Below are 113,870 nucleotides of genomic sequence, written 5' to 3'. Positions count from 1 at the left end.
CTTTTAGGGGTCACTTCATAGTTGGGTGGCTTGTTTTTTTATTAATCAATGAAGGAATTGAATAGAATGAATCTCTCGTTCATTTCTCCTAATTGGCTTCTTTATATGGGGCAAAAGATTGCTACTTTTTTCGTATATTGGTAAAATAAGTTCTTGGGTCTTACTTATTGTTATCGGTATAATGTTTGTCGCTTGAATGAAAGAAATTAGTTGCAAAAATTTCGCACTATGTAAAGGGGTACAGCAACGATCCCCTTTTTGGGAGGCACCTTAAACATAAAGCGAGAGAAGAGGCTATATGAACGATTCTCCTATCTTGTTTAAATATTAAACGAGTTACTGCAATTGGAACAGGTATATCAAACTAGTCGACATCCTGATGGATTATGTTTTTCTAGTAATCTATTACTTCTGATGGAATCGATAGATTGCTAGAAAGCGGAAAACAATTATTAATATATTCCGAAGCAGGTGTAACAGAGTGTCCTTCCATAATTAAGGGTAAAACCAAAATACGTTTTTTTAAAGAATGATTTGTTAGAACAGGTTATAAGGAATAAAACAGAAAAGAGGATCACATGTTAGATACTTTACAGAAAAGTAAAAAGTTTTTTTTAGTATGTCTTATTTTTTTAGTGCTTTTAACCGCTTGTGGTAATACAGATGTTAAGACATCTAAAGCTTCATTACCACCGGCTGAATCCAATATAGATACATCATTAAAAGCACCGAATTGGGTAGAGAAAAGTCCTATCCAACAGTCTCCTAATTTTACGGAAGATAAAAAAGTACAATCGGTTGTGAATTTAATAGCAACGGGTGATAATTTATATCATGACGCAGTAATTAAAGATGGCAAACAAAAAGATGGTTCATATGATTATAATTATATTTATGAAAATATCAAAAAAGCTGTTAAATCAAGCGATCTTGCTATAGTGAACCAGGAGACTCCGATTGCCGGAAATAATTTAAAAGTACAAGGATATCCGACTTTCAATACACCTGAAGAAGTAGGCCAATCTTTAGTGGACACTGGATTCAATATAGTGACGCAAGCGACAAATCACGCTATGGATATGGGTATTAAAGGTGTTGCGAATACAAGAGAATACTGGAAGAAATATCCGGATGTTATCCCGGTAGGTATTAATGAGAGTCAAAACGAGCGTAATGAAATAAAAACGATTACAAAAAATGGTATTCGTTTTGCGTTACTCAATTATACATATGGTACGAATGGAATTAAAATTCCAGCTGATAAGTCTTGGGCTTTAAATTTAATTGATAAAAAAGCGATACAAAATGATGTGGAAAAGGCGAAGAGTAGCTCTGATATGGTGATTGTTATGGTGCATTGGGGAGTAGAATATACCTCAACACCTTCAAAGCAACAAAAAGAAGTTGCTCAATATTTAACAGATTTAGGTGTAGATGTAGTAATTGGAAATCATCCACATGTAATTCAACCAATTGAGTGGAAACAAAATAAAGATGGACATGAAACGCTAATCTATTATTCTCTTGGAAATCTTATTTCTGCGCAAGAAAAATTAGAAACATTGGTTGGAGGATTATCTTATGTACAATTTGTTAAGTATGAAGATAAAACTTTTGGTATACGACAAGCGGCAATCGTACCGACAGTAACCGACTATGCTGATGGTAAGAAACAATTTAAAATTCAATTTTTAAAAGATTATTCGGATGAAAATTCTAAAAAACATGGAATTAAAAAATTTGTCGGCCCCGTTTCTTTGAAGGATTTCAAGGAGATTCCTAGAGACGTGTTGGGAAATTGGTATAAAGACTAATAAACAAAAAGGGAATGAGATACAATTAAAAAATTTATAATTTTAGCATTGGTATTAGCAATGGGATGGAGTCTTGCTGCTTGTAGTGGAAAGCAAACATCTCAGGCAACTACTAATAATAACGATAAAAATAAAAATGAAATACATGCGAAGAAAAAAGATGTTTTACCTATCTCTGATGTTAATGATTGGAGAATTATCCTTGTAAATAGAGAGCATATGTTATCAAAGGAACTAGGAATTGAATTAACAAGTATCACCCAAAATGCGAAGCCAAATATGAAAATAGATAGTAGAATTGCAACTTCTTATCAGGATATGGTAGCAGCTGCAAAAAAAGAGGGAATCAATCTTTATTTAAGATCAGGTTATCGAGCTATAAAATTACAACAAACTTATTATGATGCTTCAGTTAAAAGCTATAAATCTCAAGGCTTGTCGGATAAAGAGGCTAGTGCTAAGGCATTGGAATATCTTCAGTATCCTGGTGCAAGTGAACATCATACTGGATTAGCGTTAGACATTATTTCAGTTGAATGGCAGAATACTGTAGAAGATTTAAATGCAAAATTTGAAACTACCGATGCATTCAAATGGTTAGATAAGAATGCTGCAGAATATGGGTTTACTCTCCGCTATCCAAAAGATAAAGAGAATATTACTGGCATTAAGTATGAGCCATGGCACTATCGTTATGTAGGAAAAGAAGTTGCTGTTTATCTAAAAGAAAAAGGGTTAACTTTAGAAGAATATAACGAAAAAATTAAGTCTGGTAAGTAAAAATATGCTGTAATTTTATTAAACATTATGCACTGCTACAGGAAAAGGTGAATCTGAGGATGTGTTAACCTTCCGCCTAGTATTGTAAAAACTGAGTATGATAATTTGAGCACGTATGAACCAGTTATCGTGTAAAAAGATGTATGTATTAAGAAATTAAAGTTAAGGATCTGATATTCATATCAGATCCTTTTTCTATTGTTCTTTTAAGCGCGACTGAGCCAAAATATTGGAATGAATATAGAAACAAAACAGCCCAAGGAATAGTAAAACGAGTCCGGGAGCCTACTCGTACGCTTCATTGGGATTATCCAGAAATAGTTGTTGATGAAATAAGAAAGAACTGGTCTTACTCTCAAGCAAGGATTTAATACGAATGAATTGGATAAAAGGTAATAATAAAAAACACTGCGCCTGGCAGTGTTTTTTATTATTTCTGCACATAAATACATAGTCATATTGATTAAAGTTTCACTTTATTGAAGAAAAATGCGAAAGCCATTCATAAAATATGGAAATGTTAAAATCCCTTTGATAAAATAGCAATATGTAAAAATAATTATTTGTTAATTCTTAATGTAATGAATATTCATGTTTAAATATACGAATTTAACTACATAGTTATTGCGCTAAAGGGGGAGAAAGATGTTAGATGAATTATACAATGCTTTTTTAAATGCGTCTGGTTTTACAGAAAGTGCGAGGAAACGAGATCGGTATGATGATTTACATGATTATTTAAAAGATAAAGAAAGAGAGTTAAAGCAATTCATTCAAGAGGCTGAATCAGCGAAGAGAGAGTATGAGAGTAAAAGTAATGGCTTAGAAGCTAATAAAATTCCGGCAGTTGAATTTGAACAAAAACGTCATGAAAAGGATGAAGACTTAAATACAGTATTATCCTATTTTAAAAGTGCATTAAGCGATGTTGGATCTGCAAAAAGTACAGCTTATGCAAAGTATTTGGAATATAAAGCGAAAGCAGAATCAGAGAAAGCGTCAGCATACGCTGCAGCGACCAAGGCTTTTGAAGAAAAGAAAAAGGAATTTGAAAAACTTATCCATTAAGCATACAAAGAATGGAGGGAACCAACATGAGTGGTAAAGAGGTTGAAATTATAGGAAGTAACACTGCAAGTGCCATTTCTTACGCACAAAACATTGAAAATGGTATGAAGGATTCTTTAAACCAAGCGAAAGACTTAAAAGCATATGTCACAGGTGCGAAATGGAATGGAAAAACGAGAGATGCATTTTTAAGTTATCTTGATTTGATCATTCAATATAATTCAGAAATGGTAGAGGCATTTGAAGGACATACGAAAGCTTTGAAAGAGTTAGATAAAAGCATTCAAACGTACGGAGATAAATCGGAAGTAAGGGCGATAAAACAACTGTGATGGAGAAACGAGGGATAAAAGAATGGGGAAAGAAATGAGTTTTGCACCTGCTGAATTATATGTTCTCGCAGGTGCAGCTGGGGTTACCGATATATTTGGATTGCCAAACCGTGACGCAATTATTTTACTTGATGCAGAATGTGTCACGAAAGCAACTACGAGTTTAAAAGAAAAAGGCCTACTTACAAGTGAAAATGGAATTACCCCTGCAGCTTTTCAAATAATTGAACTATTAAAGGAATATGAAAGTTGTCATGAATACACGAGAATGAATAATGTATTAATTGGCTTTTTGAAAGAGGATAAAGACCGAGTGGCTGTATTAACGGAAATAGAACCAAATAAAAAATACGAGATCGACTACATACCAAAGCCAGACGTATATTTTTCCTTATTAACACGCATCCCTTTCTTATTGAGAGAACCGAGGGAAATAGAAGATACATTTTTCTCAAAGAGAATGACAGAAGAAGAACAACAAACATTTGAGGAAAAAGATTTATCAAATAAAAACGTTATAGCGATAGAAACGTATACGAGGCCTCGAAGTAATAGAGGAGGAAAATGGGAATGTTTCTTATATTTCACTGAAGGAGAAGATTTCGTTCAAATAGATGTAGATCGTAATCGATATGACTGGGTGAGCCTCTATGCGGTTAATAAGAAATTGTATGACGTGTTAAAAATGCCATATAAAAAGTTAATTGACCCGAGACAATTCTCGTTAGGAGGTATTCAATAATGCAAGTATCAATGGGAGATAGTGGTTCTGGTGGTGGAGAAGAAGTATTAGTTAATTTTCAAGAACTACTAGATATAGTAATGAAGTTAGAAAATATATATAAAATCCATGTAGACGTCATTGGAACGAATATTGAGAGTTTATTAAGCTGTGATTTTTATCAAAAAGGTGAAGCGATGAGAGTAATTGAAAAATATCCTGATATATTACACAAAACACTTGAATTGGCTGAACACTATTATAGGTCGGCGACAGTTGTAAGGGACGCATGTGTAGAAATGTTTGAAAAGGATGAACAATTACGTGAAATATTAAGTAAGTTGTAGAAATCACCATACGGCTGGGGGGATGAAAACGAGATGGATGTGAAATATAGACCTGAACCATGGCAAAACATGGGGGATGGTATGAATCGAATTACAAAAGATGCACTCATGAAATTACGGGAAGCAAATGAATCATTAAAAAGAATTGATGGAAGAATACGAGATTTAGACTCGGATGGTAGTATACATTTTAATCCTAAAAATCAATCGCAAAAAATCGGGGAATTACTTGATAGCTATTCGACATTACAAAAATATTGCGGAGAAGCAGGGCGATTAGTCTCTGAACATATAGATAAACCTTTTTTAGTAGAAATGGATAAATTCGCTCAAAAAATGAGAGATACATCTATTCTCAGTTTTGAAACAAATAACCGAATTGGCTCTACAACAACGACAGTATTACCAGGTGCGCATGCAGGCTACGGAAGTGTACCACAAACAATACAGAAGAAGAAAGATAAAATAACAGTAGAAGATATTTTTAGAGATTCACCTGCATTTGATAACGTACTGAGAGGGGAATACAAAGAACTAAAAAAACAAAATCCAGATGCAAAATTAAATTATGAAGAATACAAGAAAGTAGTCCCATCCACACGAGGATTTGAATACAAATCGATAGAAGATGAACAGAAAAAACTAGAAATGGTGCGAGACATAGGAATAGGCGTAGGAATCATCATCACAACAATCCTTTGTCCACCACTCGGGGCCGCTGCCGCAGTAGTATACGGAGGTGTACAAATAAAAAGCGGTATCGACGGAGAAGACTGGGGAACACACCGAAAATTGAGCCAAGAAGAGCGGGTAGGAAACATCATTTTTGGCGGATTAGATGCAATCCCAGTTGTTGGAGCAGTAGGAAAAGGAGTAAAAGCATTCAAAGGCACGAGTGAATTAGCTGATTTAGCGAAATTATTAAAATTCAAAGAAGGAATGCCTGGTTTTAATCCAAATTTGGGTAAAAATGTGGTACAATCGCTTAAGGAAAATAATCTATTAAAAAATTTAAAAATACAAGGCTGGAAAACCGTAGGTAAGATTAATGATGCGGACTACTTCATAAAAGGTCTAGTAGCAAAAGGTGTGGACTCCGTAACCCCATTCGCTAAAGGTGTAGAAATACTGCCAGATGGAAGTGTCGCTAGAACTGGAACGAACTATAGCGGGAAATTCCAAGAAGCCCATGATGCCTCAAAGGCGAGTATTCAGAGTAGGATCTCGAATTTGGAGAGTGGTGGGGTTAAGGGTACGGGTAAAGTTGGTTATGGCAGTAACATTTCAGACAATATCTCAAAAGAAATTAAAGAGTTAGATAAAGAAATAAATAGATTGAAAATAGAGGGAAATGACAAAGAAGTCAAAAGATTAACGCGAGAAAAAAATAAATTGGCCAACAAGTTGGATACGAAAGATGTTATTAGTGATCATTATGACTTGAAGGTTGCAAAGGAGTATGAAAGAAAAATCGATAATTCTAAATATTTTTCTCATGATAAAGGTGATTTTGGGGAAGAAGTGACAAAAATAGTAGCTAGAGACAGTGATTTAGGTAAAGATGTTTCCGATCTGTTCCAAGTGGGGAGAAATGGTATAGATGCAGCATTCCTATCGAAAGGGCCGCCGCCAAAGTTAACTATTATTGAATCAAAGGCATCAGATTCCGCTAGTTTTAGTTACTCGGATAAACAGAAAAAGGGTGGAGATACTTATTTTCAAGACATGGTTAACAGCGATGATCCTAGGTATGCTAATTTTAGAGATAACTTAGAGAATCTGATGGAGGAGAGTCCGGATCTACAATTCGATTTTATTAGAGTTGAAACAGATATAAAGATTACTGATACTGGATTCGGTGTTGATGAGTTAAAGGTAAAGGACTGGAATAAGAAAATAGATTAATTCATAGGGAGGATGCAATGATGAACCCCAAAAAGTTAGAAATGGCTTTTAAAAGATATAGCAAAAATTTTGTGGATGGAATCAAATTTGAAGATGTTAAAGATAAATATAATGTCAGTAGAAGTAAGGTTGAGAAAATTGTTGAGCAAAATGAAACAGAGAAAGATCATATCCTACTAATAAATTTAAGCAAAATTTTCTCATATCACTTGTCACTATGGAAAAACGATGTATTGATAAGCGGTGGAAACAATGTAGAAGGATTAAAGAACATGCAGAAAGTCTTATTTTACCAGTGCATGGGACAAGATCTTTATAAAATCAGATATCCAAAGATGATTTTGGGGTATACGTTTAAAGAAGTCGTCCTCACATTAGTTCATTTTGCAATGTATGGATGGGAGAAAGAAGAAAATATATTATATGATTTTATGGTTCATCACTTCGGTGGACATTTAATAGATGCTAATGAAGAGAATAGACATATTTGGTTTTTGCTAGAGCTATACTTGCAGTATAGAAATAAAACCATCATGGGGACAAATGAAAAATTGCATCTAGTCGTGAAAAATAAGTTTAAAGAAGCTGAACTGCGATGCGATTTAATCCCTGAAGACCTAAATATATATGATGAAGTGTTAGGACGTTGGTCGACTCGTGACTTAGAAGAAATAGAATATCTAATTTCGATAATGTCTCAGTATCATTCTGCGTTAGCTTCTGAAATCGGACAGCTAGGTGAATTTGGTGATTTCAGATACGGATTTTATCCTTTTGAAATATTATTTTTAATCCATGTAAGGAAACAACTAGGGTTGCCAGTACCTACTCAAATCGATAATTTTCTGATGAATACTCCAGAAGCTAGAATGGTATTTGGGGAACATGAGTCATATCCTGAATGGGATCCCGTACTTCAGATGATCGATCAATTTTATCGTGAAAACTATCCGGAATATATTCCTAACAAGCATGGAGAATTATTTCAATAAAAGGGAGGAAGCTAAGATGCCTGATCAAGGGATAGCGCAGATTATATTTCCTGATAGCAAGGATTTGGAAACATTTTTGAAGGAACAAGGAAGTTATGACTTACATGAAGACCTATTAAAATATGGATTGACAACGAAACAGTTTTTATACGTTGACTATAAAGGTGAGCAATACCAAGAAATTGTCAATTTTATTCTTGATTACGAATTTGCCCACCAAATTGAATTAGCAACACAAGAAGAACTTGAGAGATTAGAAGCATTTAATTATGAATTTTTACCCGATAAGATCAAGATGGCCAACAAAATACTGTCACCAAAGGGATTTGGTCTGTTTTTATATCCAAATTCGGGCGACTTTTATGCATTATTCATTGGGAAAATAGAGAATATAACAAAAATCCTGCAAGAAGAGGTGTTGCTTGATGATAGAATTCCTTTTCAAGAAAGGTGTATCAAATATTATAGATAGACCTAAGGATTGTATGCCTTCACTCTTGAATCCGATCAAGATTTTCTTATAAGTTAATATCAAGATTGCATAACCATCTAGAATGTGCTATTTTTGACCACGTACAATTTTAATAACACCATGTGTTACTACAAATGCATTTAAACTTGTCACCTCCTGAATTCGAAATAATAAAAATGTTTTGGATTTGGGAGGGTTGATAATAGAAAAATAAATTGAGAAATGTGCCTATTTTATTGGTTACTTGGACGCTGACAAAGGTACATGCTTAGTAAAGGAATTCAATGGCAACGTTAGGAGAACGTAGTGGCTATTGAATTTTTTATTTTTACAACTGTATTAGAAAGAAAAGCGTGAGAATTAGGCGAGATGATATTTTATTGAAAAGACATGGAAAGGACACAATAATAATGAACTCGTAAGTATTAATGTATTACTTGTTACCATATAAAAGGTGTCATACTACTGTTACTACAAAATTTACAAATTTAATGCTACTTAAAACAGATGAATTTAAAGCACTTGATTGTCTCCGAAAGGCAACGAGTGCTTTTTTATTAGATAGACATGCTATAAATTTTTAGAAAATATTTTTTATGAATTCAGGCTAACATAAATTATTAGTATTATATAATTGAAAATACATTAGCAAAAGGTGCGGACTCCGTATCCCAAATCTTTAAAGGTGTAGAAATACTGCGAGATGGAAGTGTCGTTAGATCTGGAACGAACTATAGCGGGAAATTCCAAGAAGCCCATGATGCCTCAAAGGCGAGTATTCAGAGTAGGATCTCGAATTTGGAGAGTGGTGGGGTTAAGGGTACGGGTGAAAGTGGAATTCCTCCTAGGTACGGTGAGAGAAAGATTACAGATGAAGAATATGAAGCATTAAGAAAAAAAACGACGGCAAAAATAAGAAAACAAGTAAATAAAGGCCACAATAAAAAGATAGAAACGGAAGATCAAGCTCTTCCTGGAAAAACTTTTATAGGTTCACTAGAAGCAGATCATATTGTGTCTATGGACAGAATCGCAAATATGGATGGTTTTGGTAATTTAACAGAAAAACAACAGTTAGAAGTATTAAATAACCCAGAAAACTTTACAGGATTAAGTAAATCTGCAAACACTTCAAAGCAATCTAAATCGTATGAAGAATGGACACATTATAAAAAGAGAACACCAGATGAGATAGAAGTTAGTCCTGACTTTAGGAGCAAGATGATTACAAGAGAAAAACAGCTTGAAAGAATATTGCAAAAACAAATTGATGATTTTAACAAAGAATAATATAAAATAATATTAAAAAGGATGGGAAAAAAATGAGTTCTAAGTTAGATATATTAAGAGAGTATAATGAAGATATTCAATTGATTAATGCAAATGAATTTAAGAATATAAACGCATCTTTAATTCCTGATTTATGGGTGGAAGTATTTAGTAAACATGATAGAGAAAAGAGAATCAAGAAAATTTTAAGTATATGGAAAAAATATGTGAATAATAATTTATCTAATACTATTGCTTACTTATCAGAATACCTTGAGGATATTGAACTGATGGTAAGTGAGGACACCTATTCAATCTTGTATACAATAAAAAATCAAGGTGGAGAAGATTTATATTATGAAGGAAGAAGTCCTAAAGATAGTTTTAATAATGAGGAATTAGAATCTTCATGGAGAGAAATTCCTGAATCTATTAGGGACTTTTACGAAAATGTTCATAATGGATTTTATGATTACACAAGTGAATCGATGGGATTGATGCCATTAGAAGCTATAACTTACTTTGGGGATGATGACTTAGAGTGGGGGATTATAGATGAATTGGAAGAACCGATAAGGATTAATTTAAAAACATCTTTTGGATTCTTTAGTAATGGTATGGGGAGTTACATAGCTATAGATTATGAAAATTGTAAGAATAACAATGCTACTTTTTGGTCAGCTAAGAGTCAGCCTAAATATAATGTTCACTTTTGGAATTTTGTAGATGAATGGATTGTTATCGGTTTTGAATAAAAGGTTTTTAAAATTTTGATACAAAGTCTATAAACTTAAAGAGATTTTTAGGTTTAGAAAACAAAAAGGCCAGGAATTATTCGTGGCCTTCCTTTTTGGTTACTTGCATTTTTACATTTTCAATTTCACTTTCAAGATACTTGAAGTTTTGCATTATTTTATTCTCTAAGCTAGCATAACTAAATTGAACTTTTTTAAGGATAGTAGTAATACCTTCTAATTGTTCCGTGTTCTTTTCTAAGTTTATGAACAATTCTCTTTCTCGTCTATCTGAACGTTTGCGTTCTTCTACTAGTAGTTTGTAATGAATACCTCTTTCTTCTTTTATGTTTTTGGTTAAGGAACTAACCTGCTCTTTGTGACTATCACTAACGCTTCGAACATACCCATAACTTTAACAGACATGAAAATAACAAACACCATAATAACGCAAAGTAGAGCCATGAAAGGTTTATCGCCATGAGTAAATTGATCGATTCATCTTGATAAGGTTTTACTTCTTCTGGTGTCGTGCAGCGACTCTGAAATGAACCCAAAAAGTTAGACACTTTTTGGGTTCATTTCAGAGTTCTTTTTTGTGTTTTAACGTGAATTTTTTGATTCGTCTTGTTATTTTATTATTTCTTCTGGTGTCGTGCAGCGACTCTGAAATGAACCCAAAAAGTTTTTTGGGTTCATTTCAGAGTTCTTTTTTGTGTTTTAACGTGAAAATTTTAAAGAGAATTATAATTTTATAATTGTATTAACTTTTAAATTTTATAGAATGAAGTAAAACGTTTAATAGGGGATAATCCAGAATTTTACATTCGATGACGCTATTTGGTACATGGCTACATGTTGCAGCAAAGAAAGGATATTTTGGAATAGTGGAATATTTAGTCCATAAAGGAATCGATGTTAATACAAAAGGTGATATATTTGATGATTCCCCTTTAAGAGTGGCAGCAGGAGAGGGGGATTTGGAGATAGTAAAGTATTTAATAGAGACCGGCGCAGAATTAGATGTGAGCTTAGCGAACAGAAATCCATTATTTGGAGCAATTTATGGTGGGCATAAAGAAGTAGTTGAGTTTCTAGTTGAAAAAGGAATAGATATTTCAATTAGATATACTGGAGAGAGTATTAAGAATTTGGATGCATATGAATATGCTAGAGAATTTGGGCAAACTGAAATTGCTGAATATTTAAAGCAGAAGATGGATAAAAAAAATAAACTGTTAAAAAAGTAAATACTCTATGATGGTTGTACCATCATAGAGTGTTATGTGCAATGATAGAATAGAAAATAAAGTACGAGCTTAGGCGAGATGACATTTTACCGGGCGATAAATATAAACACATGGAATGTATATGAAACTAATGAACTCGTACAAACTCGTAAGTTTTAACATAGTATTTGTTAGGAAGTATAAAAAGTGTCATATTGTTACTACAAAACTTATAAATTTATGCTGCTTAAAAACAAATGAACTTAAAGCGCTTGATTGTCTACGAAAGACAACAAGCGCTTTTTTATTAGATAGGCATGTTATAAATGTTTAAAAATTATTTTTATGAATTAAGGTTAACAGAAATTACTAGTATTATATAATTGAAAATACATTAGCAAAAGGTGTGTACTCCGTAACCCCATTCGTTAAAGGTGTAGAAATACTGCCAGATGGAAGTGTCGCTAGAACTGGAACGAACTATAGCGGGAAATTCCAAGAAGCCCATAATGCCTCAAAGGCGAGTATTCAGAATAGGATCTCGAATTTGGAGAGTGGTGGGGTTAAGGATGCGGGTGAAGGTAGTAGGATTATTCCTGGTACTCCGGGTATTGTAACAGGAGGGAATTCTACTAAATTAGGAAAAAATATGATGACAGAAATGGGGCTTAAACGTTCAACTAAATGGAGTGGATATCAAGCACAGCATATTATTCCTTCTGAAATGGCAGATAATCTTGTAATTAAAAAGATAGGTATGAACTTTGATGACTCATCAAACGGTATTTTTCTAAGAGTACCAGATGATAATATAAGTACAATGGCTAGACATAGAGGATATCATTCTGTTTACAATGAAGTAGTTGCAAGAGCATTAAATAAAATGGATATTAACCAAAGTATTGATAGTTTACAAAAACAGGTATATGATTTGCAAAAAAATTTAAGGAAATTACAGGGGAATGGTTTACCATTGTACCCAAGCCAAGGTGCAACAGTGGAACTTTGGGAAAGAAAGCTAAAACAATTGGAAATACAAAATAAGTAAATATCAGTAAGGTGGTAAGGTGTAATGGAAAATAAAGATATTAGTTTGCTTGAAGAATTACTTTATAATACAAATAACGAGGATACAATTAGCCGAATAAAGAATATAGATAATCCAATAATCCTTCATTGTTTTACAGCAAATTATAATTGAAATAGTGGATTTGATATACCAAATGCAATTCTTGAAAATAAAGATTGTGACTTAGGAACGGGATTACTAATGTTTCATTATGCAGACGGATATCGACTATTAGAAAGTCCGGAGGAAGTTTCGAATTCTCCATTACAAGAATGGAAGGTTTTTATATTAAAACTTCAAAATAAAATTATGAATTTGAAGTTTAAAACACAAAATATATCATTTAGCCCTGAATTAACAAAAATTCAAATATTCAAGTTAAAAAAAAGGAACCCAAGTATTTCAGATATTCTTATTAATGAGTCACCAGGAAATATAATTGATATTCCTAAAATATAAATAAACATTAAAAACTCATTACAGTAAATAAATGAGCTTAGTTATAGTGATTTTATAAACCTTACTATACTAAATTATATTTTATGGACGGATATAATAAAGTTCGTGGTGCTAAATTTAAATACGCATAAGTATATATGAATAAAAAATAAAGTATATGTGAAGTAGATAGAAAAAATAAAAGGTTTTTGAAAGTATGTACTCCATCATGGTTGTACCATCATGGAGTACTGTGTGCAATGATAGAATGGAAAATAAAGTAAAATAGCATTTTATTTGGCGATGAATATAAACATATGGAATGTATATTAAACTAACGAACTCATACAAACTCGTAAGTGTTAACATAGTCGTTGTCACGACATATAAATGGTGTCATACTGTTACTACAAAATTTATAAATTTATGCTACTTAAAAATAGATGAACTTAAAGTACTCGATTGTCGATTAAAGGCAACGAGTGTTTTTTTGCGTTTTAGCGTAGAAATTTAACAGAGCACTATAATTTTATTATGTAAACTTTTTACGTGATTTTTTATACAACTAAAGAGAAGAAAAATGTTCACTATTACTTTCATTTCTGTTATGAAAATTCTACAATAGAAAACAGAACATATATTTGGTATAATCAAAATATACTATATGAAATGATGTATATGAGTTTGAAATTCATGTAATAAGGTAAGCAAGCAATACATAACAATAGCTAATATTTAAAGTTCTTGTACCTATAGAATTCAATTCATGTTATATAAATCAATTGTTAGAAAGGAAAAGATGTAATGAATCAAATTTCATTTGAAGATTTATTTGAAGAAGAAAAAGAAAAGGTGGAGGTAGCTGAGGTATGTAAGGTACCAGCCCCTTTATCACCATTACAAAAAGATATTTTAGAATTAATTGATTCTGAAGAAATAAGTGCGCTTGAGCTATGTGAACGATTAATACGATCTGGTAAAATACCCGATGAAAGATTCACAACGAATAAGCCTAAAGCATATGGGCAAGTATGCTTACTATTAGAAGGTTTTGTTACAGAAGGAAAACTTATTTTTATCAAAGATGATGAGAAAAGAGATAGGGTATATAAATTGAAAGAAGAAGTTTGAGATGTATAGTGGGAGATGAATGATTGGTTCCCTTTAACTTGCAGCTCCGTTAGTCTAGTAATGTCCACTAAAAAGGTGTCAATCTCTCCTAGATTGACACCTTCATACTTTTAACATCTTACATACTTACGCTTGAAACCAAGTCTTCCTCTATCAAGTTCTTTCTGAATACTTTCAGAAGCATTTAACAAACTGCTTTTTTTATTATCACGTTTGACTTCAACTATACCAACTTCTTTTGCAATCTCGACTGCTTTTTCATGTAGTGGTACATATGAGATTGCCACAGTGTTTAGGAAATTATTCATAGCGGATTTTGTTCGTTCTGGAGAATGATGAATTGTATCTTTCACCATTTCAAGCATATCGGAAATTTTACTTTCGGAAAACTCATTGTCTTTGCGATTTCCTAATAGCCAACAGTAGCAACTCCAGCCGGCAGACATTTTAAGCTCGTCCCCACTTGCAATCCATTTATCAGCAACATCTTGTGCGATATTTGACTCTGATAAAGTTACTGCCACTACATAATCAGATGGCATATAAAAATATGCCCCGTCTATCCAGCGATCAAAATCAGACTCACTCATAGCTTTTGGATCGGCAATAATACCTGCAAAGTACATAGCATCGTAGTTACCTGTGGCATAAAGCTCTTCAGCTAACTCTTGATTTAATTTTATTTTTTTAGCGATTGGTTTCATAGCACCTGTAGCTACTCCGAATACTGGCTCATGCGCACCGTTAGATATGTATATTTTTTTCGTTCGTTCCTTACCTAGAGCCTCAAGTTCTTGCATAACTGTTTTAAAATCCATAGCTGTGCACTTCCTTCCTTCATGTAAGAGCCTTTTTAAGTCTTTCATATTTCTTATTTTAATACTAATTGTATTCAAGAGGTATGTCTACTTTCTAAAAGTATCGAAACTTGGTTTGAATTTTAGATGAAATAAAGAGCTAATTAAAAGGGTGGTATAATATAGAAAAAGTGAATGATGAAAATCAAATAGGGGGTATTCAATTGGAAATAAAATTGAATCGATTATATAGAGAGATAGCGGAAACGGTTCATGCCATGATTCCAGAAGAATGGGAGAAATTTTATTTTTATGCACAAATATCAGAAGATGGAGGGGGAACTTACTTTTTCTATAACAACTTCAGAAATAAAGAAAATTATAAGTATAGTGTAGAAATTCCTTTTAAATACGAAGTTGATGAAGAGGAGTTTGAAAGGAAAGAAGATTTTTTATATAAATTGAGTAAGGAATTAAGAAATGTTTTCAAAGATAACCACCAAGAACTTTGGTATTCCTTTACAATGTCTCTTGAACATAGTGGGAAATTTAACATGCATTTCGATTATACAAATTGGTTCGATACAGAATATAGTTTTAGTGATCAGATGATTATTTGGAAACATAAATACTTAGGTGAAGTACCAATTGATGAAAATGATAAAGAGCTAATTAATAAGTATGACAATGAATTTCCGAATAATCCTATTTGACTGAAAGGAAAGAAGAAATGGTTTTTATAAAAATCATGAATTTTAAAGCGTAAGTTGAATGAGAATATATATTCATAATGGAGGACGCTATTAATGGAAGTACACGGAATGGTTTCAATATGGTTCGGTAATATGCAAACGCAAGATCAGTTGGATACATATATAGATGTTACGTATGATGAAGAAGGAGACTCTATACCAGCAAGATTTTTTGTTGATTTTAATATTGATATGATTGATGTAGATGAAGATTTTATTGAAAAGGAAGTGTTAGAAGAAGCGAGTGATGACATTTCTATGTTATTAACGGGATGTTCATATGATGATAAAATACTTTCTCGAATTAAGGAAGTAGTTAAATTAAATAAATCCTATAATTCTATCGTTTTAATTTATAATTTTCAATATGACAATTCAGTAAGTAATTTTGAAGCTTTTGATTTTGTGACTGCTACAAGCTATCTATAGTTAGAAGCAAAGTATAGTAGAATAAAAAATACATTTGTATAGTTTTTCCAATGAATATTTGGTATGATGGTGAATGGGAAAAATATACAAGTTGTTAGTTTTTCAAAAAAGGGGGATTGAATTGAAAAGAACACCTGAATTTGTATTAGGTTTAATTGGTGGCATTTTGGGAATTATTATTTCCATAATATTAATAGTTGTAGCGTTTAATATTATGGAAGGTGTTGATTACGAACTTTTAGCTTATTACTCTATTATTTTAACGGTTCAAATAGGATTGTTCATTTTATCGTGTTTAGTAAACAAGGTTAATAATAAAGTTTATGGAGTTTGTATGATTGTGATTCCTATAGTTATGTTGTTTATGTCATTATTCTTTTTACTTATTCCGACAATTTTACAAATTATATCTGGTTCATTTGCATTTAGGACATTAAAGTTAGAATCGAATGTAAGCTAAATATAATTATAAACGTCTGAATATTCGGTTTTTTAAACATTTTCGTTTGCAGTTCAAATTAACATAAAGTACAAAGTTGTACGCTTTAGGAGGAGAAATAGATGATTATTTGGTCTGGTTGGGGTTTTTTAGTCGCAATTATTGTAATTATTAATACTCTTTTGGGTAAGGCTATCTTTGGATCTATAACGGGGGACGCTACATATTTTCAAGACCATAGTTGGCCAATGGCGGTAATGTTTATTATATCAGGGGTTATGTCTTGGTATTTAGGTAAATATATTAATAAGCCAGATGGGAAAGTTTATATAGATGCCGAAACTGGTGAAAAAGTTATGTTTAACAAAAAGCACTCATTATTTTTTATAAAAATGGAATATTGGGGACCGATTCTAGGAGTTATTGCGATTGTAACTTTAATTACAAGATAAAAAAAGAGGATGGGTATAGCAAGAGTAATCCATTCAAGTAGAAGGAGAAATCAGTCATGAATGCAAAGAAACTACTAGGGGTAGCAGTTCCGGTCATGTTGTTATTTGGTTGTGGAGTTTCTGAGAAAACGAACACTTCTAAACAGGAGAAAACGGAAGAGTCTAAAGTAAAAGAATCGAAGTCTAATAGTAAGAAAGAAAAAGTTTCAAAGGAAGACTATCCTAATAAAGTGTATAAATTAGGGGTAGAGTTTGATAAGTTGTTTGCGGAGCATAACAATATTACAAGAGAGGTTTTTGACGGTAAGAAAAAGAAATCAGATATAGTAGATAGTGTGAAAGAATTAAATAAAGTGTTAGATAAATTTGAGTCGATAGATCCCCCTGCAGAGTATGTAAATCAACAAAAGGATTTTGAAAAAGCAATTGGTTATTTTAGAGAGTCTTTTTCTTTAATAAATGAAGTATTCACCCGAAAAGAAAAAAGAGAAAAAGGCGATAAGACTGATAAAGAGTTAATGGAGAAATCCGAAAAGTTAGTGAAAGAAGGAGATATTTACTGGCTTAAGGCATTCAAAGATCTTGAAGGGGATATTAAAATCGGTGACGGTACAGTATCTGTGAAAGATTTGAAAGAGTTAGATAAGAAAGCTGGAATTAATACGGATAACGTTATGAAGAATGTGAAAGATGGTACGGAATTAATCGGTAATTGGGGATTCAAAGGAACAGACGGTTTCATTATGTCACTTATTCTAAAAGGTGATAAGACATTTGAAACGTATGGTAAAGGTGAGTATCCAAATAAAAAGAATTATATTGAAGGCACTTGGGAATATGATAAGGAAGCTTTTACAATCTATTTACATCTCAATAAACGTTTAGTAGACGGTGTAGAAGATACAATTCAAAAAAAGAAAATAGCATATAAAGTTCAAGATTATGATGGGGAAAACTTGCAATTATTTAATGAGACGTCATTTCATACAATTAAGTATGTGAAGCAAAGTTAAAGTTATGTAGGACTAGGTTTAAATGGCCTAGTCCTTCATTAAAGTGCGAGTATGTAAATAATATGTTATCTTTCGTTCTGTTTACTTAATATCATGTTATTCTTTAATAGAGTAATAAATGGAGTTTTGCATTAAATATATGAGGTTGGTTACAAATGATAAAGAAATTTACTAGATTCGTATTAATAGTGGTTATCCCAATCAGTCTTATTACAGGTTGTGGGACTGCTGAAAAAACTGAAGCACAAAAGTCGAAAGCGGTACAAACGGAGAAAAAGGACTATATGGATTACTCATATGGTAGCAAAGGTATATTAGTAAGTGGCAAAGCGAAAGAACGGCAACAATACGAGATTGGATATATGGATGATAATAAATTAATTGGGATTGATGAAAATATTGAAGACTGCATTATTTTAGATAATAAAGATGAAGCAGGTCTCATTTGGAAACAAATAGAGCGAGGATCTATTATTGAAGTGCAATACGGTAAGGATCGCAATGATATCGTAGGCGTGCAATTCGTAGGAGATCGTGAGTCATATGAAATTAGTGATAAGTTTGATCGGAATACGATAAATGAGATTGTTGAAAACGTTAAAGGGAATTTGTAATAGATGTATTTCGATAGTATAGGATCTCTTATTATGAAATTGTATGCCAGTTATTTGTCTAAGTTTAAATTGATTATTTTGACGGTATTTGTAATTAGTTGTAAAATAATGTTTGTTGATGAATTTTATAAAAAGTATGTTAGATGAAATTCATCTGTAGGGATGACATATAAATATTTTCTTAATGGGTATAAAATATGATAATTTAAATATATAAATAAAAAGAAAATATATTAGGATTACATAGTAGATTCATATTTTTAAAAATTAATGTGACAATAAAGGGAGGTTGAGATACATACACGGTGGGAGTGTGTATGTATTTATTATAATAATGAATAAGACAATCAAACAACAAGTAATCGCACTATCAACAAGTCTAGTGATTTTAGGGAGCGTACCTTTATCAGCATCAGCAGAAGAGATCAACAAATCTCAAACTGATCAACTTAATATTGCCCAAGGAGAACACGGAACGAGCGGATTAAATTATTCTAATTTCAAGTTGGAAGTTCCTGATCATGTACAAATTAACGAAGCAGAAGTATCTGGAAATGAAAAAATGCTTTTAGAAGAATATAAGCATAAACATGTTGAAACAGAAGAATTAAACAAAATGCAAGATGCTAAGAAGGGACAAGTAGCAGAAAAGGAAGCTATTTCAAACATTGAAAAGGCATTTGAATCTGTAGATGGTCGAAATGATGGATCTGATCGTCAAATGAAACCTGTTGCAAAGCCAAGAGGTATTCAATATAGTGCACAGAGTACGAAGAAATATGGAACACTTGCAGGAGTTCCATTTGTGGAGTGGATTGTTCCAGCAGGAAATCCTGATATTCGTCCTGCGAATCCGATGAAAGCACGTTACATTACAATCCATGAGACCGCAAATACAGCCGCTGGTGCTAATGCTGAAAATCATGCGAAATATTTATACAAGCAAGCAACTGAAGGCACTTTCCGAACAGCTTCATGGCATTTTACTGTAGATGATAAACAAATTTATCAACACTTACCAACAAACGAAAATGGTTGGCATGCAGGAGATGGAGATGGTTCAGGAAACAGGGAGTCTATCGGTATCGAGATTGCGGTTAACCAAGACGGTGATTACAATAAAGCGTTAGAAAATGCAAAACGACTTGCAGGTTATTTAATGAACAAAGAAGGAATTGGTGCAGATCATATATACAAGCATCAACAATGGAGTGGGAAAAAATGTCCTGACATTTTAATTTCACGAGGTAATTGGGCTGGTTTCGTACAAGGAATTCAGTGGTATGCAAATATAAATGCGCAGATTGATACGCCTTTACAAGATAAAAATGACTCATTTAATCCAAATGAAAATAATCCAGCTGAACCTAGCATGGAACTAGTGGTAAATGGTAGTGGCATCAATGTACGTAGTGATGCGGGCATTGAACATCGTGTTGTACGTAAAGCTTCAAACGGAGATCGTTACAAAGTATTAGCGGTTAAAAATGGTTGGTATAAAGTAGGTAATGGAGAATGGATTTTCTATGACCCAAGTTGGATTAAAATTAACTACAATGTACCAAAGGAAGAAGTACAAAAGCCTAAGGAAGAAGTACAAAAAACAAAAGATGATATTACAGGTGGATGGTTTGAAGGGCATATTCGTAAATTAAACAGTCTAGGTATTATGCAAGGCGAAGGCAATGGTGTATTTGCTCCATATCGAAATGTAACGAGAGCGGAGTTTGCGAAATTAATCTCGAATGCTCTTAAACTACCAGAGGGAAATAAGTCATTTGTAGATATTAATGAGGCACATCCATCACTTCATGACGGTATTAAACGTTGTGCAAGTGCAGGAATTATTAATGGTCGTGGTGAAGGGATTTTTGATCCTAACGCACCAATTACTCGTGAAGAAGTATCTATTATGATTGACAAAGCATTACGATATAAAGGAATTACAGGTGAGTTAGTAGCATTACCATTTACAGATAAGCATTTAATAACATACAAAGAATCGGTTCAACGATTATACAGTTTAAAGGTAGTTAATGGTATTGGAAATAATGAGTTTGATCCTCGAGGCACAGCAACTCGTGGTCAGGCGGCTGCCTTTATTGTGAAGATGTTAGATTCAATGCAAAAATAAAATGAAACTTTAATCAGTGAGGGCCACTCGCATTGCAATCAAGCAGTTTATTCACCAAATTTTGAAATGAGAGTTTTACTGCCCGCAAATAGCAGAAGAAATTGTATGTAGAAGCTGACATTGGTAGAAGTAAAAAATAAGAAGAATTTGAAAGGAGCTATCCAAAATAATAATTTGGAATAGCTCCTATTTAGTAGGAAGAACAATTGTATTTGATAGATTGTAATGTAGAATGCCCTTCCAAGCCCCTCATAAGCCCCTACCAAGTAATAAATCACTAAGAAAAAACAAAAGCAAAAACAAAAACAAAAACAACTACAAGAACAAAACAAGCGCGAAAAAATGAAACCGGCGTTGTAGTAGTAAAAAAATTGTAATTCGAATGCCAAAACCATTCCCGCATTCCTATCTTTATAATGAAGGATTAAAATTTTCCTATTTACTAGCAAAGAGTGGAGGGAAACATATGGCGGTATACCGTAATGTGCAGGTGAACTTTTGGCAAGATGAATTCATATTAGATTTAACGCCAGAGGAGCGTTATTTTTACATATATTTGTTAACTGGTACGAAAACGAAGCAATGTGGTATCTACATATTACCGAAGCGTGTGGCAGAGCTTGAAACAGGTTATAGTATGGAGACTGTTGAGAAGTTGCTAAACAGGTTTGTTGAGTATGGAAAGATTCTATATGATACGGAAACGAAAGAGGTATTCATAATAAATTGGTTACACTATAACCCTATTTCAAATACGAATGTGGAGAAGTGCGTATTACGTGAGTTAAAGACTATAAAAAGTAATGAGTTCATACATATATTTTTACGTAAATGCCTTGAAAAAGAATACAAGATTCCATTAGTACTGCAGCATTTTGGTATGCCAAAAGAAGAGGATAATAGTAGTTCACAAGTAGTTATTGAAGAGAAAGAAGAAGCGGAAGAGGTGGAAACCATAGAAGAGGACGTTCCAAATAGTGAAGTTTATAAGTTTTATGAACAAAATATTAGTAGTTTATCCCCATATATTGTGAAGGAATTGAAGAATTGGATACAAAGACTTTCTGGAGAGAAAGTGTTAGAGGCACTTAAAATTGCGTTTGAAAATAATAAGAAAACGTTAGCTTATGTGAAGGGGATTTTGAGGAATTGGTGTAAGAAAGGACGAGTAGATTTTAGTGAAGGAATGCATAGGAGAGAAGTATTTGGTTCGTATGATCCATAGTTTGGATAAGGATTTTTTCTAGTCTAAAAGGTTCTTTTACTATAGAAGCGAATAGTGTGAGAAAGGGGTGGTTATATGGAAGTCGTTATAAAGAAGAAACGAAAAAGGGGAAAAAGAATTTTTATTTGGGCTAGTAGTATCGTTCTTTTGTTAGTTATTTCCGCTGCGATTTTTTTGAACATATATACGCTGAAATCTATGCCAAAGATAGATGGAACGATAAAGCTAGAGGATTTACAACAGGCTGTTACGGTGAAGCGTGATAGTAAAGGTGTACCGCATATTAGATCGGAAACTGCACATGATTTATATTTTTCACAAGGATATGTGCAAGCGCAAGATCGTTTGTTTCAAATGGACTTAAGTAGAAGACAAGCGTCTGGTATGTTAAGTGAAGTTGTTGGGGAAGCAGCTGTTGACCGAGATAAATTGTTTCGAACACTCGGTTTACGGCGAGCGGCCGAAGCTTCAGTTAGTCAATATAATGGAGAAGCGAAAGATGCCCTGCAGTCATTTGCTGATGGGGTGAACGCTTTTATACATGAGGCGAAAAAGGAAAAGAAATTACCAGTTGAGTTTACTATATTAGGTTATGAACCTGCTGAGTGGTCAATTGTTGATACTTTAACGATTGGGAAGTATATGGCGTTTGACTTAGGAGGACATTGGCACGGACAGGCATTTCGATATTGGGCGCTGAAAAATCTTCCGAAAGAGCAAGCGAATGAGCTATTTCCTGCATATCCGAAAGATGCTCCTAGATTGCTAGCTGAACTGAAAAATACAAATGTGGACGTAGCACAAAGTTTTTCAAAAACGATAATTCCGCCGGAGTTTAACGGTAGTAATAACTGGGTTGTGAGCGGTGAGAAGAGTGCGTCAGGTAAGCCAATTTTAGCAGATGATCCTCATTTATCTCTTGCGACGCCTTCTATTTGGTATCAAACGAGACTTGAAATGAAAGGTTTAAATGTGAGTGGCGTTATTTTCGCTGGAGTACCAGGTGTTATATTAGGACACAATGACAAAATAGCGTGGGGTGTTACGAATACAGGGCCTGATGTGCAAGATTTATATATTGAGAAGAGAAATCCTAATAATGAAAATGAATTTCTGTATAACGATAAATGGGAGAAAGCTACCGTTGTAGACGAGTCTATTAAAGTAAAAGGCGGGAAGACAATTCCTTATAACGTTACGATTACGAGGCATGGACCAGTAATTTCAGAGTTTGCGGATAAGGGGAAGGAGAAAAAGAAAACAGTATTCTCTTTAAAGTGGACAGCTTTAGAACCGTCAGCTGAGTTAAAAGCTGTATTAAATATGAACAAAGCAAAAGACTGGAATGAGTTTGAAACCGCTCTTCAAGATTTTCATACACCAACCCAAAACTTTGTGTTTGCATCAAACGACGGCACAATTGCTTATAAAGCGAATGGAAATATACCAGTGCGTAAAAAAGGTGATGGTAGCTTACCTGTTCCAGGATGGACAGATGAATATGAATGGGAAGGGTATATCCCGTTTGATCAACTTCCAAAAGTAATTAATCCAAAACAAGGGTTTATTTCAACTGCGAATAATAAAATTGTTGATGATGATTATCTGTATCATATTAGCAATACGTGGGCGCAGCCATATAGGCAAATGCGTATTCAAGAATTTTTGCAAGAGAAGGAAAAGTATACGGTGAAAGATTTAGAAGAGTTACAGATGGATCAAAAGAATTTATATGGGAAAGAGTTTACTCCTATATTTTTAAAAGAGTTAAATAAAGCATCTTTAAATGAGGTAGAGAAAGAAGGCGTAGACCAATTAACAAAGTGGAATTTTTACGATAGTAAAGATGAAGCGGCACCATTAATATTCCATTTGTTAATGAAAGAGATTTCAAATACGTTATTTTCAAAAGAAATACCGAAAGATGTAATGAAGTTATTTGAAGGGAAGTCACAAGTTGTTGATGAATTGATTCGAAAAGAAGTAGCGGGAGAAAATAGCGTTTGGTTTACGAAGTACGGAGGTTTCACAAAAGTTGTGCATACATCGTACGAGAATGTAATGAAGAAATTGCAGAAGGAATATGGACCCGATATTGGAGAGTGGAGGTGGGGCGATTACCATCAACTCGCTTTTACACATCCAATTTCGAAATCATCGAGTATGTTAGCATTACTCGCTTTTAATCGTGAGAAACCAGTTCCGATTGGTGGGAGCCAAGTTACCGTGCAAGCAGCGAGTTACGGCGAAAACGGCATTGTAAATCACGGGGCGTCTTGGAGATTCATTATTGATACGAAAGATATGTCAAACGGTTATCATATCGTAGGGCCAGGACAGTCGGGCCATTTTAGAAGCGATTGGTATCATGATCAAATAGATGATTGGGTAAATGGCACGTATCATACGACTACATTGAATACGGAGGGGATAGAGGGGAAGGTGCTAAATTTAGAACCGAAGTGATAGGGTGTTTTTGTTTGTGGAGGGAACTAGTAATACTCTTTTTGATAATGAAAGCTTATCATTTAGAACATAACCCAGTTCTTAAATAATTTTAACAGCCAGCCTACTATCATTTAATTTGATAGTAGGCTGTTTCCATCTTCGAAATACGCTGTAGCAACTTCTTCAGGATTACGATTATTTCCACATGCTGTAAGTGCTGTAACTAATAAAGTCATTACAACTATTAACATGATCATTCCAGTTTTGAGGGGAATTAGTTAACAAAGACTAGGTATTATTTGCAACAGAACTGTTCCTCTATCCCCCTTGTTTCATCATTTTTCTAGGCCAGCCAACTTGACAAATGTTTTTTTATCAAACTACAATGAAAATCATTATCAATAATATAGGGAGGATACTTTGGTCAATAAATGAAAAACAATATATTTATAGGTTAATAATCAGATCTTGTTAAGTTGTATGTACTATTTTTAGTTTAGCGTTTCCCAGAATGTACACCAATTAATCTCGCGAATTACAAGAAAACTATTATTGAAATGAGGCGTGTATTGTGAAGTTAGACGTGAATGAGTTAGCAGAGTATCTTGCCAATACTCCTTTCCGAGTAGAAGGAGTATATCGTTATGCTAAAAATCCAGGTGTGCCTTTTGCTGAGTCTACAGATTCTTTCCCAGGATTTGTATTTCCAATTACAGGGAAGACGCAATTTCAATTTAATGGTACGCCGTATACTCTTTCCCCAGGAAAAGTTATACATGGGGGTGCAAAAATGACATTAGCCCATAAAATGCTTGGTGAAATAAACTGGGAATATATTCTTGTTTTATATCGGATAAGCAATTCAGAACGAGAAGACTCTGGCTTTACTCATCAGCATTTTGAATTATTAACAGGACAATCTCCTCGTCTTGTCGAATTACTTATGCGTCTTTGGGATGTATATAATCAGCGTGGAGGCATTTCGATGTTTCAGACCGAAATGCTGTTTCGCGAAGCGTTGAATGAAGCTTTATTAAGTGTTTTCAATAGAGAAAGCAATTATGAGTCGCATACTTTATTCGAACGAATATCTAGTTACGTTCGTAAATACTATTATAAAGATATTACAATTCATACACTTACAGAACAAAATAATGTTAATCGAAATCGTCTTTCTTACGTGTTTAGAAAGCATGCAGGTATGGGGGCAGCAGAATATTTATTGAACTATCGTATAAAGATGGCTCAAAAAATGTTATGTACAAGTGATGTGCCTGTACAACAAATTGCGCAGGCTGTTGGAATCGCAGACCCTTTTTATTTTAGTAGAGTTTTCAAGAAGCGAGTTGGCATTTCGCCTACTAAATATCGCGAGAAGTTCATCAATAATCCATACTAATGTCAACAGGGGTCCATTCTTATTTGAAAATCACTGTTCTATACTTATGGAGAGTTAAAGGAAACATTGGATTGAAAGTACTTTCATTGAAATCACTCCTTTGTACTATCTGAATGAAAAGTTCTGGCCGGAGCATTTTCTTTTTAAGCGTAATAACGACTTTTTTACTTATATTACTGTAATATAGTGGAATTTGAAAGTGAGGAGGGATTATTATCCATTACCAACCTATTAAACTAAATGACGAGTTATCTAAAATTAACGATTATTGGTATCCACAAGTGATTGGTGAAATGAATGACGATCAAATTCAGCTTTTTAAAGCTAATGGAGATTTTATATGGCATGAGCATCCTAATACAGATAAGCTATTTATTGTGCTTGAAGGGGAGATGTTCATCGATTTTCGTGATGGACAGGTGAAAATTTCTAAAGGCGAGATGTTTATTGTCCCGAGAGGCGTTGAGCATAAACCTTTCACTGAAAAGGAATCCCATATCATGTTGGTAGAGCCTAAAAGGGAAATGGATTGATAATTGTAAAAAGATAAAAAAGGAGCGGAAATCCGTTCCTTTTTTATTTATCTTACTATTTTTAGGAGCTTAGTATGAGTAAGATGTGAATAAAGGATGAATAGCATTTTTATCAATAAAAATTTATTGGATTTTTTGTGGAATATATATGAAACGTTGTATAAAATAATCAAGAAAGCCAAAAATTATAGGGGGAAAGTTGTGAAGAAAAATAAGAGTTTAATAAGTTTTTTAGGAGTGTTTCTTATGTTGTTTTCTTTTTGTTTTCAAGGAAATGTACAGGCAGATGTAAATACTGTTCAATCTGGAAAAATCAAATCAGGAAACGTAACAGTATGGGAAGTTGGAAATGTAGCGAAAGTATTAGCGGATGTGGAGCGCTTAAATTTAAATACAGTAAATGTACCGATTCAAGTAGATATCCCAAATGTGACTTCTACTAACATGGTAATTAATCAAGCGCAAAAGCAACAAGCTATTATTTTAATTCAAGAATTATTAAAGCGTAATATTCAAGTTATAGTGGAACCGTTCCCGTATATTCAGCAGGGGAATGTTGGAGAGACAGAATGGAACCCAAGTAACATTAATGATTTCTTCTGGAATTGGAAGACGGTTATTCTGCAAGATATTTTTAATTCCATTACAAGTAAATACAATGTGTATGGACTAAAGATTGCTTCTAATTTCGTGAATATGGAGTATGCAGAAGGATACTGGAGCGATACAATTGATTTTGTTCGTAATCAGTATAAAGGAAATGTTTTGTATCAAATGAACTGGTGGTTAACAGCAAGCTGGGACCCTTCTTATGAAGCGAAGTTTAAAGAGAAAATCAATCGCCCGTATTTAAAAAAGGTGGATATTGTTAGCATAGACAGTTGGTTTGAAGTTTCAGGAAAAAGAAATCCAACATATGAAGAAGTGAAGCAAAGTTTATTTGCGACAACAGTATATAATCGTGGGCAAAATGTTGTTCAGCAATTGGAACAATTACATAATGCAACAGGAAAGCCAGTTTACTTCGGTGGATTTAACGTTCCAGCACGTGAACTTGGATTACAAAATCCATGGAATCCAGATGTTTCAAATGTGTTTTCGAAGGATGTGCAATTAAATGGATGGCGTGCTTACCGCGATGTATTAGAACCGAAACCATATTTTAAAGGTTTTTCAATTTGGTTTATTGGCTCTAATGATAGTACACATGCGTATCAAATACATAGTAAAGAAGCAGAGGCAGTTATTAACGGGTGGTACAGAAAATAAATTTTATAAAATAGGTAAGTTTTAAAGTTTACTACATATATTTCTAGTGAAAGGCCTTTCACCATCTTATCACCTAGGGGGCAATCATAATGAAATTTTTGTCTTACCTTACAGTAATTTTGGTGATTCTTGGCGGTTTGAATTGGTTATTTGTAGCGTTAGATTACAATGTAGTTGAGAAATGGTTTGGTTCTATGCCGGCGCTTGTGGACACTATTTATTGGCTCATTGGTCTCTCTGCTATTTATCAAATTTTTGATCGGTTCTTTACGAACGATTAGCTATTATTCTTTCATTATTAGAGTGTTAAGTACGATTATGTACTTAACACTTTTTTATATGTCCATAAAAAAGTCTGCACTTGCAAGCGATTCCATCGCGTCTTGCGCCCTAATAATAGAAAACAAATTGACCACATATTATATTTTAGGTTATAATTCAGAAAGTTTAAAAAATAATCCGATGAGAAATAGGGAGGTTATGAGGGTAATGGAGAGAGTCTATAATTTTTCAGCAGGACCATCAATACTCCCTTTGCCAGTTTTAGAGAAAGTGCAAAAGGAGCTATTAAATTATAACGGGACAGGCATGTCTATTATGGAAATGAGTCATCGATCTTCTTATTTTCAAAGTATTATAGAGGAAGCGAGTAACTTACTTCGTGAATTAATGAGCATCCCTGATGAGTATGAAGTTTTATTTTTACAAGGCGGTGCGTCATTACAATTCTCTATGATACCGTTGAACTTAATGAATACGTATAAAAAAGCTGGATACGTACTAACTGGCTCATGGTCTAAAAAGGCATTGCAAGAAGCCGAAAAAGTTGGGGAAGTACAAGTGATTGCTTCTTCCGAGCAAGAGAAGTTTACTACGATTCCTAAACTGGACGGTTTATTAAGTGATGAAAAACTAGATTATGTACATATTACAACGAATAATACAATTGAGGGGACAAAATATGTGGACATTCCACATGTAGAAAAAGTGCCGCTCGTTGCGGATATGTCCTCAAATATTTTATCAGAGCGATATGATGTTTCGAAGTTTGGTCTTATATATGCGGGGGCGCAAAAGAATTTAGGACCTGCGGGCTTAACGATTGCTATTATAAAAAGAGATTTAATTGGGGAAGCAGATCGCTCTTGTCCGACAATGTTAAATTATGAAACTTACAGTAAAAATAACTCCTTATATAATACACCGCCGTCCTTTAGTATTTACGTAACGAAACTTGTACTAGAGTGGTTGAAAGAGCAAGGCGGAGTATCTGCGATTGAAGAACAAAATAGAATGAAATCTTCACTTCTTTATAATTTCTTAGATGAATCAAAATTGTTTACTTCACCAGTTGATCCTACGTATCGATCACTTATGAACATTCCGTTTACAACACCGTCAGAAGAGCTGAACAGTGAGTTTTTACAAAAAGCGAAAGAACGAGGACTTGTTACGTTAAAAGGGCATCGATCAGTCGGTGGTATGCGCGCTAGTATTTACAATGCGATGCCAGTACAAGGCGTACAGCAATTAGTAAATTATATGAAGGAATTTGAGCTTGAGAATAGATAGGGAGATGGGGATATGTTTCGTGTTCAAACGTTAAATCAAATTGCAGAAAAAGGTTTGCAAGTTTTTACTGAAGAACGTTATGAAGTAGGAGATAGAATCAATCATCCAGATGGAATTTTGCTTCGTAGCTACTCTTTACATCAAGACGAGTTTTCAAAAGACTTAAAGGCGATTGCAAGAGCTGGCGCTGGTGTAAATAATATTCCTGTCGAGCGATGTACAGAAAAAGGAATTGTAGTATTTAACACGCCGGGGGCAAATGCAAACGCTGTAAAGGAACTCATTATTGCCAGTCTTATTATGTCTTCACGTAACATTATTAATGGTGTAAGTTGGACGAAAAACTTAGAGGGTGAAGAAGTACCACAGCTTGTTGAATCAGGAAAAAAACAATTTGTTGGATCAGAAATTGCAGGGAAACGTCTAGGTGTTATCGGACTTGGCGCAATCGGTGCTTTAGTTGCGAACGATGCGTTAGCGTTAGGGATGGATGTTATCGGATATGACCCTTACATTTCAGTTGAAACAGCTTGGCGTCTTTCTACACATGTGCAAAGAGCATTTAGCCTTGATGAAATTTTTGCAACGTGTGATTATATTACACTGCATATTCCTCTTACGAATCAAACGAAGGGGATTATTGGGGAACACGCTGTAGAGAAGATGAAAAGAGGGATGCGTCTATTTAATTTCTCTAGAGGAGAACTTGTAGATGAAAAGGTTCTTCAAAAAGCATTAGAAGAAGATATTATTACACATTACGTAACGGACTTCCCGAATGAAAATGTAATAAAGATGAAAAATGTAACAGCGACGCCTCACCTTGGTGCATCTACGTCTGAATCAGAAGAAAATTGTGCAGTAATGGCAGCACGTCAATTACGTGAATATTTAGAGACAGGAAATATTCGTAATTCAGTAAATTATCCAAACGTAGAATTGCCGTATATCGGAAAGAAACGAATTACAATTATGCATCAAAACGTCCCGAATATGGTAGGGCAAATTACAGGATGCTTAGCGGAACATCATATTAATATTGCCGATATGATTAATCGTAGTAAACATTCTTGGGCATACACAATGATTGATATCGATAACGGAATTGATGATATAATAAAAGAGAATATTGTAGAAAATATAAGCAAAATTACAGGTGTTGTAGCCGTTCGAATGATTGTGTAAAGGAGAGAGGAATGTGGCAAAAATACGACCGTTTCGGGCCATTCGTCCAGTAGAGGAAAAAGCGGCACAAGTGGCAGCTTTACCGTATGACGTATTAAATAGTGAAGAGGCAAGGGAAGTTGTAAAAGGGAATCCATATTCTTTCTTGCATGTTGATAAAGCAGAAATTGATTTAGATCCTGAACTGTCACCGTACGATGATCGCGTGTATGAAAAAGCGGGAGACAATTTAAAGCAATTTATACGAGAAGAAGTGTTCATACAAGATGAAGAGCCAGCGCTATATATTTATGAACTGACGATGCAAGGAAGAACGCAGTCAGGCCTTGTCGTTTGTACATCTATTGATGAGTATGAAGATGATACAATTAAAAAACATGAAAGAACACGTCATGAAAAAGAGCTAGATCGTATTCGCCACGTAGATGTGTGTGACGCAAATACAGGTCCGATTTTTTTAACGTACCGTACAAAAGATGAAGTAAAGCATTTAATTAGAAGCTGGAAAGAAGAGCATGCGCCAATTTATACATTTACAGCAGAAGACGGTGTTAAGCATGTTGCGTGGAAGATTGCAGATGAAGATGTAATTACGACTTTAGTAAACGCATTTGAAGATATTCCTAATCTTTATATTGCAGATGGGCATCACCGTTCTGCATCAGCTGCAAAAGTAGGACTTATGCGAAGAGAACAATATCCAAATTACACAGGAGAAGAGGAATTTAATTTCTTCTTATCGGTTCTATTCCCTCATGATGAATTATCGATTTGGGACTATAACCGAGTTGTGAAAGATTTAAATGGCTTATCAGAGGAACAGTTTTTAAATCAAATTACGCAGTACTTTTATGTAGAAGAAGCAACTGTTTCTCCGTATAAACCAAATGAGCCCAAATCATTTGGTATGTATGTAAATAAGAAGTGGTATAAGCTTACTGTGAAAGAAGAAACGTTTGATGCGAATGATCTTGTTAGAGGTTTAGATGTATCTATTCTGCAAGATCATTTATTAAGCCAAGTGCTTGAAATACATGATCCGCGTTCTGATTCACGTATCGATTTTGTCGGAGGAATCCGCGGATTAGAAGAACTAGAACGCTTTGTGAACAGCGGCGAATACAAAGCAGCATTCGCATTATATCCGACATCTATGGAAGATTTATTAGCAATCGCAGATGCCGGAGAAGTCATGCCACCGAAATCAACGTGGTTTGAACCGAAACTGCGTAGTGGGTTGTTTGTTCATTCTTTAAAATAAATAGACTTCTTTAGTTAGAAAAACCGAAATGATTTTTAGTTTCGGTTTTTCTTATTTTGGCTCAGTAAACGTTTAATGTTGATTTTAATGTTAAGATTGAAATATGTAACAACAGGTCGCTACAAAAAAATGGAGGAAATACGATGAAAATGCAGCTGCAAAAAAGTTTTTATGTTGAATTGAAAAATGCAATTCGTTGTCATTATAACGAACTTTTAACAAGATGCGGTGTTGACACAATATACGGGTACTCCATATTAACAGACGATTGTGTCAATAGCATTGGACCAGTGGCAAATAAAGAAAGACTAATCAAAGTTAATAAATCGGACCCTTTATACAATTATTATAGATACGGAGCTGTTGAGTGGAGCGAATGGAACGATTTTGGAATGTTTGATGAAGTGAACAAAATTATTAAGAAATATCATAATATCGTCGAAGATGACTTTAACATACGAGTACATACACTGTTGAAAGAAACGTTAAATGTGTTAATGGAACTTGAATCAGAAGGGTTGTTTGGAGATAGAGATGATAATCGATTTATTGTCATTTGTGTAACTGATTCATCGAACGAAATCATGATTGAATCAGCTCGATTGCTTAATACATTAAAGACATACGAAGAATATGCTTCAGAATTTGCATAAGAATGAACATAAGTAAAACTGCGCTCTATAAGAGGCGATTTTCATTTAATAGAAAGTCACCAATTAATAGTAACCATTCGTTGTGACGTAAGCATTGAACAATTAGAACCTGATGAAAAAACGTCCAAAGATAATTACGATGTTTATATGTATGAATCAACTTGGAAAAGAAGTAATGCAGGGGAGATAAGGCTAGGTAGCATAAAATATATCACTATAGGTGGAGTGGTTAATGCAAACATGTGGGTTCATTGGTTTTAAATGATGAATTTGCAGTGGTAGCGGTAGTGGAGGGGAAAGAATATGTTGAGTATAAAGATAAAAAGGTATTTTTGCTTTGTTGTTTTTCAAAAGTAACGGATAAAATTTTCATATTTACGAACTTAGTGCATAATGATTGTTGGATAAATTGGAATACCACGTTCCTTTAGAATTTCAGACATATTATCTTTTTCAAACTACTTTTCTTTAACATATCTTATCTATTATGCTCCTTAGTTGGTTTTTCGGAGTTTATTATAGTTTAAAAAAGCTGCACGAGAACCTATATTTATACTGTTAAAATACACAACAATAAGGATAAAACCTACTTTGTAATTGCAAATGAAGCTTATGTATATGTGAAGTAAGGTGAAAGAGGGTCTGCACATAATCAATCACCCTTTTTTATAACATTTCTTTGCAGAGATACGTTATAAAAAAGGGTTGTTATTTGAAAGTTGAAAAATAAATTCTATTAATCATTCATATTTTATTAAATTACTTTGACCTAGTTATAAGTCAGCTGAAACTGTACTTCTTCCAACTTGGATAGTGTTAATAACAGTATATAAGTTGTGGTATTAGTTTATAGGAGTAGAACCTAATTTTCATTTGATGTATTTATTGAATGATTGGTTATAGTACTATACTTCTTATTCATAACTATATAAATCCAACCAATAACTGATAAGATAACTGGATAGAAAATAGCCCAACCACTAAATGAGTATACAATAATACATATAATTAGAGATAGGAAGGCCATCCACCAACCTATATCACGCACTTTTAATAATTTAAGAGCAGCTAGCATTGTAAAAATATATGAAGTAATAAATATTACACTAGGACCTTTAAGAAGCATTTCTAAATTTGGTCGTGCCATACCGTAAAAAATTAAAATACAACTAAAAATGCCTCCTAGAACTAGTAATACCCTAGTTGGAGTTTGAAATTGAGAGTGTAACTTAGCAAAGAAGGAAGGGAAATGTCCTTCTCTAGCTTGAGCGTAAATCATTCTTGAAAAACCTGCAATGTTAGCATGTACAGCACTAAACGAAATGAAAATTGCTAAAATAGTTGTTATATATGTACCTATCGGTCCTAATCCTTTTGATATTAGAATACTAAGGGAAGCTATCTGATCCTTATCACCATATGAGTGGGTCCCTATTGTTACAAAAGATATTGCAATGTACATAATGGAGATACAAATTGCTCCTAAAAATAAACTAATCGAAATATCCTTAGCGGGTCTTTTAAATTCTTCAGCTAATGGGGTTATCATTTCCCACCCTACAAATGAGAAAAAGATAATTACAGAAGAAGCGCCAACAGAAGACCACCCGTTTGGTACAAATGGTGTAAAAGAACTTAATTTTACATATGGTATAGAAACGATAACAGCGACAACTATTAAAAGTGAAATAATACAAATTACAAACACACTAACTTTTGATGATAGCTCGATCCCTTTTATATGTAAGAGTAAAGAGGTAATTAAAATTAATGCTGCAATTCCTATAACACTAAGATTGCTTATTGGAAAAACATATCCAATATAATGGGCACCTGTTAAAGCAATAATAGGTACTCCAATAGGAATAGAACCTAACATAATCCAGCCTAGGATGGCACTTGTATTTGCATTAAATGCCATTTGAACATAAGCTGTAATTCCTCCAGCACTGGGAATCATTTTAGCAAGACGCGCTAGAGTCGCTACAATAGGAAAAGCTAATATAGACATGATAACCCAAGATAAAATTGAAGCTGGTCCAGCGCTATTTGCAGTAATTGAAGGTAAAATAAGGATTCCACAACCTAACACAGCTCCGATGGTTAATGCGGTCCCCTGTACCCAAGTAATTGAACGTTTCAATGATTGTTGTGTCAAGATTCTCAGCCTCTCTTTCGTTAATTGATATTAATTATATAAAGTTTAAAAAAAAGATAACATGCTATAATTTATGTATTAATTATAATTTTCTTAAAGAATTTAAGAATTATTAAATGTTTTCTTAATTAATCAAGGGGAGGCCAAGCAATGGATGATACAGATTTAAAGATTCTTTCTCATCTTCAGGAAAATGCACGTTTAAGTATGGTTGAAATAGGAAAACTGGTAGGTTTGAGTTCTCCTTCTGTTACAGAGCGAGTTAGAAGGCTAGAAGAACAAGAGGTAATTATAAGTTATCGCACGATTGTTAATCCGAAAGAATTAAAAAAACATATTACTGCGTTTGTTTTGATGGAACCAAGGGATTGCAATAAATATAAAAAGTTTGCAATGGAACATTCAGATGTGGTTGAATGTCACCGGATTGCCGGTATGTATAGTTATCTAACAAAGGTAGTCACGGAATCTGTACATACACTCGAAGACTATATTAATTTGTGCTTAGAGTATGGAAAGCCTACAACCTTAATAGTGCTTTCTTCTCCAGTAGAACATAAATCATTTTTTACAGAGAGTGAAAAACTTTAATTACATATGAGTGATTATTCAAAATAAAAAGCGTTAAATTAATACCTAATAGGAAATAGAGTCCTATTAGGTATTAATTTTCAGAAAATTATTTAGAAAATTTAGATAAAAAATAATATTTGACATATTCTTACTACTGGTGGAATAATGAACATTGTATTTTAGAAAAATTAAATTCTTAGTTAATTGGAGGTAGGATTATTATGAAATATGCAGTGCTCACAAATGATTTACAGTACGATTTGGTTAATAAAAATGAGGATAGAATTGCAGCTGTGGAGGCGTTTACGCCTAAAATGGTGTCTTTCTTAGATACTATGAGAGAAAATGATGTTTCTATTATTCACCTGCAGTTAATTAACTTAGAAGATGATCCGAAAGCTGAACGATATGGTGATTTTTTACCAGTCACAAAGGGATCTAAAGGTGCAGAAATCTTACCTGAGTTTCTTCATGAAAAAGATATTATTATGGAGAAAAATAAGGATAGTGGCTTTTTTGAGACAAATCTTGATGAAACCTTAAAAAAATTAGGAGTAGATACAATTATTATTACGGGTATGCAAACTCAAATTTGTGTCCAAACAACTGCAGCGGATGGATTTTTCCGTGGTTATAATGTAATCGTACCAGAAGATGCAGTTGTTTCAGCGAAGGCTGAAGATAAGGAACGAGCTTTAAAATGGTTAGGTTCATATTGTGCAAAGATTATGAGTATCGAGGAAATCTGCAATTCAATTTCTAAAAATGAAGATATTTCTTTTGATGGAGTTGCAATTCCGTAAGTAAATACGTTGTAATATCACTTGTTCTATGTAGCAAGTGATATTATTTTTCAAAAATAAAAATGAAAAGGAGTTTTAATAAATGAAATTAACTAAAGATTTAGAAAATATAATTTTAGACCATGGAACAGGAGGACTATTGAGTCAGGATTTAATTAGTTCAATTATTACTGCAAAACTAGAAGATGTTCACCTTGGAAAAATGGAGGATAGTGCCATTCTTGAGGTAAGTAGTAGAAGATTGGCGATGACAACAGACTCTTTTGTTATTGATCCTATCTTTTTTGGTGAAGGGAATATAGGTAAAGTAGCAGTTTGTGGAACGGTTAATGATTTAGCGGTTAGTGGTGCAAAACCACTTTATCTATCATTGGCATTAGTACTAGAAGAGGGTTTTCCAATTAAAGATTTGGAAGAAATATTAGATTCTATAAGAGAGACCGCGAAAGAAGCTGGAGTGTATATTGTTGCTGGTGATACAAAAGTTGTTAAAAAAGGTGAAGTAGACAAAATCTTTATTAATACAACTGGAATAGGAGTTTTTGAAGGAGATGTATCACCGTTTTCGGTAAACTCTATTCAAGAAGGTGACGATATCATTATAACAGGACAACTAGGAAACCATAGTATACATATCCTTTCTATCAGAGAAGGATTAGGGTTTGAACAGAGAATAAATAGTGATTGTGCACCATTAAATCATATGATATCAGAGTTGAAAAATCTTTTTGGTGATTCTATACATTGTATGCGAGATATTACAAGAGGCGGGCTAGGTACAGTTTTAAATGAAGTCTCAGAAACAATTAATACTGGAATAAAAATACAAGAAAGAGATATTCCTATGTTAGCAGAAACTATTATGGCTGCCGACATGTTAGGTGTTAATCCAATGTATCTAGCTAATGAGGGCAATGTTTGTATGTTTGTCTCTCCAGAGGTAAGTGAGGAAGTCGTGAGGGTATTAAAAAATACTAAATATGGTAAAGAAGCTGCGGTAATTGGTAAAGTTAATCAAACAAAAGAAAGACAAGTGCTCATGGAAGCAAAATCAGGTGAATTGAAACTCATTGAGTTATTATATGGGGCAGAATTACCTCGATTATGTTAGGAGACAATTTATGAAAAAAGTAATAAATATGTTTATAAAAAAGTATCAAGTTAAAGGCATTGTGCAAGGTGTTGGTTTTAGACCTTTCGTATATAGGATAGCAAAAAAGTATCATCTAAACGGATGGGTGTTAAATGATTCAAATGGAGTGCTTATAGAAGTAGAAGGGGAACAAAATAATATTACGCATTTTATTCATGATATTGAATTTAATTCCCCAGAATTGGCTTATGTGCAAGAGGTTAAATTAATAGAGGAACAAGAATCCAACAATCGTTATAGCTCTTTTGATATTTTGAGTAGCCAAAAACATAGTAGTAGGCAAACTTTAATATCTCCTGATACTTATGTATGTAATGAATGTTTAGACGAATTATTTGATCCAACGAATAGAAGGTTTCGTTATCCATTTATTAATTGTACAAATTGTGGACCTAGATATTCAATAATAAAAGATATTCCTTATGATAGACCATATACTACAATGGCCAAATTTCCTATGTGCAAAGAGTGTGATAAAGAATACAAAGACATATTGGATCGGAGATTCCATGCCCAACCAAATGCTTGCTGGAAATGTGGACCACAAGTTCAATTGAAAACAACAGATGGTACAAATGTCTCCACTGATAATCCAATAGAAAAAACAATTGATTTGTTGAAAAAGGGGAAAATCCTAGCTATTAAAGGGTTAGGTGGATATCACTTAGTTGTAGATCCAATGAATCATAAAGCTGTAAAAGAATTAAGAAAAAGAAAAAAACGGGATGAAAAACCTTTTGCTTTAATGTCATCTCAATTAGATGATGTGAAAAATTTTGCTGAAATAACAAAAAATGAAGAAACTTTATTAGTTTCTAAAGAACGACCAATTGTGTTATTGAACAAAAAGGATAATGAGTTTATTTCTTTAGATGTTGCACCAAATAATAATAATTATGGGGTAATGTTAGCCTATACACCACTTCATCATCTTATTTTAAGAGGGAATTTTATTGCATTAATAGCTACGAGCGCCAATGTTTCTGATGAACCTATTGTATATAAAGATGGAGATGCAATTGAGCAGCTAAAGGGAATTGCAGATTATTATTTAGTACACAATAGGGAGATATTCACTAGAGTAGATGACTCTATTGTTAGGGGTATTGATTTAGATGATGAAGTAATAAAACTACAAATAATTCGTCGCGCTAGAGGTTATGTACCAAACCCAATTGATTTTAAAGAAGGATCAACTAATGTACTTGCTTTAGGAGCAGAATTAAAGAATACGATTTGCCTAACTAAAGACGAAAAAGCTTTTATTAGTCATCATATTGGTGATTTAAAAAACTATAAAATTTATGAATCGTTTAAAAATACTATAGCTCACTTACAAAAAATCTTTGAAATTAGTCCTTCTGTAATTGCAAGTGATCTTCATCCTGATTTTTATAGTACAAAATATGCATTTGATCAAAAAGTTTTACCAGTTGTACAGGTTCAGCATCATCATGCCCACATGGCTTCTTGTATGGTTGATAATCAATTAGATGGTCCTGTTTTAGGAGTTATTTTAGATGGTACGGGTTATGGTGATGATGGGAATATTTGGGGTGGAGAGTTTTTAATCGGTGATTTTCTTAATTATCAAAGAGCGGCATATATCGATTACTTTCAGCTGCCAGGCGGTGATAAAGCTGTTAAAGAACCGTATAGAATTGCTTTAGGAATATTGACGCAAATATATGGTGAACAAGTCAAAGAATTACCAATAAAGATAATTTCAGAGCGAAATAGTTTTGAACTAGATGTACTTATAAAAATGATTCAAAAAGGAATTAATTCTCCTCTTACTTCAAGTATGGGAAGGCTTTTTGATGCTGTTTCAGCACTATTGGGTGTCCGTGAAACAGTCCAATATGAAGGACAGGCTGCTATTGAGTTGGAGCAAGCGATTGATATCAATAATTCTTCCAATCCTTTATTATCATATGAAATAGTTGCTTCGAATGGAATTAGAAAAATCGATATAAAACCTATGTTTAAAGAGTTGGTATCTTTGATACTTAAAGATAAGTATACCAAGGGTGAATTGAGCTATCGTTTTCATTATACAATGGTTCAAATGATTACAGAAACCTGTAAACAAATTCGTCAAGAAACAGGGATTAATAAACTAGTTCTTAGTGGGGGAGTATTTTTAAATAAGTTTTTACTTGTAGAAACCTATAAGTCACTTAAGGCTTGTAAATTCGAGGTTTACATGCACAAACAAGTACCTACCAATGATGGGGGAATCTCTCTTGGTCAAGCAGCAATAGCAGCTCATCGCTATAAAGATATGCATTCGGTATAAATTTACAATAGCAATTATATAACTTTTCATTATTCTTTGTGAGTATAGTAAAAACGAAAAATTAGGAGGTGCTCTTTTATGGTAGTTAGTTCAAAAATGGATATATTTAATGAACTAGAATCCCAAGTTCGAAGTTATAGCAGAAGCTTTCCAACGATCTTCACTAAGTCTAAAGGATATAAATTATGGGATGTAGATGGAAAAGAGTATATTGACTTTTTCTCAGGTGCTGGTGCTCTTAATTATGGACATAATGATGATAAAATGAAACAGGTATTAATAGATTATCTTTTAGAAGATGGTATTATTCATAGTCTTGATATGGGAACAAGTGCTAAAGTGAATTTTTTAAAGCACTTTAACAAAATTATTTTGGAACCACGTGATTTAAACTATAAAATTATGTTTCCTGGTCCAACAGGTACAAATTCTGTTGAAAGTGCACTGAAAATTGCTCGAAAAGTGACTGGACGAACAAATATCATAAGTTTTTCAAATGCTTTTCATGGAATGAGTTTAGGATCACTTTCGATAACGAGTAATCATTTTAAGAGAAAGGGTGCTGGAGTACCACTAAATAATAGTATTATCATGCCGTATGAAAATTATTTAGATTCCCTTAATTCTTTATCCTATTTAGAAAAAGTATTAGGCGATAGTGGAAGTGGAGTGGATTTACCTGCTGCAATTATTCTAGAAACAGTTCAAGGTGAGGGTGGTTTAAATACGGCTAGTTCCCAATGGTTAAAGGGAATTGACAGACTGTGTAAAAAATATAATATATTATTGATTGTCGATGATATTCAAGCAGGGTGCGGACGTACGGGGACATTTTTTAGCTTTGAACCTGCGAGCATTAAACCAGACATAATTTGTTTGTCAAAATCTATAAGTGGCATTGGCCTTCCGATGGCTATTACACTAATTAAACCGGAATATGATAAGTGGGAACCAGGAGAACATAATGGAACGTTTCGAGGGAATAATCTAGCATTTTTAGCAGCTACAGAAGCATTGAGTTATTGGAAAGATATAGAGTTTATTAATGCTTTAAAATGGAAAAGTGAAAAAATCACTAGCTTTCTTAATGAGATTTGTTTGAAATACCCCCAACTTCAAGGAGAAGTACGAGGGAGAGGCTTTATGCAGGGCATAGCGTGTAATACTTTTGGAATAGCTAAAAAGATTTGCTCAGTTGCATTTGAAAATGGTCTAATTATTGAAACATCTGGACCTAATGATGAAGTTATTAAGTTGTTACCTTCTTTAACAATAGACTTAGAAGGATTAAGTAAAGGATTGGAAATGTTAGAGGATAGTATTTCTACTATTTTAAAAGAGGTAACTCACTAAGTTTGAACGACTCGCACTTAATAACCTTGCGAACCGTTTGCAGTAGTTGCGGTAGAAGAAGGAAAAGAAGCGGCCCACAAAGTGGATCTAACATTCTCATCTATTATGAGAGATTTAGATAAAATAATAAGTCAAATTCAAGAAGTTTCTGCATTAACAGAAGAGATATCTGCCGGCACAGAAGAAGTAAGTGCATCTCTTTCGCTAGTATATCATTCTAAATAATATATGATATTTTAAAATTCAAAACACCTTTCATTCACCATTAAAGAAAGGTGTTTTGAATTTGTTTTTTTAATTGCTTTTATAAATTGCACGTTGATGATGATATTATTTATATATAATCCCCTTATTTTACCTCAAATCGATAGGTGGGGAGAGAATTAATAAATGAGGGAATAATATATAAGGTAGTTGAATTGTAATGATCTATTCAACTATTAAAACAGCAAGTGAAATTTCTATTTATGAAGATAACACTTCTAAATATCCAATTTCATTAGGGTTTTGGGATAAATAATATATAACCTATATAGAAGAGTTAACATCCTGTTTTATAGTAGTAGATAGTTATAAATTAGTACTTTAGGATTCATCAAGAAAAGTTCTTTTTTTCTGAATAATGTATATAAATTCGTGATATTTTATTATTAAACAAAATGTTTTTATATTTTATTAACTTATTACTTTCCATCTTCAATAATCATTTATTACAACAGCTTTAACGTCCAAAATAAGATGTTCCAACATAGGACAATATAAGTATCTTTATAATGATTTTTCAATATAATCAATGTGTTAATGAAAGTAATTCTGTGTTATTTTTACTTTTCTATTAACTAATACAGCTTCAAACAAAGGACATAATTGCTACATACTAAGTGAAATTTATTACCCATTCAAAATTCTGCCTATTCAATCTTTCTAAAAATAAAAAAAGATTGAACTCATAAATATACAAGTTATAATGAGGGCGTCGAGAGATAATATATGACCTCTAGCGAAAATATCAAACCTCGTTTTGGTTCGAAAATTCTAAAGAACTTGCCAGTGAGTTTCTAAAATTTTACATACTGATATGATTACTATATGGAGGGTTGTGGAACAAAAGGAAAGTCTATTCAACTCAAGAAAGAAAGCGCTATCAAAAGGGGTCTTATTTTGAATTGATTATGCTAATAACTTAGATTCAACAGCAATTAAAAATAATAAACCATGGGGGTGCTTATATGAACATAAATGTAGCATCTATTAAAGAAAAAAAGGTTGTTAAATACAAAAGTTGTTTTGATGTGATTGGGCCCATAATGATAGGTCCTTCAAGTTCACATACTGCAGGTGCTTTGTCTATTGGAACAGTTGCTAATAAATTATTTCAAGGTCTTCCAAAAAAAGTTGTGGTAACGTATTATGAATCATTTGCTGAAACCCATAAAGGTCACGGAACTGATTTTGCAATAATTGCTGGTATATTAGGCTTTGCTGCCGATGACAGCAAAGTGCCAGATGCTATTAAAATAGCAGAATCTAAAGGGATTGACATTACTTTTATTGAAAAATCAGGTGATAGTCCTGCGGGTCATCCAAATACGGCAGATGTATATGTAGAGGATGACAGTCGAAGTATTAGAACGATGGGTATTTCAGTCGGTGGTGGATTGATCGAAGTCAAACATGTTGAAATTGACGGATTTAGCTTAGAACTGCAGGGACCATTGCCAGTTGTTATTGCAATTTCAGAAAGAGCTGACTTTGAATTTGTCTTACGCAGGATCTTTAAACAATATGATGTTGAAATTAACAACTTTCATAGTTTGAAAGATAAAACAAAATATTTATATGCATTCGCTTTGGATTCGCTATTGCCTGGTAATGCTCAGAAGGAATTAGGGAATTTAAGCAATATAGCTAATCTTATTATTCTTTAGTTACATTAAGGAGAGAAAAAATATGTATATGGCCATAAAAGAAATTGTGGATGCAGCTAATAAAAGTCAAAAGACAATTTATGAATTAGCAATTGAACAGGAAATCGAACAAACTAAAACTTCTTATGAAGAAGTTTGGAGTAAAATGGAACAAAATTTAGCGACTATGCAAAATGCTATAAATAAAAGTATCGAGGGCGACGGTGTATTTTCTCCAACCGGTTTAACCGGAGGTGATGCAGTTAAAATTAAAAACTATCGAGAAAATAGGAAAACTCTTTCTGGAGATTTGATGGTGTTAGGGATTCAAAGTGCTATCGGCGTTAATGAAGTAAATGCTGCATTAGGAGCTATTTGTGCAACTCCAACAGCGGGTGCGAGTGGGACGATTCCGGGAGTCCTATTTAGTATTAAGGATACGTTGCAGTTAAGTCATGAAGATATGATACATTTTCTATTCACATCAGCGTTATTTGGAACGATAGTAGCAAACAACGCTTGTATTTCAGGAGCGTATGGAGGATGTCAAGCTGAAGTAGGCAGTGCCTCAGCAATGGCGGCTGCAGCTGCGGTAGAAGCTGCAGGTGGAACGCCACAGCAATCTTCTGAAGCTTTTTCGATTGCATTACAAAATTTACTCGGTTTAGTTTGTGATCCGGTCGCTGGTTTGGTAGAAATTCCTTGTGTAAAGAGAAACGCCATTGGAGCGACAAATGCTTTAGCAGCAGCGGACATCGCATTAGCTGGCGTAAACAATATCATCAATGCTGACGAAGTTATTGAAGCGATGTATAGAGTTGGAAGACAGATTCCTCGCGAATTAAGAGAGACAGGTTTAGGTGGAATTGCGGCTACACCTACAGGGATTGCCATTAAAAATAAAATATTTGGGGAGAAACAATCAAATCAATGAACAGTTAACGTCTATATTGTGAAAAAGTTAACAATCTATTCTCTATTGTTCGCTTAAGGATTTCTGGATATTGGGGGAATTATCAATAAAATATCCTACTATATAATTGAAATATTTTGTAAGTGGTAACAAACTCGTCAGGTTGATGCTTCGTTAATTTTTTGAGTCTGATCAACTTAGAAGAAGGATATACGATGTGGCGCACTTTATAAACAAAAAGAACGGTCTATATTCCTATACCTTAAATAAAGACGTAAGAATAGGAAACAAGGAGGAATTAATATATGAATGGGAATACTGCAAAAAACATAGAATTTCAAGCTGATAATACGGCAGTAAAAAATGAAAAATACCTAGACCCTAAAAAATGGCATAAACAGGATACTACCTGGGCATTGAGCCTTTTTGGAACAGCAATTGGAGCAGGGGTACTCTTTTTACCGATTAATGCAGGTTCAGGTGGTTTATTATCATTGCTGTTAATTACCATACTTGCATATCCAGTTATGTACTACTCACATAGGGCGCTTGCTAAAATGATTTACGCTTCGAATTCTGCCGATGAGGGGATTACAGGTACAATAAGAGAATATTTCGGAAATAAAGCAAGTATCATTTTTAACATCGTATATTTCGTCTCCATTTATACGATCGTGCTGATGTACTCGGTCGCACTTACAAATACTGCAAGTAGTTTTATTGTACACCAATTGCACATGCCGGAGCTTCCAAGGGCTATTTTATCACTTGTATTAGTACTCGGTCTTATCACTATACTAAATTTTGGTCAGGATATTACTGTAAAGATAATGAGCATGCTAGTATATCCTTTCATTGCTTCTCTACTTTTTATTGCAATATCTTTAATTCCACAATGGAATACTTCAATGCTAAGTTTTTCAAGTGTTTCTACTGTTTCAACTGGAACAGGGTATTTTGGAACGATTTGGATGATACTACCAATTATCGTATTCTCGTTTAATCATTCTCCTATGATTTCGTCATTTGTTATGAAACAGAGAGCTACGTATGGAATAGACGCTACTGATGCCAAGTGTGCTCAAATACAAAAAGTTTGTTATATTATGACATTCGCTGTTGTTATGTTTTTTGTTTGGAGCAGTACTTTAAGTTTGACTCCAGATGATCTTAAGGTAGCAAAAGAACAGAACTTGTCAATCCTATCATATCTTGCTAATGAGCTTAATTCGCCAGTAATCACGATTGCAGCTCCTATCATTGCGTTTGTGGCTATTACAAAGTCTTTCCTTGGCCATTATATAGGAGCGTATGAGGTAATGCGTGACATGATTATCAAGTCTGGTAAAAAACGTGGGAAAGATATAGGAGAAAAAACAGTTAAGACAATGATTCTTACTTTTGTTGTACTAACATGCTGGTATGTCGCTTATACAAATCCAAGTATTCTTGGAATCATTGATGCTCTTAGCGGTCCGTTAGTCGCTGCTATCTTATGTCTATTACCGATGTATGCGATTCGTAAAGTACCAGTACTAGCAAAATACAGAGGGAAAATGAGTAATGTATTTGTAATTGTTATAGGGATACTTACTGTTCTAGCAAGTATTAAGTCATTATTCTAATTTACTGTAGTTAGTTCTGATGCAAAAATAATAGGATATGAAATGAGAATGAAAGATTCCTAGCGGAACTAAATTATATAGTGTTAAACCAAAGAGATTCTGGTTTTGGACAAACTATTCATCTGGGATAGTTTGTCCTTTTTTGATTATATGCATAACTTCTATTACAGCAATCTTTTTTTAGCTGGTTGTTATGATTTTAATCCAAGCCTATTAGGGTGCTGATCCATGTGCATCAAGCTAATATTTTGAAGTATCCCACATTTGTTTTCTTAGGTTGATGGGAATGGGCCGGTACCCCATGTATGGCGGACAACTAAAATGGCTTTATTTCATCACATGTCCGAAGTCATTGTATCTCCCACTTACTCATTTCGCGTTCCTTGAGGAAGGAGAATTTTTTCGGGGAATAGGTTAAATTAAACTCGGTTTTTAGCACATCATAAATGGTCGGAAAATAAAGGTTGCATAATATATAGTTGCAAATTTCTCATTAATTCTGATGTTAAAGACTAAATGAAAATAGTACATTTACAAATAATTAAAAACTGTATATTTAAATTAAACAATATTAAACGAGGTGTAATATTCCGATTATTCATATTGATTATACAAAAAAAAGAAAGAGAATAATAGGCTTGTTATTAATTTCTATTGACCTTAGTATTTAAAGGGTCATAAGAACTTTAACTTTACTACAAAATGTATGCCCTTTCATTTTAGGAGAAAAAATATTTTGGGACATACAAGATAAAGGAGTGATGTTTATAAAAAAAGTTTGTTCCATCAGTATAATTTGTCTCTTTTTTTTATGTTCTTGTTTTAGCTCAAACAGCAAACCCGCATCTAAAAAAGAGAAGAGTGACGAAGCAAAGATTACTAAACAAAAGAATTGGGGATTTAAAGCAATATATTCTGATGAGACTAAGATTAATGACTATAAGTCATTACCTAAAGTCAAAGTAGCAATATTGGATAGTGGGATTAATAAAAATCATCAAGATTTAAAAGGAAAAATTGTAAAAGATTATAATGCTATTAATCCAGGAAACGAAAATGTTGATAATTATGGACATGGGACTGCAGTTGCTGGAATCATAGCCGCCCATGATGATGATTTAGGTCTCACTGGAATATCCCCTAATGCAGAGATTTATGACGTTAAAGTTCTCGATGACAAAGGTTTAGCAGATATTGATACATTAATTAAAGGTATACAATGGTGCATTCAAGAAAATGTGAAAATAATGAATATTAGTTTCGGTGTACAATCAGATAATCCGAAATTAAAAGAAGCTATAGATGAAGCATTAGACAAGGAAATCATAATTGTTGCAGCTTCAGGAAATACATTAGGATTATCAGTTGATTATCCAGCTAAATATGAAAATGTAATATCTGTTTCAGCAATAAAAGAAAATTTAAAACGATCTGGTGTATCTGCAAAAGGGAAAATAGATTATGCAGCTCCCGGAATAAATATCTTAACTACTGATAATAAAGGTGACTATTCATATTATAGTGGTACCTCTTTTGCTACTGCGTATGTTACGGGTACTGTAGCAGTCCTATTAGCACAAAAAGATATAATTTTCAATGGTCAGAATATTAAAACTTATTTAAATGATAAAACTAAAGATCTAGGTGAAAAAGGATATGATTCTGAATATGGTTCTGGATTAATAATGATAGATTGAAAGAGGAGATCGATTAATGAAAAACGTAATTGTTAAAATATTAGTGTTTTCTATGTTACTTACTTTACTTCCTAATATACAATATGTAAAAGCAGATACAGGAATACAAGATAAAGTAACTTCCGTTGATGTAAGTAAAGTGGAATCTGAAGTAAATAAAGAATTAGGAATTGAAGTTTCAAATGAATTAAAGATTAATATAGAAAAAGAAACAGACGAAAAGGTCGTAGTTAATACAACTTTAGACACAACAGATTTATCAGTTTCAACAGATATCGACATGAACCTTGAAACAGGGGGAATTACTGTATTCGGTAAGACGGTTGATGAAAATGGTGAAGAAACCCAACAAAACTTTGATGTTTATGTACAAGAAGTTGAAGGAAATGACTTTATAGCTACATTCGTTGATCAAGAAACAGGAAAAGAATATGAAGTTAATACCCTAAAAGCAAGTGCTTCTATTTGGCCTGTAGTAGTAGCGGCTGTGGCTAGATATGGTATACAATATGCAATAAAAAAGTATGGAAAACAAGCAGTAACTTCAGCAATGAAACAGGTTCCCAAGAGTATAAATAAGGTTGATGATAAATTCCTTAAAAGAAAAGGTATTGATGCTCACGAATTAAAAAGAGACTACTTGGGTAGAAGTGTTAGTATTTCAAAATATGATATCTATGTGGATAAGAAAACAGGAAGACTTTGGATTTACCTAAAAGGTGGAAAAGGAACTCCGATACCAACTGATTCATTTATAAAATAAAAAAATCTAAAGTCATTTGTGAAAAAATGACTTTAGATTTTTAGTTATAATGAATTATAAGTATGAAGTAAAGGATAAAATTTATTATCCTTTACTTCAAATATTAATAGGGATGTGTTAAATAATTTGAGTACATTAATAAATGTAGAACTAGCCATTTTCGGAGAAATATTTAATCCAGAAGAGCTAACTAAACAATTTAATTTAGAACCAACGATGACTTATAAAAAAGGTGAGTTTATTAGAGGTAATTCGTTATTTATTCGGGAAGAAACAAACTGGAGTATTGAAACAGGGTATGAAGAATCTCTTAATGCAGAAGAGGTTGTAAAAAAGTTAATTTCCATATTGGAACATAAAAAAAATGAAATAATTAATATGCAAAGTAAACATAATCTAAAATGCAAATTATCTGTTGTTGTAAAAATAGAAAATAATGAAGTCCCTTCTTTATGTTTTGATCAACATACTATTGGTTTTATCAATAGTATTGGTGCGGAAATTGATATTTGTCTATACTTATTGTAAGTCTAGCGGTAGGATTAAAATATTTGTTAAATGATGCAATGTACCTTTGATAGTGTCTGCGATAAAATGTTTGCCCTAAGCATTAAATTGAATTCTACTTCTGATAAAAGATAGGGCCTTCCTTAAGAGGAGGGTTCTTACAAACTAATTGTATAGGTGAAGATGGACAACAGCAACCAGAAAGTAGCTTTTAATATTAATTGAAGATAGTCTCTATGAACGAAATGATTCTACTAGTATTAAAATAAAGAGTCTAACTTTATGGATAAGGAATTGAAGGCTAATACATCGTATAAATATGTAGTAACAGCGGTTGATTTAGCTGGAAATGAATCTAGTAGAAGTGATGTATTGGATGTAACAACAAAGGCAGAGGATTCCACATATGAAAAATGGGATGCGAGAAAAGCATATACTAAAGGTGATAGAGTAGTATATGAGGGGAAAGTGTATAAAGCAGTTCAAGGTTATCAAGGCAATGGTGACACAAATTGGATTTTTGCCCTATCGCTTTGGAAGCCAGTTTTGAGTAAATGATAAGCAGGAAAATGTAGTTAATATTTTTGGATTTTTCTTTGGAAATAAACGGCCGTTCAAAATATAAATTCTCAAATGGTTTAAATGATTTGCAAATAAATTTAATCTCCATCTATTGTTTACGAAATGAAATCGAAAAAGAATCCTAATGGTACTCCATTGGGATTCTTTATTTTCTAATTTGTAATAGCATAAATTTGCACAGTGAATTTGCTAGTGGCACCAATTGGACTTGCGATATAATATTTGGTATTTGTGTAAGCTTCAGTCCTAGATTCATGTGAAATATTTTTCCAACGAATAGAATCAGTACCTAGGGGAACATCAATCATTACATTGAAAGAGATAGTAGAAGGATGATCTTTTTCTGAAGGCACAATAACCCATTTCAATTCTTTGGTACCTACAGGTAAACTATCAATTTTAAAGTTTTGACTGGATCGATTTTTTTGTCCGGATAAAGGACTAGATATGGTTGCTTGTTTTATTTTATTGTAGGAATAATACATGTTTGCATAGGTAGTTTAATTCCTTCATTCATACAATATTATGGAAGAACCCCTGATCAATTAGGCGTTTTAATATTTTTTCAATTTACGGTTTTTTTATTTGGTGTTCTAAGTTCACCCATACTAGTAAGAAAGTATCATTATTTTAAAACAATAACATTAGGTGTTTTAGTAATGTCCATCGTTCTAGGAGGTTTTATATATATTAAAGAATGGGCATGTTTAACTGTTATTTGCTTTGTATTAGGGGTTTGTTAGAAACTACGGTGGGTTCCTTTATTATTTCAGCAGAAAGGAATAGTGCTGCTAAATTTAGCATTCTCGAAGTATGGTTTGGGGTTGGGACGCTAGGGTTTCCGTTACTAGTTAATTATATTATAAAATTTTATGAATGGTATTTTATTCTTTATGGGATATTACTATTCTTTATTTTTACACTATTTGTTTGGTACATGTTTGGACGTACAAAATTTCTAAATTTTTCTCCTCAAAATAATGGAAAGGGAGGAGCATCCCTTTCCTCATTTACTCTAAAATTTAAAAGATTACAGTTATATTATTCATTTCACTTTTTGCATTTTTATATGCAGGCATAGAAACTAATCTTGCAAATTTTTTATCTACAATAATGATTCTTACCGAGAATGAATTAATCAGTTCAGTAAGTATATCTTGTTTTTGGCTAGCAATAGTTATAGGAAGAATACTTGTAGGTAAGCTAGCCCATAAATTTAATTATTGGACATATATTACATCTAGTTGCTTTACATTAGTGATTCTTTTATCTCTATTTCCCTTTGTTCGAGGTACAGGTATGTATTTGTTTGTCATCTTCATTATTGGTTTAGTCATAGCGGGTGTTTTTCCAATAACATTAATCATAGATTCCCGTATTATGGAAAATAATATTGATCAAGTGACTAGTCTATTTATCGCATCGGCCAGTTTAGGGGGGGCACTAGTATCTTTCTTAATTAGCTGGAGTCTATCATTAAATACTATAACTGTTACTTTTGGGATATTTGCACTTTTTGCATTGAGTCTAGGTTGTATTATTTTAAAAATGAGGAAAATTGCAACTTACGGTAACGAAAGTGCCAAAAAGGTAGAAGGTATGAAAAATTTATAGAAAAAATTTAATAATATGAAAAAGTTAATTTTATTTGGAATTCCTAAAAAAGTTGATAAAGTTAAAAATTCTGTATTTGGGCTTTGTTTTATATATTGTGCTGTGTAATATATAAAACAGAGATACTTCAAAAAAAGATATGCAACAGTGACCAGTTCTCAGGTAATAAAAAGTTATTTTAATTAGCTTTTCAGATTAATCTAAGAGGGGTTTGTTATCGAATGGAGATAAAAATTAGTAAAAAGGATAAGATTGATATCTCTAAAAAATTAAAGTCTTTTTTAGCTGAACAATATTCACTGGAATTGGGTGAATACATAAGCTATGAGTTACTTGAATTCATAATAAAGGAATTAAATCCACATTTTAATCAAGTTACTAGGGATAGGTTGGAAATGTTGTTAAAGAATATAGAGAAAGATATATACAGTCAATAGACTTTATATGAGAATTGAAAAACTATAATATCATTTTTTTTAATTATAAAAGGAAATATGTTACTGAAAAGTAAGGAGACAATCCATTACTTTTCTAAAAAGCAATTAGATCCGTACAATGATGTATTAAAGTGATTCCGAAGGGATTTTGGATGCTGAAGAGAGTACAAGTGAGTTAAAAAAGAAAGGTGCGTAGGCGCCTTTCTTTTTTGAAGGAGATTTTTATATTTTGGGATAGCGCCACATCGCTATCAACTTAAGAAATTAATTGTTCCCTAAAACGAAAAAATAAACTAAATGTCCTTGGTTACCTATGAAAAGAATAAATTTTTGTTTTGGGAGTACTTCAAAATGTTAGCTTGATAGCGATGTGAATGGACCCCCCACTGATTAAAGTTACACTTCATTCCACGCCACTCTCTAAAATAGAAAAAGATACATTTTCACAATCAATTTCTGCCAACGCGCCGTAAGGTAAAATAAACTTCGGTTCAGTATGGCCGAAATTTAAATTATAAAGAATCGGTAAATCTTCTAAATGATGTTCCTTCATAACTTGCAGTATTTCATGTTTATATTCTTCATAATATTGTTCATCTTTCGGTTTACCGAAGATAATACCTTTTGCTTTTTGCAGAATGCCTTGCGCTGCATAATTTCGTAACCAATACTTTATATAACTTGGTTCTGGATGATCTTCAGAAGTTTCAAAGAAGAGAATACTATCCTCCCAATGTTTTCTCTCAGGCCAAAGCTCCGTTCCTTTTGCAAATTCCAGTACTTCAATGCAACCACCAATTAAGTGCCCTTGTACAGTGGTAGAGCCTTGAAGTAACTCATATCCATTGTTTTGCCGCATTGTACGCTTTGTATCCTTATTTATCTCTATCCATTCTAAACGCTCACTCGTCCATTCATGAGCTGGTTGAATTTCGCCAATCATTTCATTGGAAAAGAGAGTTCGATTTACCATTTCAATTGTATATGGATCCATCTCTACATTTTCAGCAAAATCCGTTAAAATGGCTGGACCGTAAAAAGAGGAAAGCCCTGCTTTATGACAAAATAAATGTGTAATAGTAACGTCAGAGTACCCCATAAAAATTTTCGGGTTTTCGCGTATCACATTAAAATCTATATAGGGAAGTAACCGGATGCTATCTTCACCACCAATATTCGCGATAATTGCTTTCACACGTGTATCTTTAAATGCTGTCATTATATCTTCCGCACGAGCCTCTGGATTGTTATAAAGGTATTCGCTACCATTTAAGCTATTTGGCATTGGGATAACCGTAAGACTAAAAACTTCTTCTAATCTTTTTACTCCTTGCTCATATCGCCATCTTATTTCAGCATCACCTGCTCCTCCCCACGAAGGACTTACTGTCGCTACGATATCTCCTGGCTGTAATCTCTTTGGCTTTATTAACATATGAATCCCGCTCCTACATAATGTAATGAACTACGGCTATACAAACCGTAGAGTTGAAGAACATTGTACATGACATTAGTTTCTCCGCCTTCAATAAGTTCACCTGCTGTAATTTGAGAATTTAGTATTAGTGCTGAATATAGGAATAATCTACAAATATTTTTTGCTAAAATTTATATTTGAAAATCACAGTATGCATCATTGCATGAGGAAAACGGTTGTTATTTTTATAACCTGTAACTATAATAATTACAGGTTGGTCGATACCAATCAAAAAAATAAAATCATCATGAATGGAGATGTTACATATGGGTATGAAAAAAATAATTTTAGCAGGTGCTTTAGGGATCGCAGCATTATCAGGAACAAATGTACCAGGATTAGAACTAACAAAAGCGAGTGCAGCTTCTATTGAATCGAATTTCTCGACGTTAGAAGGACGAGTAGTAGAAGTAGATAACGGTGTGATTGTTGTAAAATCTAAGCAATATGAGGAACCTGTTAGTGTGTATATTGATTCACTTTCAAACGTGAAAGTAGGAGATGAAGTAAAAGCTACTGGATCTATGATGCGTAATTTTACAGAATATATGGTTGCAACTGCAGTTGAAAATACAACAAACAAGTTAGGTATGCACATGAAAGAAGATGGCTCACCTAATTATGTAATTGGAGAAGTATCAAAAGTAGGAACGATGGAAGATGAGGGAGACGGTGCTACTAAATATGTTGTAGTTGAGTATCCATCGTTAAATGGGAAGAAAGATATTATTGATGTTTTCTTAACAAAGGGACAAGTATTTAATGTGGGTGAGAAAGTGAAAATTGATATGAAGTATGTAGGGTGGGGCGGAAGTTCTATTAACTGGAACACAGTTGACCATATTGAAAAAGTTCATGAAGCAAAGACGAACGTTGAAAATAATGATGATGTATGGATTTGGTCTTAATAAGGCGAGTATAAATTGTTATTTGCAATTTTCTCCAAACAATACATGTAAAAACTAAATGTATCATGCAGTACCCATCTCATTGCGTATGACAATTAGATGGGTACTTTTTTATTTGAAATTTGTGCAAGTCAATGTTTAGCATTTCTTTTTAAGAGTAAATTACGGTTGAAATCAAAACTTTATTTGCAGTACATAATAAATAATGTTGATTTTTTATCTTATATTAAAATAAAAACAAACCACTGTTCGATTTGAATATTCCACGATATAATGGTGAGAGTTTATGACAGAATAAATATTTACATAAGAAGTGAGGTACTGTATGAAAAAAAGAACGACAGACATTATTTTTATTATTATCGGTGCATTTCTTTTTGCGTTAGGTGTCAATTTGTTTGTTATCCCGAACGAGTTTGGTGAGGGCGGGGTAACAGGTATCACGATTATTACGTACTATTTATTTGAATGGTCACCAGGTTTAGTCAATTTAATTTTAAATGCGATTTTGCTAATAGTCGGCTATAAATTTTTAAATAAGATCACAACGATTTATACGATTATCGCTGTAGTTACGAACTCGCTATTTCTTCATTTAACAGAAGGATGGACGATTACTTCAGATGAAATGCTGGTAAATGCCATTTTCGGTGGAATATTTATAGGGTGTGGTATTGGTCTTATCATTCGCGTTGGTGGAACAACTGCAGGTACTACGATTTTAGCAAGAATGACGCATAAGTATTTAGGCTGGAGCATTAGCTATGGTCTACTGTTCTTCGATTTAATCGTTGCATTTTCATCTTATTTCATCATTGGTGCAGAAAAACTGATGCTGACAATTATTATGCTATATGTAGGAACGAAAGTAATGGAATTTGTAATTGAAGGTTTAAATCCGAAAAAGGCCATTACAATTATTTCTGATAAACCAGATGAAATTGCCGGGAAGGTGACTACTTTAATGGGTAGAGGGGTTACTGTGTATTCAGGTCATGGTTATTACACGAAAACTCCGAAGGACATTCTTTATGTTGTTATTAATAAGCAAGAAGTAGTGAAGCTAAAGCGGATTGTTCAAACTACGGATCCGGTGGCGTTCATCGCTATCCACGATGTTCGTGATGTGTTCGGAGAAGGATTTGTTGATATTTCGAAGGCTTAAAAATTGTTTTTGATTAAAATAATCTTAATACTAAAACGTGAGAATCTATTTTGAATAATCTTTTTTCAAAATAGATTCTTTTTCTTTTTCTTGCAAAAAATCCAATTGTTTTTTAATGTAGTGATGTAGAAGGATGAACGAGAGAGGGTTTAATGAAGATGATACATATTTTATTAGCTGATGACGATAAACATATTAGAGAGTTATTGCATTACCATTTAGAAAAAGAGGGGTTTAAAGTTTTTGAAGCTGAAGATGGAAAGGTAGCGCAAGAAGTATTAGAGAAGGAAAATATTCATCTTGCGATTGTAGACATTATGATGCCGTTTGTTGATGGTTATACGTTATGTGAAGAAATACGGAAGTATCATGATATTCCTGTTATTTTATTAACTGCGAAAGACCAGTTAGTGGATAAAGAAAAAGGATTCATTTCTGGCACAGACGATTATATCGTAAAACCATTTGAACCAGCTGAAGTGATTTTCCGTATGAAAGCATTGCTGCGCCGTTATCAAATGCTGAGTGCAGACATTATTACACTCCACAGAACGACAATTGATCGTAAAGGTGTTGAGGTGAAGTGTAACGGACAGACGATTTTACTTCCGTTAAAGGAATTTGAATTATTATCACAATTAGCTAGTTATCCTGGGAGAACATTTTCAAGAGAAGAGCTAATTGAATTAGTATGGGGAATGGATTTTGAAGGGGATGAACGAACGGTTGACGTTCATGTGAAACGGCTGAGAGATCGTTTCTCAAAACGAACGGATGATTTTCAAATTACGACAGTGCGCGGCCTCGGGTATAAGTTGGAGTTGAAATAAGATGAAATCACTATATTCTAGATTTGTATTTATGACGGTCGGCATTATGCTACTTAGTAGTATTATCGGCTTTTTATTAACGAACGTATATTATCAAGTGAAGTTAAAACCGTATAATAGTGAAAAGATTTTAAAGTATGCGGAAGAAGTTAAATCATTATATGAAAAGCAAAGTGAAGAAAATCAAGAGACGTATTTGCATTCTATTGCAAAGTTAGGGTATGAAATTTATATTGTCGATGATCAAAAGAATGGAAAGCGTATCGGTAATGCGTTTCGTAAGACGTCTATTAGCGATGCTACTGTTCATAAAGTATTGCAAGGAGAAACGTTTAATGGTGTTTCTACGTATCCAACGCGTCTTTTTATTACAGGATTTTTCGATAATGAATTAATAAATAGTGTTGGTGTACCGGTAAAGCACGGTGATAAACAGTACGCGTTATTTATTCGCCCCGACATTCAGAACCAATTTGGCGAAATGCGAATTTTCTTAGCGGTATTACTTGGGTTTATCGTACTATTAAGCATTATCTTTATAGCGATTGCAGCAGGTTATATCGTTCGCCCAATCCGTAAATTTACGAAGGCTACGCAAAAAATTGCGAGTGGGGAATATAAAATTGAATTAGACGTAAAACGAAAAGATGAAATAGGAACGTTATCTACAAGCTTCCAAAAGATGACGAAAAGTATTAAAGAACTAGATGAAATGAGACAAGAATTCGTTTCGAACGTTTCACATGAATTTCAATCACCACTTTCTTCCATACAAGGTTTTTCAAAAACGTTGCAAACAGAAAAGATGAGTGAGGAAGAAAGAAATCATTACTTACAAATTATTGAAGGTGAAAGTAAGCGAATGTCTAGTTTATGTAAACAGTTGCTTACGCTCGCTTCATTAGATAAGGAGGAAAAGGTTTTACAAATAAAAGACTTTTCCTTACAAAAACAAATTAAAGACGTCATTTTTATGCTTGAATGGAAATGGCGGGAAAAAGATATCGCCGTTGAATTTGATGTGCCGGACATTACAATTCAAGGTGATGAAAACTTACTTCATCAAGTATGGAGTAACATTTTCACGAATAGCATTAAGTTTTCAAACGATGGTGGAACGATTGAGTTTTTCGTGGAAGAGTTAGAGTCTAGCGTTATAATTTCTATATCAGACAACGGAATCGGTATGGAAAAAGAAGAAATGGATCGTATTTTTGATCGTTTTTATAAGGTGGATACAGCGAGAGCAAGAAACGTAGAAGGTAGCGGTTTAGGGTTATCAATCGTGCAGAAGATTGTTGAACTGCATAAAGGGACCGTTTCGGTATATAGCACGAAAGGGGAAGGGACGACTGTTCGGGTTGAACTTCCTAAATAGATGAAAGAGGCTGTTTGGGAACAGCCTCTTCTTTTTTTGTCACAAGTATACGTGTAAAATGAAAAAATATGAGTCATTTTAATTGCATAATCGGATGAGTTTATGGAGTGGGATTAGGAGGAAGTTTATTTAAAAATGTAGAATCTCTACAGAGTTAGAGGAAGTGTATTAAAACTTGAACTGTGTAGGGAGGAAATTACTTTGAAACGAATTGACTTGTTATTAAACGTACTAGATTCAACATTCGATAAAGAGAGTTGGTATGCACCGTTTAAACATGCTATAGAAGGACTTACAGCTGAACAGGCTATGTGGAAACCAGCTGGAGAGACAACGAATACCATTTGGGAGAATGTTAATCATCTCACTTATTACAAAGAAAGACTTGCTGCAAACTTGGAAGGACGTGAATGGACACATAATCTTGACGGTAATGACACCTTTTATCTGACTAAGCAATCTAATAATGATACGGAATGGAAGGAAGTCGTTGAACGCTCTGAAAATGCTCAGCGTAATTTAAGACAGGTATTAAGTGCAATTTCTGAAAGAGAGCTTGAACAAAATTCACTTGAAGGTAAATTACTGGACATCATGCTTCATGATGCTTATCATACAGGCCAAATTATTCAATTAAGGAAAATGCAGGGGGCATGGCCATCAAAGCGTTAACTGCCGTTTTAGGTTGGTGCTTTTGTTGAATAAAATTTAGATATTCAAACGACTTTATTATTATATTTTTAACCCCGTCCCAAATTTAGAACGGGGTTATGTTTGCTGGCTATAAAGCAGCACCTTTCCCGCGCTCCTCCCTAAACTGCACTCCAAAAGTATCCGCTGTAATCTCATCAGCTTTTGGCAATGCTCGTAATTTCGGATGAAGTAGCCATACGAGAGAAATAAATAAAATACCGATGCTAGCGAGTGCGAAAATGAGTTGGCTACTAAATACATTTGCAGTGTATCCGCCAATTAAAGAACCGATCGGCATAGCAATTGTGCTCATACTTCGCATGACTGAATTGATGCGGCCAATATATTGATTTGGAATTACAATTTGGCTAATTGTCGCAAATAATATGTTGGTTGCACCAATTGGAATCCAAGCTAGGCCGAATAAGAGAATAGATAGCCATTGAAACGGTACGATTGTAGAGAGAAACCAAAAGGTAGCGCCAGTCGCAAAGCCAATAATAGAGACACGGCCAACATTACGTTTACCAACCCATGAACTGAATAATGCACCGATGAGACTACCTGCTGATATAGCAGCTAAGAAGAAGCCATATGATTTCACGCCCCCTAAAGAATCAGCGAAAGAAGGGAGTATGGCCATCGTCATACCAATTGAAAAATTAGCGACAACGGAACCGATTAAGAATACGCCCATTAAGGAACGGAAGACGATTGAAAAACCTTCTTTTAAATCAGAGAAATATTGTTTAGTTGAAAGTGTTGTACCTGTTTCGGTTTGCTTTGGTATTTTCAATGAAAAGAACAAAAGGGCAGTAATCGCGAATGTGAAAGAGTCAATTACATATAAAGTGATCGCGCCAAATAGTGCTACTAATATTCCAGAAAGCGTCGTACAAATTAAATCAATGCCTTGATACGCAAATGAGAAGAGAGAGTTTCCTTTTAATAATTGTGTTTTATGCAGTAGAAGTGGTAAAGCTTTTGACTGTGCAGGATAGGCGAATTGTTCGATAAAGGCTACGATGGGCATGATGATGAGTAGTAGTTGGACTGTTAATAGGTCGAAGTAGTGTGTAATAGGAATGATTAATATAAGAATGCATTGCAAAACTTGTGTGATGACGAGGGTGTTTTTAATTGGCCATCTATCAACGAATGGGCCGGTAAGAAATTGTAATGCAGAAGGTAGTAACGTAAGGAAACCAGCCAATCCAGAATAAAAAGGATTACCACTTAGCTTATATACGAGCCACATTGCTGCTACGTAGTACAAGCTATCTCCTATGTTTGTAAAAATTCTCCCTAAAAATAATAAGAGGAAATTCCGGTTTTTCAATATGTCCATTTAATCTACTCCTTTATAAGAAATTTATTCGGTAAAATATATTTGACCGTTTATGTAAAAAAAAATCGTATTACGATTTTTCTTCTTCTTTAACAAATTGCTGCATTGTTCTCTCTGCGATTTGAAGTGCAGTAGTAGAAATGTAATAAGATTTACTATTTGGATCTTTATCCGCGTCTTTTGCGATTTCATTTAATTCAGCCATCAATTGATGAAATTTTTTCACCCACACTTGAAATTGTTCTGGCGTAGCATCAAACTCCCAGCAAGATGAAACGTAATTCCACTCAGCCGGGTCTTCACTTTCTTTTCTTAATGTAAAAGCTTCTTCGGGTGCAGCAAGAATATGACTTTTCGTTCTTTCCGTCATTTGTAAAAAGATTTGGCGACCTGATTCACTTACTATTTCTAAATGAGGTAATAGTTCGGCAGCAGGGGTAAAGCCTTTCGCGACAGATTGATAAAACTTTTGAATAATCCCATTCTTTTCTTCTGTATAAACGATCTCTATAAGACCATTCTTTTCTAATTCTTTTAAATGATAATGAATTTTCGCCCTTGAAATGCCGAATTTCTCAGATAGTAATTGTCCAGTATAAGGACGTTCGCATAGACGTATCATCATTTCGGCACGTAGTGGATCGCTTAATGCTTTTAGTTGGCTATAAGTAGTTAGTGTTAATACGGGCTTCAAAATGATCAACTCCTTAAATTAAATTACTCGGTCAATATTATTTGACTGAATTGTATCAAGGATCTCAAATATTTTCAATACTTTCTGAAAATTTAATCTTAATCTCTGTAATCTTCTGTTCATATTCCGTTCATATTTCTTTTTTATGATAAGTGCATAGAAAGAAAGAGGAAGGAGCGAGCGAAATGTTTTTAGCTCTGCGTGAATTAAAACAATCAAAATTAAGATACGGATTAATCGGATTGATTATGGTGTTATTATCATTTTTAGTCCTTGTTATTTCAGGATTAGCAAATGGATTATCATATGATAATGCTTCATCGATTCAAAATATGGAGGCAAATAAGTTCGTTTTAGCAGATGATGCGGAAAATAAATTACTTCGTTCACAAATTAAGAAAGACGATGTAGATAACGTAGTAAGTCAAGTAGGCGAGAAAGAGGCAGTTCCGTTTCGTGTGAAAGTTTCAACATATGAAAAGAAAGATAGCTCGAAAAAGGTTGATATCGCTATTTTCTCAAGCGAACGAGATTCATTTTTAGAACCGAACATTGTAAAAGGGGAGAAATTAGGTACAGCAAACAACGAGATGGTTGCTGATGAATCGATTAAAGAGAAGGGAATCGATATTGGAGATACAATTATCGATCCTGTTTCAAAGAAAGAATTTACAATCGTCGGATTTACGAAAGATCAAATGTTTAGCCATACACCAGTCGTTTATGTAAATGAAGACGTATGGGGATCTATTTCACAACCAAACCAAAAAGATTATAGTGCAATTGCACTTAACACAGATAAAGAAATTAAAAATGCTCACGTTATTGATAAAAAAGAAGTACTGCAAAGTATTCCAGGATTTAAAGAAGAGCAAGGAACATTAACGATGATCATTGCGTTCTTACTTGTGATCGCTGCGTTATTAATTGGTGTATTCTTCTATGTTATTACACTACAAAAAACACAGCAATTAGGTGTATTAAAAGCAATTGGTACAAAGAACTCATATTTAGCAAATAGCTTAGTCGTACAGGCGTTATTCTTATCAGTCGTTGCGATGGTAATTAGTATCGTTCTTGTACAAGGGTTAGAACAAATTTTACCAGCGGGTATGCCGTTCTTATTAACAACACCGATGATTGCACAATACGCAGCAATCTTTATCGTAATTAGTATTTTAGGAACACTTATTTCGTTATACCAAGTATTAAAAGTTGATGCATTAGAAGCAATTGGAGGCGGGATGTAATGACTTCATTATTGAAATTAGACAAAGTAAGTAAAGTGTACGGAGAAGGGAATACGGAAGTAACAGCCCTTCATCCGATGTCGCTTGATGTGAAAGCTGGAGAGTTTATCGGAATCGTCGGTCCTTCTGGATCAGGGAAAAGTACATTATTATCAATCGCGGGTGCACTATTATCACCGTCAAAAGGGGATATTTACATTCGTGAGCAAAATATTACGAAGCTATCAGAAAAGGAAATGACAGACATTCGTTTGAAAAAAATCGGCTTCATTTTCCAGTTCGCAAATCTTGTTCCATATTTAAATGTGAAAGAACAATTACTTTACATTGCTAAGTTAAAAAAAGAAAGTAAACAAGAATCAGAAAAGCGTGCGGATCATTTATTAGCGGCATTTGGATTAGGAGAAAGAAAAAATCATTATCCAAATCAACTATCTGGTGGGGAAAAACAAAGGGTAGCAATTGCTCGTGCGTTCATGAACAACCCAGATTTAATATTAGCGGATGAGCCAACGGCAAGCTTAGACTCAAAACGCGCACGTGAAGTTGTTGAAATGATGAAACGTGAAGTGAAAGAGAGCCAAAAAGCAGCAATTATGATTACACATGATGAAAGAATGCTTGATGTATGTGATCGTATATTGACGCTTCGAGATGGACAGTTAATATAAAAAAAGGAAAACCGTACATGTATGTGCGGTTTTCCTTTTTTTAATGGATTTATTTAGAGAATAACGTTTTAATTTTATTACGAGTAAGTAATAAAATCCCGCCTAATACAGATAGCATTCCTAGAGCCATATTGTTTGATTGCTCGCTACCAGCGTTAGGAAGTTCTTTAGCGTTATTGTTTTTAGTACCATTATCTGCTTGCGTTTGTTTAGACTGTGATACTTCATTAATCTTGTTATCAACATTTTGCTTCGTTGTATGTAACTCAGCTAATTTGTCGTCAATTTTTTTCTCAGTATGCTTAAAGTCGTTGATTTTAATATCTAAGTCTTGTTTTTTCTTTGTTAAATCGTCTGAAACAGTTTGTTTCGATTGTTTAATTTCGTTAATTTTATTTAGTAAATCTTCTCTAGCCTTTTGTAATTCAGCTAGTTTGTTTTTTACATCTTGTTTAGCTAGTTCTAAGTTAGCGGAAAGACTGTCTAAATTGCCTTTAATTTTCTTAAGTTCCTCTAACGTGTTACCAGTATTTGGCTTGTTTTCTTTTAGTTCAGCTAGTTTGTCTTCAGCAGTTTGTTTCGCTTTCTTTAACTCAGCTAATTTTTCATCTACTTGTTTTTTAACTTCCTTAAGTTCATTAACCTTTTGATCAATGTTCTCTTTATGTTGCTTCATTTCATTCACTTTTTCATCGACAGTTTGTTTATGTTCTTTAATCTCATTCACTTTGTTATCGATATTTTGTTTATGCTCTTTTACTTCAGCAACTTTATCTTCTACTTGTTTTTTATGCTCTTTAATTTCAGCGATTTTATCTTCGGCGATTTGTTTGTCTTGCTGAAGTTTTGCATCTAACTCTTGTTTATGTTGTTTAATCTCGTTAATTTTTTCATCAGCAACTTGTTTACGTTCATGTAGTTCATTCACCTTCGTATCAACATTTTCCTTAACTTTGTTAAGTTCATTTAATGTTTGATCCACGTTTTCTTTGTGTTGCTGTAATTTCGCATCTAACTCTTGTTTATGTTGCTTAATTTCAGCTAATCGATCTCCCGTACTTTGCTGAGGAGTAGCATCATTTACTTCCGCATGAGTAGAGTTCGCGCCAGCAATCATTGCTAAAGCTAGTGTAGACGCAGCAATTGTTTGTTTTGTTTTCATATTTTTGTACCTCTTTTCTTTCATATGCATGAGCTGTTTTGTGTAAAATTGAGCATATAGAAGTAGATTCTTCCATCATTATATACCATCTGTGCCGCCTAGAGGAAGTATTTACATAATAATCTATGATTATGTAATTTTTATAATCTCTTATTTGGGGTAGGGGAGTACTCTTTAGCAAATGTAGTTTTTCCAACTGTAATGATAACTAATCTTTTCATGACGCCCTCCATTTGTGTTGTTATAAACTGGAATATTCGGTGTAGATCGAAGTCTTCCTGCTAGAGATTACAAAAATTGTTGGAGCGTAGCAGGCTGGAAACTTGACAAAAAAACTTATTTATGCTATAATTTACCAATATAAAAATAAGGTGTATAATAGGGTTCTCCTGGCCAGGGGAACCCTATTTTTGTTGTGAAAATGAAGGAGAGTGTATGTGCGTGAAACAAGGTGAAGCAAGTGTAACGTCGTTAGTATCAGCTTTCAGCAGGGCATATCATAGTGAATTTGATAATCCGAAAATCTTTGATGATTATGTAGCTAAAGAGTTCATTTCGCCAAAAGAACGAATTAATATTGAAACGAATATGGTTCAAGGAATACATTTCTTCAATACAGACATTGCACAGCAGTTTCAAGATAATCCACAAGAAATATTAAAATGGATTACACAAGTGCAATTATCACCAACACCTTTAGCACGTGCGGCATATTGTGAAAGAGTATTACTACACGAGATTACGCTGGGAGCGAAACAATACGTCATACTCGGTGCAGGCTTAGATACGTTCAGTTTTAGACACCAAGAATTAGAAAATAAAATAGAAATATTTGAAGTGGATCATCCTTCTACGCAGGCGTTTAAGAAGGAAAGAATAAAAGAAACAGAACTTGAAGTTCCAAAAAACCTTCATTTTGTTTCAATGGATTTTACGAAAGGATTTTCCTATGAACAGTTACGCAATGAAGGATTTGAACATAAAAAGACTTTCTTTAGCCTTTTAGGTGTTACGTACTATTTAACGAAAGAGGAACTTGCTAGTTTAATAGAGTGCTTGTTTGAGATGGTTACAGAAGGGAGTTCTATCGTTTTCGATTATCCCGATGAAAATTTATTTACGGAAAAAGGGTTGTCTAACCGAGTTGAAAATATGGTAAAAATGGCTGCAATAGGCGGAGAACCGATGAAGTCATGTTATTCTTATCGCGAAATGGAAGCATTGTTAGAGAATTCAGGTTTACTCATTTATGAGCACTTATCACCAGAGGATATAAATACATTATATTTTGCCGGAAGAAATGATTATTTGAAAGCTTTCGAGACGGTATATTATGTGCATGCGGTGAAGAGGTAGATGATTTGTGGGCATGGAGAGGAATCTCTGTGTCTTTCTTTATAAAAAAGGAAATGAGATGTAGTGGTGGGAAATATATTTATATAATATGTATGAATTGATTTTTTGTAGAAACTAAAGGAAAGGGGAAATAGAAGATGTTGAAATTACAAGGGAAATACAATGAAGCAAAAGTGTTTACTACGAATGTAGAAAAAACTGCAGCAGGTCAAATTATTGATCTTTGTAACCAACAATTCGTAAAGGATAGCAAGATCCGTATTATGCCAGATACACATGCGGGCGCAGGTTGTACGATTGGGACAACAATGACAATTCAAGATAAGATTGTTCCTAATTTAGTCGGGGTTAACTAAGCGGCTCAGACTTTAAACTACTCACTCAATTGACTGGAAACCCTAACGATAAAAGGCGAGGGCAATCAGCAGCCAGTGGTTATGGTGACATAATCGAATGGTTCAGAGACTTGTACGATGTTAGCAGACTAAGGTACAGAATTATTCCTCATCCATTTTGAATTGAAGAGGAATAATTAATACGGTGAGCCTACAGTAGAGACTGCATATCTCGATGACTGTAGAGAAGGTATAGTCCACTCTTTCAGGAAACTGAGAGGTAAGTACGATATTGGTTGTGGCATGGAAGTTGTTATGATTAATAAGAAAAAAGAGGAAATCAACTTCGATCACTTAGACGAAACGATACGCAAATTTGTCCCAAGTGGTTTTCGTATTCGAGATAAGGAACATAGATTTTCAGAAATGATTGATTTTGATAGTGTAAGAGCCCCGTTTACATTGCAACGTGCTCAAAAAAGTATTGGTACGCTTGGAGGGGGCAATCATTTTGTCGAACTGAATGAGGATGATAAAGGAAATGTATACATTGTCATTCATAGTGGTTCGCGTAATTTAGGGAAACAGGTAGCAGAGTATTATCAAAACTTTGCTTACGAGCAACTTATAAACGTTAAATCTATTAAAGAAGAAATTATTGAACGTTTAACGAAAGAAGGTAGACAACAAGAAATACATGAAGCTTTACGTGGAATTAAGAAACCGGTGATTCGCAAAGAATTAGCTTATTTAGAAGGACAAGGATTTAAAGATTACATGAATGATATGAAAATTGCTCAAAAATATGCGGAGTTAAATCGTAAAGCAATGATTGATGAAATCGTCACTAAAATGGATTGGAAAGTAACAGATCAATTCACTACAATCCATAACTACATCGATATGGACAATATGATTCTAAGAAAAGGTGCTATTTCAGCTCAGAAAGATGAACGAGTAATCATTCCAATTAATATGAGAGACGGTTCTATCATTGCATTTGGTAAAGGAAATCCAGATTGGAACTTTTCTGGCCCTCATGGAGCAGGACGTATTATGAGCCGTAAGAAGGCGAAAGAAGTACTTAACTTAGAGGATTTTCAAAATACAATGACAGAGGTTTGGACTACATCTGTTGCAGAAAGTACTTTAGATGAAGCGCCAATGGTATATAAGCCAATGGAAGAAATTATTGAGAATACAAAAGAAACAATTGATATTAAACATATTATTAAGCCACTTTACAATTTTAAGGCAAATTAAAAGAGGAGTAATGTTTATTAAAGAAAGAGAACTTGAAAAGATAGCATATTTTGTGGCGGTTATATAACAGAGATTAAAAAGACAACATATTAAACTAAGAGATTCATCATATTCATTTACATTTATGTAATGTAAATGGCTAGAAAGCTAGATTGGCGTGAATCGCGAATTGTGGAGTGCAAAAAACAACAAAATCTCTTAAAAAACACTTAATTTTTTACTCCATCTATCTTTACAATCCCTCTTTATAATGTGAATTGGACAAGCACCTAAGAGAAAGCAGAACATGTCAGTTTGTACATTCTATTATTAGGGGGAGAATTTGTATGAAAAAGACAGTTGCTTCGTTAGCAGTTATGGCGGCATTATTACCGACGTTTTCAGTGCATGCGGAAGGGAAAGAGCAAGCCCGAAAATCAGCTACAACTTTTAATGTTATTAGTGATATTCAAGGTGATTTAGGGGATTTTGATCATGTGCTAAAAGATATGAACAAAGTGACGCCACTTTCTAGAGCGCTTATTATGAATGGGGATATAACGCCGACTGGACAACAGTCACAATATGATGATGTAAAGCGTGTGTTAAATAAAAATAAGCATCCAGAAAATGTATGGTCTACTGTTGGGAATCATGAGTTTTATGCTGGTAAATGGACAGCAGATGGAAAACTCTCTCAAAGTACATGGCCAAATGGTGTAAATGAGGAAACTTTATTTAACCGCTATCTGAAATTTAGTGGACAAGAAAAGGTATATCATAAAAAAGAATTAGACGGTTATCCGTTTCTATTTTTAGGAACGGAAAAATATATGAAATACCACGATTCAAAAATGTGGGACGAAGTATATATGAGTGATGAGCAATTAGGTTGGTTAAAACAAAATTTAGAAGAGTACAGTCAAAAAGATAAAAATAAGCCAATCTTTATTTTCTCTCATCACGTTTTACCTGATACAGTATCTGGATCAAGACAATCACCATATTTACAAGATTATTTAAACGTGGATAAATTGTACGATATATTAAAAGACTATCCGCAGGTCGTTTTCTTTACGAGTCATACGCATTGGGATTTAAACTTACCGGACTGGGCTGGTAAAAAGAAAATTGCAGGCGGAGATGAAAAAGGTTTCACTGTTGTAAATACGGGCGGGATTGAAACAGGCTGGATGTCAGCAGGACCGAATGGAGGAGAGAAAACTGCTCCAGATGGCTATTCATTTAAACAAGGGTTACAAGTGAAAGCATATGGTAACGATGTAATTGTGACAGCTTACGATTACAAACGTGATAAGGATATAAAGAAGTTATTAATTAGTGATTCAAAAATTGCGCAGATGGCACCAAATGTAATGGCAGATGATCGTAAAAATATAATTGTCGGTGCAAATGAATATATGGAGTATTCTATAGAAGGAACGAATGAGTGGCATACGTATAGTAAAGCAAACCCTCCGAAATTTGATGGAGATAAAACTGTATACGTACGCCATAAAGGTGAAATGAATTTAGAGCCGGGATTAACGCAGTTACTTCGTTTTTCGGTAAATAAGTGATTGGAGGGAGTCTGCATTTGAATGTGTGGGCTCTTTTTTTGTTGATGAGAAAGGGGTTGCCTGTCTGTCGTTTTTTGTCGATAGATCGATATATTAAGAAAATCGTTGATATACTGCAAGTTACGATCGATATATTTGAAAAATCGTTGATATATTGTAAGTAATGAACGATATATTTAAAAAATCGTTGATATAAATTTCATGTACCGTAATTAAGTTAAAATCATTAATACGGTTTTACTTATCAAAATGAAATTCTAATACATTTTTAACCGAGAAAGATGACTTCACCATTTTTACGTGTAATAATAGTAACGTTACATATATTGTGAAAGAAGTACAAAAGGAGCGTTACAATGAATTTAGCTAAATTCCCGAGAAAAAAATATACAGAATCATATACACCAATTGAAAAGTTAAACAATTTTTCTGAAGCACTTGGTGGCCCGACTATTTATTTTAAACGAGATGATTTACTTGGTTTAACAGCCGGTGGCAATAAGACGAGAAAGTTAGAATTTCTAGTTGCAGATGCACAGGAAAAGGGTGCAGATACATTAATTACAGCTGGTGGTATTCAGTCAAATCATTGCCGCCTGACACTTGCTGCTGCGGTAAAAGAAAAAATGAAATGTATTCTTGTATTAGAGGAAGGGCTTGAGCCAGAAGAGAAGAGAGACTTTAACGGAAACTATTTCTTATATCACTTATTAGGTGCTGAAAACGTCATTGTTGTACCGAACGGAGCAGACCTGATGGAAGAAATGCATAAAGTAGCAAAAGAAGTAAGTGAAAAAGGGAATACACCATATGTAATTCCAGTTGGTGGATCAAACCCTACGGGCGCTATGGGATACGTTGCTTGTGCGCAAGAAATTATGGCGCAATCATTTGAGCAAGGAATTGATTTCAGTTCAGTTGTTTGTGTAAGTGGTAGCGGCGGTATGCATGCTGGTTTAATTACTGGTTTTTCTGGAACACAAAGCCATATTCCTGTAATTGGAATTAACGTAAGTAGAGGAAAAGCTGAGCAAGAAGAGAAAGTAGCAAAACTTGTAGATGAAACTTCAGCACACGTTGGTATTCCAAACTTTATCTCGCGCGACGCTGTTACGTGCTTTGATGAATATGTAGGACCAGGCTATGCGTTACCAACGCCAGAAATGGTAGAGGCAGTTCAGTTACTTGCGAAAACAGAAGGTATTTTACTTGATCCAGTGTATACAGGTAAGGCAGTAGCGGGATTAATCGACTTAATTAGAAAAGGTAATTTTAATAAGGAAGACAATATTTTATTCTTACATTCAGGTGGTTCACCAGCTTTATATGCGAATACTTCTTTATTTGCGTAAGTGTAAAAAGCATTGGGTATCCAATGCTTTTTTTGTTATATACTCGAATTATCGGGGAGTAGGAGGATGATATGAACTCAAATTTAAAAGGGATTATATATACGGTACTCGGCATTTCTATTCTATTGATCTTATTTGTGGCTTATGGGGTGTATTCTTATTTTACATTTTAAAAGCGTGATGGAAGTGAACCATAATGTAATGTATGTTATAGTTTGATATGTTAATTAATTACAATACTTTCCACAAGGAGAATACATAATGAGAGCAAAGAAACTAGTAACGTTAGCAGTTCCATTTATGCTGTTAGTCGGATGCGAGGTAGGAGATAAAGATTCTACTCATAAGACTGAGCAAACTAGTAAAGCAATAACAATACTTTCCGAACAACAGTATCCGTACTACATATGTGAGCAAGTGGTAGAGTTCCAATTTAAGAAGGATGAACTATTACTAAACTTAGGAGAATCCTTAAAGGATAAAGAAAAAGCAAAAGCTGTTTTAAAAACATCAAACGAGATAGATAAAATTTTAGATAATATGGAACACATAAAAGTACCTGATACATACAAAGACATTCACAAATCCATACAAGAAGGGGTAACAGAGGTAAGAAAAGCAACGAAGTTAATTAAGGATGCTGGTAAAGAAGATAAACAGAAGATTCAAGAAGCTGCAATGAAAGGTACTGAATTTTTATCAGGTGTAGACGGAGAGCATTGGAAAAAAGCAGTTTATGAGTTATCACAGGAAAACAAAGATGCTTATAGTAAGGCACTTGATAAGAAAGTAAAGGAGTACTCAAAGTAAAACAGTAACTTGTAACAATACATATCCACCTAAAATTTCCGCGAATGCTATGCTAGGAAGTTAGGTGGGAGATTACTGTCCTTAAATGTGGCTGATTAAAGCTACAGCCACATTCTCCTGTTCTAATTAACTAAAAGAAGAACTTCCCCATCCCGATTAAACTACTGATCATTCCTATTCCACTCATGGTGCCTTTTCCTGCTGTAAGTAAGTTTCCAAGCAGTCCTAGCTGACCGTTACCTCCGTTATTTCCCCATCCTATTGGGGCCCACGGACCACCCCATCCTGGAGGGTTTCCAAAAACACCCGAGTTATTGGTATTGAAATGAAAAGGCTTGGCTGGCGGCGATAGTAAAGCTGCAAGATGACCTTGTGCGAACATCCCTGTATGATTGAATGGTTGCGCCCAGGGGAAGGGAGGTTTTTGAAAATTAAAACCTGCATGACCTGGTAATGGAGTCCAATTAGCAGGGTGACCTTGTGGTATTATCCCTGCATAATTAATTGGCTGCTGCCCCAAAGAGAAAGGAGGAGGTTGGGGATTGAACCCCGTATAATTGGCTGATGAATCCCAACTAACTGGATAAACTCGGTAACTCCAATTCTCAGGAAGCTTCAAATCATTCATTACCTCAGATTTAGTTATTTCGGGCTGTGAATATAATGAAATTTGGTTATTATATTGTTCCCCGTTTCCCTGTGACTTCAAATACCAATATTGGTGCATACGCTAATTCCCCTCACTTTAAAAATGTAATGTTAGACTTAGCCTATGTAATATTCCTTTTTTGGGATGGTTACATAACTAGATCTACAAGCCTGTATTTAAAGGAATGGGTGCGTGGTCTTGTTGATTTTTCTCACTGCCTGTAAAATTCCCATTGATTTAAAGTTTCAATTTATTTTAGAAGGGTATTTTCAGTTGCTTCTTTTTGTATTTCAGCCTAATTTAAATTCCGTTAACAAACGTTTTTATAAAGGTTTCATCAACAAAAAGATTTTAAAATGGTATGTTGAGCAAGTGGAATTGCTAAAAAGAGAATATCCATTCGAAGAGTTTGGCAAAATACTGCAAGGGTAATGTTTTCTTGTGCAAATATGTAAACGATTTAAACGAATCAATGAAATTTATAATGAAGGGGCAATTAAATATATGAGTGAAACATTACATAAAAGAAAACCACCATATTTAATGCTTGTAATCCTTTTTATTGGGGCATTTGTTTCATTTCTAAATAACTCCCTTTTAAATGTAGCCTTGCCATCAATAATGAAAGATTTAAACATTCAAGATTATTCAACGATCCAGTGGCTTTCTACAGGGTATATGCTTGTAAGTGGTATATTAATTCCGGCCTCAGCATTTTTAATAACGCGTTTTTCAAATAGGAGCCTATTTATTACATCTATGGTGATTTTTATTCTTGGTACTGCCTTAGCGGCTGTAGCACCGAATTTTGGTTTATTACTTACTGGTCGGATGGTTCAAGCGGCAGGCTCTTCAGTTATGGGACCTTTGTTAATGAATATTATGCTAGTAAGCTTTCCGAGAGAAAAAAGGGGAACAGCAATGGGGATTTTTGGACTAGTTATGATTACAGCTCCAGCAATTGGGCCGACACTATCAGGTTATATTGTAGAGTATTATGACTGGCGTTTGCTTTTTGAAATGATTTTACCGTTAGCAATCATTAGCTTACTGTTAGGGATTTGGAAATCTGAGAATGTCATGAAACAAAACAAAAATGCAAAACTTGATTATCTCTCATTACTATTATCTTCTGTCGGTTTTGGCGGTCTGTTATATGGATTCAGTTCTGCAAGCTCCGATGGCTGGACGAATAAAGTTGTCTTAACAGCCTTAATCATAGGCGCTATTGCCTTAATTGCTTTCATTATCCGTCAATTAAAAATGGATGAGCCGTTATTGGATTTACGTGTTTACAAGTACCCAATGTTTGCACTTGCGTCTGTAATTGCAATTGTTAACGCGGTGGCCATGTTTTCGGGTATGATTTTAACACCAGCTTATGTACAAAACGTCCGTGGCATTTCGCCGCTGAGCTCTGGGCTGATGATGCTTCCAGGTGCGGTAATAATGGGGATTATGTCACCAATTACAGGTAAACTATTTGATAAATATGGTCCTCGGATTCTTGGCATAGTAGGGCTTTCCATTACAGCTGTTTCAACTTATATGTTGGCAAATCTGCAAATTGACTCTAGTCACACACATATTATTCTTATTTATACACTGCGGATGTTTGGGATGGCGATGGTGATGATGCCACTTATGACAAATGGTCTTAATCAATTGCCAACTCGCCTAAATCCACACGGTACAGCTGTTAATAATACAGCTCAACAAGTGTCCGGTTCGATTGGTACTGCTATTCTTGTTACGATTATGAACTCTGTAACAAAAACAAAAGCTGAAAGTTTAATGTCTCATATAGATCCAACAACCTTCACAGAAACTACGAAGGCAATAGTAACTCAGAAGGCTTTATTATCCGGAATTCAATATTCATTCTATGTAGCGCTTGGCATGAATGTTGTTGCACTACTATTAGTTTTTTTCGTTAAACGTGTAGACACAAGTGCGGAAGCCGTCGAGAAGTTAAATCGGTAGAGAAGAATAAAACGTTAGATAATGATTCCTACAAGTTGTTTGCTGATTAGATAAACTATAAAGAAATACAAATTTTTGCTACTAAGGCGCCGGTATTTAAAATGGGAAAAGAACTGAAAGAAGCAGTGACATAATTATATAGTGAAAGAGGACCTGATGTTCATATCAGGTCCTCTTTCATTAGTAACACGGTATATTGCTTATTGTATTGGTTTAACTAAACCACTGATTTTTCAAATACTACAATCTTAAGCTCGTCAACTTCTCTATTTTGGGGTGTTTTAGAAGAAAATGAATCAAAATAATCATTTTTATGAACAAATACAAGAGATGAGATCCGTTTGCAATTTCTCATAAACATTACAAGTTTAGATTATCTTTTAATACCAACATTAAAAGGCTCCAACTATATTTATTCGCTTCATTTTAATTTAGTATTTTTCTACAAGTTATAAATCTAATTGCCAAGCTTATACGCAATATCATAATCATGAATAGTTAGGGAAAAGATAAAATAAGGTAATCAATTACATATCTTTATTTCATGCTTTTTTGAAAGGGTGTTTTAAATGGAAAAAAAAGTATCTGCCATTCCTCAGCCGAAAACATATGGACCGCTGGGTAATCTCCCATTAATCGATAAAGATAAACCGACCCTATCCTTTATCAAGATAGCGGAAGAGTATGGTCCCATTTTTCAAATTCAAACTTTAAGTGATACCATCATTGTCGTTTCTGGACATGAATTGGTAGCAGAAGTCTGTGACGAAACGCGGTTCGATAAAAGTATAGAGGGTGCTTTAGCAAAAGTTCGTGCCTTTGCTGGGGACGGATTATTTACTAGCGAGACTCACGAGCCTAACTGGAAAAAAGCTCATAATATTTTGATGCCTACATTCAGCCAACGGGCAATGAAAGATTACCATGCCATGATGGTCGATATTGCTGTACAACTCGTTCAAAAATGGGCACGGCTTAATCCGAATGAAAACGTAGATGTTCCGGAGGATATGACTCGTCTTACGTTAGATACAATTGGTCTATGTGGTTTTAATTACCGATTCAATAGCTTTTATCGTGAGACCCCTCATCCTTTTATTACTAGCATGACCCGTGCTCTAGATGAGGCGATGCACCAATTGCAGCGGCTGGATATAGAAGACAAACTTATGTGGAGAACGAAACGTCAATTTCAGCATGATATTCAATCTATGTTTTCTTTAGTAGATAATATTATTGCTGAACGTAAAAGTAGTGGAGATCAGGAAGAAAATGATTTACTTTCCCGTATGCTAAATGTGCCAGATCCGGAAACTGGTGAAAAATTAGATGATGAAAACATTCGTTTCCAAATTATTACTTTTTTAATAGCTGGACATGAGACAACAAGTGGATTGTTATCTTTTGCAATTTACTTCTTATTAAAGAATCCGGATAAATTGAAAAAAGCCTATGAAGAAGTAGACCGTGTTTTGACAGATCCTACTCCAACATACCAACAAGTTATGAAACTGAAGTATATACGGATGATTTTAAATGAATCGCTACGTCTATGGCCTACCGCTCCAGCATTCAGTCTCTATGCAAAAGAAGATACAGTGATTGGCGGGAAATACCCAATTAAGAAAGGAGAAGATCGTATTTCTGTTCTTATTCCACAGCTACATAGGGATAAAGATGCATGGGGAGACAATGTGGAAGAATTCCAACCTGAACGATTTGAAGAGCTGGATAAGGTTCCTCATCATGCTTATAAGCCATTTGGAAATGGCCAGAGAGCATGTATCGGTATGCAATTTGCACTTCATGAAGCCACTCTTGTAATGGGAATGCTTCTTCAACATTTTGAATTAATCGATTATCAAAACTATCAGCTGGACGTAAAACAAACATTAACGCTAAAGCCCGGTGATTTTAAGATTAGGATTCTACCCCGAAAACAAACTATTAGTCATCCTACTGTTCTTGCACCTACAGAGGACAAGCTGAAAAACGATGAAATTAAGCAACACGTCCAGAAGACACCTTCTATTATTGGGGCCGATAATCTTTCACTTCTTGTTCTGTATGGCTCGGATACAGGTGTAGCAGAAGGTATTGCAAGAGAATTAGCAGATACAGCTAGTTTAGAAGGAGTTCAAACGGAAGTGGTAGCTCTTAACGATCGAATTGGAAGTTTGCCAAAAGAAGGAGCGGTACTTATTGTGACTTCTTCTTATAATGGAAAACCGCCAAGTAATGCAGGGCAGTTTGTGCAATGGTTGGAGGAACTAAAACCAGATGAGCTAAAAGGGGTTCAATACGCAGTTTTTGGTTGTGGAGATCATAATTGGGCTAGTACCTACCAACGGATTCCAAGATACATTGATGAGCAAATGGCTCAAAAAGGAGCAACAAGATTTTCTAAACGCGGAGAAGCAGATGCAAGTGGTGATTTCGAGGAACAGCTTGAGCAATGGAAACAAAACATGTGGTCTGATGCGATGAAGGCATTTGGATTGGAGCTCAACAAAAATATGGAAAAAGAGCGCAGTACTTTGAGTCTGCAATTTGTCAGTCGTCTTGGAGGATCTCCTCTTGCACGAACATATGAAGCAGTTTATGCATCTATACTAGAAAATCGTGAACTCCAATCATCCAGCAGTGATAGAAGTACACGACATATCGAGGTATCTTTGCCAGAAGGCGCTACATATAAAGAAGGAGACCACCTTGGAGTGTTGCCAGTTAATAGCGAGAAAAATATCAACCGAATTTTAAAACGTTTTGGATTAAATGGGAAGGATCAAGTTATACTGAGTGCAAGTGGACGAAGTATAAATCACATACCTTTAGACAGTCCTGTTAGTTTATTGGACCTTCTTAGTTATAGTGTTGAAGTTCAAGAAGCTGCCACTCGAGCACAAATACGAGAAATGGTAACATTCACAGCATGTCCTCCTCATAAAAAAGAATTGGAAGCATTATTAGAAGAAGGAGTTTATCATGAACAAATATTAAAGAAACGGATTTCAATGTTGGACCTTCTTGAAAAGTATGAGGCTTGTGAAATCCGATTTGAACGCTTTTTAGAACTTCTCCCTGCGCTCAAACCGCGTTACTATTCTATTTCAAGCTCTCCACTCGTTGCACACAATCGTCTGAGCATTACGGTCGGTGTTGTTAATGCACCTGCATGGAGTGGGGAAGGGACATATGAAGGAGTCGCTTCTAATTACTTAGCTCAGCGTCATAATAAAGATGAGATTATCTGTTTCATTCGAACGCCACAATCAAACTTTGAATTACCTAAAGATCCAGAAACACCAATTATTATGGTTGGGCCAGGTACTGGAATTGCACCATTCCGTGGATTCTTGCAAGCGCGTCGTGTTCAAAAGCAAAAAGGTATGAACTTAGGACAAGCGCATCTATATTTTGGTTGTCGTCATCCTGAAAAAGATTATCTTTATCGTACAGAACTAGAAAATGATGAAAGAGATGGATTAATCTCTTTACACACAGCTTTTTCTCGTTTAGAGGGACATCCAAAAACATATGTACAGCATTTGATAAAACAAGATAGAATCAATTTAATTTCGTTATTAGATAATGGAGCTCATCTTTATATATGTGGTGATGGAAGTAAAATGGCTCCGGATGTAGAAGATACCCTTTGTCAAGCATATCAAGAAATTCATGAAGTCAGTGAACAAGAAGCAAGAAATTGGTTGAATCGTGTGCAAGATGAAGGGCGATATGGAAAAGATGTTTGGGCTGGTATATGAATGTTTCTTAATTAGATACATATTAACTAATGAACTTCTTTTGAATAAATTTCACTTTATTAGTATAGTGTATTTAGATGAATAGTGATTAACCAGATTATTTAGTATCTACTAAATAAAAAACAGGACCTGATAACATCTATCAGGTCCTGTTTCACATAGACATTATACATCGATATTTTCCACACATTATCAATGTTTGTAATGTAGTTAGCCTTTTGAGTCAGCTATAAAATCAGATATTATTTTTTCGATATCGAAAGGAGTAATCCCTTTATTCAAAGAGAAAATAGTTTCTGCTTCTTCGATGTCTTGAACGAGTTCACCTCTAGCTTCAATATGTAATCGGAACAAGTCATATAAATTTGGTTTAACTAAATTAGTTAAAGCCTTTCCAACTAGTATCATACCTTTTTGATTAGCCTCGATGGTATTATCATAAGTTAGATCTCTTGTAAGAGACAAATCTGTCCAAATCAATTTTCGTTCCTTTAAGTCTAAAATAACTGGAATAGAGATTTGGGTGTCGGCAGTAATATCCACTTTATCTTGAACAGTAGAAGGTTCAAATATTTCACCTGAACCAGGATATTGACGAACCATCCAACCAGTAAAGCATTCTGGTAAATCTTTATATGGTTGGTCTGTGTAAGAAAGCAAAGTCATAACTACATAGCGTCCACCATATTTCAGCACAGACGGAATATCGAAATCAATGAATTCAGATGCCCCCTTTGGTGCAGAAGTAATATCTCCGCTATGGTAGGCTTTGAAATTTTTTGAACGTAAGTTCGTGAAGGATACATGTTCTTTGTATTGCCAATCTTCGTCGTACATTGCAGCAGACAAATCAATGTCAACACGTCCTGTATGTTGTCCATTCACATAGCCTTCTTTCCACCATAGGAAAAAACGAATCGTATCTCCTTCTGGCAAATCTACTTTACTTCCTCGAGATAATGTGCGAAGCGCTTTGCTGGCTGAACGTTGAGAGAAGGGAACTAAGTGATTTTTTAACTGTTCATCCAAAAATACTTTTCCGAGACTTGGAAGTTCTGCGAAGCGATTTTTTAAAGTATCTTCACACATTTTTACAATCATTAAACAAATATCCTCTGAGATAAATGGAAGTGTATTTTCAATACCTATAGCTTTTGCTACATTTCCCTTTGGAAAAAAGGTGCGAAATTCATTTTTATCATTTCGATGCTTAAAATGAGCCGTGAGTTGAAGTAATACAGGAGTAGAAACATTTCCTATTATACTTAGAAACTCTTCGAGAATATTGAAAACATCTGTTGATGTATCACTACATAAACGGATTAAATGATCCAAGCGTCTGGCAAATTCCCCCGGGCGAGTTTTTAAAAGATTTTTCGCTGTCATGATATCACGATTCAACAAAGCTGCTTCTATTTTTCCATTAAATGTTTCAACTTTAATGTTGTTGCGAAGAATCTCAAATGCTCGGTGGGTTTTTGGGAAACGAGTATGATATTCTGCTGGATGAAGAATTTCACCTAAACGAATCCAACGTTTTTTGTATCGAATCATATCTTCGGTAATGTTTCCGCATTGCTCTAACAATCCTAAAAGGAAGCGTCTTTCTACTCGGTTAAACTTCTTGAATCGAACGGAGGATGCTAAACTCACATCACCTTCAGATAAAGCAACTGCAAGGCGAAGAACATCAGTTGCTGTTTTAAAATACTTTGCAGCAGCATCGGCTGATATTTTTCTGTTTATTAATAAAACCCCAATTATAAAAGACATATTTTCCTTATGAGGAATTACATTAGGTAGAAAACATGAAACATCTTCAGTGTGTGTAATAGCCCATTCTACATCTGTCTTATCAGTTGAGGAAATAGAGCTGTTTGCACGAATCAATTGAGAAATCATTTGATTAAAATCTTCTTCACTTCCTAAGTCAATAACTTTCAAATCAACGCTATCTAAAAGAGGAAGTCGTTCTTCTACTTTTGATACAGGTAGGCACAACGTCACATAATGAATAACGGCATTGATGTATAAATCAGCGTCACTTAAATCCATCATTTGTTGCGGAAAGTTTGGATACATAGGAGTAAACTGAATATGTGCACCAACCATTTCTTTTAAATGTTTTACCAACTCTTTGTAAAACGATGTGAATGCATCAACCGAAAGTGTTTGCAACTCTTCTATTAAAGGCTCGGAAAAAGTAAATCCTAAACTTTCCAAGTTTTTTAAAACAGTGGCTAAATAAATGTTCGGTAGTTTATTTTCTTCTCTTTTTATAATTACTTTCAAACTTCTTCTTATGTAAATAGAATTTTTCATGAGAACGCCAGCTATTCACTCCTTATAAAAGAGGGGAATAGTCTGACTGTCCTCCTTTCAGTGGTAGATTTTTATTTTTACATGCATAAACACACTAATTGTAGAGAAATGCACTGAGGGTATAAAGCTATTTTTTAGTGAAAAATTAGGGGTATAACATTTAGGTGTTAAGTGGTAATTTGTTAATTAAGAAAAGAAAACCTCTACATCAATGGTTGATAAACTAAAGTTTATTCAGGACCAAAGAAGAAAGAGGTTTTATAGTCTAATTATTTTCATAGGAAATTGACAACTCTAAAACAATTTGAAATTTCTACAAAGAAGGAAGAATTGTCATAGCCTATGTGTTTAGCAGGAAAGTAACATCCCTATTTCGCCAAAGAAGTTAGAAGGAAGGAACGTCATAGCCTGCTTTATTAGTATATTCTCTTGCGAAGAGCAATTCAAGTATACTGTCTGATTTTTTATATTTTTCTTAAAGGGGAATTTTCATGTTTATCCCGCGTTAACGGGCAGCCAGATTGGTGAGGGTGATTAAAGTTTCATTTTATAAATAGGGGGAACATCACATGCTCTTTTTATAATACTATTAAGGGAGGATTTTTATTTTTGATATATTATACCATTTATTTAATGGTATAATATGGTATGTGTTCTATGGAATGGAGTTGAATGAGTATTATAAATACAAAAGGTGAAATTAAAAAAACAAAAAGAAAAGTATTACTAACTATACTTACTATGTTAGTAATTATAATTGGATTTGGATATTGGAAACTTTTTAGTTTGCAAGGCGTTCCAAAAGGGGAATTAATTCGAACAGTGAAATCTCCAGATGGAAAATATCTCATCAAGACTTATTTTCATAATGCAGGATCATTAAGTGCGGATGCTGTTAGGGGTGAATTAGTTAACCTTGATACAGATTCAGAGAAAAATATATATTGGAATTATCCAGATACCGATCCATATATTGAATGGGTAAATAAGAATATTGTTAGAATTGGAGATCAAACTTTAGATATTTCACAGAAAGAAACCTATGATTGGCGTGATGATGATAAGCACGTTAAAGAAATGCCTAAACAGTTTAGTAGATAAAACAAGAAAATTTAAATGTATTTAATCTTATTCGTTTAACTATAGATAGGATTATATGAGTGAAAAAGTCCATTTAGATCTTCTAAATGGACTTTTTTAGGTTTCTAGATACGACTACTGATAAAAACGGAACAAACTTGTTACTTAGGTTGTCTATTAAGTATACGTATAAAACAGGTGTTCATGATAGTTTGCTTATTTTATCCCGCTATTTGCCCGTAAAAGTCCGACTGATGAGGGCTGATTAAAGTTTCACTTTATCTTTTACTGTACCTTGTAACTACATTTTACCTTGCTGTAAAGAAACAAAAAACGTTTTTTTATTCAATAATTCCAATTTCTAGAGCCTTTTGCACAGCTTCTTCTTTGTTGCGGACTCCTAGCTTTGTATAAGCTGTGGAAGCATAATTTCTGACCGTACCATTCGATAAATATAACCTTGATGCTATGGTAGTGTATCGAAGTCCCTTGGCTACTAGTTGCAATATTTCTATCTCCCTAGCTGTTAGCTCATAAGCGGTTGCTTTTGATTGTGGTGTCTCTTTTTGCGCATCAAACTTTTCAAATATTTTGTGAGACATTCCCTGATCAATCAGTGTCCCACCTTTGTGAATAAGTCGGATTGTATTAGCTAGCTCCAATGTTTCAATAGATTTGAGTAAAAAACCATCCGCACCGTTGCGAAGCGATTCCAACGCCTGTTCGGTATCCTGAAAAGTGGTAAAAATCAATATGCGGATATGTGGCCATTGTTGCTTAATCTTTTTGGTTGCTTCGACTCCATCCATGTGTTGCATATCTAAATCCATAAGTATAACATGAGGTTGAAGGCGCCCACACAAATCGATGGCTTCATTGCCATCCTCGGCCAAACCGACTACATTTAAATCTTCATATCTATCGAGTAGTGTCCTCAAACTTTCCCGAACAAATGGCTGGTCGTCTACAATTAACAAACGAATAAGTCCATCTTTTATTTCAGTTTGTCGCGGTATGGTACATGTAACAAGCATTCCTTCATCTGGCTTTGTATATACAGACAATTGACCTTGCAAATTCATTGCTCGTTCTTTCATCGCATTCATACCGAAGCCTTCTTGCCATTCTACATTTCCTTTTCCATTATCTTGAACTTCTAATCTCGTATATTGTTGTTCAAACTGCAATGAAACTATAATTTCAGTTCCCTGACCATGACGTACTGCATTCGTAAGGGACTCTTGTAAGCAACGAATGAACGCTATCTTCGCTTGCCGAGACAATTCATATTCCTCTCCGTATGCCCGAAAACTTACATTAACCAGAGCGTGCTCCTGAAATTCGGCTCCAAGATTTTGGAGAGATTGAATTAAGGAAGGCGATTGACAAGGAGACTCCATTTGATGTAGGTAACCTCTCACGTCCTCGATGCTTTTACGTCCCATTTCAAGCAGAGAATCTAGCCTCTGTATACCCATTTCAGTAGCAAGTTCGGTGCGCAACGTTTCCATCCCCATAATAATAGAAGTATAAGCGTGACCAACTGTATCATGAAGCTCACTCGACAGTCTGTTTCGTTCTTCCGCCAGTGTAATGCGTTCAATCTGAGACATATATTGCTCAAGTACCGCGTTTTGTTTACGAATTGATTCATTTTGTTTATGATTGACGATTAATAAATGAAAAGCGAAGCCCATTACATATGCGAATCCATAATAGGTGACCATAATCCAATAGCTATTACTTGGCGCAACCGCATAGAAAATTCCAGTTGTTATAAAAACCGTTATTGGAGCTGTCCAATAATAGGACAAATGCTTACTATTCGCAGCAATTAGAAACACCGATATAAGAAATGTGTTGTAAGCTTCTGGAAATAATAAGGTTAAATATATACATAGTCCACCATATAGCAGTATTTCTGTGAACAAATAATATTTATAATTGAATAGTAAGGCTACCCATGGAACAGAGAAGGCAATAATTTCCCAAAGAATAATAATCCAAAGTGGTAATGTTAAACCATCCTGAAAATTTAATGTAGCTAGAATGATAGACACACTAGTAAGTAGGCGTACCCCTAACATAATCCAATCATACCAAAACCAATACTTAACCATATCTAACAAGTCCTTTACCCCCTAAATAGCCTACCATTTTACTTCCTATATAATAATTTAAACCTTCCTGCCTTATTATACTTTTTAATTTAAAACTACGATACTACTCACAGACTGCAAACTTCTATTGATTTAGTTGCCGAATCATACTACGTGTATAGCCCCCAATTTTCTTTGTCAAACCATCGACTATTCTAATACTTATGGCGGTAAATACTATACCCATAAACATTACAAAGAGTGACTTGGCAAAAGTATCTATTTGTATAAATATAATATTCATATCGATGTATCGATACAGTAGTGGTGCCAACAGGAACATAAGTGGCATTACGTAAAAAATGATTGCACTAATGAGACTGAAAATGCCAATCGTAAATTTCTGCATTAGCCAATAGACAGCACACCAAGTGCGACGATCTGTTAGCACTAATTTCACCTGAGACCAGTTCGATGTATCCATTGTTATACTTCTATCGTAGGAGTCTGTTGAAATATCTGTATAAATTTTCGTCTGTATGCGCTCGAATTGGATAAAGGGTGTGGTAGTCTGTAGTACGCGCATAATTAATGGAATCCCAACAACAGTAAATGAAAGGGTTAAACTAAATAGCAGAGCTATTAGGTAAAAACAAAAATAAAACAATCCTGTACCGAAAGTTAGCAATAAAAAATAACCATTATGGATGAATCTTGATTTCATAAAGTTCATCGCTCCTATCTGTGTAATAACCGAATCATACTGCTTTTTTTGTCATTCTCACTAGTGTAAAAGTGTCATATGACAGTTCTAAATGATGTTAAAAAGGGGAGAGCAGCTTACTTCTGGTTAAAAAAGATGCTTTTATCCCGCTATTTACTGGGCAGTAAGACTCCCACCTCAAAATTCAGCGTTAGGTGGGGGGCGGGCTGCCGGTAAACGCACGATTGGTGAAGGCTAATAATCAGTGGGGGATGAACAAAAAACTGCTGATTAAAGTTTCACTTTATTACTCCTCCACAAAGCAATCCCGTTCTTACATCTGCAAGAACGGGATTGCTTTGTACTTTTATTTAATATGAGATGGACTTGTTTTTCGAATATGAAAAATAATATCAAATTGCTCAAGCAATGAAGTATCAAAATACACCGAACTGTTCGGGAGGATTTGTCCCCCTATACTTAGTAATGGTCTTTTTGCTTTAACCCATTTTTCTGCTTGTCCTTTAAGGTGACGGTTATCCAATAAAAACATTTTATATGGCACTTTTCCGAGAGTATAATTGAAACTTTTTACATCTTGTGGAATAGTGTCGGTTGTAATCTTACCTCCAGTGGAAGGATCATATTCGCTGTATAAGGTAAAATTCCCCTCCGTAGTTGTACTACCAATTGTGACATAATTATTGTCTAAACGTTCCTTCAAAAACTGCCCCGCAACATAAGGGTATAATTTCTCATCGATAATTCCTTTAGCTATATGAATATTGTGTGCCCATACCATCGTTTTACCACCAAATGTCTCTTGTGCCCACATTGCATGATCGGCCAAGTATTGTTCATGTAGTTTTATTATACTTGGATAGTCGTTAGGGAGTAGCATTGTGGTAAATTTCTCTATTGCACTTGCCGTTGCTTTCGCCCAGATGTACTCGGATGGAATTATTTCTGTGTTGGCTTGTTCATTCTCATCTTTTAGTAATCGGGCTACTCTCTCAGCGTTTGCTTTAAACTTCTCTTTCCTTTCAGGAGCAAGTTTCATATATTCCTGTATACTTCCAGTAAAAGAAGACAATTCTTTATAATTTTCTTCTACTTCTGCCAGCAAATCTGGTCGATGCAGCCTTACATAATCAATTACTTTATTAAAGCTACCTTGGTCCAATGCCTTTAAGTCGAGCCCAATAAATTGGATCTTTTTTTTATTGGATGGATCAGCATTATAATCTTTCATCCACTCAATCATGGCTATAATTTCATCAGTAGGATATAACAATTTTAAAAATTCCCTAGGGTTTCCTTTTCCTGTTTGGATATATTCATTTAGTTTTAAGCCGTTTCCCCAATCTTCTTCCATTGCAAAATTCGTAAAACCCATTTCAGTAACCAAATATTTCACAAGGCGAAACTTCATAGTAAAAATTTCAGAGCTTCCATGAGTATTCTCTCCTAATCCTACATATTGCGCGTTCCCAATCATTTTCTTAAGTGGTTTTAAATCTTCAAATGGTTTTGACGGCTCTATCGTTTTTAATGGGTTAGCCTGTGATTGTATTGATTTAACTATATTTTTTTGGACTGATTGACCTGAATTTTCGACTGCTACAGTTTGAGCGTTTCCTACTTCCGCGCATCCTGTGACTAATAAAGCTGTACTAACCATTGCAATCATTCTTTTCTTATTCATTTTTGCCCACCTCAATTGAATTATTTTTATAAACAAGATTGATTCATGTACTTGCACGAATCAATTGCCTTAATTTAATTGTTATTTATTCCATATCATATTTTCTAGTTACATATTGTCATAAGATTAATTGACACAAGTCATAGGTTAATCATTACACTTTTGTACTATCGGCTATGACAGTTTATAAATAATAATTAAATTGTTGAATCGCAAGTAAGACTAGATTATGAATTTGGGAGGGATTTTAAAGATGAATGATCTGTATGTCAAAATATTTTTATTCTAAGTTGTAGCTGTTGAAATGACAGGAAGTAAATTTGATAAACAAATGAATAAAGGGGAAGGGCGGATTACAATGTTATTACACGCAAAATCGTTCCACAATAAAGATAAAATCCATCGTGCTAAAATAGGACTTCAACTTTTTCTAAGTATCTTAACTATTACTTCTATTATCCTAAATGTACTAGTAATGATTACTAAAAGTATGCCGCTTATTGTGGTATATATGTTTACCCCGGCATTTTCTTCTATTTTGACTCGCATAATATTGAAAGAAGGGTTTAAAGATGTATCTTTTAGTCTCGGTAACTTAAAGATATGGAAGGGGATTGGTTTTGCTCTGCTAATACCTATGATTATTTGTGGAATTACTTATTCTATCGCCTGGTTGAGCGGAATTGCGAGGTTTCAGCCCCCGCAAGGTGGTATGCTAGAACCTATTTACAATATACTTGGATTTCAGTATCTACCGATACCATTAAGTTTCATTTTTATAGTAGTATTGAGCGGAGTTTTAGGTAGCTTGCTTAACTTAATTCCAGTTATGGGAGAAGAAATGGGTTGGCGAGGTTATATGCTTACAAGACTAATCGATGCAGAGTTTTCACGCCCAATCCTTATTAGCGGATTGATTTGGGCAACGTGGCATGTTCCAATTGTTATTGCTGGTCTATATGTAGAGGGAACATCGGCCCTACTTTCAGTACTTGGCATCTATTTTTGTATTGTGCCATTCAGTTATATTACAGCTTATTTACGACTTATCACAGGTAGCGTTTGGCCTTCGGTTATCATTCATACTACTTGGAATGCCATTATTCAAGGACCTTTCGCACGTGCAAGTACAGGAGATCAAACTGAGATTTGGATTGGAGAATCTGGTTTGATAACCGCTATTATTATCTTGGCTACTGCAATAATTATGGCTCGAATCGTAAATTTTACTAAATAGCATACGGATGTGTTTTAAATTCAATTAGTGTAATATGACGAGGCTGAAATAAGATGCTCCTAAAAATATTAGAAAAAATCTAGTTGAACGGACTCTTACTTAATCTTAGGCTGCTGGACATGTGGTGATATCCCATCGTCATCAAGCTAAGAAAATAAACTAGGTTGCCATAAAAAACATAATGTTTTCATTTAAAGGCTTGGAGATGAAATTTTATCATCTTCATCACGTTTGACCTTCAGGAAATAAAAAGTTAAACGATTATACAAATACTCTAACTGAAAAAACGATAGTCCTTCTATCAAAAATATAGAAGGACTATCGTTTATTTTTTTGACAAACTTAGGGGGTGATGTTCATAAAAATGGATAATATAATTCGTATTTTACGTAAAGAGAAAAAGTTTTCCAAAGAAGGTTTAGCTAATTTCCTTGGTGTAACGGTTGATTGAAATTTCACTTTATGACTTGTAAGTGACTGTTCAATGCATCGTACTATTAAAAAATCTAAATTTAATCATTAAATTGCGATAAAATGTGGTCGGAAATAATGAAATTTTAGGAAAAATAAGGTACACTAGTTTATGATTTTAGTTGAAAATCGTTTGACGTTAATGCATACGGGGGAAAGATTGATGAACAACAATACAACAAATGAATCAGTTGAAGAAATTGATCAAAAACGAGTAAGATCAAAAAAACGTTATACAAATTGGAAGTTTATCGCAGTGGGTATTGGTGTAATTGCACTTCTTATTGGGGGAATGAGTTATTATCAGGCAACTCACTTCAATTCGAATGTTACAATTAATGACACAAAAGTTGGTGGTCTGAGCGCTGATCAGGCAATACAGAAATTAAAGACATCTGGACTAGCAAACAAAGTCTATGTTGATCAACAACAAATTTTAGATGAAAAAGATACAAAAACGGAACTTACGGAAAAAGATTTGCCTCAAGTTAAGAAACTATTAAAAAAACAGTGGACATTTTTCCCTTCCTCAAAGGGAGAAAATTATTCATTGCTACCAGAGAAGGCAGATCAGTATCGTAGTGAAACGATGAAAAAGCTTGTAGAAGAAAAGCTCATCTCTATGAATGAGAAATTAAAAGCGCCTCAAGATGCTATGGCGAAGCTAGAACAAGGGAAAATTGTTATTTCGAAAAGTGTGGAAGGAAAACAGTATGATGTTACTAGTCTACTGAAAGATTATGATAAGCAAAAATATAAAAGCGAAATTCATCTGAAGTCTGCATACATAAAACCTATTAAAGAAGACGATCCGATTGTCAAAAAAGAGGAGAAAGCACTACAGAATCTTCTTGGGCAGTCTGTTGAGTATAAAGTGCAGGATGAAGTTTATCCTTTAAAAGCGAAAGATTTAATTCAAAATGCCTCTATGTCAAAGGATATGAAAGTTACAATTGATGCGAGTGACATTAAGAAGAAAATTACTGAAATTAATAATGCCAAATCAACATTAAATAAAGATTTCTCATTTAAAACTCATTCCGGTTCAGTCATATCAGTAAAAGGACAAGGCTACGGCTGGGCACTAGATGTTGAAAAAGAAACTAAACAAGTTCAACAAGCCTTTGAGAAAGGCGAAAAATCGCTTTCTGCTTCTAATATTCACGGAAATGGTTGGGAGAAGGAAGGTATCGGTTATAAAACAACATCGAATAATGGCATCGGAGACACGTATGCAGAAGTTTCAATTGCAGAGCAACAAATTTGGATTTACAAAGATGGAAAATTAGTTGTTACAACAAATGTAGTAACTGGTAAACATAGTACTGGTGAAGATACATCACCAGGTGTGTGGTACGTCCTATACAAACGAACACCATATACGCTAAGAGGTAGCGCAGTAGGGAAAGCTGATTATGCGGTTAAAGTAGATTACTGGGTTCCATTCACCAATAGCGGTCAAGGATTCCACGATGCCGGCTGGCGAAAAGACTGGGGAAATAATGCTTATTTAACAGGAGGATCAGGTGGATGTGTGAACCTTCTTCCTAATGTTGCAAAAACTGTATATGATAGTTTGAACACGTATGATCCAGTTATCGTGTACTAAAAAATAGCTACGTATCAAGAAATAAACAAAACAGGAAATCTTACCTGATGGTATATGAAAAAACACCTCTTGCATTCGCATACTAAGTGTGCAAATGTAATGGAGGTGTTTTTGTTTGAATACAAAAGTGTATTGTTAATAAGAAACAAAGTAGGAAGAGATTAAGAATAAGTATTCAAATAGTCAATAAAATTGACAATGAATATCATTTTCACTTAATATAGAATCGTTGCATTTAATTAGACATGAATTTTTTGTTAATATAATAGAGTTCTATTAAGTTGTCACATTTAAGAACTATCATTAAATCTTTTAAGAATTTAAACGTAGGAAAGGGTAATATAAAATGAACTGGAAAAAAGGCGGGTTATGGGTTATTATTTTTTTCGTTGTAAAAGGCACGATTTCTACACTTTTAATCGTTACAGGTGCTAAATATTTTGATTTATCATTTATGCAACTTATCTTATTAATTCTGACCTTATTAGTGATTTCTCTAATAAGTCGAAAATTGCTGTATAGACATAAACAAAATAAAAAGCAAAAAGAGCTAAATATATAATGAAGCCCCAGAGACCGTTGGATTTCTGGGGTTTTATTTCGATCGTTTTTTCCACATGTACATCAACTTAACGGAACAGATTGTCCAAAACGATAAAATCGATGATGTTTAAAATGCGTCAATTACTTTTATATAAGGGTTGAAGAGAGCTTTTGAATCAATCTTTATTCTGAAGCGACAGACGTGCATAAATTATGCTTGTTTTTCAATTGGTAGTTTAAATGTAAAAGTACTGCCTTCTCCTAATTTACTTTCAACCGTAATTTCTCCTCCATGTAGTTCGACAATCCATTTTACCATCGACAATCCTAAACCTGTGTTTCCGATGTTTGAAGATGTTCGTGCTGCGTCAACTCGATAGAAGCGGTCCCATATTTTAGTAATATGTTGCTCGCTGATGCCGATGCCATTATCGGAGACTTTACCTATTATGTTGGTTTCATCACGGAATAGTTGCATATGCACAGTTCCGCTCGCTTTACTATAAGCAATCGCATTCGTTAGTAAATTCATTAATAAACGCATCATCAATGTTTGATCTGCTTTAATAAATAGGTCTTCCTCTATATTAGTTGTTATTTCAACCGAAGCTTCTTGAACCATTAATGAAAGTTCTTCTACAACGATTTCCGTTAATTCACTCATATTGATACATTCAAATTGGAAAGTATTATGGTTTCCTTGGTCAGCTCTTGCTAATAATAAAAGTTGTGAGATTAGAGCTGACATTTTACGTGATTGCTTTAAAATTACTTCTAACGATTCTTCCATTTCTTTCGGATTATTTCTCTGCGATAAAGCGTATTCGCATTGTGAAATAATAACAGATGTTGGTGTTCTTAATTCATGAGATGCGTCAGATGTAAATTGTTTTTCACTTTCGAATGATGTCTCCAATCGCTCAAACATTTTGTCAAAGGTTTGTGCTAAATGATACATTTCGTCTTTCGGTGAACCTTGTAAATGAATTCTCTTCGAAAGGTCTTTACCATCACCAATTTTACTGGCTGAATCACTCATTTGTTGCACAGGTCGAAACGCCCTTTGCGTAATAAAATATCCTCCGAATGCCGCAATAAGAATAAGTAATGGGAATGAGATGATTGTTACCACGATAAGCGTATTCATCGTTGAGGATAATTGGTTCATAGTCATTATTCCACGAACCCAGACTTGCTCATCGCCGCCTGCATTATGGAGAAAATCATATACTATCCATTCTTTATTGCCGTCTTTAATGGTTTGTATTTCATCGGATTTAAGGGATATCTTTTTATTAAAGCTTGTTGGACTATGTCCTACCAACAGCTCACCTTGTTTACTATAAATGCTTATATTTACTCCATCTTCTAAGGTTTCAAAATCATCGTCAATCTTTAACTGCCCATGCTTATATTCGATATCTTCCATGCTTTCTTTTACTGTGCTCTTCAATTGATCTTTCATATTAAAAAGTAAAACTTTATCTGAAGAAGTTAAAATAAAAGCTAACACGAGTGCCATAATAATTACAATTAGCCCCGTATACCACAGGGTCACTCTCATTTTTATTGATAGTCTTTTCATGGTTCTACTCGCAATACGTAACCAGTTCCGCGCACTGTATGAATTAACTTCGTTTCAAACTGGCTATCAATTTTTTTACGAAGATAGCGGACGTAAACATCAATAATATTCGAGCCGCCTTCATAGTCGTAATTCCACACATGTTGCTCAATTTTATCTCGTGTCAGCACAACTTCTTTATTACGAATCATATATTCTAAAATAGCAAATTCTTTACTGGAAAGAGTGATAACTTGGTCTCCTCGTGTTACTTTATGCATATTGCAATCTACCACTAGGTCAGCGATTTCAAACACATTAGATGTATTTCCTGTTTTTCTTCGCATTAACACTCGAATTCTTGCTAACAGTTCGTCAAAAGCAAACGGCTTTACTAAATAATCATCCGCACCTAAGTCGAGTCCTGTTACACGATCATCAATTGTATCTTTAGCTGTAAGAAGCAAGACCGGAGTTGTATTATTGTCCGCGCGTAATCTTTGTAATACTTGTAAACCATCTATTCCTGGAATCATAATGTCAAGTACAATCAAATCGTAGGTAGCCATGTTTATATAATCCAGGGCATCTTCTCCATTCCCACATGCATCGACACTATAATGCTCTGCATTTAATCGTTTTACCAATATATTTTGTAAGTCTTGTTCATCTTCGACAATAAGAACTCGCATTAACATTCTCCTTTTCTTCTTATTAATATGTATCACTATAATTCCAAAACATTAAAGAAAGATTAGAAACTAGTTAATTATATCATTTTATCCAGCATTAACGGGCAGTAAGACTCCTCCCTCAAAATTCGGCGAATGCGAGGGGGGGGAGTCGGGCTACTTGTAAAAGCCTTCACTTTATTTTTTTGTACATTAATCTTCCTTTAATGTTTGTTGAGTAATATAAAGGCAAGGATAAGGTGCACATGTAAAGGGAGGAAAACAGAATGGGAAAATGGATGCTGATTGGAGCAATGTCTTGTGTATTGTTAACAGCTTGTTCTACTCAAGCTGATAACAATACACAAGTACAACAATTGAAAGTGGAAAATGATAAATTACAAAAAGAAGTTGCTCAACTACAACAAGAACCAAGCAAAATAGGGCCTGCTACGAATGATACGAAGCAAACACAAGATTTCAAAAACGAAGTCACATCTATTGTAGAAAAGGCAAATAACACGAAACCAGTTGGAGCAAAAGAAGAAAACCTAAATACGTACTTAGCAGTAAAAAAAGAAATTGACCAACTGGATGACAGGATAGATCTATCTGATAATCAGCTAGAAGCAGATTATCAAGCTGGAACGATAACTGTTGAACAATATCAAACGCAAGAAAGAGAACACGATATACTGGAAGATCAATTAGAACAAGCAGAAAATGCACTTGAAGCAAGATTTGGAATAGAGGATTAATCATTAAGGAGTGGATGGAAATGTTAAAACATAAAAAGAAAATAATGATAAGTGTAATTGCTATTTTAGTAAGTGGTATTGCTATTATTAGTGGATATTATGGCATGGGTTACAATTATGCAAAAAAGAATGAAAACTACACAGAGAAACAAGTTCGTGAAATTTCTTTAGCTCATACAAATGGAGAAATTATTAATGTGAAAAAAGAATTCGAATTAGAAGATGACAACTTAGCACAATCAAAATTTGAATATGAAGTGGAAATCAAGACACCTGATAATCTGTTAAATATTTTAAAAGTTAGTGCTAGGACAGGTACAATAGAAATCGATAATGAAGATTAAATAAATATCGCGTATTTGAAAAAACTCCGAACAAAATTTGTTTGGAGTTTTTTCATGTTTATACTTTACTATTTTGAAAGGGGAGTGCTACATCGCTATTAAACTAACAAAACAAAATAACACCTAATATGAAAAAATACGCTGTTCTTTCTGAAGAATCCTAGGAAAGGGTAACTTGATATATCACCGCTATAAAAGTATCGTTCCAATCCAAGTGTATATTTGTGACGAGTTGAATTCAAACTTGATACCTTAGATTCACAGATTGTTCTTTTCCTCAAATCGTGCAGATTTGATTACGTATAATTACATAAAAACTTGTCATCGTAACTTTGATATCTTGCTGTTACATTCCAAAATGCATACAACAGCGTGCCTTCAAGGTTATACTGATGCTGGAGGTGATTCAAAGTGACATAAAATCGGAAAATGAGCTTTTTAATAGTCAAGAGAGCTTTAAAGATCAAGTCTTCATTTTGAAACTAAAATCGCTTTTATATTAGGCTTCGAATTTTTATGTGGTACAGACATTAGTTGAAAGATAGGCTTTTCCTGTTCTTATTTATATCGTTAACTTGATAATTTATAAATATGAATTTAGTGGGGGGATATTATGAAAGATAGCAAACGTTTTAATTTTCACAAGCTTTGGCTAGGACAGTCTATAAGTTTGTTAGGTACCCAGCTTACAATGGTAGCTTTGCCTCTTTTTGCATTAGAGGTGCTACAAACAAGCGAGGCAAATGCTGCCATGCTTCGTGGGATTATATTTGTACCCTACCTAATTTTCGGGTTAGTAGCCGGTGCTTTGATAGACATCTTTCATAGGAAAAATGTTTTGCTAATTTGTAGTATATGTCAAGGAGTATTATTTTTATCAGTATTCATACTGACTGTAACAAATATTTTAACGTTCCCTTTATTAGTGTTTATCATGTTTTTAAATGGAATATTTACTACATTTTATAACATTGCTGTTCCTTCTTTCTTACCGGAAATAGTAACAGATAAAGACAAGTTAAAAAAAGGAAATGCTCAACTAGCACTTTCGGAGTCTCTTTCTGTAGTAATTGGTCCTATGCTAGCAGGAATCATCATTACTCTATTTGGATTAACAGGCTCTTTTACTATTGACGCAGTAACGTATTTTGTTTGTTTTGCATTTGTATTATTTATTTCCAAGTTTAAACCGCATACAGAGGGCTCTTTAAAAGACGTAAATATAAAATCCATATACCAAAACATATATGAAGGCTTGGTATATTTTAAAAAACACCCTGTATTAGAACCAATTGTAACCTGTGGCGCTGTTTACGGTTTTTTTAAATACATACTAAATAGTATTTTAGTAATATTCCTGTATAAGGTAATGGGTCTATCTGAACTTGAAATAGGGTTTGTTGTAGGCTCAGCAGCGGTGGGATTTTTAATAGGTAACACGATACTCATGAAAAAAAGTCAACAAATTAATAATACAAAAATGCTTATTTATAGCGCTACTGTATCAGTTACTGGTTTGGCCTTTATACCGATAATGGGATATATGGGAACCATTATCGGTATAGTAGCTGCAAGTATCATACATGGTATGGGAGAAGGTGTATTTGGCCCTTACGCTGCAACCATACGACAACTTGCCTCACCAAGTCACATGCTAGGCCGAGTAAATGCTGTACAACGTACGCTGAATTGGGGGGCTTGGGCATTAGGAAGTTTTGCTAGTGCATTTTTAGTTTCTATATTTGGGCTTCAAACTACGTTATTCATAGGGGGATTCGGAACAACATTGTGTTTAGTGGCGTTGTTAAGACGTGGCGTATCAAAAGGAAATGATATTGAATATACGAGTTCATTTTAGAGGAGATGATTGTGATGCATAAGGTATTAAAAGGAACTGACATAGAAAATAAAGCCCACATTTTATTTATAGGGGGATGGACAAAGCCTATACAAGATGCATTAGACAGTGGCTATATTGTTTCGTACATAGGATCGTACGCTAAACACATATATTTTGATGGGACTATCTTAGAAAAATGTTTCTATAAAAAAGAATTAGACACGACAAATATACCCTTGTCTATATACTATGCTGAAGAATTATTCAAAGAGAAACCATTTGATGTGGTTGTATCTTTCAACGAAACAGCATTAGATACGGCTTGCATAATTGCAAAGATTTTTAATGTTAAAGGGCCTTCTTACAATGCTAATATGATAACCCGCAATAAAGACATGATGCGTGAAATGCTAGCAGGTAAAGACTTTTCGATAGATTCGACAGTTTGCAATAACATTAAAGATATTAATGAATTTTTGAACAAAAAAGATAGTATTATAATAAAGCCCCCGATTGGCGCAGGTGGTAAAGGTGTATCTAAGCTAGACACGGGAGATGACGTAGAGGTATTTTTTGAAGAAAATGGTATTCAACTACCTGTTTTAGTGGAAGAGTACATTGAAGGTGATGTAGTTTATACGGTCGAAGCCGTTTCTTATAACAAAAAACATTCTATACTAGCGATATCAGCTGAAGTATTTAAAGAAGGTACGTTTATAATAAACTATACTATTATGCCAGCACCTATAGATGAATCTCAAAAACAATTAATTATGGAAAAAGTAATGCTATTTTTGGACGACATGCAAATGGAAAACGGCATTACTCATACAGAAGTAAAGATAGACAAAAAAAATAAGCCGATAATTATAGAATCTCAAGTTAGAATAGGTGGTGGTAATATCTGGAATATGGTGGAACTAACAACCGGCATATCCCAATTTGGATACTATTATGATGCGTTAGCTACTGAGACTATAGATGAATTTAGATGTGTATCTTCAAAATGTCATGCTATGTCTTTAAGCTTGATTCCAAAACCAGGTTGCTTAAAAGAAATCAAGTATAAGGAGTTAAGTAACATATCCGAGGTCTTATTAATTGATCTATTACTAAAAGAGGGAGACATCATACCACCTATTGTAGATAGCACTCAACGCAAAGGATCTATATTATTTACGACTAGTGATATGAAACGTATGTACGAAGTTGTAGAGGAAATATGTAACAATATAACGTTTGTTTATCAGGATTTAACAGAATGGAAACCTTCTTTTAAAAAATATAAGTAAACAGAAATGTGGCAAATAAATGGTCTATATAAAAAAGAGAAATTTTCGAATTCCCTGATAGCGCTAAACCTAAGCAAAATAATGAACTATCCTATGGAAGAAAGTTGAGGGAGCTAATCGCATATGTTTTATTGAAAGGATGTGATTGAATTATGGAACGGCCGAATTGGGGAATTGGAGGATTAGTATTCGTTGGCTGTATGTTTCTTGGTGGAGGAGTGGGATCTATGTTAGGTAATGCCCAAACTGGATGGCTAATAGGAATGGGCATTGGATTTCTTGGGATGGCTTTAACGAGACTGTTCAGAAAATAATGTAACTGAGATTCTTCTTCTGGTAAATAAGGAAATATGTAAGTAATTCATGGCATAAGAGTTCTATAAATTATAGTTAGAATCTTCTCTTTTGTATTTGTCTTTTCAAAATTTCTCCATACATAGATAAGATTCTCAAGTCGGAGGATAGCACCTTAGGGTGTCTTTTTTATGCTTTTTAAAAATGTCTTACCATATAATAGCTGAGTTTTGCTTTCAGTCTCCGATGCCCATTAAACATAAAATGAAAATTCCGCACCATTTAAACTCTGATAACAATTCATACGATCAAGAATAATTGAGTTAATAGCTTTCGGTAGATTGTCATCATTTTTTTATAATAGATTAGATTCATTACCGTTTCAGACCTATGTATTCATTCATAACCTAACAGTAAAAGGGGGGATGATTAAAGGTATGGCAGTTAATGAGGAATCAATTTGTCAACAGTTTGCAAGAATTATCGGTGGACAAGAAGGATTCGCCGGTGGGAAATGCGTGGCAACAATAAACAGGGATGAAATACGAGCAACAATCTTGGGGAAACGTTTTAGAGTAACCACTTCTTTTTCATTCGAATCACGAGACAATAAAACTGGACGGGCATTATGCCTAGGCCGAGTAGCACTCTTACAAAAAGAAGTCACTGAATTTGTGGCGACAATTATTAAACAAGGAATAATCGTTTCGTCTATACACAATGAGTGGTTATGTGATGATCCAAATTTGATTTACGTTAATATCGAAGACGTTGATGATCCACTAAATTTTGCAAGAAAAGTGAGAAGAGCATTGTGCAATTAACTAAGTTTTTTAGTTAAATGAGTGATTACGTTAAATAGAAGATTTCAGCGTGTTGAATGTTATATTTGTAAAATAGATTTAAGTGGATGGTTTTATAAAACGAAAGAAGGTGTTTCATATTTGGAATGCCTTTTCTTTATGTTTTCGTTGCTAATGTGGGTGGTTAACGGATTATATGCTGTTTATCTTGCAAAAGCAAGAACTGGATGAGGTATCTTTAAAGGTGTTTGACTATTTGTAGATACCATATTTTATCAAATGTTATTAGCATATCATAAAATGATAAGGGAGAAATCGTCAGAGAGATACGTCAAATTAGTCATTCCTTCTATAATCTAAGGAGGCGATTTTGTTTTTGAAAAATAATAGGTAAATCATTTGACAATTAAAATAATCTACTTTATTATATGTGCCATAGCATATATATGGTGAAACAAATACATTCATTGTGAATGATTGACTGGTATGCTATATCCTTTTATATCTTAATTTATAGAGGTGATATATGAACTTACATGATTTAATAGGCTATCTTGTTCATCGTACTGATGTGAAAATGACCAATTATTTTACGAAGAAATTAAAGCCTTATGGAGTTACGCCAGAGCAGTGGGGGATTATTAGTGTTCTTTGTAGCCAAAGGAGCACTACTCAAAAAGAGTTGGCGGAAGCTATTGATAAAGATCAAACTACTGTTGTTAGAATGATACAGTCAATGGAGAGAAAAGGGATTGTAAGGAAGGCTTTGAATGACCAAGATAGGCGTTCACATAACCTTTTTTTAACTGAAAAAGGTGACGAGTTAAAGAAAACAATCTTGCCTGTAGTGAAAGACGCTCACCATTTCGTTACGAGTAATTTGAGCGAGGAAGAAATTAAAGTATTACAATCGTTATTAAACAAATTGTATGATACACGCTATTAATATTTGTTCCTTATTGATGCTATGCTATTCATAAGGAACAAACTTTGTTTTAGGTATTATATATGCTGTAGCATATAATTTTCATTTGGAAGAATGGGAAGATAACTTTATTTTGTATGATATCTGATTCAGGGTCACTTTTTTGCTTAGTACCAGTCAAATTTTTTTGTATTATACATGCTATAGCATGTAATTTCTAGCCCTTTAATATGGAAAAGGGTAATGTAAATTGAAGCGACTTCCATACGGGTAATCTCAGGAAATAGGGTAAAGGTAGTGACTACTACCTGAATAATACTGAGTTTTTATCAAATAATAAGAAAGGTGTGATTACTATTTTAATTTTCATCAATATTGTAAAAGTAGTGTTGTTTCTGTTCTTTTTAATGACAGGAACGAAAATTATATCCGGGAAAATGGCAGATGAATTCAAACGATTTGGTTTACCTTCGTTTTTTAATTTCTTAACTGGAGCTTTTGAGATTGTAGGAGCGATTGGAATGTTGATAGGAATTTGGATTCCGGTAGTAGCTTTATGGGCAGGATTGTTATTAGGCGGTACGATGCTTGCAGCCGCATTAACTCTAATTGTATTAGCGAGAGATCCCTTTAAGAAAGCAATACCTGCACTTGTTTTGTTTGTCCTTAGTTTAGGGGTAAGTTTGTATCATATTTTTTAAACATAACTGAAAACTATTAAACTTTCACTTTATGCGTTCAAGTTACTATCGTTTTGTGATTATGTTACAAATAGGGGGATTCTCCAATTAGTGCTTGAATAATAATAGCAATACGAATTTAGACATTACGATCATTCGGATCATAATCAGTAAAAGAATGGCAAGAATTTTATATTAAAAATAGGAGTGAGTGAAAATGGCATATTTATTACAAGTTGATTTTCCGTTTGAAGGTCCTTTTGGTGAAGAAATGGAAAAAGGATTTTGGGATTTAGCAAATAGTATTAACGAAGAAGAAGGATTCCACTGGAAAATATGGACTGAGAATGAAGAAACAAAAGAAGCTGGAGGCATTTATGTATTTGAAGAAAAACAAGATGCTGAAAAATACGCGGAAATGCACAAGAACAGACTTGAAGCAGCTGGTGTTAAAGATATTAGAGTAAGAATTTTTAACATCAATGAAAAGTTAACTAAGTTGAATCGTGGTTTTATTAAATAATTCCGACAGTCGGAGCAAGCGTAAAAAGGAGGGGGATAATCCCCTTCTTTTTTTAATTCTTAAATTGATGGTGAGGGGGCTCGTATAAAAAATAAACCTAGTGCTATCATGAGACATTTTTTATTTGAACGATCTACAAGACTTCCTGACCAAATATTAGTAAACAATGTTGATAAAGCCCTAATAATATATATATAAGAGACAGCAATTGCCGATTCTGTTATGTTAAGAACGATTAGGTTTAGAGCAATAATGTAGATTTTCGTTTTACTTTTATCTCAGCAAGTATAACACCGCTTAGAATAAGTAATGCTCCGATATACCCTTTGAGTGACAATACTTCGTTCATGAACAGGTATGCAAATAGTGCAGAAAATACAGGTTCTAATGAAAAAATGAGTCCTGTATGTGTCGGTGTTGTGTATTTCTGGGCCATCGCCTGAATGATGTAGGCAAAAGCACTGCAGAATATACTTAATACCAGTACAGCGATCCAACTTTCTTTAGTGGATGGAAGTTGCGGCTCTTCGAAAATCAGGGCAGAGAGTACGCCAAACCCTCCTGCAAATCCCAACTGAAGAATTCCAAGCTGCAATGTATTGGCCACTTTAGCCGCCCTTCCGGTGACAATAATATGAAAAGCATAAAAGAGAGCAGCGAGTATACAGAGTAAATCTCCAGAATTAAGTGTTAATTGATTATTCAAAGTCAGTAAACCAATTCCAGTCATTGCTACAAGGGAACTAATGATTAGTCTGTAGCTCAGTCGATCCTTAAACAGAACGATAGATAATAAAGGGATAAAGATTACGGTCAAACTGGCTAGAAAACCAGCATTTGAAGCTGATGTCGTTTTTAAACCTAAGATGACTGAAGCAGATACAACGAAAAGTAAAAATCCTAGAATAAAGCCGTATTTTAAGGTGACAAAATGAATTGAACGAAATTGTTTAAAAAAAACAGCAGCACAAACAAAAAAAGCAATACCAAAGCGTAATGCAACAAGAGAAAATGAAGGGACAGTTTCCAATCCGATTTTCATAAAAAGGTAGGAAGTACCCCAGGTCATTGTAACAAGTAAGATCATAAGATTAGCCTTTATTGGTTTCATTTTTAGTTCTCCTTTAAAATTTTTATGTACTTAGTTTAATTGTGATTCAAGTATTAGTAAAACGAATATATGTAATGATATACTTGAACAAAATTCATACATGAGAAAGTAGGAGAATCGATGAGTCTGACTAAGTTAGAAATCTTTCTGAAGACGGTTGAAATGGGGAACTTATCAAGAGCGGCCGAAGCAATGAACGTGACTCAGTCAGGTGTCAGCCATGCGATTAGAAGTCTTGAATTGGAGTATGGTTTTCAACTGTTATCCCGGAATAAAACGGGAGTTCGATTAACGGAAAATGGTGAGCGTGTTTTAACGCATGTTCGTGAAGTAGTAAATCATAATGAGCGATTGAAGCAAACTGTTGCAGAGATTAATGGGATAGTTGCAGGAACCTTGCGCATTGGAACCTTTACAAGCGTTTCTATTCACTGGTTGCCTGCAATCATTCATCGATTTCACTTGGAATATCCTCGAATTGAAATCAAATTAATGGAAGGTGATTACGGAATGATTGAAACGTGGATTCAACAAGGGGTGATTGACTTAGGTTTTATGTCACTACCATCGGCGGGCCATCTAGAATCTATTCCACTAAGAAAAGATCGAATGCTATGTGTCCTTCCTAAAAATCACTCATTAAGTAAACAATCTATAATTCAGTACGATCAGCTCGAGAAAGAGCCTTTTATTATGCCTGCTTCTTCATGTGGTTACGATGTTAGGAAAGTATTAGAAGCTGCTAGGATTCATCTCGATATCCAATTTGAAACCGGTGATGATCATGCGATTGTCGCGATGGTGGAGAACGGGCTGGGAATCAGTGTCATGTCTGAACTCGCATTACAAGGACAATGCGAAAATGTTACGGTTGTGGAATTGGAAGACAAACCTACACGATCGCTTGGGTTGTCACTTACTTCAATTAAACACGCATTACCAGCGACAAAACGTTTTATCGAACATACCCAAAAATGGCTGGATGGCGATTGAATATATAGGCAAGCAAAAGAAAATTAACATTTTATGATATTTAGTCCATATAGGGGTACCTTTTCAAAAGAAGAAATGAACGGGGAAAGAAAAGGACCAACTCATAGAAGATATTCACAAAAGCTCTCCAATTATAAGTATGTAGTTAGTGTATTCATCTTATAACGTATAAAAAGACACTATAGAAAGTGTCTTTTTATACGTTGACATACTATGAAAGAAAATGTAGTGATTAATAATAATTTGTTGGATGCTTCCTGGTTAATCCTAGTATATTAATATAGACAACCATAAATTAAATTTTAAATATACATAGATTTTTTTATATTTATATACATCGTTCGTCAACTTCTTTTCGTTTTGATAATTTGTTATTCTGATTTGTAATAACGATAATCAACTAGTAAGTTAGAATAAAGATTTAATACTTGCTAAGATTGTAAGTACTCCTACAATAATAACAAATACATTGCTCATTTTACCTCTATATTTAGCTAATACCGGTACTTTACGGATCGCATACATTGGTAATAGACATAAGATAGCAGCAACTAATGGACCGCTTAGAGCGTCAATGAGCCCAAGAATACTTGGATTTGCATAAGCAACATACCAGCATGTTAATACGACAAAAGTAAGAATTACTGTCTTAACTGTTTTTTCTTCTATATCTTTTCCACGTGTTTTACCAAATTTGATAATCATGTCACGCATTACTTCATATGATCCTATATAATGGCCAAGGAAAGACTTTGTTATAGCCATAAAAGCAATAATAGGAGCTGCAATCGTAATTACTGGCGAATTAAGTTCATTAGCGAGATAGGATAGGATTGATAAGTTCTGCTCTTTTGCCACTTTTAAATCATCTGGAGTCAAACTCAGTGCGCTGCTCCAAACGAAGAACATAACAACAACGAACGTCATGATATAACAAACTTTTTGTATTTGCGCACATTTAGCATCAGTTGCTTCTATTCCATACGTAGATCTTTGTTTTATCACAAAAGACGAAATCATTGGAGAATGGTTGAATGAAAACACTATGATAGGTAGTATCATCCATATCGTTCCAAAATAACCTGTTCCGGTTGAAGCAGTAGAGACATCTGAAAAACTAAGCATTGATGTGTTCCATTGAGGAATTAGAGATATTGCGATAAATAGTAGAGAAGCTATGAAAGGGTATACTAGCAAGCTCATAATTTTTACAGTGATATCTTGACCAAAATTTAGTATAGCGATAAGACCCAGTACTAAGACAAGCGATAAAATGGCTCTTGAGGGCTCTTTCATATGTAATTGATTCACAATAAAACTACTTGCAGTATTTGTAAGTGCAACTGAATACATCAAGACAATTGTATAAATTGAGACGAAGTATACGATGTTAAAAATAATACTCGCCTTATTTCCGAAATACTCTCTTATTGTTCCCGTAATTCCCTCATCGGCAGAATTGGAAGCATATATCATTTTAGCAAGCGCTCTATGTGAGTAATACATAACTGGATAGGCAAGTAATGTAATGAGTAATAATGATAATAAACCACCTGAACCTGCATTAATTGGTAAAAAGAGTACTCCTGCTCCAATCGCTGTCCCAAAAAGGCTCAATGCCCACGTAGTATCTTGCTTATGCCACTTTTTAGGATCCAAATATTTATCGTTTGTAATCACAGTATTTTCAGATTGCAATTCTATTTTTTTAGCAGTATTCCCATTCATATAATAAATCCTCCTTGTATCCTATTCTTAAGTCTTAGGAATATAAGTCGTTCTGGAAAATGAATCTCCTACAAGTTCCTCAAATCGTGTGTTCTTCTCTAATTGAATCTAAAACCTAATGTTTGTTAACGCTTTCAAAATATTTTGATTGTAGATGGGTATATTTAAGTGAATAAGGATTAAAAAATTGTAAGTATGTCCAGAATTCCCCCTAAAACTATTGCTTTTAATTCGTGAGACATCTGTCTTCCATCCCTTTATATCGTTTCAATAACCTCGTCAACATTGTAGACATTGCTAAGGCATAGCTAATGCGATGTCTTTTGCTACTAAAGAATTTTTAATGAATTTTCTTTTTGATTACACACCTTTCTGTGAGTGATTTTTTCATCTTGTCCAATTTTAGAAAGTTGATATTTTCTAAGGTGCTAATAGGTTATCCCTAGACGTCCCTATTATAGCTTGTATATTTATAAGTTGAATATTTTTGTATTTTAAGAAAAAATGAACAAACAGAATTTTGAATAGGTAATAAATTCAACATTACATGTAGTATTTGTGTCTAATGTTTGAAACTGTATTAGTTAGAGGGAAATCAGCAGTAATACAGGGGTTCTTACATTTTCACATTGTTTATATTGGTAATCTCTTGTTAAGATACCTATATTTCTCTTTTTTGAAATATCTTATTTTTAGCGTGAAAGCTGTTGTAATAAATAATACATATAGATGATAAGAACTTATGTTAGGACATGTATAGGTGAGATGTTGAATATTAAATAGTTAATTTGTATTTAAATTCATTTTTCAGAATAAATAAACTTTTATGTGAAGTCAAATTCCTATCAAATTAATACAGCTAAATGTTATTAAAATAAAAAATAATCAATTATAAAAGTAATTTTGAACGTAAGGAATTTGTAAGGAAGAGGTAAGAAAAAAGAGATTTTCATTGTGTAAGATGAAAATGTAAAGAAGAGTGAGAGGAGAAAAAATACTATATATTTCTATAAAAAAACAAATCAATTAATAAGACTTGTTTGGAGGAAAAGAGACATTACAAAAGTTAACATACATCTCAAAAAAAGGATAGACTATTTTTTAGGTCAGAAAGCCGTGTGATTCGTTCCAAACAGCAAATAACCATTTATACAATATGAATAGGGGAGAGGATTATTTTGATGAAAAAGCATCGTCAAATTACATGTACAGGTTTAGCCCTTTTAATAACTGGAGGTTCCCTGCTTTATACAACTCCAACCTCAAGTGTAAAAGCGGAGTCCATTCAAAATGTATCTAGTTCGTTACAAACAAGCACCCAAAGAGATCATAATTCCGTCAAAGAGGCAATGCGGGATACATTGAAACTAGGATATCCAGGGATACTTGCTAAAACTTCTGAGAGTGGAAAAACATGGAGTTATGCGGCTGGTGTAGCTGATCTGAGTACTAAGAAACCAATGAAAACAGATTTTCGTTTTCGAATTGGCAGCGTGACAAAGACGTTCACTGCAACAGTTATACTTCAATTAGCAGGAGAAAACCGCTTAAATCTAGACGATTCTATTGAAAAATGGATACCTGGTGTCATTCAAGGAAATGGATATGATGATAAACAGATTACTATCCGCCAATTATTGAACCACACAAGTGGTATCGCTAATTACACAAGGTCAAAGGATTTTAATATGATGGATACAAAAAAATCTTATACTGCTGAAGGATTAGTAAAGATGGGAATATCCATGCCTCCAGATTTTGCTCCAGGAAAGAGCTGGTCGTATTCAAATACAGGATATGTATTACTAGGAATTCTTATTGAAAAAGTAACTGGGAACAGCTATGCGGAAGAGATTGAAAATCGAATTATTGAACCACTTGAATTAGCGAATACATTCTTACCTGGAAATTCAAGCGTCATTCCAGGAACCAAGCATGCCCGTGGATATATCCAATTAGACGGAGCAAGTGAGCCGAAAGATGTTACTTATTATAACCCAAGTATGGGGAGCTCGGCCGGAGATATGATTTCTACAGCTGATGATTTAAACAAATTCTTTTCTTATTTACTTGGGGGCAAATTATTGAAAGAACAGCAACTAAAGCAAATGCTTACAACAGTCCCTACAGGAGTAGATGAGCTTGGTGATTCCGGGCTTGGAATTTTCAAAATGAAGCTTTCAAACGGTGAATCGATATGGGGGCATGGAGGAACCATTCCTGGTTTTTTAACTTTTGCTGGGGGCACACTTGGAGGCAAGCATACATTGGCCGTCAATTTAAACAGTATTAAAGCTGATAGTCCTGATCCTTTTAAAAATATTTTACTTGCTGAATTTAGCAAGTAGGTCAAAGAGGAGAACGGATAAATTTTATCATATTTTCATAGTGGAACAAACAAATGATGAAAACGGTCACTTATTTAAGGAGGTAATTCCGTGATGAAAAATAAGCTAACTGGTGTGTTAGCCACTGCATTAGCGGTAACTATGATTCTACCAACAGGAGTGAAAGCATTTTCTGAAAGTGAGACTACAGTTGTAACTGGTGAAGAAGTAGCTAGTCAGGAACTGAAGAAGATTTCAGCAGAGAAGGCGGAGCTACTTACAAAGTCTTATGAAGCGAATAGCGTGCAGTATGCGCTAATTGATAATGGAAAACTTATTTTGTCGGGTCAGGCTGGCAAGAATGATTTGGAAGGGGAAAAGCCGCTAACCAAAGATACTCAATATGGGATTGGTTCAGTCAGTAAAATGTATGCAACAGCGGCTGTAATGAAATTGGTCGATGAAGGAAAAGTCGATTTGGATGCTCCTGTTGTCCGCTATGTTCCTGATTTTAAGATGAAGGACGGTCGATACAAACGTATTACACCGCGTATGTTATTGAATCACTCCTCTGGATTGCAAGGTTCTACGTTAGGTAATGCATTTTTATTTAACGATAATGATACCTATGCCCATGATACCTTGTTACAGCAATTGTCAAATCAAAACTTGAAGGCGGACCCTGGTGCTTTCTCGGTATACTGTAACGATGGCTTTACGCTGGCCGAAATTTTGGTGGAAAGAGTTAGTGGTATGAGTTTTACTGAATTTCTACATCAAAACTTTACAGGACCTTTAAAGATGAATCATACGAAAACGCCGCAGGACAAATGGAGGGATGAAAATCGGGCTGGACTATATTTCCCGGCGTACCAAGGACAACTTCCAATTGAATCGGTGAATGTTATTGGTACGGGAGGCATATCTTCTACGGCAGAAGATATGGTGCGATTCTCACAACTATTTATGGGACAGGGAAAAGGAATCCTCTCTGATAAGGTAGTCAAGGCGATGGAGCAAGAGGAATATAAGAAAGGAATGTGGCCGGGGGCTGGCGAGAATATTTTTAACTATGGTCTTGGCTGGGATAGTGTGAAACTATACCCATTCAGTGAATATGGGATCAAAGCTTTGGCTAAGGGCGGCGATACGGCATTGCAACATGCTATATTAGTCGTGCTTCCGGAACAGAAAATAGCAGCGGCTGTATTGACATCTGGTGGACGGAGCTCTACAAATCAGCTAATGGCAACTGAATTGCTGCTCGCTACGCTTAAAGAAAAAGGTACGATTAAGGAAATCAAGCCGAACAAATCCTTTGGTAAGCCGGTCAAAGTCAAAATGCCTCAAGGCGTAGCAAAGAAAGCTGGATTTTATGGTAATAGCGAAACTCATTTCAAGATTGAAATTACGAAGAACGGTGAGCTATTCTTACCATCTAATCCAGAAGAAAAATATGTATATACTGCTGATGGAAGCTTTATTAATGAGGGGGGTACTTCCAAGTTCAACTTCGTAACCGAGAAGAATGGAAGAACTTATTTGAAGGAGAGCGCATATAAATCTCATCCAGGTTTAGGGCAAAGTGTGATGACCCACTATTTAGCTGAGAAACTAGAAGATAACGTGCTTTCGAAGAAAACCGCTGCTGCATGGGCAAAGAGGGAAGGTGTCAAGTTTTATCGTGTAAACGAGAAATTTAGTTCTATTCAATATCTTGTTCAGTCGAAACATCTTAGTACTCAAATTACTCGCAAGGAAGGCCCAGCAGGCTATTGGGATGGCAGAAAAATTACAGGTCCGAACACCGCGGTGCATCAGATCCAAGTACCCGTGATGAATGGTCGTGATACGACGGAAACGCATTTCTATACAGAAGGCGGCAATGAATATATGGAGATGGCTGGATTGTTATACGTAAGTGAATCTAATGTAAAACCAATTGATGTAGACCGATCATCTAAAGTTACGTTGGATGCAAATGGGTATGCGAAATGGTTTACAATTCCACAAGCGGCAACAGACAAAAGGATGACCGTGACGCTGCCATCAAATGGTTCATTTGCGGTGTATGATGAGAAGGGAGTTTGCGTCAACTTCACCATTGTGAGTGGCAATAACAAGGTGGAACTTCCGAAGAACGGAACAATCGTATTCGCTGGGGCACCGAAATCGGAATTTGCAATCTCGGTGAACTAGCTATAATTTAAGATGATCTTAAACAAAACCAGTACGGTACAGAAAAGATGTATTACTGGTTTTGTTTGTATTTATGCATTCTCAATGAAAAAACTTGAATAATATCACGCTCAAGCACTATAAAAACATCAAAACTAGAAAATTAGTATCTCTAGAAGATGTACAGTTCTATGGAGTTGAATAATTTTAACAGCGTAGAGAGATTAAATTTCTACTCTTTTTCTTCAATTAATAGAAATGTATGTACATACAAATTGTATTTTTATTCCATAACTTTTAAAATTTTGTTCACGATAGTTTGATATTGTAAAAAAAGAAAATATGTGGAACGACATCACTTTGTTTTTATACAGCTTTGTAATTAAACTATAGTATTGTATTTTTTCTTCAATATTGAAATTAGTAATAATAAAATGTATTATTGAAAAGCACAATTTATAATTCAAGTAATCAAGACTATGCGCTCATAATAATTTGAATATTCATAAATTATAATATTGTCTAAAAACGAGGTGATATTCATAGAAACAGTACATATTAAGTGGTATGGCATGTATAGTATAAATGACTTTTATAATAGGGAAGAAGCTTCTAAGAAGGGGATATTTGCAATCTCTAGAGTATATGCTAAGAATGTAACATTGCTCTATATAGGACAAACCAAAAGAAGCTTTATACAAAAGATAAGAGAACTTAATAAAGAGTGGACTTTTGATGAGAGCGAATTAAAGATTACATTAGGAATAATAGAATTTCCTAGTGGTGAAATTTACTCTGAAAAGAAGGTAAAAGAGATAAAATCTCTTTTGATTTTACGACATACCCCATTAGAAAACGAAACATCTTTATTATACTATAGAGGGAAATTTAACTTGAAAATTATAAATAAGGGAAGAAGAGGCTTAATTGTTAAAAAGCTTTCTACAGGAAATCTAATGTGGACGTAATTGGAATCACCTTTGAATAAAATTGAAGGTTTCTTAAGTGCAGAAGCTTATCAATTTTTAATGTATTAAACTATTTTGAATAACATATGTCAGATACTTGAAAAAACACAAATTATATTATGATATGAAATCCTGTATGGAAAGTGTAGTTTATTTCTATTGTTTAATAAAAATATTAAGAATTTTAGGGATAATACATAAAGAGTAGAGGAGAAAGTAAACACGGAGGTTTGAAGAATGGGACAAGTAAGCAGATTTCAAGAAAAACAACAGAATCGTCGTCAAAAGGCAATTTTTAATATTGCATTTACTTTGGTATTAGTGACAGTTGGTATAGTGACATACCAATTGTTTACCCCTTCTAATACATCAACGAAAGCAATTGCTCAAGAAAAGAAAGTAACAAAGATAGAAGAGAAGAAAACTGAAGATAAAGAAACAGCAAAGATAGAAGAGAAGAAAACCGAAGATAAAGAAACAGCAAAGATAGAAGAGAAGAAAACCGAAGATAAAGAAACAGCAAAGATAGAAGAGAAGAAAACTGAAGATAAAGAAATAGCCAAGATAGAAGAAAAGAAAACTGAAGATAAAGAAGCAGCACAGTTAGAAGGGAAACAAAAAGTAGAAAAATCGGTAAAAACGAACGGAAATGAAAATAAAGAGGAAGAAAAAACGGTATCTCAAGAAAAGGATCCTCAAACTAATCCTTCATGGAAGCCAATTGGTACAGAGCAAGGAGCGAAACCTGATATGAAATTTAAAGAAGGAACAGTAGATTGGAGTGAGATGAAAAAAGCAATCTCTTATGCTGTTGATGTTCCAGAGAGCCAATTGATTTTCGATTTTATTGGAAATAATGGTAATAATAAAGCCTACGGTAATGTACGAGATAAACAAAGTAATAAAAAATATAAGGTTAATATTGATTGGGTAGAGAATCAGGGGTGGAAACCAGTATCTGTACAAGTGGTAAAATAAATAGTAGAAATGTAATTATATGTTTAAAAGTTTACTCTTGTAAAACTCATAAAAGAGTTTGTTTCAATCAGGACCCTTTTGCTATGTTGACAGCATTAATTACTCAGGCTCAATTGTGAGATCCTGATGCAGACAAAGTTCGAAGTTTATTAAAATCTATCTAATTTAGTGCTTCGAAAGGTTCAAAATTGCATTTTTAAAGCATTAAATAATTAATGGTACCTTTTGAAATATTTTTGGTCTCATTTCATTAGAAACAATTCCGTCTATATAACTAAAAAATGTATTATGATATCTATTGAACATATGAATAGGATAACAATTACCTGCTGTTAGCAAGTTGCAGTATATCTAATGAAAAGATCACTTGTTTCTAAGACAAGTGATCTTTTTATATACATTTCCTTTGCTATTTTTGAAATTGAATAGATATTTCAATCTGTGTAATTACAATAGACTTGAATAAAATTAAAACTGCAACAAGGATAATACCGTCCATATTTGTAGTAAGAAATATATATATAATATCTTAATGCAAGGTTGGCCTATACTCTATGAAGATATTAAAAGATTATAGGAAACATTGAGAAACGGGAATTATTTTTATTACAATATTTATGCATATTTAGGTCTAAATAGCTGGGTATTAGCTAAGAAACTTGAGATATTAGACTCCTATTAAGTTAAAAATGGCCTTAAGTGTACTTCCCATAAAGAAAATTATATAAATAAGCTGTCCAGATGGACAGCTTATTTACATAATTCTTGTTATTGGAAGTCGTTTTGAAATTCTATATGTTTACTTTTTTCTTGTTCTTACGAATAAACCACAACACCACAGTTAAAAATAATAAAAAGCTCAGTAAAAAGAGCGGTATTTTTTGAATAAAGAAAAATCCTTTCCAAAAATCTAACCTAGTACTATCAGGAGAATCTGTTGCCATCCCACCTATAAAAAAAGACAACGGAATAGTAAGTATATTGATCCCTAAACCGATCATTACGAATGATAGATTTTTACTCCAGATTTTTGGTAATACAGCCATAATAAATAAAACTAATGCAGTACCAATTATAAGAAACAGTACTCCAAAATAAAATGCAAAATATAAAATAATTCCCATAATCCCCCTCCAAGACTTTAATTGTACCATCAATAAGGGCAATTTTGGATGAATATGATATTCGTATATAGTTAACACAACGCCCCATTATCGGTAGCAAATAATTTCATAGAATCCTTGTATGTACAGGGGTTCTTGTTTTTTTGTCTATGTATCTCTTATATAGGATTTTATAAATCATTGATGTAGCGGGGATATGAGGAATCCTCGCCTTTCTGTTTTTACATAAAATTTTGTATGAAAACAGTTGAGTTATAATGCTTTATGCTGAAAAATAAAAACTTTTCTTTGAATTTGAAAAAGAAGGTGTTACCTTGTCAAGTGTTGAAGAAAATTGAGATAGCAACTGTTGCTACAGATAGTGTAGCGGATACAGAACACGAACTTCATCATATGAGAGTCATCCGAGATCGGTACTTGAGTTAATCGTCAGCTGAGGTCTTTGGAATTGAACTGACAGGTAACTTTAACAAAATAAGGAGTACAATTAAACAGCCTAAAATATGCAAGTTTTTATGCGAAACTGCTTGCGTATTTTGGCTATTTTTGCATTCGTAAAAGATACTGCTATAAGTAAACAGCATTTTTAAATTGCCAAATACCCCCATGAGATCAATGGTATAAGTACCCAAAAAAACGATAATAAAAACTGTATTCATCAGTTTCTACTCCTTATGTGGATCATAGAGTTATTATCCCGTTTATTGTGGGCTGACTAAAGTTTCACTTTATCTCTCCGTCTCAAAAAACTCAATCCACTCTCCATCAGGGCCAGCGAAGAATATGTAACGTGTTCCATCTGGTAATGTTTCGATTTCTTCTCCTAGTAAGAAGGTTACTGCGTGTTTCTTTAGTCTTTCGATTTCATCCTCTAATGAATCCACTTTAAAGCAAATGTGATGTACTTTTCCTTCTGCCGGAAGGGAAGAGTTGTAGCCTTCAATTAATTCGAGTATCGTTTCTTTCGATTCTTCCACACCTAAAAAAGCGAGTTTTAAGTCTGGGTTTGGGTGCCCCATGCGTTTAAGGAGCTGTAAGCCGACTACTTCTTCATAAAATGAGATAGATGCTTCTAAGTTTGCAACCATAAGTCCAACGTGTTCTATTCTTCTGACTGGCATGTAGATTCCTTCTTTCTGAAAATTATATACAATATATTATTGAAAATTAAGAAAATAAGCAAGATAAAAACCTTACAAATTTTAGCGTGTTATATGGTATAGTGAGAAAGTATGTTTGGGGAGAAGGAAGGAGATTATACGATGAATACACCTACTCAAACTCCTTCATTATCGGAAACGATGAAAGAGTGGCATTATGCATTAGCGTATGAAATTAAACATTGGAAAACGATAGGTGGTAGTAAAATTTCTATCATGAACGGTCGTTTTTTATATACAGATTATGAAAGTACAGTATACGTATTTCAGCTTATTTCGGAAGTAAGCTTACCTGAAGGTTCACCGATTCGAATTGAGTTCGATGGTGAGGAAGCGACAGGGGAAGTGTTATCTGTACATGGATTAGAAATAGAGCTGAAATTAAATGATTATATACAAGGTGAAATAAGAGAAGCGGTTTTATACAGTGAACCGTGGCAATTGTTAGAGCAACTGCAAGAGCGATTGAAAGAAGCACGTAAAGATAAGCTAAAACGTAATCGTATAAAGCGTCTTGTTGATGGGACGAGCAGTCCGAAACATATTGAGAAGATGAAAAATCCGAAAAATGAACTGGCATATCGCGCGTTTTACAATCCGACAACGTACGTATGGGGACCACCTGGAACAGGGAAGTCTTACAATTTATCACGTATTATTTCGGCTCATTATCAAAAAGGAAAATCGGTACTTGTGTTAGCTCATAGTAATGCGGCAGTAGACGTATTAATGAGTGAAGTAACGAAGCAAATTGAGAAGAAAAAGAAATGGACGCCTGGTGAAATTGTTCGTTACGGTTATAGTCAACATGAACATATACGAAATCATGAAACGTTACTTGCGTCGAAGTTAGTTGAAACGACGAACGGATCTTGGGGTGAGGAAAGACTCTATTTAGAAGAAACACGCCAAGAGCTTCGTGAAAAAATCTTATCGTATGAAGCAACATCTGCTGATAAGAAGCGTATACAAGAGATTGAAAGTGACCTTCGAAAGCAAAAGGCTAAAATTAAAGAAGTAGAAAAAGAATACATTGAAAATGCGAAAGTAATCGGCGCAACTTTATCGAAATGTGCCATTGATTCACTTATTTATGAGCGTACATTTGATTTAGTTGTTGTAGATGAAGTGAGTATGGCATATGTTCCGCAAATTGCATTAGCTGCTTCACTTGGAAAACGTATCGTCGTTTGCGGTGACTTTTTACAGTTACCTCCAATTGCGATGGCAAATCATGAACTCGTTCGCAAATGGCTTGGGGAAGATATGTTTTACCATGCTGGGATTGTTGAGTCTGTTAATAAATCAGAAGCACATCCGAACCTATTTATGTTGCAGGAACAAAGACGTATGCATGCAGATATATCGAAGTTTACGAATTCGTTTATTTATAAAAATAGAGTATACGATCATCCGTCTGTTTCAGAGCGTAAAGAACTTGCGCAATTGCAGCCGTTCGCAAATGAAGCGAGTGTTTTATTTGATACGAGCCAAATGGGAGCTTTTTCGTTAAAAGATGCTGCTTCTGGTTCACGTTTTAACATTATGTCTGGTTTAGTAGCAATGCAAATGATGTTAATCGGATTGTTAGATGGTGTGCAATCCATTGGTGTTGTGACGCCTTACAGGGCGCAGTCACGCTTTTTATCGACGTGTATGAGAGAAATGTTGCAGAGAACGAAATATCAAAACATACCAGTTTTAGCGGCGACAGTTCATAAGTTCCAAGGTTCTGAAAGAGATATGATGATCTTTGATACGGTTGACAGTTATCCGCAAGAACGACCTGGCGTATTATTCTTTGATCACAAAAACCATCGCCTCGTCAATGTAGCAGTGACAAGGGCGAGAGGGAAGTTCATTCAATTATCAGATTGCCATTATATGCGTAAAAACCTTTCGAGAAAACAAGCGTTATCACAATTAACAGCTCATATAGAACGTCACGGAAATGTGTATGATCGCACGACATCAAGACAATTGTGGGAACGAAAAATATCGAAACGTTTACGCTGGTTTATGGAAATGAATCTTAAGGAAACGAAAGGGCTATTAAAAGATATTTTAGCAGCAAAACGAAAAATTATTATTTCACTTCCAAGTACAAAACAAGTGGATAAGCGAGTATGGCAAGCGTTAATGCGTACAAATGCGCAAATAACAGTGTATAGTGACGGACCAGTTCCACTGAAAAATGTAAAGTTACAAAGACAAAATAAAGCATTCCCGTTCCTAGTAATCGATGATGAAATCTTCTGGGCAGGCGCACCGCTTACATCTCAAATGATGTTTGAAGGTAGTACGGAATTTCCGTACGTATGTGCAAGACTGCAAGCACCTGAGACAATTGGTGTATTAAAAGGATTTTTAGATATTCGGTAAATTCGGATAGGAATTCCTTGACTTTTACTTGGAATGAACTTAGAATAAAAAATAATTTAATATAATTTTATGAAAATTCTTATCACGAGAGGTGGAGGGACTGGCCCTATGATACCTCGGCAGCGGATTCGTTATGAATACTGTGCCAATTCCAGCAAGGTAACTTGAAAGATAAGAAAGAAGCTCATTTTGACTGTATATACAGAAGCCTCTTTCTATCTTTTAGAAAGAGGCTTTTTTACGTGAAAATAAAAGGAGGAAGAACAATGGGAGCGACAAGAGTAGCGTCACAAAGAAAAACAATTGAAGAGAGTATCGAAAGAAATAAGGAAAAGTACATAGAAACAAGTCATGATATTCATGCGAATCCGGAGATTGGAAACCAAGAGTTTTACGCATCAAGAACGTTAAGTTTATTACTAGGTAGTGCAGGGTTTCAGTTGCAGCACAATATAGCTGGACATGAAACGGGATTTATCGCGCGAAAAAGCTCTGGAAAACAAGGACCGGCAATTGCATTTTTAGCGGAGTACGACGCTTTACCAGGACTCGGTCATGCGTGTGGTCACAATTTAATCGGCACAATTAGTGTTGCAGCAGCAATCGCATTATCAGAAACACTTGAAGAAATTGGCGGAGAAGTTGTCGTGTTTGGTACGCCAGCAGAAGAAGGAGGGCCAAATGGTAGCGCGAAATCAAGTTATGTAAAGGCAGGTTTATTTAAAGACATTGATGCGGCGCTTATGATTCATCCGAGCGGAAAAACAGCGACAACGAGTCCTTCACTAGCAGTCGATCCACTTGATTTTCATTTTTACGGAAAAACAGCTCACGCTGCAGCTTCGCCAGAAGAAGGGATTAACGCATTAGATGCGATTATTCAGCTCTATAACGGTATTAATGCACTTCGCCAACAACTTCCGTCAGACGTGAGAATTCATGGCGTCATTACAGAAGGAGGAAAAGCACCTAACATTATTCCTGACTACGCTGCAGCAAGGTTCTTCATCCGTGCAGCAACGCGAAAAAGATGTGCAAAAGTAACAGAAAAAGTAAAAAATATTGCTGAGGGAGCAGCGTTAGCAACAGGTGCAAAAGTAAAAATCCATCAATTCCAAAATGAAATCGATGAATTACTCGTAACAAAAACATATAACGATATTGTAGCGGAAGAACTAGAACTATTAGGTGAAGATGTAAATCGTAAAGAAAGAGTAGGAATCGGTTCAACCGACGCAGGAAACGTAAGTCAAGTCGTACCGACAATTCATCCGTACATTAAAATCGGACCAGATGATTTAATTGCACATACAAATGAATTTAGAGAAGCAGCACGTTCAGAACTTGGAGATAAAGCATTAATTACATCGGCAAAAGCATTAGCAAATACGGCGTATCGATTAATTACGGAAGAAGGGTTGTTAGAGAAGGTGAAGGAGGAGTTTAGAGAGGCGCAGAGGAATCAAGGGTAAGGGGATTAAGGTACTTTTTTCGAATAGCAATCTAAATAATAAGTAGAGATATAAAAAAGAACATTGAAAATCAATGTTCTTTTTTTGTTACTAATCATTAATTTTGTTGGATTTTCTCATAAAGGAAAAGCTTTTACTGTTAGCGGAGGATAATACGTATCCTTTATTAGAATGACAATTTCTCCTCAAACTCACTCTTTAAAACAATTAAAGGAGATGACAAGCCAAATTGCATTAAAGAGTCTAAAAATGTAGCGAGAGAATCCATCGAATCGCTCATGACCTTCATCATATAATTAAATTCCCCACTAATTCGAAATAAATCTGTTACTTCAGGAGCTGCATTACAATACTGGATAAAATCAGAGCATTGGCTCGTTTTAAACATGATGAATGCTTGAATGTTTTTATTAATTTTTGCAGGCTCAAATTTCGTTCGATAAGCCGCTATAACTCCTTGATCTTCAAGCTTGTTA

The 113,870-nt window shown here is 34.3% G+C and carries 98 protein-coding genes, 8 pseudogenes and 1 riboswitch (1 of these 107 only partly in view); of the genes and pseudogenes, 85 read left to right on the top strand and 21 right to left on the bottom strand.

Translation table 11 applies throughout. The features are described from left to right. Window positions 1-578 precede the first annotated feature (578 nt). The 16 genes and pseudogenes from DN401_RS14475 (at window position 579) to DN401_RS14390 (ending at window position 14,301) form a co-directional block, all read left to right on the top strand. Complete coding sequence (locus DN401_RS14475) at window positions 579-1,814, top strand: CapA family protein (RefSeq protein WP_000887591.1); 1,236 nt, start codon at window positions 579-581, stop codon at window positions 1,812-1,814. A gap of 48 nt (window positions 1,815-1,862) precedes the next feature. Next, window positions 1,863-2,594 carry a M15 family metallopeptidase gene (locus tag DN401_RS14470; RefSeq protein ID WP_000241986.1) on the top strand — a complete coding sequence of 244 codons (732 nt, stop codon included), beginning with the start codon at window positions 1,863-1,865 and terminating at the stop codon, window positions 2,592-2,594. A gap of 645 nt (window positions 2,595-3,239) precedes the next feature. Beyond that, entirely contained in the window at window positions 3,240-3,662 is a 423-nt protein-coding gene (locus tag DN401_RS14465) for a hypothetical protein (RefSeq protein ID WP_000883465.1), read from the top strand. A gap of 26 nt (window positions 3,663-3,688) precedes the next feature. Continuing rightward, the gene (locus DN401_RS14460) at window positions 3,689-3,994 is read left to right on the top strand and encodes a WXG100 family type VII secretion target (protein ID WP_000014535.1); all 306 of its coding nucleotides are present in this window, start codon (window positions 3,689-3,691) and stop codon (window positions 3,992-3,994) included. Window positions 3,995-4,016: 22 nt separating this feature from the next. Continuing rightward, complete coding sequence (locus DN401_RS14455) at window positions 4,017-4,736, top strand: DUF5081 family protein (RefSeq protein WP_000514125.1); 720 nt, start codon at window positions 4,017-4,019, stop codon at window positions 4,734-4,736. Further along, the gene (locus DN401_RS14450; protein ID WP_001198202.1) at window positions 4,736-5,062 is read left to right on the top strand and encodes a hypothetical protein; all 327 of its coding nucleotides are present in this window, start codon (window positions 4,736-4,738) and stop codon (window positions 5,060-5,062) included. Before DN401_RS14455 ends, DN401_RS14450 begins: the two co-directional genes overlap by 1 nt. Window positions 5,063-5,095: 33 nt before the next feature. Further along, window positions 5,096-6,967, top strand: coding sequence for an ADP-ribosyltransferase (locus tag DN401_RS14445; protein WP_149287774.1), 1,872 nt, complete (start codon window positions 5,096-5,098; stop codon window positions 6,965-6,967). 17 nt (window positions 6,968-6,984) lie between these two features. Further along, window positions 6,985-7,959 carry a hypothetical protein gene (locus tag DN401_RS14440; protein WP_025689851.1) on the top strand — a complete coding sequence of 325 codons (975 nt, stop codon included), beginning with the start codon at window positions 6,985-6,987 and terminating at the stop codon, window positions 7,957-7,959. A gap of 16 nt (window positions 7,960-7,975) precedes the next feature. After that, window positions 7,976-8,431: a hypothetical protein gene (locus tag DN401_RS14435; protein ID WP_001113308.1), complete on the top strand. Its 456-nt coding sequence runs from the start codon at window positions 7,976-7,978 to the stop codon at window positions 8,429-8,431. A gap of 630 nt (window positions 8,432-9,061) precedes the next feature. Beyond that, entirely contained in the window at window positions 9,062-9,721 is a 660-nt protein-coding gene (locus DN401_RS14430) for a hypothetical protein (protein WP_086401490.1), read from the top strand. A gap of 32 nt (window positions 9,722-9,753) precedes the next feature. Then, window positions 9,754-10,455: an SMI1/KNR4 family protein gene (locus tag DN401_RS14425; protein WP_149287773.1), complete on the top strand. Its 702-nt coding sequence runs from the start codon at window positions 9,754-9,756 to the stop codon at window positions 10,453-10,455. A gap of 762 nt (window positions 10,456-11,217) precedes the next feature. Next, a pseudogene (locus tag DN401_RS14415) lies at window positions 11,218-11,684 on the top strand (ankyrin repeat domain-containing protein); the annotation flags it as partial. A gap of 121 nt (window positions 11,685-11,805) precedes the next feature. Then, window positions 11,806-11,997 carry a hypothetical protein gene (locus DN401_RS30180; protein WP_033689828.1) on the top strand — a complete coding sequence of 64 codons (192 nt, stop codon included), beginning with the start codon at window positions 11,806-11,808 and terminating at the stop codon, window positions 11,995-11,997. Between the two features lie 72 nt (window positions 11,998-12,069). Further along, window positions 12,070-12,711 carry an AHH domain-containing protein gene (locus tag DN401_RS14405; RefSeq protein ID WP_086692897.1) on the top strand — a complete coding sequence of 214 codons (642 nt, stop codon included), beginning with the start codon at window positions 12,070-12,072 and terminating at the stop codon, window positions 12,709-12,711. A 24-nt stretch (window positions 12,712-12,735) separates the two neighbouring features. Continuing rightward, a pseudogene (locus DN401_RS14400) lies at window positions 12,736-13,191 on the top strand (DUF4274 domain-containing protein). Between the two features lie 783 nt (window positions 13,192-13,974). After that, complete coding sequence (locus tag DN401_RS14390) at window positions 13,975-14,301, top strand: DUF3895 domain-containing protein (protein ID WP_001071909.1); 327 nt, start codon at window positions 13,975-13,977, stop codon at window positions 14,299-14,301. Window positions 14,302-14,411: 110 nt separating this feature from the next. Here DN401_RS14390 and DN401_RS14385 read toward each other — a convergent pair whose 3' ends face one another. Next, window positions 14,412-15,119, bottom strand: a complete 708-nt coding sequence (locus DN401_RS14385) for a DNA alkylation repair protein (RefSeq protein ID WP_149287777.1) — start codon at window positions 15,117-15,119, stop codon at window positions 14,412-14,414. Between the two features lie 203 nt (window positions 15,120-15,322). On the opposite strand from DN401_RS14385, the gene DN401_RS14380 reads away from it, so the two are divergent. The 17 genes from DN401_RS14380 (at window position 15,323) to DN401_RS14290 (ending at window position 32,476) form a co-directional block, all read left to right on the top strand. Next, on the top strand, window positions 15,323-15,811 hold the full coding sequence (locus tag DN401_RS14380; RefSeq protein WP_000403546.1) for an antitoxin YezG family protein: 489 nt from the start codon (window positions 15,323-15,325) through the stop codon (window positions 15,809-15,811). A 93-nt stretch (window positions 15,812-15,904) separates the two neighbouring features. Continuing rightward, window positions 15,905-16,279, top strand: a complete 375-nt coding sequence (locus tag DN401_RS14375; RefSeq protein WP_000451795.1) for an immunity 22 family protein — start codon at window positions 15,905-15,907, stop codon at window positions 16,277-16,279. Window positions 16,280-16,400: 121 nt separating this feature from the next. After that, the gene (locus tag DN401_RS14370; protein ID WP_000831724.1) at window positions 16,401-16,739 is read left to right on the top strand and encodes a DUF4064 domain-containing protein; all 339 of its coding nucleotides are present in this window, start codon (window positions 16,401-16,403) and stop codon (window positions 16,737-16,739) included. 101 nt (window positions 16,740-16,840) lie between these two features. Continuing rightward, a complete protein-coding gene (locus DN401_RS14365; RefSeq protein WP_000587853.1) occupies window positions 16,841-17,170 on the top strand; it encodes a hypothetical protein in 330 nt (109 codons plus the stop codon). A 56-nt stretch (window positions 17,171-17,226) separates the two neighbouring features. Continuing rightward, entirely contained in the window at window positions 17,227-18,183 is a 957-nt protein-coding gene (locus DN401_RS14360) for a DUF3994 domain-containing protein (RefSeq protein WP_000992202.1), read from the top strand. Between the two features lie 155 nt (window positions 18,184-18,338). Then, window positions 18,339-18,797, top strand: a complete 459-nt coding sequence (locus DN401_RS14355; RefSeq protein ID WP_000591627.1) for a hypothetical protein — start codon at window positions 18,339-18,341, stop codon at window positions 18,795-18,797. Between the two features lie 334 nt (window positions 18,798-19,131). Next, window positions 19,132-20,931 (top strand): S-layer homology domain-containing protein, encoded by a 1,800-nt coding sequence (locus tag DN401_RS14350; RefSeq protein WP_002204743.1) that lies wholly within the window; start codon window positions 19,132-19,134, stop codon window positions 20,929-20,931. Window positions 20,932-21,313: 382 nt separating this feature from the next. Next, window positions 21,314-22,156: a DnaD domain-containing protein gene (locus tag DN401_RS14340; RefSeq protein WP_134266263.1), complete on the top strand. Its 843-nt coding sequence runs from the start codon at window positions 21,314-21,316 to the stop codon at window positions 22,154-22,156. 75 nt (window positions 22,157-22,231) lie between these two features. Continuing rightward, a complete protein-coding gene (locus DN401_RS14335; RefSeq protein ID WP_149287771.1) occupies window positions 22,232-24,622 on the top strand; it encodes a penicillin acylase family protein in 2,391 nt (796 codons plus the stop codon). A gap of 553 nt (window positions 24,623-25,175) precedes the next feature. Then, window positions 25,176-26,003 carry a helix-turn-helix transcriptional regulator gene (locus tag DN401_RS14330; RefSeq protein WP_000762815.1) on the top strand — a complete coding sequence of 276 codons (828 nt, stop codon included), beginning with the start codon at window positions 25,176-25,178 and terminating at the stop codon, window positions 26,001-26,003. A gap of 293 nt (window positions 26,004-26,296) precedes the next feature. Next, the gene (locus DN401_RS14320) at window positions 26,297-26,536 is read left to right on the top strand and encodes a cupin domain-containing protein (protein WP_000997182.1); all 240 of its coding nucleotides are present in this window, start codon (window positions 26,297-26,299) and stop codon (window positions 26,534-26,536) included. A gap of 201 nt (window positions 26,537-26,737) precedes the next feature. Further along, a complete protein-coding gene (locus DN401_RS14315) occupies window positions 26,738-27,805 on the top strand; it encodes a glycoside hydrolase family 113 (protein WP_000739788.1) in 1,068 nt (355 codons plus the stop codon). Between the two features lie 89 nt (window positions 27,806-27,894). Next, the gene (locus DN401_RS14310; protein WP_000670804.1) at window positions 27,895-28,086 is read left to right on the top strand and encodes a DUF378 domain-containing protein; all 192 of its coding nucleotides are present in this window, start codon (window positions 27,895-27,897) and stop codon (window positions 28,084-28,086) included. A 208-nt stretch (window positions 28,087-28,294) separates the two neighbouring features. Next, a complete protein-coding gene (serC, locus tag DN401_RS14305) occupies window positions 28,295-29,377 on the top strand; it encodes a 3-phosphoserine/phosphohydroxythreonine transaminase (protein WP_000442921.1) in 1,083 nt (360 codons plus the stop codon). A 12-nt stretch (window positions 29,378-29,389) separates the two neighbouring features. Beyond that, window positions 29,390-30,562, top strand: coding sequence for a 3-phosphoglycerate dehydrogenase family protein (locus DN401_RS14300; protein ID WP_149287770.1), 1,173 nt, complete (start codon window positions 29,390-29,392; stop codon window positions 30,560-30,562). Between the two features lie 13 nt (window positions 30,563-30,575). After that, window positions 30,576-31,823, top strand: a complete 1,248-nt coding sequence (locus DN401_RS14295; RefSeq protein ID WP_149287769.1) for a DUF1015 domain-containing protein — start codon at window positions 30,576-30,578, stop codon at window positions 31,821-31,823. 143 nt (window positions 31,824-31,966) lie between these two features. Then, window positions 31,967-32,476, top strand: a complete 510-nt coding sequence (locus DN401_RS14290) for a DUF4303 domain-containing protein (RefSeq protein ID WP_001989073.1) — start codon at window positions 31,967-31,969, stop codon at window positions 32,474-32,476. Between the two features lie 862 nt (window positions 32,477-33,338). Here the strand turns inward: DN401_RS14290 and DN401_RS14280 are convergent. After that, entirely contained in the window at window positions 33,339-34,634 is a 1,296-nt protein-coding gene (locus tag DN401_RS14280) for an APC family permease (RefSeq protein ID WP_000193978.1), read from the bottom strand. Between the two features lie 150 nt (window positions 34,635-34,784). Between DN401_RS14280 and DN401_RS14275 the strand changes: the two genes are divergently transcribed. From DN401_RS14275 to DN401_RS14215, 13 genes and pseudogenes are all read left to right on the top strand, one after another. Then, window positions 34,785-35,225, top strand: coding sequence for an Lrp/AsnC family transcriptional regulator (locus tag DN401_RS14275; RefSeq protein WP_000342842.1), 441 nt, complete (start codon window positions 34,785-34,787; stop codon window positions 35,223-35,225). A 203-nt stretch (window positions 35,226-35,428) separates the two neighbouring features. Next, a complete protein-coding gene (locus tag DN401_RS14270; RefSeq protein ID WP_000872526.1) occupies window positions 35,429-36,010 on the top strand; it encodes a cysteine hydrolase family protein in 582 nt (193 codons plus the stop codon). Window positions 36,011-36,092: 82 nt separating this feature from the next. Next, the gene (gene hypE / locus DN401_RS14265; RefSeq protein ID WP_000778913.1) at window positions 36,093-37,121 is read left to right on the top strand and encodes a hydrogenase expression/formation protein HypE; all 1,029 of its coding nucleotides are present in this window, start codon (window positions 36,093-36,095) and stop codon (window positions 37,119-37,121) included. A gap of 10 nt (window positions 37,122-37,131) precedes the next feature. Further along, window positions 37,132-39,462, top strand: a complete 2,331-nt coding sequence (gene hypF, locus DN401_RS14260; RefSeq protein WP_149287768.1) for a carbamoyltransferase HypF — start codon at window positions 37,132-37,134, stop codon at window positions 39,460-39,462. A 78-nt stretch (window positions 39,463-39,540) separates the two neighbouring features. Next, window positions 39,541-40,815 (top strand): diaminobutyrate--2-oxoglutarate transaminase, encoded by a 1,275-nt coding sequence (gene ectB, locus DN401_RS14255; protein WP_000261661.1) that lies wholly within the window; start codon window positions 39,541-39,543, stop codon window positions 40,813-40,815. Window positions 40,816-40,896: 81 nt separating this feature from the next. Continuing rightward, complete coding sequence (locus DN401_RS14250; protein ID WP_000366276.1) at window positions 40,897-41,040, top strand: hypothetical protein; 144 nt, start codon at window positions 40,897-40,899, stop codon at window positions 41,038-41,040. Between the two features lie 1,004 nt (window positions 41,041-42,044). Further along, window positions 42,045-42,743: an L-serine ammonia-lyase, iron-sulfur-dependent subunit beta gene (gene sdaAB / locus DN401_RS14245; RefSeq protein ID WP_001024894.1), complete on the top strand. Its 699-nt coding sequence runs from the start codon at window positions 42,045-42,047 to the stop codon at window positions 42,741-42,743. Between the two features lie 22 nt (window positions 42,744-42,765). After that, complete coding sequence (sdaAA, locus tag DN401_RS14240; protein ID WP_000281785.1) at window positions 42,766-43,656, top strand: L-serine ammonia-lyase, iron-sulfur-dependent, subunit alpha; 891 nt, start codon at window positions 42,766-42,768, stop codon at window positions 43,654-43,656. A gap of 284 nt (window positions 43,657-43,940) precedes the next feature. Continuing rightward, window positions 43,941-45,260, top strand: coding sequence for an aromatic amino acid transport family protein (locus tag DN401_RS14235; protein ID WP_136363518.1), 1,320 nt, complete (start codon window positions 43,941-43,943; stop codon window positions 45,258-45,260). A 761-nt stretch (window positions 45,261-46,021) separates the two neighbouring features. Continuing rightward, complete coding sequence (locus DN401_RS14230; protein ID WP_000470028.1) at window positions 46,022-46,957, top strand: S8 family peptidase; 936 nt, start codon at window positions 46,022-46,024, stop codon at window positions 46,955-46,957. A 16-nt stretch (window positions 46,958-46,973) separates the two neighbouring features. Continuing rightward, window positions 46,974-47,720: an SAR2788 family putative toxin gene (locus tag DN401_RS14225; RefSeq protein ID WP_000800054.1), complete on the top strand. Its 747-nt coding sequence runs from the start codon at window positions 46,974-46,976 to the stop codon at window positions 47,718-47,720. 126 nt (window positions 47,721-47,846) lie between these two features. Beyond that, window positions 47,847-48,248, top strand: coding sequence for a DUF4279 domain-containing protein (locus DN401_RS14220; RefSeq protein WP_000105603.1), 402 nt, complete (start codon window positions 47,847-47,849; stop codon window positions 48,246-48,248). A 252-nt stretch (window positions 48,249-48,500) separates the two neighbouring features. Next, window positions 48,501-48,785 (top strand): annotated as a pseudogene (locus tag DN401_RS14215) (carbohydrate-binding protein); the annotation flags it as partial. Between the two features lie 176 nt (window positions 48,786-48,961). Here the strand turns inward: DN401_RS14215 and DN401_RS14210 are convergent. Then, a pseudogene (locus tag DN401_RS14210) lies at window positions 48,962-49,264 on the bottom strand (hypothetical protein); the annotation flags it as partial. A gap of 36 nt (window positions 49,265-49,300) precedes the next feature. Here DN401_RS14210 and DN401_RS14205 point away from each other — a divergent pair. The 3 genes and pseudogenes from DN401_RS14205 to DN401_RS14195 form a co-directional block, all read left to right on the top strand. Further along, a pseudogene (locus DN401_RS14205) lies at window positions 49,301-50,423 on the top strand (MFS transporter). 221 nt (window positions 50,424-50,644) lie between these two features. Next, complete coding sequence (locus DN401_RS14200; RefSeq protein ID WP_000403244.1) at window positions 50,645-50,860, top strand: DUF2164 family protein; 216 nt, start codon at window positions 50,645-50,647, stop codon at window positions 50,858-50,860. A 24-nt stretch (window positions 50,861-50,884) separates the two neighbouring features. Continuing rightward, a pseudogene (locus DN401_RS14195) lies at window positions 50,885-50,995 on the top strand (HXXEE domain-containing protein); the annotation flags it as partial. A 268-nt stretch (window positions 50,996-51,263) separates the two neighbouring features. On the opposite strand, the gene DN401_RS14190 reads toward DN401_RS14195, so the two are convergent. Next, a complete protein-coding gene (locus DN401_RS14190) occupies window positions 51,264-52,295 on the bottom strand; it encodes a S66 family peptidase (protein WP_098212721.1) in 1,032 nt (343 codons plus the stop codon). Window positions 52,296-52,603: 308 nt separating this feature from the next. Between DN401_RS14190 and DN401_RS14185 the strand changes: the two genes are divergently transcribed. The 5 genes from DN401_RS14185 (at window position 52,604) to DN401_RS14165 (ending at window position 57,290) form a co-directional block, all read left to right on the top strand. Further along, the gene (locus DN401_RS14185) at window positions 52,604-53,245 is read left to right on the top strand and encodes a F0F1 ATP synthase subunit alpha (RefSeq protein ID WP_000525486.1); all 642 of its coding nucleotides are present in this window, start codon (window positions 52,604-52,606) and stop codon (window positions 53,243-53,245) included. A 325-nt stretch (window positions 53,246-53,570) separates the two neighbouring features. Then, window positions 53,571-54,410 (top strand): YitT family protein, encoded by an 840-nt coding sequence (locus DN401_RS14180; protein WP_000747502.1) that lies wholly within the window; start codon window positions 53,571-53,573, stop codon window positions 54,408-54,410. 152 nt (window positions 54,411-54,562) lie between these two features. After that, entirely contained in the window at window positions 54,563-55,240 is a 678-nt protein-coding gene (locus tag DN401_RS14175) for a response regulator transcription factor (RefSeq protein WP_179953573.1), read from the top strand. A 1-nt stretch (window position 55,241) separates the two neighbouring features. Then, entirely contained in the window at window positions 55,242-56,618 is a 1,377-nt protein-coding gene (locus tag DN401_RS14170; RefSeq protein ID WP_000839519.1) for a sensor histidine kinase, read from the top strand. 201 nt (window positions 56,619-56,819) lie between these two features. Then, window positions 56,820-57,290, top strand: a complete 471-nt coding sequence (locus DN401_RS14165; protein ID WP_000821001.1) for a DinB family protein — start codon at window positions 56,820-56,822, stop codon at window positions 57,288-57,290. 109 nt (window positions 57,291-57,399) lie between these two features. On the opposite strand, the gene DN401_RS14160 is transcribed toward DN401_RS14165, so the two are convergent. Together DN401_RS14160 and DN401_RS14155 are read right to left on the bottom strand one after the other, a co-directional pair. Next, a complete protein-coding gene (locus DN401_RS14160) occupies window positions 57,400-58,659 on the bottom strand; it encodes an MFS transporter (protein ID WP_098212722.1) in 1,260 nt (419 codons plus the stop codon). Between the two features lie 70 nt (window positions 58,660-58,729). After that, window positions 58,730-59,353 (bottom strand): ArsR/SmtB family transcription factor, encoded by a 624-nt coding sequence (locus DN401_RS14155; protein WP_000805787.1) that lies wholly within the window; start codon window positions 59,351-59,353, stop codon window positions 58,730-58,732. Window positions 59,354-59,538: 185 nt separating this feature from the next. Between DN401_RS14155 and DN401_RS14150 the strand changes: the two genes are divergently transcribed. Continuing rightward, window positions 59,539-60,603: an ABC transporter permease gene (locus tag DN401_RS14150; RefSeq protein WP_000477773.1), complete on the top strand. Its 1,065-nt coding sequence runs from the start codon at window positions 59,539-59,541 to the stop codon at window positions 60,601-60,603. Continuing rightward, window positions 60,603-61,274: an ABC transporter ATP-binding protein gene (locus DN401_RS14145; RefSeq protein WP_000202606.1), complete on the top strand. Its 672-nt coding sequence runs from the start codon at window positions 60,603-60,605 to the stop codon at window positions 61,272-61,274. The genes DN401_RS14150 and DN401_RS14145 overlap by 1 nt, the downstream gene beginning before the upstream one ends. A 49-nt stretch (window positions 61,275-61,323) precedes the next feature. Here the strand turns inward: DN401_RS14145 and DN401_RS14140 are convergent, their stop codons facing one another. Next, a complete protein-coding gene (locus tag DN401_RS14140) occupies window positions 61,324-62,436 on the bottom strand; it encodes an LPXTG cell wall anchor domain-containing protein (RefSeq protein ID WP_000851034.1) in 1,113 nt (370 codons plus the stop codon). Between the two features lie 435 nt (window positions 62,437-62,871). Here DN401_RS14140 and DN401_RS14135 point away from each other — a divergent pair, with 435 nt between their 5' ends. The 6 genes and pseudogenes from DN401_RS14135 (at window position 62,872) to DN401_RS14110 (ending at window position 69,111) form a co-directional block, all read left to right on the top strand. Then, entirely contained in the window at window positions 62,872-63,792 is a 921-nt protein-coding gene (locus tag DN401_RS14135; protein WP_002204744.1) for a class I SAM-dependent methyltransferase, read from the top strand. Between the two features lie 137 nt (window positions 63,793-63,929). Further along, a pseudogene (locus DN401_RS14130) lies at window positions 63,930-64,145 on the top strand (RtcB family protein); the annotation flags it as partial. Between the two features lie 285 nt (window positions 64,146-64,430). After that, the gene (locus tag DN401_RS14125; protein ID WP_000454383.1) at window positions 64,431-65,390 is read left to right on the top strand and encodes an RtcB family protein; all 960 of its coding nucleotides are present in this window, start codon (window positions 64,431-64,433) and stop codon (window positions 65,388-65,390) included. 326 nt (window positions 65,391-65,716) lie between these two features. After that, window positions 65,717-66,949 (top strand): DUF4073 domain-containing protein, encoded by a 1,233-nt coding sequence (locus DN401_RS14120; protein WP_000754287.1) that lies wholly within the window; start codon window positions 65,717-65,719, stop codon window positions 66,947-66,949. A 356-nt stretch (window positions 66,950-67,305) separates the two neighbouring features. Further along, window positions 67,306-68,301: a D-cysteate sulfo-lyase gene (gene cuyA, locus DN401_RS14115; protein WP_149287767.1), complete on the top strand. Its 996-nt coding sequence runs from the start codon at window positions 67,306-67,308 to the stop codon at window positions 68,299-68,301. A gap of 261 nt (window positions 68,302-68,562) precedes the next feature. Next, window positions 68,563-69,111, top strand: coding sequence for a hypothetical protein (locus tag DN401_RS14110; protein WP_001201797.1), 549 nt, complete (start codon window positions 68,563-68,565; stop codon window positions 69,109-69,111). A 130-nt stretch (window positions 69,112-69,241) separates the two neighbouring features. Here the strand turns inward: DN401_RS14110 and DN401_RS14105 are convergent, their stop codons facing one another. Beyond that, window positions 69,242-69,838 (bottom strand): hypothetical protein, encoded by a 597-nt coding sequence (locus DN401_RS14105; protein ID WP_000554420.1) that lies wholly within the window; start codon window positions 69,836-69,838, stop codon window positions 69,242-69,244. Between the two features lie 114 nt (window positions 69,839-69,952). On the opposite strand from DN401_RS14105, the gene DN401_RS14100 reads away from it, so the two are divergent. From DN401_RS14100 to cypD, 3 genes are all read left to right on the top strand, one after another. Then, window positions 69,953-70,192 (top strand): hypothetical protein, encoded by a 240-nt coding sequence (locus DN401_RS14100; RefSeq protein ID WP_000243463.1) that lies wholly within the window; start codon window positions 69,953-69,955, stop codon window positions 70,190-70,192. A 72-nt stretch (window positions 70,193-70,264) separates the two neighbouring features. Next, a complete protein-coding gene (locus DN401_RS14095; RefSeq protein WP_000005109.1) occupies window positions 70,265-71,743 on the top strand; it encodes a DHA2 family efflux MFS transporter permease subunit in 1,479 nt (492 codons plus the stop codon). Window positions 71,744-72,312: 569 nt separating this feature from the next. Beyond that, entirely contained in the window at window positions 72,313-75,510 is a 3,198-nt protein-coding gene (gene cypD / locus DN401_RS14090) for a bifunctional P-450/NADPH--P450 reductase (protein WP_000412766.1), read from the top strand. A 210-nt stretch (window positions 75,511-75,720) separates the two neighbouring features. Here the strand turns inward: cypD and DN401_RS14085 are convergent, their stop codons facing one another. Next, window positions 75,721-77,832, bottom strand: coding sequence for a TerD family protein (locus DN401_RS14085; protein ID WP_149287766.1), 2,112 nt, complete (start codon window positions 77,830-77,832; stop codon window positions 75,721-75,723). Window positions 77,833-78,504: 672 nt separating this feature from the next. Here DN401_RS14085 and DN401_RS14080 point away from each other — a divergent pair. Further along, the gene (locus DN401_RS14080; protein WP_000022540.1) at window positions 78,505-78,933 is read left to right on the top strand and encodes a DUF5412 domain-containing protein; all 429 of its coding nucleotides are present in this window, start codon (window positions 78,505-78,507) and stop codon (window positions 78,931-78,933) included. 320 nt (window positions 78,934-79,253) lie between these two features. On the opposite strand, the gene DN401_RS14075 is transcribed toward DN401_RS14080, so the two are convergent. From DN401_RS14075 to DN401_RS14065, 3 genes are all read right to left on the bottom strand, one after another. After that, complete coding sequence (locus DN401_RS14075; RefSeq protein ID WP_149287765.1) at window positions 79,254-81,041, bottom strand: helix-turn-helix transcriptional regulator; 1,788 nt, start codon at window positions 81,039-81,041, stop codon at window positions 79,254-79,256. Between the two features lie 115 nt (window positions 81,042-81,156). Continuing rightward, the gene (locus DN401_RS14070; protein ID WP_000842190.1) at window positions 81,157-81,735 is read right to left on the bottom strand and encodes a sensor domain-containing protein; all 579 of its coding nucleotides are present in this window, start codon (window positions 81,733-81,735) and stop codon (window positions 81,157-81,159) included. A gap of 346 nt (window positions 81,736-82,081) precedes the next feature. Continuing rightward, window positions 82,082-83,419 carry an erythromycin esterase family protein gene (locus DN401_RS14065; RefSeq protein WP_001036230.1) on the bottom strand — a complete coding sequence of 446 codons (1,338 nt, stop codon included), beginning with the start codon at window positions 83,417-83,419 and terminating at the stop codon, window positions 82,082-82,084. Between the two features lie 358 nt (window positions 83,420-83,777). On the opposite strand from DN401_RS14065, the gene DN401_RS14060 reads away from it, so the two are divergent. From DN401_RS14060 to DN401_RS14045, 3 genes are all read left to right on the top strand, one after another. Then, window positions 83,778-84,656 (top strand): CPBP family intramembrane glutamic endopeptidase, encoded by an 879-nt coding sequence (locus DN401_RS14060; protein WP_000924258.1) that lies wholly within the window; start codon window positions 83,778-83,780, stop codon window positions 84,654-84,656. 634 nt (window positions 84,657-85,290) lie between these two features. Then, window positions 85,291-86,736, top strand: a complete 1,446-nt coding sequence (locus DN401_RS14050; RefSeq protein ID WP_001064067.1) for a L,D-transpeptidase family protein — start codon at window positions 85,291-85,293, stop codon at window positions 86,734-86,736. 346 nt (window positions 86,737-87,082) lie between these two features. Then, window positions 87,083-87,298, top strand: a complete 216-nt coding sequence (locus DN401_RS14045) for a hypothetical protein (protein ID WP_001104104.1) — start codon at window positions 87,083-87,085, stop codon at window positions 87,296-87,298. A gap of 192 nt (window positions 87,299-87,490) precedes the next feature. Here DN401_RS14045 and DN401_RS14040 read toward each other — a convergent pair whose 3' ends face one another. Together DN401_RS14040 and DN401_RS14035 are read right to left on the bottom strand one after the other, a co-directional pair. After that, window positions 87,491-88,864: a sensor histidine kinase gene (locus DN401_RS14040; RefSeq protein ID WP_041183991.1), complete on the bottom strand. Its 1,374-nt coding sequence runs from the start codon at window positions 88,862-88,864 to the stop codon at window positions 87,491-87,493. Continuing rightward, window positions 88,861-89,535, bottom strand: a complete 675-nt coding sequence (locus DN401_RS14035) for a response regulator transcription factor (RefSeq protein ID WP_001264525.1) — start codon at window positions 89,533-89,535, stop codon at window positions 88,861-88,863. Before DN401_RS14035 ends, DN401_RS14040 begins: the two co-directional genes overlap by 4 nt. Window positions 89,536-89,801: 266 nt before the next feature. Between DN401_RS14035 and DN401_RS14030 the strand changes: the two genes are divergently transcribed. The 9 genes from DN401_RS14030 to DN401_RS13990 all read left to right on the top strand — a co-directional run bounded on the left by DN401_RS14030 (window position 89,802) and on the right by DN401_RS13990 (window position 96,973). Then, window positions 89,802-90,272 (top strand): hypothetical protein, encoded by a 471-nt coding sequence (locus DN401_RS14030; protein WP_086385023.1) that lies wholly within the window; start codon window positions 89,802-89,804, stop codon window positions 90,270-90,272. Between the two features lie 20 nt (window positions 90,273-90,292). Continuing rightward, complete coding sequence (locus tag DN401_RS14025; protein ID WP_000912138.1) at window positions 90,293-90,616, top strand: PepSY domain-containing protein; 324 nt, start codon at window positions 90,293-90,295, stop codon at window positions 90,614-90,616. Window positions 90,617-91,229: 613 nt separating this feature from the next. After that, window positions 91,230-92,474 carry an MFS transporter gene (locus DN401_RS14020; protein ID WP_000655287.1) on the top strand — a complete coding sequence of 415 codons (1,245 nt, stop codon included), beginning with the start codon at window positions 91,230-91,232 and terminating at the stop codon, window positions 92,472-92,474. 5 nt (window positions 92,475-92,479) lie between these two features. Beyond that, a complete protein-coding gene (locus DN401_RS14015) occupies window positions 92,480-93,748 on the top strand; it encodes an ATP-grasp domain-containing protein (RefSeq protein ID WP_082185436.1) in 1,269 nt (422 codons plus the stop codon). 152 nt (window positions 93,749-93,900) lie between these two features. Further along, a complete protein-coding gene (locus tag DN401_RS29830; RefSeq protein ID WP_000441009.1) occupies window positions 93,901-94,062 on the top strand; it encodes a hypothetical protein in 162 nt (53 codons plus the stop codon). A gap of 417 nt (window positions 94,063-94,479) precedes the next feature. After that, a complete protein-coding gene (locus DN401_RS14010) occupies window positions 94,480-94,866 on the top strand; it encodes a DUF1259 domain-containing protein (protein WP_002204749.1) in 387 nt (128 codons plus the stop codon). Between the two features lie 505 nt (window positions 94,867-95,371). Next, complete coding sequence (locus DN401_RS14000; protein WP_001048567.1) at window positions 95,372-95,791, top strand: MarR family winged helix-turn-helix transcriptional regulator; 420 nt, start codon at window positions 95,372-95,374, stop codon at window positions 95,789-95,791. 329 nt (window positions 95,792-96,120) lie between these two features. Next, a complete protein-coding gene (locus DN401_RS13995) occupies window positions 96,121-96,471 on the top strand; it encodes a DoxX family protein (protein WP_033690982.1) in 351 nt (116 codons plus the stop codon). Between the two features lie 196 nt (window positions 96,472-96,667). Next, entirely contained in the window at window positions 96,668-96,973 is a 306-nt protein-coding gene (locus DN401_RS13990; protein WP_000323764.1) for a monooxygenase, read from the top strand. An 89-nt stretch (window positions 96,974-97,062) separates the two neighbouring features. Here DN401_RS13990 and DN401_RS30175 read toward each other — a convergent pair. Further along, window positions 97,063-97,233 (bottom strand): annotated as a pseudogene (locus DN401_RS30175) (MFS transporter); the annotation flags it as partial. Next, complete coding sequence (locus DN401_RS13980; RefSeq protein WP_000802592.1) at window positions 97,215-98,084, bottom strand: DMT family transporter; 870 nt, start codon at window positions 98,082-98,084, stop codon at window positions 97,215-97,217. The gene DN401_RS13980 and the pseudogene DN401_RS30175, both read right to left, overlap by 19 nt. Before the next feature lie 120 nt (window positions 98,085-98,204). Between DN401_RS13980 and DN401_RS13975 the strand changes: the two genes are divergently transcribed. Further along, window positions 98,205-99,077 carry a LysR family transcriptional regulator gene (locus tag DN401_RS13975; protein ID WP_000059810.1) on the top strand — a complete coding sequence of 291 codons (873 nt, stop codon included), beginning with the start codon at window positions 98,205-98,207 and terminating at the stop codon, window positions 99,075-99,077. Between the two features lie 408 nt (window positions 99,078-99,485). Here DN401_RS13975 and DN401_RS13970 read toward each other — a convergent pair whose 3' ends face one another. After that, window positions 99,486-100,805, bottom strand: coding sequence for an aromatic amino acid transport family protein (locus tag DN401_RS13970; RefSeq protein WP_149287764.1), 1,320 nt, complete (start codon window positions 100,803-100,805; stop codon window positions 99,486-99,488). A gap of 1,181 nt (window positions 100,806-101,986) precedes the next feature. On the opposite strand from DN401_RS13970, the gene DN401_RS13965 reads away from it, so the two are divergent. The 4 genes from DN401_RS13965 to DN401_RS13950 all read left to right on the top strand — a co-directional run bounded on the left by DN401_RS13965 (window position 101,987) and on the right by DN401_RS13950 (window position 107,256). Further along, window positions 101,987-103,153 (top strand): serine hydrolase domain-containing protein, encoded by a 1,167-nt coding sequence (locus DN401_RS13965; protein WP_033692716.1) that lies wholly within the window; start codon window positions 101,987-101,989, stop codon window positions 103,151-103,153. A gap of 93 nt (window positions 103,154-103,246) precedes the next feature. Further along, complete coding sequence (locus DN401_RS13960) at window positions 103,247-105,331, top strand: serine hydrolase domain-containing protein (RefSeq protein ID WP_149287763.1); 2,085 nt, start codon at window positions 103,247-103,249, stop codon at window positions 105,329-105,331. Window positions 105,332-105,843: 512 nt separating this feature from the next. Then, on the top strand, window positions 105,844-106,278 hold the full coding sequence (locus DN401_RS13955; protein WP_140421575.1) for a sodium:proton symporter: 435 nt from the start codon (window positions 105,844-105,846) through the stop codon (window positions 106,276-106,278). Between the two features lie 237 nt (window positions 106,279-106,515). Next, the gene (locus DN401_RS13950; protein WP_149287762.1) at window positions 106,516-107,256 is read left to right on the top strand and encodes a YrrS family protein; all 741 of its coding nucleotides are present in this window, start codon (window positions 106,516-106,518) and stop codon (window positions 107,254-107,256) included. Between the two features lie 791 nt (window positions 107,257-108,047). On the opposite strand, the gene DN401_RS13945 is transcribed toward DN401_RS13950, so the two are convergent. From DN401_RS13945 to DN401_RS13940, 3 genes are all read right to left on the bottom strand, one after another. After that, on the bottom strand, window positions 108,048-108,380 hold the full coding sequence (locus DN401_RS13945; RefSeq protein WP_000511405.1) for a hypothetical protein: 333 nt from the start codon (window positions 108,378-108,380) through the stop codon (window positions 108,048-108,050). Between the two features lie 422 nt (window positions 108,381-108,802). Beyond that, window positions 108,803-109,039: a hypothetical protein gene (locus DN401_RS29825; protein ID WP_001098753.1), complete on the bottom strand. Its 237-nt coding sequence runs from the start codon at window positions 109,037-109,039 to the stop codon at window positions 108,803-108,805. A gap of 69 nt (window positions 109,040-109,108) precedes the next feature. Further along, window positions 109,109-109,501 carry a VOC family protein gene (locus tag DN401_RS13940; protein ID WP_023522430.1) on the bottom strand — a complete coding sequence of 131 codons (393 nt, stop codon included), beginning with the start codon at window positions 109,499-109,501 and terminating at the stop codon, window positions 109,109-109,111. A gap of 111 nt (window positions 109,502-109,612) precedes the next feature. On the opposite strand from DN401_RS13940, the gene DN401_RS13935 reads away from it, so the two are divergent. Then, window positions 109,613-111,922 (top strand): AAA domain-containing protein, encoded by a 2,310-nt coding sequence (locus DN401_RS13935; RefSeq protein ID WP_149287761.1) that lies wholly within the window; start codon window positions 109,613-109,615, stop codon window positions 111,920-111,922. Window positions 111,923-111,998: 76 nt separating this feature from the next. Beyond that, a riboswitch (SAM riboswitch) is annotated at window positions 111,999-112,100 on the top strand. Between the two features lie 88 nt (window positions 112,101-112,188). Next, complete coding sequence (locus DN401_RS13930; RefSeq protein ID WP_149287760.1) at window positions 112,189-113,394, top strand: M20 family metallopeptidase; 1,206 nt, start codon at window positions 112,189-112,191, stop codon at window positions 113,392-113,394. 166 nt (window positions 113,395-113,560) lie between these two features. On the opposite strand, the gene DN401_RS13925 is transcribed toward DN401_RS13930, so the two are convergent. Continuing rightward, window positions 113,561-113,870 carry the 3' portion of an Lrp/AsnC family transcriptional regulator gene (locus DN401_RS13925; RefSeq protein ID WP_001178564.1) on the bottom strand. 131 nt of this gene lie beyond the right edge of the window, so the window shows 310 of its 441 coding nt (coding positions 132-441); its start codon lies beyond the right edge, outside the window; it ends in the stop codon at window positions 113,561-113,563.

The organism is Bacillus sp. BF2-3 (assembly GCF_008368795.1).
GTDB classification, from domain to species: Bacteria; Bacillota; Bacilli; order Bacillales; family Bacillaceae_G; genus Bacillus_A; species Bacillus_A cereus.
Note: the sequence above shows the minus strand (reverse complement) of the source record. Positions and strands in the feature narration are given on the sequence as shown.

What these genes read in the sequence shown, in the direction of transcription:
- DN401_RS29825 (WP_001098753.1), bottom strand. Translation starts at nt 109,039, where the DNA reads ATGAATACAGTTTTTATTATCGTTTTTTTGGGTACTTATACCATTGAT.
- ectB (WP_000261661.1), top strand. Translation starts at nt 39,541, where the DNA reads ATGGTAGTTAGTTCAAAAATGGATATATTTAATGAACTAGAATCCCAA.
- DN401_RS13975 (WP_000059810.1), top strand. Translation starts at nt 98,205, where the DNA reads ATGAGTCTGACTAAGTTAGAAATCTTTCTGAAGACGGTTGAAATGGGG.
- DN401_RS14150 (WP_000477773.1), top strand. Translation starts at nt 59,539, where the DNA reads ATGTTTTTAGCTCTGCGTGAATTAAAACAATCAAAATTAAGATACGGA.
- DN401_RS14235 (WP_136363518.1), top strand. Translation starts at nt 43,941, where the DNA reads ATGAATGGGAATACTGCAAAAAACATAGAATTTCAAGCTGATAATACG.
- DN401_RS14385 (WP_149287777.1), bottom strand. Translation starts at nt 15,119, where the DNA reads ATGGATTTTAAAACAGTTATGCAAGAACTTGAGGCTCTAGGTAAGGAA.
- sdaAB (WP_001024894.1), top strand. Translation starts at nt 42,045, where the DNA reads ATGAACATAAATGTAGCATCTATTAAAGAAAAAAAGGTTGTTAAATAC.
- DN401_RS14230 (WP_000470028.1), top strand. Translation starts at nt 46,022, where the DNA reads ATGTTTATAAAAAAAGTTTGTTCCATCAGTATAATTTGTCTCTTTTTT.
- DN401_RS14020 (WP_000655287.1), top strand. Translation starts at nt 91,230, where the DNA reads ATGAAAGATAGCAAACGTTTTAATTTTCACAAGCTTTGGCTAGGACAG.
- DN401_RS13990 (WP_000323764.1), top strand. Translation starts at nt 96,668, where the DNA reads ATGGCATATTTATTACAAGTTGATTTTCCGTTTGAAGGTCCTTTTGGT.
- DN401_RS13965 (WP_033692716.1), top strand. Translation starts at nt 101,987, where the DNA reads ATGAAAAAGCATCGTCAAATTACATGTACAGGTTTAGCCCTTTTAATA.
- DN401_RS14045 (WP_001104104.1), top strand. Translation starts at nt 87,083, where the DNA reads ATGAACTGGAAAAAAGGCGGGTTATGGGTTATTATTTTTTTCGTTGTA.
- DN401_RS14135 (WP_002204744.1), top strand. Translation starts at nt 62,872, where the DNA reads ATGTGCGTGAAACAAGGTGAAGCAAGTGTAACGTCGTTAGTATCAGCT.
- DN401_RS14010 (WP_002204749.1), top strand. Translation starts at nt 94,480, where the DNA reads ATGGCAGTTAATGAGGAATCAATTTGTCAACAGTTTGCAAGAATTATC.
- DN401_RS14290 (WP_001989073.1), top strand. Translation starts at nt 31,967, where the DNA reads ATGAAAATGCAGCTGCAAAAAAGTTTTTATGTTGAATTGAAAAATGCA.
- DN401_RS14355 (WP_000591627.1), top strand. Translation starts at nt 18,339, where the DNA reads ATGATAAAGAAATTTACTAGATTCGTATTAATAGTGGTTATCCCAATC.
- DN401_RS14180 (WP_000747502.1), top strand. Translation starts at nt 53,571, where the DNA reads ATGAAAAAAAGAACGACAGACATTATTTTTATTATTATCGGTGCATTT.
- DN401_RS14095 (WP_000005109.1), top strand. Translation starts at nt 70,265, where the DNA reads ATGAGTGAAACATTACATAAAAGAAAACCACCATATTTAATGCTTGTA.
- cypD (WP_000412766.1), top strand. Translation starts at nt 72,313, where the DNA reads ATGGAAAAAAAAGTATCTGCCATTCCTCAGCCGAAAACATATGGACCG.
- DN401_RS14390 (WP_001071909.1), top strand. Translation starts at nt 13,975, where the DNA reads ATGAATCAAATTTCATTTGAAGATTTATTTGAAGAAGAAAAAGAAAAG.
- DN401_RS14450 (WP_001198202.1), top strand. Translation starts at nt 4,736, where the DNA reads ATGCAAGTATCAATGGGAGATAGTGGTTCTGGTGGTGGAGAAGAAGTA.
- DN401_RS13945 (WP_000511405.1), bottom strand. Translation starts at nt 108,380, where the DNA reads ATGGGAATTATTTTATATTTTGCATTTTATTTTGGAGTACTGTTTCTT.
- DN401_RS13935 (WP_149287761.1), top strand. Translation starts at nt 109,613, where the DNA reads ATGTTTGGGGAGAAGGAAGGAGATTATACGATGAATACACCTACTCAA.
- DN401_RS14105 (WP_000554420.1), bottom strand. Translation starts at nt 69,838, where the DNA reads ATGCACCAATATTGGTATTTGAAGTCACAGGGAAACGGGGAACAATAT.
- DN401_RS14050 (WP_001064067.1), top strand. Translation starts at nt 85,291, where the DNA reads ATGAACAACAATACAACAAATGAATCAGTTGAAGAAATTGATCAAAAA.
- DN401_RS13960 (WP_149287763.1), top strand. Translation starts at nt 103,247, where the DNA reads ATGAAAAATAAGCTAACTGGTGTGTTAGCCACTGCATTAGCGGTAACT.
- DN401_RS14200 (WP_000403244.1), top strand. Translation starts at nt 50,645, where the DNA reads ATGGAGATAAAAATTAGTAAAAAGGATAAGATTGATATCTCTAAAAAA.
- hypE (WP_000778913.1), top strand. Translation starts at nt 36,093, where the DNA reads ATGAAATTAACTAAAGATTTAGAAAATATAATTTTAGACCATGGAACA.
- hypF (WP_149287768.1), top strand. Translation starts at nt 37,132, where the DNA reads ATGAAAAAAGTAATAAATATGTTTATAAAAAAGTATCAAGTTAAAGGC.
- DN401_RS14175 (WP_179953573.1), top strand. Translation starts at nt 54,563, where the DNA reads ATGAAGATGATACATATTTTATTAGCTGATGACGATAAACATATTAGA.
- DN401_RS14375 (WP_000451795.1), top strand. Translation starts at nt 15,905, where the DNA reads ATGGAAGTACACGGAATGGTTTCAATATGGTTCGGTAATATGCAAACG.
- DN401_RS14335 (WP_149287771.1), top strand. Translation starts at nt 22,232, where the DNA reads ATGGAAGTCGTTATAAAGAAGAAACGAAAAAGGGGAAAAAGAATTTTT.
- DN401_RS14065 (WP_001036230.1), bottom strand. Translation starts at nt 83,419, where the DNA reads ATGAATAAGAAAAGAATGATTGCAATGGTTAGTACAGCTTTATTAGTC.
- DN401_RS30180 (WP_033689828.1), top strand. Translation starts at nt 11,806, where the DNA reads ATGAAACTAATGAACTCGTACAAACTCGTAAGTTTTAACATAGTATTT.
- DN401_RS14145 (WP_000202606.1), top strand. Translation starts at nt 60,603, where the DNA reads ATGACTTCATTATTGAAATTAGACAAAGTAAGTAAAGTGTACGGAGAA.
- DN401_RS14125 (WP_000454383.1), top strand. Translation starts at nt 64,431, where the DNA reads ATGGAAGTTGTTATGATTAATAAGAAAAAAGAGGAAATCAACTTCGAT.
- DN401_RS13980 (WP_000802592.1), bottom strand. Translation starts at nt 98,084, where the DNA reads ATGAAACCAATAAAGGCTAATCTTATGATCTTACTTGTTACAATGACC.
- cuyA (WP_149287767.1), top strand. Translation starts at nt 67,306, where the DNA reads ATGAATTTAGCTAAATTCCCGAGAAAAAAATATACAGAATCATATACA.
- DN401_RS13950 (WP_149287762.1), top strand. Translation starts at nt 106,516, where the DNA reads ATGGGACAAGTAAGCAGATTTCAAGAAAAACAACAGAATCGTCGTCAA.
- sdaAA (WP_000281785.1), top strand. Translation starts at nt 42,766, where the DNA reads ATGTATATGGCCATAAAAGAAATTGTGGATGCAGCTAATAAAAGTCAA.
- DN401_RS14440 (WP_025689851.1), top strand. Translation starts at nt 6,985, where the DNA reads ATGATGAACCCCAAAAAGTTAGAAATGGCTTTTAAAAGATATAGCAAA.
- DN401_RS14320 (WP_000997182.1), top strand. Translation starts at nt 26,297, where the DNA reads ATGAATGACGATCAAATTCAGCTTTTTAAAGCTAATGGAGATTTTATA.
- DN401_RS14035 (WP_001264525.1), bottom strand. Translation starts at nt 89,535, where the DNA reads ATGCGAGTTCTTATTGTCGAAGATGAACAAGACTTACAAAATATATTG.
- DN401_RS14160 (WP_098212722.1), bottom strand. Translation starts at nt 58,659, where the DNA reads ATGGACATATTGAAAAACCGGAATTTCCTCTTATTATTTTTAGGGAGA.
- serC (WP_000442921.1), top strand. Translation starts at nt 28,295, where the DNA reads ATGGAGAGAGTCTATAATTTTTCAGCAGGACCATCAATACTCCCTTTG.
- DN401_RS14460 (WP_000014535.1), top strand. Translation starts at nt 3,689, where the DNA reads ATGAGTGGTAAAGAGGTTGAAATTATAGGAAGTAACACTGCAAGTGCC.
- DN401_RS14340 (WP_134266263.1), top strand. Translation starts at nt 21,314, where the DNA reads ATGCCAAAACCATTCCCGCATTCCTATCTTTATAATGAAGGATTAAAA.
- DN401_RS14350 (WP_002204743.1), top strand. Translation starts at nt 19,132, where the DNA reads ATGAATAAGACAATCAAACAACAAGTAATCGCACTATCAACAAGTCTA.
- DN401_RS14060 (WP_000924258.1), top strand. Translation starts at nt 83,778, where the DNA reads ATGTTATTACACGCAAAATCGTTCCACAATAAAGATAAAATCCATCGT.
- DN401_RS14110 (WP_001201797.1), top strand. Translation starts at nt 68,563, where the DNA reads ATGAGAGCAAAGAAACTAGTAACGTTAGCAGTTCCATTTATGCTGTTA.
- DN401_RS14360 (WP_000992202.1), top strand. Translation starts at nt 17,227, where the DNA reads ATGAATGCAAAGAAACTACTAGGGGTAGCAGTTCCGGTCATGTTGTTA.
- DN401_RS14015 (WP_082185436.1), top strand. Translation starts at nt 92,480, where the DNA reads ATGATTGTGATGCATAAGGTATTAAAAGGAACTGACATAGAAAATAAA.
- DN401_RS14445 (WP_149287774.1), top strand. Translation starts at nt 5,096, where the DNA reads ATGGATGTGAAATATAGACCTGAACCATGGCAAAACATGGGGGATGGT.
- DN401_RS14425 (WP_149287773.1), top strand. Translation starts at nt 9,754, where the DNA reads ATGAGTTCTAAGTTAGATATATTAAGAGAGTATAATGAAGATATTCAA.
- DN401_RS14170 (WP_000839519.1), top strand. Translation starts at nt 55,242, where the DNA reads ATGAAATCACTATATTCTAGATTTGTATTTATGACGGTCGGCATTATG.
- DN401_RS14225 (WP_000800054.1), top strand. Translation starts at nt 46,974, where the DNA reads ATGAAAAACGTAATTGTTAAAATATTAGTGTTTTCTATGTTACTTACT.
- DN401_RS14080 (WP_000022540.1), top strand. Translation starts at nt 78,505, where the DNA reads ATGAGTATTATAAATACAAAAGGTGAAATTAAAAAAACAAAAAGAAAA.
- DN401_RS14475 (WP_000887591.1), top strand. Translation starts at nt 579, where the DNA reads ATGTTAGATACTTTACAGAAAAGTAAAAAGTTTTTTTTAGTATGTCTT.
- DN401_RS14040 (WP_041183991.1), bottom strand. Translation starts at nt 88,864, where the DNA reads ATGAAAAGACTATCAATAAAAATGAGAGTGACCCTGTGGTATACGGGG.
- DN401_RS29830 (WP_000441009.1), top strand. Translation starts at nt 93,901, where the DNA reads ATGGAACGGCCGAATTGGGGAATTGGAGGATTAGTATTCGTTGGCTGT.
- DN401_RS14365 (WP_000587853.1), top strand. Translation starts at nt 16,841, where the DNA reads ATGATTATTTGGTCTGGTTGGGGTTTTTTAGTCGCAATTATTGTAATT.
- DN401_RS14190 (WP_098212721.1), bottom strand. Translation starts at nt 52,295, where the DNA reads ATGTTAATAAAGCCAAAGAGATTACAGCCAGGAGATATCGTAGCGACA.
- DN401_RS14465 (WP_000883465.1), top strand. Translation starts at nt 3,240, where the DNA reads ATGTTAGATGAATTATACAATGCTTTTTTAAATGCGTCTGGTTTTACA.
- DN401_RS14030 (WP_086385023.1), top strand. Translation starts at nt 89,802, where the DNA reads ATGGGAAAATGGATGCTGATTGGAGCAATGTCTTGTGTATTGTTAACA.
- DN401_RS14270 (WP_000872526.1), top strand. Translation starts at nt 35,429, where the DNA reads ATGAAATATGCAGTGCTCACAAATGATTTACAGTACGATTTGGTTAAT.
- DN401_RS13970 (WP_149287764.1), bottom strand. Translation starts at nt 100,805, where the DNA reads ATGAATGGGAATACTGCTAAAAAAATAGAATTGCAATCTGAAAATACT.
- DN401_RS14310 (WP_000670804.1), top strand. Translation starts at nt 27,895, where the DNA reads ATGAAATTTTTGTCTTACCTTACAGTAATTTTGGTGATTCTTGGCGGT.
- DN401_RS14025 (WP_000912138.1), top strand. Translation starts at nt 90,293, where the DNA reads ATGTTAAAACATAAAAAGAAAATAATGATAAGTGTAATTGCTATTTTA.
- DN401_RS14455 (WP_000514125.1), top strand. Translation starts at nt 4,017, where the DNA reads ATGGGGAAAGAAATGAGTTTTGCACCTGCTGAATTATATGTTCTCGCA.
- DN401_RS14435 (WP_001113308.1), top strand. Translation starts at nt 7,976, where the DNA reads ATGCCTGATCAAGGGATAGCGCAGATTATATTTCCTGATAGCAAGGAT.
- DN401_RS14000 (WP_001048567.1), top strand. Translation starts at nt 95,372, where the DNA reads ATGAACTTACATGATTTAATAGGCTATCTTGTTCATCGTACTGATGTG.
- DN401_RS14085 (WP_149287766.1), bottom strand. Translation starts at nt 77,832, where the DNA reads ATGAAAAATTCTATTTACATAAGAAGAAGTTTGAAAGTAATTATAAAA.
- DN401_RS14275 (WP_000342842.1), top strand. Translation starts at nt 34,785, where the DNA reads ATGGATGATACAGATTTAAAGATTCTTTCTCATCTTCAGGAAAATGCA.
- DN401_RS14300 (WP_149287770.1), top strand. Translation starts at nt 29,390, where the DNA reads ATGTTTCGTGTTCAAACGTTAAATCAAATTGCAGAAAAAGGTTTGCAA.
- DN401_RS14185 (WP_000525486.1), top strand. Translation starts at nt 52,604, where the DNA reads ATGGGTATGAAAAAAATAATTTTAGCAGGTGCTTTAGGGATCGCAGCA.
- DN401_RS14140 (WP_000851034.1), bottom strand. Translation starts at nt 62,436, where the DNA reads ATGAAAACAAAACAAACAATTGCTGCGTCTACACTAGCTTTAGCAATG.
- DN401_RS14070 (WP_000842190.1), bottom strand. Translation starts at nt 81,735, where the DNA reads ATGAAATCAAGATTCATCCATAATGGTTATTTTTTATTGCTAACTTTC.
- DN401_RS13930 (WP_149287760.1), top strand. Translation starts at nt 112,189, where the DNA reads ATGGGAGCGACAAGAGTAGCGTCACAAAGAAAAACAATTGAAGAGAGT.
- DN401_RS14120 (WP_000754287.1), top strand. Translation starts at nt 65,717, where the DNA reads ATGAAAAAGACAGTTGCTTCGTTAGCAGTTATGGCGGCATTATTACCG.
- DN401_RS13940 (WP_023522430.1), bottom strand. Translation starts at nt 109,501, where the DNA reads ATGCCAGTCAGAAGAATAGAACACGTTGGACTTATGGTTGCAAACTTA.